This is a genomic window from Kutzneria sp. 744 (genome assembly GCF_000568255.1).
GTDB lineage: Bacteria > Actinomycetota > Actinomycetes > Mycobacteriales > Pseudonocardiaceae > Kutzneria.
This window is the reverse complement of the sequence record NZ_KK037166.1, coordinates 9,651,547-9,764,697: the sequence shown is the minus strand read 5'-3', so window position 1 is coordinate 9,764,697 and position 113,151 is coordinate 9,651,547. Positions and strand designations below refer to the sequence as shown.

Annotated in this window: 108 protein-coding genes, 4 pseudogenes and 1 riboswitch (1 of these 113 only partly in view); of the genes and pseudogenes, 54 read left to right on the top strand and 58 right to left on the bottom strand. The window is 69.7% G+C overall.

Features of this window, described 5'->3' with window-relative positions; translation table 11 throughout:
- The 3 genes in view from KUTG_RS44670 to KUTG_RS44660 are tightly spaced (each overlapping or abutting the next) and all read left to right on the top strand, a layout consistent with a single transcriptional unit that may run on beyond the window.
- A protein-coding gene (locus tag KUTG_RS44670; RefSeq protein ID WP_052396146.1) for a creatininase family protein crosses the window boundary here: on the top strand, positions 1-361 show its final stretch. The gene continues 467 nt to the left of window position 1, outside the view; 361 of the gene's 828 nt are visible here — the last part of the coding sequence; the start codon falls outside the window, past its left edge; the stop codon is at positions 359-361.
- Complete coding sequence (locus KUTG_RS44665) at positions 358-1,209, top strand: ABC transporter substrate-binding protein (RefSeq protein WP_043725866.1); 852 nt, start codon at positions 358-360, stop codon at positions 1,207-1,209. Before KUTG_RS44670 ends, KUTG_RS44665 begins: the two co-directional genes overlap by 4 nt.
- Entirely contained in the window at positions 1,209-1,949 is a 741-nt protein-coding gene (locus tag KUTG_RS44660) for an amino acid ABC transporter permease (RefSeq protein ID WP_043725864.1), read from the top strand. Before KUTG_RS44665 ends, KUTG_RS44660 begins: the two co-directional genes overlap by 1 nt.
- 29 nt (positions 1,950-1,978) lie before the next feature.
- Here KUTG_RS44660 and KUTG_RS44655 read toward each other — a convergent pair whose 3' ends face one another.
- Positions 1,979-3,214: an IS110 family RNA-guided transposase gene (locus KUTG_RS44655; protein WP_043714337.1), complete on the bottom strand. Its 1,236-nt coding sequence runs from the start codon at positions 3,212-3,214 to the stop codon at positions 1,979-1,981.
- A 257-nt stretch (positions 3,215-3,471) separates the two neighbouring features.
- Between KUTG_RS44655 and KUTG_RS44650 the strand changes: the two genes are divergently transcribed.
- The 5 genes from KUTG_RS44650 to KUTG_RS44630 all read left to right on the top strand — a co-directional run bounded on the left by KUTG_RS44650 (position 3,472) and on the right by KUTG_RS44630 (position 9,281).
- Positions 3,472-4,212: an amino acid ABC transporter ATP-binding protein gene (locus KUTG_RS44650; RefSeq protein ID WP_043725861.1), complete on the top strand. Its 741-nt coding sequence runs from the start codon at positions 3,472-3,474 to the stop codon at positions 4,210-4,212.
- Positions 4,212-5,165 carry a CE1 family esterase gene (locus KUTG_RS44645; RefSeq protein ID WP_043725860.1) on the top strand — a complete coding sequence of 318 codons (954 nt, stop codon included), beginning with the start codon at positions 4,212-4,214 and terminating at the stop codon, positions 5,163-5,165. The genes KUTG_RS44650 and KUTG_RS44645 overlap by 1 nt, the downstream gene beginning before the upstream one ends.
- Before the next feature lie 182 nt (positions 5,166-5,347).
- A complete protein-coding gene (locus tag KUTG_RS44640) occupies positions 5,348-7,006 on the top strand; it encodes an ArnT family glycosyltransferase (protein WP_198047531.1) in 1,659 nt (552 codons plus the stop codon).
- A gap of 44 nt (positions 7,007-7,050) precedes the next feature.
- On the top strand, positions 7,051-8,103 hold the full coding sequence (locus KUTG_RS44635) for a hypothetical protein (RefSeq protein WP_043725857.1): 1,053 nt from the start codon (positions 7,051-7,053) through the stop codon (positions 8,101-8,103).
- Between the two features lie 14 nt (positions 8,104-8,117).
- Entirely contained in the window at positions 8,118-9,281 is a 1,164-nt protein-coding gene (locus KUTG_RS44630) for an acyl-CoA dehydrogenase family protein (RefSeq protein WP_043725854.1), read from the top strand.
- Here the strand turns inward: KUTG_RS44630 and KUTG_RS44625 are convergent.
- Together KUTG_RS44625 and KUTG_RS65495 are read right to left on the bottom strand one after the other, a co-directional pair.
- A complete protein-coding gene (locus tag KUTG_RS44625; protein WP_255360982.1) occupies positions 9,278-9,850 on the bottom strand; it encodes an SDR family NAD(P)-dependent oxidoreductase in 573 nt (190 codons plus the stop codon). The genes KUTG_RS44630 and KUTG_RS44625 overlap by 4 nt on opposite strands.
- A gap of 31 nt (positions 9,851-9,881) precedes the next feature.
- Entirely contained in the window at positions 9,882-10,049 is a 168-nt protein-coding gene (locus KUTG_RS65495) for an SDR family NAD(P)-dependent oxidoreductase (protein ID WP_255360981.1), read from the bottom strand.
- A 292-nt stretch (positions 10,050-10,341) separates the two neighbouring features.
- Between KUTG_RS65495 and KUTG_RS44620 the strand changes: the two genes are divergently transcribed.
- The gene (locus KUTG_RS44620; protein WP_043725851.1) at positions 10,342-10,548 is read left to right on the top strand and encodes a hypothetical protein; all 207 of its coding nucleotides are present in this window, start codon (positions 10,342-10,344) and stop codon (positions 10,546-10,548) included.
- 15 nt (positions 10,549-10,563) lie between these two features.
- Here the strand turns inward: KUTG_RS44620 and KUTG_RS44615 are convergent, their stop codons facing one another.
- Both KUTG_RS44615 and KUTG_RS44610 read right to left on the bottom strand, forming a co-directional pair.
- On the bottom strand, positions 10,564-10,770 hold the full coding sequence (locus KUTG_RS44615) for a helix-turn-helix domain-containing protein (RefSeq protein WP_043725848.1): 207 nt from the start codon (positions 10,768-10,770) through the stop codon (positions 10,564-10,566).
- Complete coding sequence (locus tag KUTG_RS44610; protein WP_043725846.1) at positions 10,767-11,708, bottom strand: LysR family transcriptional regulator; 942 nt, start codon at positions 11,706-11,708, stop codon at positions 10,767-10,769. Before KUTG_RS44610 ends, KUTG_RS44615 begins: the two co-directional genes overlap by 4 nt.
- Positions 11,709-11,779: 71 nt before the next feature.
- Here KUTG_RS44610 and KUTG_RS44605 point away from each other — a divergent pair, with 71 nt between their 5' ends.
- Positions 11,780-12,685 (top strand): SDR family NAD(P)-dependent oxidoreductase, encoded by a 906-nt coding sequence (locus KUTG_RS44605; protein WP_043725844.1) that lies wholly within the window; start codon positions 11,780-11,782, stop codon positions 12,683-12,685.
- Here KUTG_RS44605 and KUTG_RS44600 read toward each other — a convergent pair.
- Both KUTG_RS44600 and KUTG_RS44595 read right to left on the bottom strand, forming a co-directional pair.
- On the bottom strand, positions 12,667-13,968 hold the full coding sequence (locus tag KUTG_RS44600; protein ID WP_063753643.1) for a bifunctional 3-(3-hydroxy-phenyl)propionate/3-hydroxycinnamic acid hydroxylase MhpA: 1,302 nt from the start codon (positions 13,966-13,968) through the stop codon (positions 12,667-12,669). The two genes, KUTG_RS44605 and KUTG_RS44600, sit on opposite strands and share 19 nt — an antisense overlap.
- 1 nt (position 13,969) lies before the next feature.
- Complete coding sequence (locus KUTG_RS44595; RefSeq protein WP_043725842.1) at positions 13,970-14,530, bottom strand: TetR/AcrR family transcriptional regulator; 561 nt, start codon at positions 14,528-14,530, stop codon at positions 13,970-13,972.
- A gap of 64 nt (positions 14,531-14,594) precedes the next feature.
- Here KUTG_RS44595 and KUTG_RS44590 point away from each other — a divergent pair, with 64 nt between their 5' ends.
- Positions 14,595-15,488 carry an SDR family NAD(P)-dependent oxidoreductase gene (locus KUTG_RS44590; protein ID WP_052396144.1) on the top strand — a complete coding sequence of 298 codons (894 nt, stop codon included), beginning with the start codon at positions 14,595-14,597 and terminating at the stop codon, positions 15,486-15,488.
- 32 nt (positions 15,489-15,520) lie between these two features.
- Positions 15,521-16,036 carry a protein-tyrosine phosphatase family protein gene (locus KUTG_RS44585; RefSeq protein ID WP_043725840.1) on the top strand — a complete coding sequence of 172 codons (516 nt, stop codon included), beginning with the start codon at positions 15,521-15,523 and terminating at the stop codon, positions 16,034-16,036.
- On the opposite strand, the gene KUTG_RS44580 is transcribed toward KUTG_RS44585, so the two are convergent.
- Both KUTG_RS44580 and KUTG_RS44575 read right to left on the bottom strand, forming a co-directional pair.
- Positions 16,033-17,760 carry a S9 family peptidase gene (locus KUTG_RS44580; RefSeq protein ID WP_232241277.1) on the bottom strand — a complete coding sequence of 576 codons (1,728 nt, stop codon included), beginning with the start codon at positions 17,758-17,760 and terminating at the stop codon, positions 16,033-16,035. The genes KUTG_RS44585 and KUTG_RS44580 overlap by 4 nt on opposite strands.
- 66 nt (positions 17,761-17,826) lie before the next feature.
- Positions 17,827-19,446 (bottom strand): IS1634 family transposase, encoded by a 1,620-nt coding sequence (locus tag KUTG_RS44575; protein ID WP_232240927.1) that lies wholly within the window; start codon positions 19,444-19,446, stop codon positions 17,827-17,829.
- Between the two features lie 161 nt (positions 19,447-19,607).
- Here KUTG_RS44575 and KUTG_RS44570 point away from each other — a divergent pair, with 161 nt between their 5' ends.
- Positions 19,608-21,773: a M64 family metallopeptidase gene (locus tag KUTG_RS44570; protein WP_232241276.1), complete on the top strand. Its 2,166-nt coding sequence runs from the start codon at positions 19,608-19,610 to the stop codon at positions 21,771-21,773.
- Positions 21,774-21,843: 70 nt separating this feature from the next.
- Here the strand turns inward: KUTG_RS44570 and KUTG_RS44565 are convergent, their stop codons facing one another.
- Positions 21,844-23,286, bottom strand: coding sequence for a M1 family metallopeptidase (locus tag KUTG_RS44565; RefSeq protein WP_043732835.1), 1,443 nt, complete (start codon positions 23,284-23,286; stop codon positions 21,844-21,846).
- Positions 23,287-23,373: 87 nt separating this feature from the next.
- Here KUTG_RS44565 and KUTG_RS44560 point away from each other — a divergent pair, with 87 nt between their 5' ends.
- Positions 23,374-23,667, top strand: coding sequence for an MGMT family protein (locus KUTG_RS44560; protein WP_043725837.1), 294 nt, complete (start codon positions 23,374-23,376; stop codon positions 23,665-23,667).
- Here the strand turns inward: KUTG_RS44560 and KUTG_RS44555 are convergent.
- Positions 23,630-24,013 (bottom strand): MerR family transcriptional regulator, encoded by a 384-nt coding sequence (locus KUTG_RS44555; protein WP_043725836.1) that lies wholly within the window; start codon positions 24,011-24,013, stop codon positions 23,630-23,632. The genes KUTG_RS44560 and KUTG_RS44555 overlap by 38 nt on opposite strands.
- A gap of 63 nt (positions 24,014-24,076) precedes the next feature.
- On the opposite strand from KUTG_RS44555, the gene KUTG_RS44550 reads away from it, so the two are divergent.
- A complete protein-coding gene (locus tag KUTG_RS44550) occupies positions 24,077-24,526 on the top strand; it encodes a hypothetical protein (RefSeq protein WP_063753641.1) in 450 nt (149 codons plus the stop codon).
- Here KUTG_RS44550 and KUTG_RS44545 read toward each other — a convergent pair.
- The 3 genes from KUTG_RS44545 to KUTG_RS44535 form a co-directional block, all read right to left on the bottom strand.
- Complete coding sequence (locus KUTG_RS44545; protein ID WP_043725834.1) at positions 24,457-24,987, bottom strand: universal stress protein; 531 nt, start codon at positions 24,985-24,987, stop codon at positions 24,457-24,459. The genes KUTG_RS44550 and KUTG_RS44545 overlap by 70 nt on opposite strands.
- Positions 24,988-25,302: 315 nt before the next feature.
- A complete protein-coding gene (locus KUTG_RS44540; protein WP_232241275.1) occupies positions 25,303-26,346 on the bottom strand; it encodes a ribonucleotide-diphosphate reductase subunit beta in 1,044 nt (347 codons plus the stop codon).
- Positions 26,343-28,703, bottom strand: coding sequence for a ribonucleoside-diphosphate reductase subunit alpha (locus KUTG_RS44535; RefSeq protein ID WP_232241274.1), 2,361 nt, complete (start codon positions 28,701-28,703; stop codon positions 26,343-26,345). Before KUTG_RS44535 ends, KUTG_RS44540 begins: the two co-directional genes overlap by 4 nt.
- A gap of 110 nt (positions 28,704-28,813) precedes the next feature.
- Positions 28,814-29,023, bottom strand: a riboswitch (cobalamin riboswitch).
- 166 nt (positions 29,024-29,189) lie between these two features.
- On the opposite strand from KUTG_RS44535, the gene KUTG_RS44530 reads away from it, so the two are divergent.
- The 4 genes from KUTG_RS44530 to KUTG_RS44515 all read left to right on the top strand — a co-directional run bounded on the left by KUTG_RS44530 (position 29,190) and on the right by KUTG_RS44515 (position 31,989).
- Positions 29,190-29,864 (top strand): SDR family oxidoreductase, encoded by a 675-nt coding sequence (locus KUTG_RS44530; RefSeq protein WP_043725827.1) that lies wholly within the window; start codon positions 29,190-29,192, stop codon positions 29,862-29,864.
- 22 nt (positions 29,865-29,886) lie between these two features.
- Positions 29,887-30,375, top strand: coding sequence for a TetR/AcrR family transcriptional regulator (locus KUTG_RS57310; RefSeq protein WP_084580527.1), 489 nt, complete (start codon positions 29,887-29,889; stop codon positions 30,373-30,375).
- A 70-nt stretch (positions 30,376-30,445) separates the two neighbouring features.
- Positions 30,446-30,979: a TetR/AcrR family transcriptional regulator gene (locus KUTG_RS44520; protein ID WP_232241273.1), complete on the top strand. Its 534-nt coding sequence runs from the start codon at positions 30,446-30,448 to the stop codon at positions 30,977-30,979.
- A 233-nt stretch (positions 30,980-31,212) separates the two neighbouring features.
- Complete coding sequence (locus KUTG_RS44515) at positions 31,213-31,989, top strand: polysaccharide lyase family 7 protein (RefSeq protein WP_232241272.1); 777 nt, start codon at positions 31,213-31,215, stop codon at positions 31,987-31,989.
- A 108-nt stretch (positions 31,990-32,097) separates the two neighbouring features.
- Here the strand turns inward: KUTG_RS44515 and KUTG_RS44510 are convergent, their stop codons facing one another.
- On the bottom strand, positions 32,098-32,985 hold the full coding sequence (locus KUTG_RS44510) for a VOC family protein (RefSeq protein WP_043725824.1): 888 nt from the start codon (positions 32,983-32,985) through the stop codon (positions 32,098-32,100).
- 110 nt (positions 32,986-33,095) lie between these two features.
- On the opposite strand from KUTG_RS44510, the gene KUTG_RS44505 reads away from it, so the two are divergent.
- From KUTG_RS44505 to KUTG_RS44485, 5 genes are all read left to right on the top strand, one after another.
- On the top strand, positions 33,096-33,755 hold the full coding sequence (locus KUTG_RS44505; protein WP_043725821.1) for a class II aldolase/adducin family protein: 660 nt from the start codon (positions 33,096-33,098) through the stop codon (positions 33,753-33,755).
- 13 nt (positions 33,756-33,768) lie between these two features.
- Entirely contained in the window at positions 33,769-35,061 is a 1,293-nt protein-coding gene (locus KUTG_RS44500) for an MFS transporter (protein WP_052396140.1), read from the top strand.
- Positions 35,058-36,482: an aldehyde dehydrogenase gene (locus KUTG_RS44495; protein WP_052396139.1), complete on the top strand. Its 1,425-nt coding sequence runs from the start codon at positions 35,058-35,060 to the stop codon at positions 36,480-36,482. The genes KUTG_RS44500 and KUTG_RS44495 overlap by 4 nt, the downstream gene beginning before the upstream one ends.
- Positions 36,483-36,498: 16 nt before the next feature.
- The gene (locus KUTG_RS44490) at positions 36,499-37,071 is read left to right on the top strand and encodes a PadR family transcriptional regulator (RefSeq protein ID WP_043725820.1); all 573 of its coding nucleotides are present in this window, start codon (positions 36,499-36,501) and stop codon (positions 37,069-37,071) included.
- Between the two features lie 337 nt (positions 37,072-37,408).
- Entirely contained in the window at positions 37,409-37,624 is a 216-nt protein-coding gene (locus tag KUTG_RS44485) for a hypothetical protein (RefSeq protein WP_043725816.1), read from the top strand.
- 40 nt (positions 37,625-37,664) lie between these two features.
- Here KUTG_RS44485 and KUTG_RS44480 read toward each other — a convergent pair whose 3' ends face one another.
- Complete coding sequence (locus tag KUTG_RS44480) at positions 37,665-37,988, bottom strand: hypothetical protein (protein ID WP_043728364.1); 324 nt, start codon at positions 37,986-37,988, stop codon at positions 37,665-37,667.
- Between the two features lie 66 nt (positions 37,989-38,054).
- On the opposite strand from KUTG_RS44480, the gene KUTG_RS62405 reads away from it, so the two are divergent.
- The gene (locus KUTG_RS62405; protein WP_198047528.1) at positions 38,055-38,237 is read left to right on the top strand and encodes a hypothetical protein; all 183 of its coding nucleotides are present in this window, start codon (positions 38,055-38,057) and stop codon (positions 38,235-38,237) included.
- Between the two features lie 53 nt (positions 38,238-38,290).
- Entirely contained in the window at positions 38,291-38,665 is a 375-nt protein-coding gene (locus KUTG_RS62400) for a helix-turn-helix domain-containing protein (protein WP_198047527.1), read from the top strand.
- Positions 38,666-38,759: 94 nt separating this feature from the next.
- On the opposite strand, the gene ltrA is transcribed toward KUTG_RS62400, so the two are convergent.
- Positions 38,760-40,193 carry a group II intron reverse transcriptase/maturase gene (gene ltrA / locus KUTG_RS44470; protein WP_043714528.1) on the bottom strand — a complete coding sequence of 478 codons (1,434 nt, stop codon included), beginning with the start codon at positions 40,191-40,193 and terminating at the stop codon, positions 38,760-38,762.
- A 675-nt stretch (positions 40,194-40,868) separates the two neighbouring features.
- On the opposite strand from ltrA, the gene KUTG_RS44460 reads away from it, so the two are divergent.
- Complete coding sequence (locus KUTG_RS44460) at positions 40,869-41,390, top strand: transposase (protein WP_232241271.1); 522 nt, start codon at positions 40,869-40,871, stop codon at positions 41,388-41,390.
- Between the two features lie 362 nt (positions 41,391-41,752).
- Here the strand turns inward: KUTG_RS44460 and KUTG_RS44455 are convergent, their stop codons facing one another.
- Entirely contained in the window at positions 41,753-42,508 is a 756-nt protein-coding gene (locus KUTG_RS44455) for an IclR family transcriptional regulator (protein ID WP_043725814.1), read from the bottom strand.
- Between the two features lie 40 nt (positions 42,509-42,548).
- Between KUTG_RS44455 and KUTG_RS44450 the strand changes: the two genes are divergently transcribed.
- The 5 genes and pseudogenes from KUTG_RS44450 (at position 42,549) to KUTG_RS44430 (ending at position 46,612) form a co-directional block, all read left to right on the top strand.
- Positions 42,549-43,346, top strand: coding sequence for a 2-keto-4-pentenoate hydratase (locus tag KUTG_RS44450; RefSeq protein ID WP_043732819.1), 798 nt, complete (start codon positions 42,549-42,551; stop codon positions 43,344-43,346).
- Positions 43,343-44,292: pseudogene (locus KUTG_RS44445) on the top strand (acetaldehyde dehydrogenase (acetylating)). Before KUTG_RS44450 ends, KUTG_RS44445 begins: the two are co-directional and overlap by 4 nt.
- Positions 44,289-45,299 (top strand): 4-hydroxy-2-oxovalerate aldolase, encoded by a 1,011-nt coding sequence (dmpG, locus tag KUTG_RS44440; RefSeq protein WP_043725810.1) that lies wholly within the window; start codon positions 44,289-44,291, stop codon positions 45,297-45,299. The pseudogene KUTG_RS44445 and the gene dmpG overlap by 4 nt, the downstream one beginning before the upstream one ends.
- Positions 45,296-46,054, top strand: coding sequence for a 2-keto-4-pentenoate hydratase (locus KUTG_RS44435; protein ID WP_043725808.1), 759 nt, complete (start codon positions 45,296-45,298; stop codon positions 46,052-46,054). Before dmpG ends, KUTG_RS44435 begins: the two co-directional genes overlap by 4 nt.
- Positions 46,055-46,096: 42 nt before the next feature.
- Positions 46,097-46,612: a serine hydrolase gene (locus tag KUTG_RS44430; RefSeq protein ID WP_052396136.1), complete on the top strand. Its 516-nt coding sequence runs from the start codon at positions 46,097-46,099 to the stop codon at positions 46,610-46,612.
- 422 nt (positions 46,613-47,034) lie between these two features.
- On the opposite strand, the gene KUTG_RS54740 is transcribed toward KUTG_RS44430, so the two are convergent.
- The 3 genes from KUTG_RS54740 to KUTG_RS44415 are packed head-to-tail and all read right to left on the bottom strand — an operon-like array spanning position 47,035 to position 50,742.
- Positions 47,035-48,447 carry a tachylectin-related carbohydrate-binding protein gene (locus KUTG_RS54740; RefSeq protein WP_052396135.1) on the bottom strand — a complete coding sequence of 471 codons (1,413 nt, stop codon included), beginning with the start codon at positions 48,445-48,447 and terminating at the stop codon, positions 47,035-47,037.
- 14 nt (positions 48,448-48,461) lie between these two features.
- On the bottom strand, positions 48,462-49,337 hold the full coding sequence (locus KUTG_RS44420; RefSeq protein ID WP_084580525.1) for a tachylectin-related carbohydrate-binding protein: 876 nt from the start codon (positions 49,335-49,337) through the stop codon (positions 48,462-48,464).
- Between the two features lie 13 nt (positions 49,338-49,350).
- Entirely contained in the window at positions 49,351-50,742 is a 1,392-nt protein-coding gene (locus tag KUTG_RS44415) for a tachylectin-related carbohydrate-binding protein (RefSeq protein ID WP_198047526.1), read from the bottom strand.
- A 263-nt stretch (positions 50,743-51,005) separates the two neighbouring features.
- On the opposite strand from KUTG_RS44415, the gene KUTG_RS44410 reads away from it, so the two are divergent.
- Positions 51,006-51,857: a hypothetical protein gene (locus KUTG_RS44410; protein WP_157495225.1), complete on the top strand. Its 852-nt coding sequence runs from the start codon at positions 51,006-51,008 to the stop codon at positions 51,855-51,857.
- A 293-nt stretch (positions 51,858-52,150) separates the two neighbouring features.
- Positions 52,151-53,377: a family 2 encapsulin nanocompartment cargo protein terpene cyclase gene (locus tag KUTG_RS44405; protein ID WP_052396825.1), complete on the top strand. Its 1,227-nt coding sequence runs from the start codon at positions 52,151-52,153 to the stop codon at positions 53,375-53,377.
- 80 nt (positions 53,378-53,457) lie between these two features.
- Here KUTG_RS44405 and KUTG_RS44400 read toward each other — a convergent pair whose 3' ends face one another.
- The 3 genes from KUTG_RS44400 to KUTG_RS44390 all read right to left on the bottom strand — a co-directional run bounded on the left by KUTG_RS44400 (position 53,458) and on the right by KUTG_RS44390 (position 57,090).
- A complete protein-coding gene (locus tag KUTG_RS44400) occupies positions 53,458-54,306 on the bottom strand; it encodes a geranyl diphosphate 2-C-methyltransferase (protein WP_043725797.1) in 849 nt (282 codons plus the stop codon).
- 397 nt (positions 54,307-54,703) lie between these two features.
- Positions 54,704-56,479, bottom strand: a complete 1,776-nt coding sequence (locus tag KUTG_RS44395; protein WP_198047525.1) for an HSP90 family protein — start codon at positions 56,477-56,479, stop codon at positions 54,704-54,706.
- A gap of 47 nt (positions 56,480-56,526) precedes the next feature.
- The gene (locus KUTG_RS44390) at positions 56,527-57,090 is read right to left on the bottom strand and encodes a TetR/AcrR family transcriptional regulator (RefSeq protein ID WP_198047524.1); all 564 of its coding nucleotides are present in this window, start codon (positions 57,088-57,090) and stop codon (positions 56,527-56,529) included.
- Between the two features lie 66 nt (positions 57,091-57,156).
- Between KUTG_RS44390 and KUTG_RS44385 the strand changes: the two genes are divergently transcribed.
- The 3 genes from KUTG_RS44385 to KUTG_RS44375 are packed head-to-tail and all read left to right on the top strand — an operon-like array spanning position 57,157 to position 60,121.
- Positions 57,157-58,284, top strand: a complete 1,128-nt coding sequence (locus KUTG_RS44385; protein ID WP_043725793.1) for an FAD-dependent oxidoreductase — start codon at positions 57,157-57,159, stop codon at positions 58,282-58,284.
- A 1-nt stretch (position 58,285) separates the two neighbouring features.
- Positions 58,286-58,981 (top strand): SDR family NAD(P)-dependent oxidoreductase, encoded by a 696-nt coding sequence (locus KUTG_RS44380; RefSeq protein WP_043725792.1) that lies wholly within the window; start codon positions 58,286-58,288, stop codon positions 58,979-58,981.
- Positions 58,982-59,002: 21 nt separating this feature from the next.
- A complete protein-coding gene (locus KUTG_RS44375) occupies positions 59,003-60,121 on the top strand; it encodes a glycosyltransferase family 2 protein (RefSeq protein WP_084580519.1) in 1,119 nt (372 codons plus the stop codon).
- On the opposite strand, the gene KUTG_RS44370 is transcribed toward KUTG_RS44375, so the two are convergent.
- Positions 60,118-61,014, bottom strand: coding sequence for a hypothetical protein (locus KUTG_RS44370; protein WP_043725789.1), 897 nt, complete (start codon positions 61,012-61,014; stop codon positions 60,118-60,120). The two genes, KUTG_RS44375 and KUTG_RS44370, sit on opposite strands and share 4 nt — an antisense overlap.
- Before the next feature lie 91 nt (positions 61,015-61,105).
- Between KUTG_RS44370 and KUTG_RS64665 the strand changes: the two are divergent.
- Both KUTG_RS64665 and KUTG_RS62390 read left to right on the top strand, forming a co-directional pair.
- Positions 61,106-61,408: pseudogene (locus KUTG_RS64665) on the top strand (thiamine pyrophosphate-binding protein); the annotation flags it as partial.
- Between the two features lie 235 nt (positions 61,409-61,643).
- Positions 61,644-62,768, top strand: a complete 1,125-nt coding sequence (locus tag KUTG_RS62390) for a thiamine pyrophosphate-dependent enzyme (RefSeq protein WP_232241270.1) — start codon at positions 61,644-61,646, stop codon at positions 62,766-62,768.
- Here the strand turns inward: KUTG_RS62390 and KUTG_RS62385 are convergent.
- The 3 genes from KUTG_RS62385 to KUTG_RS62375 all read right to left on the bottom strand — a co-directional run bounded on the left by KUTG_RS62385 (position 62,765) and on the right by KUTG_RS62375 (position 63,837).
- Complete coding sequence (locus KUTG_RS62385) at positions 62,765-63,091, bottom strand: 2-oxo acid dehydrogenase subunit E2 (protein ID WP_232241543.1); 327 nt, start codon at positions 63,089-63,091, stop codon at positions 62,765-62,767. The two genes, KUTG_RS62390 and KUTG_RS62385, sit on opposite strands and share 4 nt — an antisense overlap.
- 11 nt (positions 63,092-63,102) lie before the next feature.
- Positions 63,103-63,519 carry an E3 binding domain-containing protein gene (locus tag KUTG_RS62380; protein WP_043725781.1) on the bottom strand — a complete coding sequence of 139 codons (417 nt, stop codon included), beginning with the start codon at positions 63,517-63,519 and terminating at the stop codon, positions 63,103-63,105.
- A 108-nt stretch (positions 63,520-63,627) separates the two neighbouring features.
- Entirely contained in the window at positions 63,628-63,837 is a 210-nt protein-coding gene (locus KUTG_RS62375) for a hypothetical protein (protein WP_084580517.1), read from the bottom strand.
- Positions 63,838-64,285: 448 nt separating this feature from the next.
- Between KUTG_RS62375 and KUTG_RS44350 the strand changes: the two genes are divergently transcribed.
- From KUTG_RS44350 to KUTG_RS62365, 3 genes are all read left to right on the top strand, one after another.
- Entirely contained in the window at positions 64,286-64,744 is a 459-nt protein-coding gene (locus KUTG_RS44350) for a VOC family protein (RefSeq protein ID WP_232241269.1), read from the top strand.
- Between the two features lie 14 nt (positions 64,745-64,758).
- Positions 64,759-65,412, top strand: a complete 654-nt coding sequence (locus KUTG_RS62370; protein ID WP_043725778.1) for a GntR family transcriptional regulator — start codon at positions 64,759-64,761, stop codon at positions 65,410-65,412.
- A 76-nt stretch (positions 65,413-65,488) separates the two neighbouring features.
- Entirely contained in the window at positions 65,489-66,382 is an 894-nt protein-coding gene (locus KUTG_RS62365; RefSeq protein ID WP_043725775.1) for an ABC transporter substrate-binding protein, read from the top strand.
- Positions 66,383-66,424: 42 nt separating this feature from the next.
- Here the strand turns inward: KUTG_RS62365 and KUTG_RS44335 are convergent, their stop codons facing one another.
- From KUTG_RS44335 to KUTG_RS54735, 5 genes are all read right to left on the bottom strand, one after another.
- Positions 66,425-68,662, bottom strand: coding sequence for an exo-beta-d-1,3/1,6-glucosidase (locus KUTG_RS44335; RefSeq protein WP_043725773.1), 2,238 nt, complete (start codon positions 68,660-68,662; stop codon positions 66,425-66,427).
- Between the two features lie 17 nt (positions 68,663-68,679).
- Positions 68,680-69,915 (bottom strand): MFS transporter, encoded by a 1,236-nt coding sequence (locus KUTG_RS44330; RefSeq protein WP_043725770.1) that lies wholly within the window; start codon positions 69,913-69,915, stop codon positions 68,680-68,682.
- Between the two features lie 386 nt (positions 69,916-70,301).
- The gene (locus KUTG_RS44325) at positions 70,302-70,799 is read right to left on the bottom strand and encodes a DinB family protein (protein ID WP_084580515.1); all 498 of its coding nucleotides are present in this window, start codon (positions 70,797-70,799) and stop codon (positions 70,302-70,304) included.
- A 43-nt stretch (positions 70,800-70,842) separates the two neighbouring features.
- Positions 70,843-71,808, bottom strand: a complete 966-nt coding sequence (locus tag KUTG_RS44320; RefSeq protein WP_043725769.1) for an SDR family NAD(P)-dependent oxidoreductase — start codon at positions 71,806-71,808, stop codon at positions 70,843-70,845.
- Positions 71,809-71,849: 41 nt separating this feature from the next.
- On the bottom strand, positions 71,850-72,437 hold the full coding sequence (locus tag KUTG_RS54735; RefSeq protein ID WP_052396131.1) for a TetR/AcrR family transcriptional regulator: 588 nt from the start codon (positions 72,435-72,437) through the stop codon (positions 71,850-71,852).
- A gap of 56 nt (positions 72,438-72,493) precedes the next feature.
- Here KUTG_RS54735 and KUTG_RS44310 point away from each other — a divergent pair, with 56 nt between their 5' ends.
- Complete coding sequence (locus tag KUTG_RS44310) at positions 72,494-73,021, top strand: GNAT family N-acetyltransferase (protein ID WP_043725766.1); 528 nt, start codon at positions 72,494-72,496, stop codon at positions 73,019-73,021.
- On the opposite strand, the gene KUTG_RS44305 is transcribed toward KUTG_RS44310, so the two are convergent.
- The gene (locus KUTG_RS44305; protein ID WP_043725764.1) at positions 72,993-73,214 is read right to left on the bottom strand and encodes a hypothetical protein; all 222 of its coding nucleotides are present in this window, start codon (positions 73,212-73,214) and stop codon (positions 72,993-72,995) included. The two genes, KUTG_RS44310 and KUTG_RS44305, sit on opposite strands and share 29 nt — an antisense overlap.
- 254 nt (positions 73,215-73,468) lie before the next feature.
- Positions 73,469-73,831 (bottom strand): hypothetical protein, encoded by a 363-nt coding sequence (locus tag KUTG_RS44300; RefSeq protein ID WP_157495224.1) that lies wholly within the window; start codon positions 73,829-73,831, stop codon positions 73,469-73,471.
- 216 nt (positions 73,832-74,047) lie between these two features.
- Here KUTG_RS44300 and KUTG_RS44295 point away from each other — a divergent pair, with 216 nt between their 5' ends.
- Positions 74,048-76,807, top strand: a complete 2,760-nt coding sequence (locus KUTG_RS44295; protein WP_043725759.1) for a glycosyl hydrolase 2 galactose-binding domain-containing protein — start codon at positions 74,048-74,050, stop codon at positions 76,805-76,807.
- Positions 76,808-77,137: 330 nt separating this feature from the next.
- On the opposite strand, the gene KUTG_RS44290 is transcribed toward KUTG_RS44295, so the two are convergent.
- Together KUTG_RS44290 and KUTG_RS44285 are read right to left on the bottom strand one after the other, a co-directional pair.
- Positions 77,138-77,923 carry a class I SAM-dependent methyltransferase gene (locus KUTG_RS44290; RefSeq protein WP_052396130.1) on the bottom strand — a complete coding sequence of 262 codons (786 nt, stop codon included), beginning with the start codon at positions 77,921-77,923 and terminating at the stop codon, positions 77,138-77,140.
- 12 nt (positions 77,924-77,935) lie between these two features.
- A complete protein-coding gene (locus KUTG_RS44285; protein ID WP_043725757.1) occupies positions 77,936-78,589 on the bottom strand; it encodes an HAD family hydrolase in 654 nt (217 codons plus the stop codon).
- Between the two features lie 118 nt (positions 78,590-78,707).
- Here KUTG_RS44285 and KUTG_RS59740 point away from each other — a divergent pair, with 118 nt between their 5' ends.
- Together KUTG_RS59740 and KUTG_RS44280 are read left to right on the top strand one after the other, a co-directional pair.
- Positions 78,708-78,863, top strand: coding sequence for a hypothetical protein (locus tag KUTG_RS59740; RefSeq protein ID WP_157495223.1), 156 nt, complete (start codon positions 78,708-78,710; stop codon positions 78,861-78,863).
- 37 nt (positions 78,864-78,900) lie between these two features.
- Entirely contained in the window at positions 78,901-79,161 is a 261-nt protein-coding gene (locus KUTG_RS44280) for a DUF4235 domain-containing protein (RefSeq protein ID WP_043725754.1), read from the top strand.
- A gap of 10 nt (positions 79,162-79,171) precedes the next feature.
- Here KUTG_RS44280 and KUTG_RS44275 read toward each other — a convergent pair whose 3' ends face one another.
- Both KUTG_RS44275 and KUTG_RS44270 read right to left on the bottom strand, forming a co-directional pair.
- Positions 79,172-80,227, bottom strand: coding sequence for an alpha/beta hydrolase (locus tag KUTG_RS44275; RefSeq protein ID WP_043725751.1), 1,056 nt, complete (start codon positions 80,225-80,227; stop codon positions 79,172-79,174).
- Positions 80,224-81,582 (bottom strand): cytochrome P450, encoded by a 1,359-nt coding sequence (locus KUTG_RS44270; protein WP_043725749.1) that lies wholly within the window; start codon positions 81,580-81,582, stop codon positions 80,224-80,226. Before KUTG_RS44270 ends, KUTG_RS44275 begins: the two co-directional genes overlap by 4 nt.
- Positions 81,583-81,743: 161 nt before the next feature.
- Here KUTG_RS44270 and KUTG_RS44265 point away from each other — a divergent pair, with 161 nt between their 5' ends.
- Entirely contained in the window at positions 81,744-82,559 is an 816-nt protein-coding gene (locus tag KUTG_RS44265; protein ID WP_043725746.1) for an SAM-dependent methyltransferase, read from the top strand.
- 60 nt (positions 82,560-82,619) lie between these two features.
- On the opposite strand, the gene KUTG_RS44260 is transcribed toward KUTG_RS44265, so the two are convergent.
- Genes KUTG_RS44260 through KUTG_RS44245 form a run of 4 tightly spaced genes read right to left on the bottom strand, consistent with a single transcriptional unit; the run spans position 82,620 to position 87,262 of the window.
- On the bottom strand, positions 82,620-83,534 hold the full coding sequence (locus tag KUTG_RS44260; RefSeq protein ID WP_198047522.1) for an NlpC/P60 family protein: 915 nt from the start codon (positions 83,532-83,534) through the stop codon (positions 82,620-82,622).
- A gap of 10 nt (positions 83,535-83,544) precedes the next feature.
- A complete protein-coding gene (locus KUTG_RS44255; RefSeq protein WP_043725744.1) occupies positions 83,545-84,027 on the bottom strand; it encodes a poly-gamma-glutamate biosynthesis protein PgsC/CapC in 483 nt (160 codons plus the stop codon).
- The gene (gene pgsB / locus KUTG_RS44250; protein WP_043725741.1) at positions 84,024-85,199 is read right to left on the bottom strand and encodes a poly-gamma-glutamate synthase PgsB; all 1,176 of its coding nucleotides are present in this window, start codon (positions 85,197-85,199) and stop codon (positions 84,024-84,026) included. The genes KUTG_RS44255 and pgsB overlap by 4 nt, the downstream gene beginning before the upstream one ends.
- An 8-nt stretch (positions 85,200-85,207) precedes the next feature.
- Complete coding sequence (locus tag KUTG_RS44245; RefSeq protein WP_043725739.1) at positions 85,208-87,262, bottom strand: HAMP domain-containing protein; 2,055 nt, start codon at positions 87,260-87,262, stop codon at positions 85,208-85,210.
- 185 nt (positions 87,263-87,447) lie between these two features.
- Between KUTG_RS44245 and KUTG_RS44240 the strand changes: the two genes are divergently transcribed.
- The gene (locus KUTG_RS44240) at positions 87,448-88,341 is read left to right on the top strand and encodes a hypothetical protein (RefSeq protein ID WP_043725738.1); all 894 of its coding nucleotides are present in this window, start codon (positions 87,448-87,450) and stop codon (positions 88,339-88,341) included.
- On the opposite strand, the gene KUTG_RS44235 is transcribed toward KUTG_RS44240, so the two are convergent.
- Together KUTG_RS44235 and KUTG_RS44230 are read right to left on the bottom strand one after the other, a co-directional pair.
- Positions 88,325-89,413 carry a CU044_5270 family protein gene (locus tag KUTG_RS44235; RefSeq protein WP_043725737.1) on the bottom strand — a complete coding sequence of 363 codons (1,089 nt, stop codon included), beginning with the start codon at positions 89,411-89,413 and terminating at the stop codon, positions 88,325-88,327. The two genes, KUTG_RS44240 and KUTG_RS44235, sit on opposite strands and share 17 nt — an antisense overlap.
- Complete coding sequence (locus tag KUTG_RS44230) at positions 89,406-89,942, bottom strand: RNA polymerase sigma factor (protein ID WP_052396127.1); 537 nt, start codon at positions 89,940-89,942, stop codon at positions 89,406-89,408. The genes KUTG_RS44235 and KUTG_RS44230 overlap by 8 nt, the downstream gene beginning before the upstream one ends.
- Before the next feature lie 94 nt (positions 89,943-90,036).
- Between KUTG_RS44230 and KUTG_RS44225 the strand changes: the two genes are divergently transcribed.
- Positions 90,037-90,528: a pyridoxamine 5'-phosphate oxidase family protein gene (locus KUTG_RS44225; RefSeq protein ID WP_043725734.1), complete on the top strand. Its 492-nt coding sequence runs from the start codon at positions 90,037-90,039 to the stop codon at positions 90,526-90,528.
- Here KUTG_RS44225 and KUTG_RS44220 read toward each other — a convergent pair whose 3' ends face one another.
- The gene (locus KUTG_RS44220; RefSeq protein WP_043725731.1) at positions 90,529-90,981 is read right to left on the bottom strand and encodes a GNAT family N-acetyltransferase; all 453 of its coding nucleotides are present in this window, start codon (positions 90,979-90,981) and stop codon (positions 90,529-90,531) included.
- Positions 90,978-93,713, bottom strand: coding sequence for an AfsR/SARP family transcriptional regulator (locus KUTG_RS44215; protein WP_052396126.1), 2,736 nt, complete (start codon positions 93,711-93,713; stop codon positions 90,978-90,980). The genes KUTG_RS44220 and KUTG_RS44215 overlap by 4 nt, the downstream gene beginning before the upstream one ends.
- Before the next feature lie 132 nt (positions 93,714-93,845).
- On the opposite strand from KUTG_RS44215, the gene KUTG_RS44210 reads away from it, so the two are divergent.
- Entirely contained in the window at positions 93,846-94,502 is a 657-nt protein-coding gene (locus KUTG_RS44210; protein ID WP_043725725.1) for a hypothetical protein, read from the top strand.
- Between the two features lie 110 nt (positions 94,503-94,612).
- Complete coding sequence (locus tag KUTG_RS44205; RefSeq protein WP_043725723.1) at positions 94,613-94,876, top strand: DUF1905 domain-containing protein; 264 nt, start codon at positions 94,613-94,615, stop codon at positions 94,874-94,876.
- Here the strand turns inward: KUTG_RS44205 and KUTG_RS44200 are convergent.
- The 7 genes and pseudogenes from KUTG_RS44200 to KUTG_RS44180 form a co-directional block, all read right to left on the bottom strand.
- Complete coding sequence (locus tag KUTG_RS44200) at positions 94,873-96,177, bottom strand: hypothetical protein (RefSeq protein ID WP_232241573.1); 1,305 nt, start codon at positions 96,175-96,177, stop codon at positions 94,873-94,875. The genes KUTG_RS44205 and KUTG_RS44200 overlap by 4 nt on opposite strands.
- Positions 96,178-96,485: 308 nt before the next feature.
- Positions 96,486-96,695 (bottom strand): annotated as a pseudogene (locus KUTG_RS64660) (hypothetical protein); the annotation flags it as partial.
- The gene (locus KUTG_RS44195; RefSeq protein ID WP_043725720.1) at positions 96,692-97,834 is read right to left on the bottom strand and encodes a VWA domain-containing protein; all 1,143 of its coding nucleotides are present in this window, start codon (positions 97,832-97,834) and stop codon (positions 96,692-96,694) included. The gene KUTG_RS44195 and the pseudogene KUTG_RS64660, both read right to left, overlap by 4 nt.
- Before the next feature lie 150 nt (positions 97,835-97,984).
- Positions 97,985-99,922, bottom strand: a complete 1,938-nt coding sequence (locus tag KUTG_RS44190; RefSeq protein WP_255360980.1) for a DUF5682 family protein — start codon at positions 99,920-99,922, stop codon at positions 97,985-97,987.
- A 64-nt stretch (positions 99,923-99,986) separates the two neighbouring features.
- A pseudogene (locus KUTG_RS65490) lies at positions 99,987-100,109 on the bottom strand (hypothetical protein); the annotation flags it as partial.
- Positions 100,110-100,199: 90 nt separating this feature from the next.
- The gene (locus KUTG_RS44185) at positions 100,200-101,261 is read right to left on the bottom strand and encodes an ATP-binding protein (RefSeq protein ID WP_043725715.1); all 1,062 of its coding nucleotides are present in this window, start codon (positions 101,259-101,261) and stop codon (positions 100,200-100,202) included.
- A gap of 7 nt (positions 101,262-101,268) precedes the next feature.
- Positions 101,269-104,574 carry a DUF4132 domain-containing protein gene (locus tag KUTG_RS44180; protein ID WP_052396123.1) on the bottom strand — a complete coding sequence of 1,102 codons (3,306 nt, stop codon included), beginning with the start codon at positions 104,572-104,574 and terminating at the stop codon, positions 101,269-101,271.
- 124 nt (positions 104,575-104,698) lie between these two features.
- On the opposite strand from KUTG_RS44180, the gene KUTG_RS44175 reads away from it, so the two are divergent.
- Both KUTG_RS44175 and KUTG_RS44170 read left to right on the top strand, forming a co-directional pair.
- A complete protein-coding gene (locus KUTG_RS44175) occupies positions 104,699-107,719 on the top strand; it encodes an NACHT domain-containing protein (protein WP_052396122.1) in 3,021 nt (1,006 codons plus the stop codon).
- A 146-nt stretch (positions 107,720-107,865) separates the two neighbouring features.
- Positions 107,866-110,037: a discoidin domain-containing protein gene (locus tag KUTG_RS44170; protein ID WP_084580509.1), complete on the top strand. Its 2,172-nt coding sequence runs from the start codon at positions 107,866-107,868 to the stop codon at positions 110,035-110,037.
- Positions 110,038-110,079: 42 nt separating this feature from the next.
- Here the strand turns inward: KUTG_RS44170 and KUTG_RS44165 are convergent, their stop codons facing one another.
- The 4 genes from KUTG_RS44165 to KUTG_RS44150 form a co-directional block, all read right to left on the bottom strand.
- Positions 110,080-110,457 (bottom strand): VOC family protein, encoded by a 378-nt coding sequence (locus KUTG_RS44165; RefSeq protein ID WP_043725706.1) that lies wholly within the window; start codon positions 110,455-110,457, stop codon positions 110,080-110,082.
- Between the two features lie 13 nt (positions 110,458-110,470).
- Entirely contained in the window at positions 110,471-110,842 is a 372-nt protein-coding gene (locus tag KUTG_RS44160; protein WP_052396121.1) for an SgcJ/EcaC family oxidoreductase, read from the bottom strand.
- Complete coding sequence (locus KUTG_RS44155) at positions 110,839-111,423, bottom strand: MPN domain-containing protein (RefSeq protein WP_043725704.1); 585 nt, start codon at positions 111,421-111,423, stop codon at positions 110,839-110,841. The genes KUTG_RS44160 and KUTG_RS44155 overlap by 4 nt, the downstream gene beginning before the upstream one ends.
- A 240-nt stretch (positions 111,424-111,663) precedes the next feature.
- The gene (locus KUTG_RS44150) at positions 111,664-112,806 is read right to left on the bottom strand and encodes a PucR family transcriptional regulator (protein WP_043732792.1); all 1,143 of its coding nucleotides are present in this window, start codon (positions 112,804-112,806) and stop codon (positions 111,664-111,666) included.
- Between the two features lie 119 nt (positions 112,807-112,925).
- Between KUTG_RS44150 and KUTG_RS44145 the strand changes: the two genes are divergently transcribed.
- A partial coding sequence (locus KUTG_RS44145; protein WP_043725701.1) for an alpha-hydroxy-acid oxidizing protein occupies positions 112,926-113,151 on the top strand: 226 nt, incomplete at its 3' end.

Below are 113,151 nucleotides of genomic sequence, written 5' to 3'. Positions count from 1 at the left end.
GCAGAACTCCGACAGTCCCGTCCGCGGCCACGCCTGCGAGATCGAGACTTCGCAGGCGCTGTACGTGGATCCCGACCTGGTGCTGCCCGATCGGCTCGTGCGCGGCAGCGCAACCCTGGACGATCTGGACCCGGCCGGACGGCTGGCCCGATCGCACCCGGGCATCCAGTTCCCCCAGGGCTACGACGCCCTCAGCCGGACCGGCAACCTGGGCGACCCGCGCCTGGCCACCGCCGAGCTCGGCGCGTTACTGGTCGACGCCGTCGTCGACCGCGTCTGCGACTTCCTGACCGGCCTGATCGGCCTGCCGGACCGCAGCCCCGCCCCGCCACCCGCCCACATCGCACTGGAGACCTCATGACCGCCGCCCCGACCCGACGCCGTATCGGAGTGGCCGCCGTCGCGCTCGCCGCCGGGATGTCCCTGGCGGCCTGCGGAGGCGCCCCCGCCGGCTCCGGCAGCAACTCGCTCAACACCGTCGAAGCCGGCACGATCTCGTTCGCGTTCCGCTCCGACGACAAGCCCGTCTCGTTCGTGGACAACGGAAAGCCCACCGGCTTCCTGATCGAGCTGACCCAGGCCATGGCCGACAAGATGAAGGTGACACCGAAGTACACGGCCACCGACTTCGCGTCCATGCTGCCCAACATCCGCAACCACAAGTACGACTCGGCCGCCTTCGGCACGCTGGCCACCGACGCGCGCAAGCAGGTCACCGACTTCACCACCGCGGTGTCCTACGGCGAGGCGAAAATGGTCAGTCTCAAGGCCAAGGCCCTGTCCACTGTGGACGCCTCGGCCGGCAAGACGGTGGCGATCACCCGTGGCAGCGAGCTGATCCCGTTGCTGAAGCAGAAGGTTCCGACGGTCACTGTCAAGGAGTTCCCGAACATCGCGGCCAGCGCCAACGCGCTGACGGCCGGCCAGGTCGACGGGCTGTTCACCGGCGAGACCACGGCGCTGGACCTGGTGACCAAGCATCCGGACTACATGGCCTCGCCGTCCATCACCAGCGGTGAGACCGCGCTGCCCGTGGCCAAGGACCGACCCGAACTTCGCAAGGCCCTCGACGACGCGCTGAAGTCCGTGATCTCCGACGGCACCTACACGCGCCTGTTCGACAAGTGGAACCCCAAGGGCGTGGCCATTCCGGCCGACATGATCGCCGCCTATCCCGGCATGCAGCAGCGCCCGGGGGCAGGTTCCTGATGGACGGCCTCCAGCATGTCCTCGACACGTTCTTCGACCTGCCGCTGATCTTCGGCACGCTGCCGACGCTGCTGCGGGAGGGCCTGCTCAACACGCTGTTCCTGACCGTGTTGGCCAGCGCCATCGGCCTGGTCGTCGGCATCTTCCTGGCCGGTGGCCTGATGTCGCGGCGGGCCGTGCTGCGCTACCCCTGCCGCTGGTACGTGGACATCCTGCGCGGCCTGCCGCACATCCTGTCCATCTACCTCATCGGGCAGGGCCTGCCGCTGGCCGGCCTGAACGTGTTCGGCAGCTGGACGTACGGCTACGCCGCGCTGGCCATCGGGCTGATGGAGGGCGCGTACATGGCGGAGATCTTCCGGTCCGGCTTCCAGAGCGTGGAGCGGGGCATCGTGGAGGCCGCGCGCAGCCTGGGCCTGTCCCGGTCCAGGACCATGCGGCTGATCATCGTCCCGATCGGGTTCCGGCGCGTGCTGCCGGCGCTGACCGGGCAGCTCATCCTCGTCATCAAGAGCACGGCCCTGGTGTACCTGCTGGGGCTGGCCACCGGGCAGCGGGAGATGTTCGCCATCGCCCAGGACACCTCCAGCAACAACGCCTCGCTGTCCCCGCTGGTGGCGGCCGGCCTGTTCTACCTCGTGATCACCATTCCGCTGACCTACGCCGTGAACGCGTGGGACCGGCGGATGCGCGAGGGCCGCCCGGTCTCCGCCCTGCCGTCCGTGGAGGCCGCCGCATGACACCTCTTGTGTCAACCTCAAGATCAAAGTCAGGCCGCGATCTGGTGTTCGGCCTGGCGTCGGGCTGCGCCGTGCAGGATGGGGTCGTAGGGCGTGTTGTTTTGCCAGCAGCGCCACATGACGCGGATCCAGGCGCGGGCGAGGATGCGGGTGGCGTGGGGGTGGTCCTTTCCCTCGGCGCGGGCGCGGTTGTAGATGTCGGCGGCCCAGTCGCTGGAGAAGCGGCTGTTCGCCGCCCAGGTGGTGATCGCGGTGCGCAGCCGTTTGTTGCAGGCCCAGCGGAAGCTGACACCGCGTTGCTTGCCGGAGGCCTTGGTGACCGGGGTGATGCCGGCCAGCGCGGCGATGGCGTCGGGATGGCCGAACGCTTCGCGGGCGTCGCCCCACTCGGCGAGGATCTGTGCGGCGTTGATGGTGCCGGCGCGGGGGAAGGACCGGAAGATCTCCGCGTCGGGGTGGGTGTCCATCTGCTCGGCGATCGAGCGGTCCAGGTTCTTGATCGCGGTGTTGAGCGCGGTGAGTACGCCGACCTGAGCCAGGACCGCGTCACGGACGCCGTGGCAGGTAACGGGATCGGTCATGCCAGCCGGGGTGTCACGCAGACGGGCCAGCAGGACCGCGGCGGGTTTGCGGCCGGAGTAGCCCTGTTTGGCGCAGAACGCGGCCAGCTGTTTCTCGGTCAGGCGGGCGGCCGAGGCCGCGGTCGGGTAGCGGGTCAGGAAGGCCAGGGCGATCGCGGACTCGATGTCGGCGAAGATCGCTTTGGCGCCGGGCCAGTGCGCGTCGAGCAGCGCGCCGAGCTGGTTGATCGCGGCCACGCGCGCCTCGACGAGGTCAGTGCGGCTGCGCACGGTGGCCCGCAAGGCCTTGGTGTGGCTGGAGAACGGCGTCGCCGGCCGCAGCCGGTGGGCGCGGACTCGAAGGTAGTCGGCGATGACGTGGGCGTCGCCGGGGTCGGACTTGGCGCCGGAGAGCACCTCGGCTTCACGCCAGGTCTTGATCGCGTTCGGTTTGACCGGCACCACCGGATAGCCGGCTTCCAGCAGCGTGTCGACCAGGCGGCCGTCCGGGCGTTCGATCGCGACCGGCGCCCGCTCGCAGTCGGCGAGCTTGCCCAGCTTGCGGACCAGCTCGGCGAACCCGGCGGCGGTGTGGGCGATGGTGAACGCGGCGACTTTACGGCCGGTGGGATCGAGCACGCATACGGCGTGCTCGGCCGCCGCCCAGTCGATCCCGACGAAGAACAACGCGTCTGGCAGCGACAACCCCGTCGCCTTTCCGTTCGTGACTCGGGGCAGGCGCCAGGCGGAGGCGAGGGAACCGACAGCGGAGTGGTCACTAACCGGCGCTCTACGGCGCGTCCTCTTGTCATCGCTTCGCGGTTCCGGGGAAGCCGGGGGCGGCAGTGTCATGCAGGCCCTCGAAGGGCGACCACACTAGGCCGTCACCCCGGCTTCCGCCTGGTTCCTACCACACACGCCATGACGGCGTCTGCACGGAAGAGGGTGCACTAGTGACCACCATGACCCGCGCCGGCACCGCGGTCCGGTTCGAGCACATCGACAAGAGCTTCGGGCAGAACCAGGTGCTGCACGACATCGAGCTGGAGGCGCCCGGCGGCGCCACCACGTGCATCGTCGGCCCCTCGGGCTCCGGCAAGTCCACGCTACTGCGGTGCGCGAACCTGTTGGAGGTGCCCAGTTCCGGGCGGATCCTGATCGGCGACGAGGCGATCACCGATCCCGGCGCGGACGTCGACCGTATCCGCACCCGGGTGGGCATGGTGTTCCAGAACTTCCACCTGTTCCCCCACCACACCGTGCTGAACAACGTCACCCTGGCCCAGCAACGGGTTCTCGGTCGCACACGGGACGAAGCGGTGCAGGTGGCCCGCAGGCACCTGGAGTCCGTCGGTCTGTCCCGTTTGGAGGATCGACGGCCCGAGCAGCTGTCCGGCGGCCAGCAGCAGCGGGTGGCCATCGCCCGCGCGCTGGCGATGGACCCCGAGGTCATGCTGTTCGACGAGGCCACCTCGGCCCTGGACCCCGAACTGGTGAAGGGGGTCCTGGCGGTCATGCGCGACCTCGCCGACCGCGGTATGACGATGATCGTGGTCACGCACGAGATGCGGTTCGCGCGCGAGGTGGCGCAGCAGGTCGTGTTCCTCGACCAGGGGCGACTGCTGGAGGCCGCCCGTCCCGCCGAGTTCTTCGACTCCCCCAGATCCGACCGGCTCCGGTCCTTCCTGAAGCAGGTTCTGTGATGAGACTCGTCCCTCTCGCGGCCGCCGCCGCGGTCGCCGCCGCTTTCCTCGTGCCGGCAACGGCTTCGGCCGCGCCGGCCGTGCGCAACTACCCCATCCTGTCCCTCGGCTGCCTGTCCCGGCAGGCGCCGGCCACCGGCGTGACGACCCATGAGACCGTCACCTCCGGCGGCCTGGAACGGGAATACCTGCTGCACCTGCCGGCCGGCTACCAGCCCTTCCACCCGACCCCGGTGGTCATGGCCTTCCACGGCCGCAAGGGCGACGGCTCGGACATCGAGGCCTTCTCGGGCATCGACAACCTGGACGCCATCGCCGTGTATCCCGTGGGGGTCAAGGGCGAGGCCGACCAGCGGGCGTGGGAGAGCGCGCCGTACGCCGCCGAGGGCGTCGACGACGTCAAGTTCGTCAGCGACCTGCTGGACAAGCTCCAGGCCACGCTGTGCGTCGACCCCAACCGCATCTTCGCCACCGGCAAGTCCAACGGGGCCGGCTTCGTCTCCCTGCTGGCCTGCCAGCTTCCCTTCCGTATCGCCGCTTTCGGCACCATCGCCGGCGCCTTCTACCCCGGCACCACCACCGGCTGCTCGACCAGCGCCCCGGCACCGATCGTGGACTTCCACGGCACCGCCGACCCGACCATCGTGTACACCGGCGACGTCAGCCACGGCGTGCCCACCCCGGCGCTGATGGACTGGGCCCAGAACTGGGCCACCCACAACCACTGCACCACCGGTCCCGTGCAGACCGCCATCGGCACCGACGTCCTCCAGTTCTCCTGGTCGTCGTGCGACCAGCACGCCAACGTCACCCACTACCGGATCATCGGCGCCGGCCACACCTGGCCCGGCGAACTGGTCGACAGCGGCCCCGGCTCGGCGACCCAGACAGTCAAGGCGACCCAGGTGATCTGGGACTTCTTCAACGCCCACCCGCTCACCGCCCACCTCTGACCGGCATTCCGGGATGCTCGCCCTGTCGGGGGGCGAGTATCCCTTGCCTTTGCCGGTAGCATGAGCACGGCACCGACCTCACTCCGCCGACCGCCGGGCAGCCCGTCTTCCTTGGGGGCTTCACCATGTCGTTCGGACGGACGCTGACCGGATCCGCCCCGGGCCTGGCCGGAACAGAAACTGTGCCAAGTTCGTCCAGAGATCCCTCTTTCACCGAGACCACGCTGATCCGGTCGGCGCTGGCGGCGATCGGCGTGCTGGCCGCCGTCATCTACGCCTGGGGCATCACGGTCCGGCCGGTGCACAACTACTACGCCTCCGCGGTCCGGAGCATGGCCGGCAGCTGGCGGGCGTTCGTGTTCGGCGGGTTCGACCCGCAGGGCTCGATCAGCATCGACAAGATCCCCGGCGCGTTCTGGTTGCAGGCGTTGTCGGTCCGGGCATTCGGCTTCCACGACTGGTCGGTGGCGCTGCCGTCGGTGCTCGAAGCCGTGGCGACGGTCCTGGTGCTGTACAAGGTGGTGCGGCGTTGGGCCGGGCCGGCGGCGGGACTGCTGGCGGCGCTGGTGATGGCCTTGACGCCGATCGCGGCGGCGTTGGCCAAGGCGCAGATCGCGGACACGCTGCTGACCCTGCTGCTGGTGTGCGCGGCCGGCGCGTGGCAGCGCAGCGTGCTGGATGACAAACCGCTGTGGCCGTGCGCCGTGTGGATCGGCCTGGCGTTCCACGTGAAGATGGTGCAGGCCTGGCTGGTGTTGCCGGTGTTCGCCCTCTGCTACCTGGTGTTCGCGCGCCGGCGTCTCGGACGGCTGTTCGTGGCCGGCGGCGTGGTGCTGGCGGTGTCGTCGGTCTGGGTGGTGATCACCCTGCTGACCCCGGCGGCCGACCGACCGTACATCGACGCGACCAGCGACAACAATCCCCTGAGCATGGTCCTCGGCTACAACGCGGCGAGCCGGTTCCGCGGCGGCAACGGCTGGCGGGATCTGTTGTCGGAGCACACTTTCGTGCAGATCGGTTGGATGTATCCGATTTGTCTGCTGGCCGTCGTGCTCGGTCTGTTGTGGACACGTGAGCGCAGCGGGTACGCGATGTGGGGCATGTGGCTCGCCGTGCACCTCCTGGCCTTCGGGTTCGGGCAGTTCCGTCACGCCTACTACGTGGTAGTGCTGGCGCCCGCCGTGGCCGCGCTGACCGGGGCCGGGTTGGTGTTGTTCTGGCGGGAACGTGCCCGTCGCCCGTGGTTGTTGCCGATGGCCGTGCTCGTTTCCGCCGGTTGGGCGCTGGCGCTCCCCCACAGATCACTGACCGCGGCGGTTGCGGTGTTGGCGTTGTTCGCCGTGCTGGCCCTGCTGGCCGCCCGCTCGTCACGGCTGGTAGCGCTGGGCGCGGTCGTCGGGCTGGTCGCCGTGTTGATCACCCCCACCGCCTGGACCTTGTCGACGGATCAGGCCGTGGCGAAGGCCAATGCCGCCAACCCTTCGGTGGGAGCCAAGCCCCGCAAGCCCCATCTGCTGTCCAAAGAGGACCGTTCGCTGCTGGATTACGTGCAGCGGGGCAGCGGGAACGCCCGGTACGTGCTCGCCGTCGACGGCGCCGGTCCCGCCGCGACGCTGATCTCGCAGGCCGGGGCGAGCGTGCTGCCGATGGGCGGTTTCAGCGCGAAGACGCCGTTCCCGACAGCATCGGAGTTCCGGTCGCTGATTCACACCGGGCAGCTTCGGTACGTGCAGGGCGAGGTCAAGAAGCCGGCGAAGACCGTCGCGCAGAAGAACGTGGCCTGGGCCGCCGAGCATTGTCCGCAGGTCCGCCCGCACCTGTACGACTGTGCAGGAAAGTAGGCCGGAGAGCGCTCTCCTGCTGCTCGCGGGCGTACGGTCTGGTCGTGCCGCAGACCCTCACCGTGCACCGCGTGCTGGGTGATCAACCGTTCGCCGAGATCGGCGAGCCGCAGGCCGTCGCCGTCGACCCGGGCCGCGGATTGATCGCGATCGGCGGGCATCAGGGCTGGCTGTATCAGCGTGGCGCCGAGGGCTGGCGACCTCACGTGCTCGGCCTCTACGACCGGTCCGACCTGCGTTGCCGGTCCTTGCTCCGCCTGCGCTACCCCGTCCGCTCCGTCGACTTCCATCCTCGGCAACCGCTGCTGGCCGTCGGGACCGGCAGTTACGACGGCGGCTGGAGCTTCCACGGCGAGCTGCTGCTTCTACACCTCGACACCGGCACGGTCGTGTCGGCGCTGGCCGACAGCCGCGAGGTTCGGGCCGTGCGGTGGCGGACCTGGCGGCACGGCCGCGTACTCGACCTCGCTCTGGCCCCCTTCAGCGAGTCCGAGTTCGGCAACGCCGCCATGACCATCGGCTTCGACGCCATGGTCACGCGCGACGACTGGCTCGCCGTCGGCGACGGCGAGATTGGCTTCGACGAGCTGGACGGTCCGTTGCGGGACAGCGACGTCATCACCCCCGACCAGGCCCGTGCCGCCGTCGAGGCGCTGTCGCCCGACTGGTCGCATCGTGGTCCGATCCGGGCCGTCGCCCCGCTACCCGACGGCCGCGTTCTGGCCACTGTGGATGGTCCTCGGCTCGAATCCTGGCTTCCCGCCGAGGAGTTGGAGTGGTCAGTCGATCCGGTCGTCGAGGTCGAGAGCACCCTGGTGTGCAAGGGCCCCGAGATCACACGACACCGCCCCGACGGCGAGATCCTGTGGCATCTCACCGTCGACCACCCGGTGACCGCCTTCCACGTCGACGGTTCGCTCCTGTACGTCGCCTTGAACTCCGGCGCACTGCTCGGCGTCGACTTCGACGCCGGAGCCGTGTTGTGGCAACAAGAACTCAGCGTCCACGGCCAGCCGTCCGTAGGATCGTCACTGGCCAGCGCCGATTCCGGGCTGCTGATCGGCACCGTCGACGGCCGCATCCTGGACTGCCGCTAGGAGGAGACTGGGCGATGTTGGACAGCACCGAGCAGGCGATCGTCGACACCGTGCGCGACTTCGTGGACCGGGATGTGCGGCCCGTCGCGCGGCAGCTGGAGCATGACAACGCCTATCCCTCGGCCCTGATCGAGCAGATGAAGCAGCTCGGCATGTTCGGCTTGGCCATCCCCGAGGAGTTCGGCGGCGCTGAGGTGTCCACCCCGTGCTTCGCCCTCGTCACCGAGGAGTTGGCCCGCGGTTGGATGAGCCTCGCCGGCGCCATGGGCGGCCACACCGTCGTGGCCAAACTACTTCTCCAGCATGGAACCCCCGAGCAGCAGCGCCGTTACCTCCCCCTCATGGCCACCGGTGAGCTCCGTGCCGCCATGGCTCTCACCGAGCCCGACGGCGGCTCCGACCTCCAGGCCCTGCGCACCGTCGCCCGGCGCGACGGTGACGAATACGTCGTCAACGGCAGCAAGACGTGGATCACCAACGCCCGTCGGGCCGAGCTCGTCGCCCTGCTGTGTAAGACCGATCCTCAGGCCGACCCTCCACACCGGGGCATCAGCGTGCTGCTCATGGAGAAGGTCCCCGGCTTCACCGTCTCCCGTGACCTGCCCAAGCTGGGGTACAAGGGCGTCGAGAGCTGCGAACTGTCCTTTCAGGACTGTCGCGTGCCCACGACCGCCCTGCTCGGCTCCGTCGAGGGCGACGGCTTCGCCCAGATGATGCGTGGCCTGGAGATCGGCCGCATCCAGGTCGCCGCCCGGGCCACCGGCGTCGCCCGCGCCGCCTTCGACGACGCCTTTTCCTACGCCCAGCAACGCCATTCCTTCGGCAAGCCCATCTGGCAGCACCAGGCCGTCGGCCACCTCCTCGCCGACATGGCCACCCGCCTCACCGCCGCCCGCCAGCTCCTGCTCCACGCCGCCCGCCGCTACGACTCCGGCTCCCGCGCCGACCTCGAGGCCGGCATGGCCAAGCTCTTCTGCTCCGAGGCCGCCATGACCGTCGCCCTCGACGCCATCCGCGTGCACGGCGGCCACGGCTACTCCACCGAGTTCGACGTCGAGCGCTACTTCCGCGACGCCCCTCTCATGATCGTCGGCGAGGGCACCAACGAGATCCAGCGCGACGTCATCACCCGCCAGCTGATCCGACGCGGCGGCCTCACCCCCGACTCGGGGTATTAGATGGTCGGGGTCATGCCGCCGTCGAGGATGATGTCGGCGCCGGTGAGGTTGCCGACGAGCGGGCTCGCCAGGAACGCGATGAGGGCACCGACCTCCGCAGGCTGGGTAAAGCGGCCGGTAGCCGCACCGGCGGCCACGCTGTCGGCGACAGCGCCGGCGTCACCGCCGGCTCCGGCGACAGTCTCGGCGACGCCGCCGGTGCCGAGCCAGAGGTCGGTCGCGACAGGACCCGGGCTGACGGTGTTGACCCGAATGCCCTGCGGACCCAACTCCTTGGACAGTGACTTGAAGAAGCTCAGGCAGGCGGCCTTGGCGGCGCTGTAGTCGACCACCAGCGGGTCGGGGAGGGTGGCGTTGACCGAGCACACGGTGACGATCGAGCCGGCCCGTTCGAGCAAGGCGGGCAGGGCGGCCCGGGTTGTGCGTACAGCGGACATGAGGTCGAGGTTGAACGTCGCCAACCAGTCGTCATCGGTCACCGAGGCGAAGCCGGCCGGGCGCGGGTGTACGAACCCGACGTTGTTGACCAGAACGTCGATGCCGCCCACCCGCGACACCGCCTCGTCCACGACCTGAGCCGCGCCGTCGGCGGTCGACAGGTCAACCCGCCACCGCCTCCACCGGCAGGGACGCCAGCTCACCCTCAACGTGACGCGCCGCCGCCACAACCCGAACCCCCTCGTCAACGAGGGCGCGCACGGCCGCCAGCCCGATCCCCCGGCTCGCCCCGGTGACCAACGCGGTCTTCCCTCGCAACTGAAGGTCCATCGGTAGCGCTCCCATCGGGTCGAAGCTACGGCCCCGCAAGCTATCCACACCCGCCGGACCGGCGCAACAGCCCCACCGCGGCAGCCGCACATCAGCAATGAACAATCGTCGAACGCGCGACAGGCGATGGTTTCACCGCACCGACGGCAGCCGATGCCCTCATCGCGATGAGCATGTCTCGATTCGTGGGAGATTGATCGGGCATCGATCACTGCCGAATCCGAGGCAACCCATTGAACACAGTCGCTGATGCCCATACTTTCGAGGCATTCCAACAACGAAGGAGTGCGCGATGAAACGACTGCTCACGGCCGTCGCGGCGACCGGGATCTGCCTCGGCGCGGCCATCAGCATGATGCCGGCGGCGAACGCGGCCCCGCACAGCGTGACCGGTAGGCAGTGCGAGCAGGGCGGCGGCCGCATCATCTCCCTCAATATCGGCGACCACATTATTTCTCGATGCAACGGCGGTCAGTTCAGCGGGCAGCCGGTCCGCTGAGACCGGCGCCCGCCGCTACACCGATAGCATCTTCTGGATGGCCTGGCGGGTGACGCCGAGTTCGCGGGCGATGTCGGACTGGGTGACGCCCTGGGCGATGAGGGACTGCATGAGGTCGCGGCGTTCGGCGGCGAGCTGCTGGGCCAGGCGGGCGTGATGGATGGCCTGGGCGCGGACTTCCTTGATGCGGTCGAAGGTTTCGCGGTGCGGGTCGGTGGTCATGGCACGAGCATGACAACCAGGGGTTGTCGTGTCAACCCCCGGTTGTCACTGCGACGGCTGCGGAGGGCGTCGGCGACGCGGCCGGCGGGCTCGGACAGGGGGCGGGGCAGCTTGGCCAGGAGGATGCGGCGGTGCTCGTGGGAACCGCCGCGTACGGGCAGCACGCGAACGCCCGGGGGAACGGCGTCGGAGAGGGAGTCGCCGACGGTGGTGAGCCCGCAGCCGGCGGCGACCAGGTGCAGCTTGGCCAGCCAGTCGCGAACCGAGTGGGCGATGACGGGACGCTCGTCAAGGCCGGGCCAGACGCCCATGGCGGTGCCGGAACCGGCGATCCAGGGCTGGCCATGGAGGTCAGCCAGTTCGATGAAGTCCTTGCGGGCCAAGGGATGCGAGGCGGGGACGGCGACGCGGAGGCTGCGTTCGGTGAGCACCTGGACGTCCAGGGCGGGAGTCTCCTCGTCGGGCGCACGGTAAGGCGGCGCGGAGGCGAGCAGCGCGAGATCGACGGTGCCGGCGCGAAGGGCGCGGACGAGCGCGGGTGTGGTGCCCTCGCGAGTCATCACGGTGATGGACGGATGGTTGTCGCGCAACGCGGCGAGGGCCTGCGGTACAAGGCCGACGCCGGCGCTGGTGATCCACCCGAGGCGGACGGTGGCGTGCTCGTCGGGCAGGCCGGCGAGCTCACGGCTGACGGCGTCGACCTGCTCCAGCACGGTCACCACGCGCCGCAGCACGAGCTGCCCGGCGGCGGTCAGCCGCACGCCGTCGTGCCGGCGCTCCACCAACTCGGCGCCGCAGTGCCGTTCCAACGAAGCGATCTGGCGTGACACGGCGGACTGCGTGTAGCCCAGGGCGGTGGCGGCGGCGGTGAGGGTGCCACGCTCGGCGACCTCGCGGAACACGCGGAGCTCGGTCAGCGACGCATCGGCGACGGTCATGAGATATACGCATACCAGATCTGCTGATCCTGCGCTTTTCGCATGGCCGGTCGGGACCTAACGTCGAAGGCATGAGTTTGATCCACACGAAGTTCGGGTTCGACAGCACCGCCGCCGACGTCGCCGCCGGCATCGATCTGACCGGGCGCCGCGCGATCGTCACGGGGGCCTCGTCCGGTCTCGGCGTGGAGACCGCCCGCGTGCTGACCGCCGCCGGGGCCGAGGTCACGCTGGCGGTCCGGGACGTCGACGCGGGCGAGCGAGCGGCCAAGGAGATCGACGCGGCCGACGTCAAGCGGCTCGACCTGGCCGACCAGGCATCCGTCGCGGCGTTCGCCGACTCCTGGACGGGACCGCTGCACATCCTGGTCAACAACGCCGGCATCATGGCCTCGCCCGAGCAGTACACGGCGCAGGGCTGGGAAATGCAGCTGGCCACCAACCACCTCGGACACTTCGCCCTTGCCACAGCGCTGCACCCGGCGCTCAAGGCCGCCGGCAACGCGCGAATCGTCGTGGTCAGCTCGACCGCGCACATGTTGTCGCCGTTCATCTTCGACGATCCCAACTTCGACTTCCGCCGCTACGATCCGTGGCTGGCCTACGGTCAGTCCAAGACCGCGAACGTGCTGTTCGCGGTCGAGGCCTCGCGGCGCTGGGCCGCCGACGGCATCACCGCCAATGCCGCGATGCCCGGCGCGATCTTCACCAACCTCCAGCGGCACACCGGAGGCGCCGGCAGCGGGACGATCCCGCCGGAGCTGATGAAGACGGTCGAGCAGGGCGCGGCGACTTCCGTGCTGGTGGCCACTTCTCCCCTGTTGGAGGGTGTCGGCGGCCGGTACTTCGCCGACTGCAACGAGGCCGAGACGCTGGACCGTCGCGGTGCGCGGCTGCAAGGCGTTGCCCGTTACGCGGTGGATCCCGAGAATGCGCGCCGGTTGTGGGAGTTGTCGCGTCAGATGCTCGACGCCTGAAGCACAATGCCATCAGGACGGACGATCGCCGCGCTCGCTCGCCCCTGGCGCAGCCAGTCGGCGAGTTCCGGGTGTGTCTCGGGCGTCACGACGGTCATCCGGTCGGGCACCAGCCCGGGGCACAGGGTTCCGGCCAGGCCGCGACGGAATCGGGGCCGCTGCACGAGTTCCGACCGGTGCAGCGCGGGAGTTTCGCTGCTGAGAACCCGATTTCTCAACCCCGGCACCAGATGCAGGCGCGGCATGACGACGCGGCGGAGCAGGTTGCCGAGCTCACCGCCCTCGGTCATGGCCGCGCCGAGCAGCTTGGCCAGGCGGATCATCGTCAGCGCGTGGGGCATTCGCTCGACCTGGTACGTGTCGAGCACCGAAGCCGGCGACTCTCCCTTGTGGACGGCGGCCAGCTTCCAGGCGAGGTTCGCCGCGTCCCGCAGGCCGGCCCCGAGGCCCTGACCGATGAACGGCGGCGTCAGGTGAGCGGCGTCGCCGAGCAGGAAAACCCGTTCCTGACGCCATGTGTTGGCGATCTGGGCCCGGAAGGTGTACTCGGCGACCCGACGCAGCTTCAGGTCCTCGACCCGAGTCCACGGCGCGATGATCTTCCTGACGGCGCCGAGATCCTGATAGTCGGCGGCGGTCTCGCCGTCACGGAGCCGGAACTCCCAGCGATAGCGGGACTTTCCGACCCGCATGTACGTCGCCGCGCGCCGGGTGTCGCACACCTGGTGCACGCCTTCCCACTGCCCCAGCTCGGCCTCGGTCTCGATGTCGACCACCAGCCATCGTTGCGCGAAGCCGAGATCCCGCATCCGCGCGCCGATCGCGTTGCGCACGAAGCTGTTCGCGCCATCGCAACCCAGCACGTAGTCGGCCCGTTCGCCGTTCACCCGAACATGATCGCCGTGCTGGGTGATCTCCGTGGCCTCGACGCCGTCGAGAACGGTGACCTTCTTCCGCAGCAACCGTTCCAGGTCGGGCTGGTCGAACATGTTGGCCTCAGGGAAGCCGTGCCGGCCGGGCGTCGAGTCGCGGCGGAACTCCGCCAGGACGCCCAGGTCCGCGTCGAGCAGCCGCAGTCCCAGGGCCGGCCGGGAGATCGCGCCGAGGTCGACGTCGATGCTGGCCAGGATCGCGTGCACCTCGTCGTCGAGATGCACGGCCCGGGGCTGCGGGTGCGGCTCGGGTCGGCGGTCCAGCACCACGCAGTCGACGCCGTGCCGGGCCAGCAGCGCGGCGACGGTCAGGCCCGTCGGCCCCGCCCCGACCACGATGACCGGCGCCATGTCAGAGGCCCGGCCAGCCGCGCTTGAGGTGCTCGAAGGCGATGTCCAGCGCCGCCGGGGCGTCCGGCGCGGTGCCGGCCAGGTCCGGGATCTCCAGCACGTAGCGAGCGAGCAGCCGGAGCGACACATCGGCTTCGCGGCCGGTCTCCGCCGCGATCACCTCGGCCAGCGCCGCCTCGTTGTTCGTCCACATGAGACGGGCGTAGGCCCGCAGCGCCGGCGTGGTGGTGACGAGGTCCACGATGGGCTGGGTCTCCGGGTCGGCCTCGAAGGGGCCTCGGGTGGCGAGGAAGTCCCGCAGCGCGTCGAGGACGGACTTGTCGCCGCGCTCCCGCACCGCCTCGGTCAGCGACCGTTCGCGCTCCGCGCCGTCGCCGAGGATCAGCGCCTCCTTGCCCGCCGGGAAGTGCACGAACAGGGTCGAGACCGCCGTGTCGGCCGCCTCCGCGATCTCCGCCACGGTGACCTTGTCGAAGCCGCGCTCCAGGAACAGCCGCCTGGCCGCGTCGGCCAGCGCCCGCCGCGTGGCCTCCTTCTTGCGTTCGCGCCGCCCCTGCGTCATGGGGCCACCGTACCCGTGACCGAAGCCATTGCAAACTCGGAGCGGTTCCGATTACGGTGTCGATATGACTTCTTGGGACGTGCACCACCCGCCACGGGCCGACGGCCTTACCGTGCTGGTCACCGGCGGCAACGCCGGCATCGGCTACTTCGTCGCCGAGCAGCTGGCCGGCGCCGGCGCGACCGTCCTGCTCGGCTGCCGCGACGCCGCCCGCGCCGAGGCCGCCATGACCGCCATCCGCGCCGTCCATCCCTCGGCGTCGCTGCGCTTTCTGCCCCTGGACCTGGCCGATCGCCTTTCGCTGCCGAGCTCCGTCGATCGACTGACGGCTCCCCTCGACGCTGTCGTTCTCAACGCCGGCGTGATGATCGAGGGCCCCGATCCCGACGAGCGCACGTTCGCGATCAACCACCTCGGCCACTTCGCCCTGACCGCCCTGCTCGCCCCGTACCTCTCCCAGAGGTCCCGGGTCGTCACCACCGGCAGCTTCGTCGCCAAGTCCGCGTCGTTCCCCGCCCACGAGCACGACGGCAAGCGCGCCTACGCCCGTTCCAAGCTCGCCCAGATGCTCTTCGGCTTCGAGCTGGCCCGGCGAGGCGGTGTGGTCAGCGTCGTCAACCATCCCGGCGGCGCCCTCGACGCCCTCACGCCTTCCCGCCCACCCGTGCACACTCGCCCCAGCGGGCCGCACCCTCAGCGACTTCTCTTGCAGGGCAAGGACGCCGGGGCTTGGCCGGCCGTGCGGTGCGTGCTGGATCCTGAAGTTCACAGCGGTCAGCTCTGGGGTCCGCGGATGTTCGGGCTAAGGGGCGTTCCTCGGCTTGAGTCCGTTCGCGGCATCCTGGCCGATGAGGAGCTGGCCAAGTCGGTGTGGGAGCGCAGCGTCGAGCTCACCGGCCTTGATCCGTCGGCGGCGATGCGAAGCGCAAGGCGTCCAAGCCCCCACGGACTGAAGTAGCGTCAGGGGCGTCGCTGGAAGGGGAGGGCCAGGTGCGCAGGACGCGAGAAGGAGATCGGGACACACCGCCGCCGCGGGCGCCGTGGAACGAGGTTGCGGAGCGGCTGTGGATGGGCGGCCACGAGTGGATCGACGACCACGGGGAACTGCAGGCGGCGGTGGTGACCGACGAGTTCGACGTGGTGTTCAGCCTGTTCACCCGGCCGGGCCACGGGCCAGGGCCGGGGCAAAGGCATGTGGTGCACGAGATTCCGGACGCGCCGCTGCTGCCGGCGCAGATCGACCGCGTGGCGGAGCTGGCCGTGATGGCGGCCGAGGAGCTGACGGCGGGGCGGAAGGTGCTGGTCCGCTGCCGAGTGGGCCACAACCGGTCGGGGCTGCTGACGGCGCAGACGCTGATCGAGCTGGGCCACGACGCGCGCACGGCGATCGGGATGGTGCGCCGGGCCCGCTCCGACCAGGCGCTGAACAACGCGACCTTCGTCGACTACCTGACCACCGGCCTGAGCGTCGCCTCGCTGCTCAGCGGGCTGGAGGCGCCGATCTAGAGCCAGCGGTCGAACCACGCCCGCATCCGGTCGAGCAGATCGAGCCGGTGGGCGCGTTCCCGCAGCGAGTGGCCCTCACGGGGATAGACGACGAACTCGTGCGTGGCCCCGTAGTGCCGCAGGGCCCGGTGGAAGTACTCGGACTGGGCCAGCGGCACGTTGGTGTCGGCGGCGCCGTGTACGATGAGCACGGGAGTCCGCACGGCCGAGGCGTACGAGATGGGGCTGAGCTCGTCGTGCCGGTGGGGACCGACGCCCTCCCACCCGGTGCTGCCGCCCAACGCCGCCTCGATGCGGCCGTACTCGCCGCTGCCGACGAGCATGCCCCAGTCGGTGACGCCGGCGCCCATGACGGCGGCGGCGAAGCGGTCGGTGTGCCCGATGGCCCACGCGGCCATGAAGCCGCCGTGGCTCCACCCGGCGATGCCGAGCCGCTGAGGATCGGCGACGCCGTCGGCGATGAGCAGGTCGATGCCGGTCAGGATGTCGGTCCACTCCTCCTGCCCCACGGCACCGGCCACCGCCGCGGCGAACTCGTGCCCACGGCCCTGGCCGCCGCGAGGATTGGGCAGGAACACGGCGTACCCGGCCAGGGCGAACCACTGCGCCGACGGCGCCCAGTGCAGCGAGAACTTGTCGCTGTGCCGATCGTACGGACCGCCTTGCACGATCGTGACCAGCGGAAACGGCCCGGTCCCGGTCGGCGGCACGACCACCAGACCCTCCAGCGCCAGACCGTCCGAAGCCCGATACGACAGCCGCGACTGGACGCCCCAGGCGATGTCACGGGCCCACGGGCGGGTGTCGGTGATCCGCACGCCGTTGAAGTGCACGTTCGGCGGCTCGTACGTGGTGCTGACGATCGCCGCGAGGGAATCGCCGCCGACGCTGACCTGCTTGACCAGTCCGGTATGCCGGGACACCGGCCCGACCGAGAGCCGGTGCACCGCGGTGTCCAGCCCCTCGGCGACGACCATCAACGGGTCGCCGTCCTCGGTCTGCACCAGCTCGAACGGGCAAGCCGGCAGCCCGAAAGTGACGTTGCCGTCCACCACATCGTGCACGGCGGTCCCGGACTGGAGACCGGGCGGTGTCGAGGCCAGATAGGCGATCCGCCATGCCCCCTTGAGGCGCCACACCGGTGAGTGCGCGCCGGCCACGGCCGGCCCGAGGTCCCGCACCGAGCCGTCCAGCGACACGACGTGCAGCTCCGGCTCCAGCAAGCCCGGATCGAACTCGTGGCTGGACCAGGTGAGCACGGCCAATGGGCCGCCGCCGGGCTGCCGGGTGACCTCGGCCACGTGCCGATCCCCGTACAGCACACGGATTCCGTCGGAGTCGACGACACGCAGCCGTGACGGCCGGGGAACGCCCCGAACCTCGATGCCGTCGGGAACCGAGTCGGGGGCGATGAACAGCACGCCCTCGGCCAACGGCAGGTGGTCGTCGATGCCAGCCGCCCAGGTGACCACCACCGTGGCGGATCCGGTCAGCTCCACCCGGTGCAGCGACGTGCCGTCGACGACCACGTAGACCGAATCCCCGGCCCAGCGCGGGTTCGCGCCCATGGTCAGGAACCGGGGCGGGCTGTCCACGCCGCCCAGCCACACCTCGCCGGCCGGCCGCAGCTCGTAGGCCACCCACCGCCCGTCCGGCGACACCCGGGGAACGGCCGCGTCCGGCGCGTCGACGATCATCTCGGCGGTCAGCACGATCGCTGACACTAGCCGGGTATTCCGCACGTGAGGATTGATCAACTCGGGATGATCGTCGAGTGGGATGTTATTTGATCATCTCGGCTGGGTGGGGTCGACACCGAGTAGGTCCAGGAGCCTGGCTTGTAGCGGGGGTGGTTGCGGAATCCCTGGTGGTTGCCCGTTGACAGCGGGAATCAGGCGAAGCCGGGCGAGCGCTTCGAAAATCAGCCGCCCGGTGGGCTTGGCGGGTCTGCCCGCGTAGAGGCCGTCGAGCGTGATGTGCGGGGCGATCGCCTGCCGGACTTGACGTTCGATCAGACAGAAGATCAGCAGTGCCAGGCAGATCACGGTGATCAGGGCAGCGATGCGCCGGTTGTTCTTCACGAACAGCGGTGCCACTGCCAGGGGGCCTTTGACGGCGCCGTAGCGGCGTTCCACAACCTCCTGGCCTTTGTAGCGGATCAGGATCTCGGCCGGGTCGACGTCGGCGGGCAGGTTGGTCAGCAGCGCGTACCAGCCGTCGGTGGCGGTCTCGGCATCCAGCGCCGCGTGGTCGAACCACCAGCGCAGGATGGGTTTGCCGGTGGCAGGATCGGTGCCGGTCTCGGTGCGCAGGTAGGCAGTGACCCGGCGGGCGGCCGCGATCGCGGCGATCCGGGCGGTCACCGCCTTCTCGTCGGGGTAATGCCGGGAGCCCAGGCCCCGGACCAGCCGGTCCAGATCGTCGCGAGCACGGTCGAGTTTGCGGGCCCGCGCGGTGGCCGCGGCGCGGGCTCGGGCGGTGGAGTGCACGAACACCCGCCGCAGCGTGAGCACCGGGTCACGCTTGCGTTTGCCCGCCAGCGTCATCGTGTCCTCGGTGACTCGCCAGCGGCCACGGTCGGCGGCTGGTTTGCCCGCGTCCCGTTCGGCGACGTAGTCCACCTCGGCGGCCGAGTCGAGGTCCAGCGCGGCCAGCGTCGCGGCCGGCGTGTAGGCCTTCGACGCGGGCGCGACGAACCCGACACCGGAGGCGATCATCGCCGAGACATTGGCGTAGGACACCAGCTTGGAGTCCCCGACCAGCAGGAACTCTCGGGGTCTGGCCATAGTCTGCAGCGCGCTCATCGCGCCCACCACCTGGGCGACTTCGCCCGCGCCACCGTCGTAGGCCCGGTGGAACACCGGCACACCACCATCGCCGGTGACCGCCAGCCCGGCCTGGATCTGCTTCAGGTCGGGGCGGCGGTCTTTGGGGTGCCCGAACTTCGGCGCCGGGTGGTCGGTGTCGGCCTGGTCGTAGGCGCCGTACAGCGAGATCGAGGTCATGTCCCAATGAAGCCGGGATGTGTCCAGCCCGAACATCGAGATCGCTTGTGCGCCAACGGACCCGACGATGTGATCGAGTTCGGGGGCGATCGCGTCCAACGCCCGGCCGATCCGGTCGTCGTTGAGCAGCGTGGGCTCGATGCCGAAGACCTCCTCGACCGCGTGCTCGCGGGCCCAGTCGGTCACCCGGACCAGTGGTGCTGGTGAGGTCAGTCGGTTCGCGACCAGCGCTTCGATCACCTGTCCGTGGGTCAGGAGTGCGAGATCACGCACCGGGCAGGCGCGGTCGATGATCCCGGCCAGGTCCAGACGGCGACAGTAATCGGCGATCACCGGCAGCGCGCCCAGTGTTTTCTCCACACTCGCCGCGACATAGCGAGCCCGTCGTCGTGCACGTTGATCCACGACTGAACACCCTGGCAGAGCCCTTGACCGAGCGGACACCGGCCCGCGTGATCAACTCACCTGTGTCCATGTGCGGAAGACGGGACTAGCGGGAAATCCGTTGAAACAAGCCGACTTTCGGCCCCTTGCGGGCGGAATGGCCGGTTCCTAGCGTCAGGCCGGTGTTGAGACGAATCCTCATTGCCGGCATGGTGTCGGCGTTGGCCCTCCTGCCGCTGCCGATCACGGCACAGGCGGACACGGCCGCTGCGACGGTGGTGCCGATCCGGGTGACGGGCGACCCGGCGAAGCGCTTCAACCTGGTGATCCTCGGCGACGGCTACACAGCGGCGGACATGCCGAAGTTCCGCGCGGACGTGGACAAGCACATGAACGTGCTGTTCACGATCGAGCCGTACAAGTCGTACCGCAACTACATGAACGTGTACTCGGTGGAGATCCCGTCGCCGGAGTCGGGCGTGAGCTGCGACCCGGACCTGACCTCGCCCAAGCGGAACACGCCGCTGCACATGGCGTTCTGGGAAGGCTGCGACCCGCAGGGCGTGCAGCGCGCGCTGGTGCTGGACGACAGCGCCGCCACCACCTACGCCAACCTGGTGCCGGGCACGACCGCGTCCAACCGGCAGATCCTGGCCATCGCCAACAGCACGACGTACGGCGGCGTCGGCGGCACGTACGCGACGGCCTCGGGCGGCAACGCGATGTCGTCGCTGATCACGCCGCACGAGCTGGGCCATTCGCTGGGCGGACTCCAGGACGAGTACGACTACTACGCCCGGGGCGTGCGCGGCGACGCGTACACCGACGGCGAGCCGGACTCGGTGCACCACACGCTGCTGACCGAGCAGCAGATGACCCAGCAGCAGAAGAAGTGGTGGCGCTGGCTGGGCGAGCCGAGCGAGTCCGGCGGCACGATCGGCCGCTACGAGTCCGGCATGTACAGCGGCACGGGCGTGTGGCGCCCGAGCGCGCACTCGATCATGAAGACGCTGGGCTACTACTACGACCAGGTCGGCCGCGAGGACATGGTCAAGTCGATCTCGGCCAAGACCAGCATCGTCCAGGACTCGACGCCGACCACGAAGACGATCGGCGCGGACCGGGTGGTGTGGGTGGTGCCCATGCACCCGAACAGCCACCAGCTGACGATCACCTGGACCGTGGACGGCAAGGCGCTCGCCACGAACGGACAGCAGCTGGACCTGCGCCAGCTGAACCTCAAGGCGGGCAAGCACAAGGTGACGGCGACCGTCGCCGACCCGACCGATTTCGTGCGGGACCCGGCGATCCGCCAGGCGTTGACCGCCACCCGCAGCTGGAACGTCCACACCGCGGTGAAAACGCCGCCGACGACCACGGCGCTGGACTTCGCGGACACCACCGAGACGGACCGCCCGCTCGGCGGGGACGAGGTCATCTTCGCCGACACCACCCACCCGACCAACCAGGTCGTGCCAGTGCAGTGGGCGCTGGACGGCAAGGCGCTGCCGACCACGGCCAACGACGTGGATCTCAAGGGCCTCAAGCTGACCGGCTCGCACACGGTCACCGCGAAGGTCGGCGGCAAGACCCGCAGCTGGACCGTCGACGCGACCGACCCGTCCACCGACTACAAGCTGTCGGACTCGCTGGTCACCGTGCACAGGGCCGACGGCACCAATGAGTACGTCTACAATGGACCGTTCACCATGAAGCTGACCGCGGCCGACGACCGCACCGGCTCCCTGGTCAGCGAGTTCCGCACCGACGGGGACGGCTGGTTCAACTACTTCGGTTGGCCGACCGACTCCAGCCAGCCGTGGCACTTCACGCCGAGCGGCACCGAGATCGACCATCTCGTCTACGGGAAGCTGGGCAAGCCACGACTGTCCCCTTGGGACGATGCCACGCCGAGCTACGGCCAGCACACCATCGAGTACCGGACCACGGACGCGGCCGGCAACACCGCGGCGGCCAAGAGCTTCCAGGTGAACCTGTTGCCGGCGCCGCCGGCCTGCACGACGACGATCACCGGCCGCCACGACGGTGCACTGGTGGTCCGAGACGGCGTCACGTGCCTCGACCACGCCCAGCTGAACGGCGCGATCGTGGTGCAGCCGGGTGCTTCGCTCGTAGCCACGAGTTCGACGATCACCGGTGGCGTCACCGCGACCGCAGCCAACGCGGTCGAACTGCTGGACACCACCGTGCGCGGGGCGGCGAGCATCGTCGGCACCGCGCAGGACCTGACGATCGTCGGCGGCAGCGTCACCGGCGCGCTCAGCGTCTCGACTGAGTTTCATACCCTCGGCGTGCTCGGACGCAAGGACCCCAGGGTCTCTCTTTAGATCAATCCATTAACCCCTTTTATAAAATTACTTGTAGACGAAGACTGTTCGGGCGGCGCATGTCCTCTCATCACGCCTGGCCGGGCGCCCAGTCCGGGTGGCCGGGCATCGGCGGCGTGTGATCGCCGTACAGCCAGTCCTTGAAGTACGCGGTGTAGTCCTTGCCGGAGAGCCGGTTCGCCACGTCGATGTAGTCCTGTGTGGACGCCGCGCGGTTGCGGAACTGCCGGAAGAAGGTCTGCTCGATGCGCTGGAACGTGTCGGGGCCGACCATGGTGCGCAGGCCGTACAGCATCAGCGCGGCGCTGTTGGTGGTGCCCAGCACGCTGATCGTGTCCTTCGGCCGCCCGGGCGGGCCGTCCGAGGCGCGGAAGCTGTTGTCCTGCTCGTACCACTGCTTGAGGCCGGTCTCCGTGGGCCGGAAACCCTTGTCGCCCTGGTAGAGGAAGCTGTAGAGGCTGGCGTGGCCCTCGCTGAGCCACATGTCGTCGCTCCACCGGTTCACCGACACGGCGTCGCCGAACCACTGGTGCACCAGCTCGTGCACCATCGTCGCGGTGTGCGCGATGTCCCCCTGCAGGCCGGACTTGGCGTCGAACGTGGACAGCGTGGCGTTCTCCATGGCCGCGAAGTAGCCGCCGTCGACACCGAGCACGCCGTAGGTCTCGAAGGGGTACGGCCCGAGCTGCTTCTCCACCCACGCGACCTGGCTCGGGATGTCGTCCACGAAGGCCTTGCTGGCGTCGGCCTGGGCCGTGGCCACGGAGCTGCGCAGCGGCAGGCCGTTCGGCCCCTTGGCGTCGAGCTCGGTGAAGTGGCCGACCGCGAACACCGCCGTGTCGGTGGGAATCGGGTCCCTGGTGCCGAACGTGTAGGTGGTGCGGCCGCCCTCGGTCTTCTTGTCCCTCAGGGTGCCGTTGGACACGGCCTGCACGTCGCTGGGAACCGTGATGTGCGAGGTGATCGTGGCCTTGTCGCTGGGATGGTCGTTGCCGGGGAAGAACTCGTGCGCCCGGTCCGGCTGGGCGAAGGTGACGAACCCGTCCGGCTTCTCGAACCAGTGCACGTTCCGCGGATCGGCCGGGGCCGGCGACACCGGGTCGTAGGTGCGGTCGGAGACGTAGGAGATCTCCACCGCGAACCGCTTTCCCTTGGCCAGCGGACGATCCGGCGTGACATACAGCTTCTCGGTGCTGTCCTGTGTCCGGAACTGGGCGGGCCGGCCGTCCACCCGGACCGAATTGAGCTTGCGGACGGTGGAGTCCAGGCTGAAGGACGACAGGTCCTGCGTCGCCGTCGCGTCGATCCGCACCGCCGAGTCCATCAGCGGCGTGCCCGGCCGGTAGTCGAAGGCGACGTCGTAGTGCCCGACGTCGTAACCGCCGTTGCCCAGGTTCGTGAACACCCGGTCGCCCAGGTGGTCGGCCCCCGGCGTGGGATTGGCGAACGCCGGGGCGGCGACCCCGATGCTGAGTGCCGCGGACATCGCCGCGGCCGTGATGCTTCGTCGCATGCCCGCGACGTTAGCCACGCCGACGCGCCCAGGACGTCGCCGTGGGGAACGGTCAAGAAGCTGTCACCGGGCGGGCATAATCGGCACATGGACGAGGCATTGCACGAGCGGATGCGGGAAGCGATCAGGGATGTGCCGCCGGGAAAGGTGTCGACCTACGGCGACATCGCGGCCATGGTCGGCGCGCCCAGCCCGCGCATGGTGGGGGCGCTGCTGTCCGAGGACGGCCACGACCTGCCCTGGCACCGGATCCTGCGGGCCAACGGCACGCCCTCGCCGCACATCGCGCACGAGCAGCTGGCGCGGCTGCGGGCCGAGGGTGTGTTGGCTGACGGCCAGCGGGTCAATCTCCGGCAGTACCGGTGGCAGCCGGAGGAGTAGGCCGCAGCGGGCAGCCGGTGTCCACGCGCGCCGCGAGATCGGCGCGCACGGCGGCGAGTTCGGCCATCCGCGCGTCGATGACCTGGATCTTGTCGGCGAACAGCGCCGACAGCGCCGCGGCCGAGTCGGGGACGTCCCTCAGCTCCGCGAGATTGTCGGCGATCTCGCCGAGTGAGAAGCCGAGCCGCTGTGCGGTGCGCACGTAGTGCAGCCACGGCACCGTCTCGGGCGGAAAGTCGCGGTAACCGTTGCCGAGCCGCCGCCCGGCGACCAGGCCGATCTTCTCGTAGAACCGGATCGCGTCCCGGCTCATGCCGGTCCGCACGGCCAGTTCCCCGATGCGCATGGTGACTCCGTCGGTCCGTGGACTTGACCTTGAAGCGTACTCCACGGTTTAGCGTCGCCAACCGTGAACTACCGACGACTCGTCCGCGTCAGCGCGGGCTACGACCTTGTTGTCACGGCGGCGTTCGTCACGCCGTGGACCTACGAACTGCTGCGACAGGCGCTGTCCGCCGTCGGCCTCGCGCTCGGTCTCGGCGCGATGCCCGCCACCGACCCCACGGCGACCATGTACGCCGACCTGATGGGGTCGATCGTGGTGGTGTGGGCCGTCTTGCGCCTGATCGACCCGCACCCGGTCCTCGGCCTGTACGACGGCGTGGCGCGGATGTTGTTCGCGATCTGGGAGGCGTACGCCGCCGTGCACGGCGCCACGGGGCTGCTGTGGGGATTCTTCGCCGTCGAGGTGCTCTTCGGCGTCCTACAGCTGGCCCCGTGGCTGTCGGCTCATCCGCCGTGGCCGACGAGATCGTTCACGGCGCGCTTGCGGCGCAGCAGCCGCGGCAGCACGCCGTGATACATCTGCTGGGCCAGCGGAGACGGCGGAACGAGCAGCACCGTGCACTTCGCGTGGGCGGCGCAGTACCTCGGCACCGACGGAATCAGGGCGCGGCGCAACAGGTTCCGCCGTCCCGCCCCGACCACCAGCAGGTCGTTCTCGTCGTCCGCGATGCACACCAACGCCTTGCCGGCGTCGGCCCGCACCGCCATCTGCTGCACTTCAACGTCGTCGGGGACACCGCCCAGTGCCTCGTCCCACGCCGCGGCCAGCCGCTCCCAGGCGCCCTGCTCCCACAACCGTTTGAGCTGCACGTCGAGCGTGCGCCGGTAGGTGGCCTCGCCGCCGGGCGCACTCCACGCGATCACGACGACGAGCGGGACCGCGCGCATCCGCGCCTCGGTCACCGCCCGTCGCAGCGCCTGCAAGCTGCCGACCGAGCCGTCGACACCGACGACGACCCGCCGAACACCATCCATCACCGACCCATGGTATTCACCCCGCGCAAGTCGACAGCGTCACCTGAACGAGTTCTTGACGCTACGTGCCCGAAACCACAGGTCAGTAGACAGTGCCAATGGTGCCGCCTTCGGCGTCGCGGCTCGGCCCCTCGTGACCCCTGCCGTGTTCGATGCCGCGCGTCCCGCGCGGGGCTCGGCCCCTCGTGACCCCTGCCTCGCCCTTGCCGGATTTTCACCCGCCGCATCCGGCTTGCGTGGGTGGGCGTGTCGGGTGGCGGCGGGCGAAAATCCGCCAACCGGGCGAAGCAGGGGCGGGGCCGAGCACTCTCTTGTCTAGAAGTCCTCGTCGAAGCTCACGGTGCCGGTCACGGCCACCTGGTAGGCGGACACGCGGCGTTCGAAGAAGTTGGACAGCTCCTGCACGTCCTGCAACTCCATGAACGCGAACGGGTTCTTGGCGTTGAACTCCGGCGCCATGCCCAGCACGGCCAGCCGCCGGTCGGCGACGTGCTCCAGGTAGGAACGCATGTCCGCCAACGACATGCCGGCCACACCCTGCCCCAGCATGTCCTCGGCGAAGCGCGTCTCGGCGTCGACGGCCTCACGCAGCATCTGCCTGACCTCGGCCTCCAGCTTGTCGTCGAACAGGTCCGGCTCCTCGCGGCGCACGGTGTCGACCACGTCGAAGGCGAACGCCATGTGCATGGACTCGTCGCGGAACACCCAGTTGGTGCCGGACGCCAGGCCGTTGAGCAGGCCCCGCGAGCGCAGGAAGTACACGTAGGCGAAGGCGCCGTAGAAGAACAGACCCTCGATGCACGCGGCGAAGCAGATCAGGTTGAGCAGGAAGCTGCGGCGATCCTCCTTGCTGCGCAACTGGTCCAGGTGCTGGACGGAGTCGATCCACTTGAAGCAGAACTCGGCCTTGTCCCGGATCGACGGGATGTTCTCCACCGCCGCGAACGCCTCGGCCCGCTCGTTCTCGTCGGGAATGTAGGTGTCCAGCAGCGTCAGGTAGAACTGGACGTGCACGGCCTCCTCGAACAGCTGGCGCGACAGGTAGAGCCGGGCCTCGGGGGCGTTGACGTGCTCGTACAGGTTGAGCACCAGGTTGTTGGCGACGATGGTGTCGCCGGTGGCGAAGAACGCGACCAGGCGGTTGATCAGGTGCTGCTCGGCCGGCGTGAGCTTCTTGAGGTCGGCGAGGTCGGAGTGCAGGTCGACCTCCTCGACCGTCCACGTGTTCTTGATGGCGTCACGAAAACGCTCGTAGAACAAGGGATAACGCATGGGCCGCAACGTGAGGTCCATGCCCGGGTCCAGCAAGGACTGCTGGCGGGCGGTGTTCTCGAGCCCGGTGGAAGTTGTCGTGGTCACTGGCAGGCCTCACAGGACTCGGGGTTCTCAAGGGAGCAGGCGATGACGTCCGCCTCGACGACGGAAGCGGCAGCGGTCGGCACGGTGGCCTGCTGGATGCGCGTCGCCGGGCGGGACCGCAGGTAGTACGTGGTCTTCAGCCCGGTCTGCCAGGCGTAGCGGTACATCGAGGACAGCTTGCCGATCGTCGGCGAGGCGACGAACAGGTTCAGCGACTGGCTCTGGTCGATGTACGGGCCGCGCGCGGCGGCCAGGTCGATCAGGGACCGCTGCGGCAGCTCCCAGGCGGTGCGGAACAACGAGCGGCTGGCCTCGGGCAGGCCGGCCAGGCCCTGCGCGGAGCCGTCGTCCCGCTTGAGCTGGTCGCGGGTGGTGGCGGTCCACAGGCCGTGCCGCTTGAGCTCGGCGACGAGATAGGTGTTGACCTGCAAGAACTCCCCGGACAGGGTCTCCCGCTTGCACACGTTGGACACCTGCGGCTCGATACACTCGTAACAGCCGGCGATGGAGGCGATCGTGGCCGTCGGGGCGATCGCGATCAGCAGCGAGTTGCGCAGGCCGCTCTCGGCCACGCGCTCACGCAACGCGGTCCAGCGCTCGGTCTGCGTCGGCGTGACGCCCCACAGATCCGGCTGGAGATCGCCCTGCGCCGCACGGGTCTGGTTGTACGCCGGGTGCGCGCCGGCGGAGGCGGCCAGATCGGCCGAGGTCTCCAGGGCCGTGAGGTAGATCTCCTCGGCGACGCGGGTCGACAGCTCGCGAGCCTCGGGCGAGTCGAAGTCCAGGCGCAGCTTGAAGAACACGTCCTGCAGGCCCATCACGCCCAGGCCGACCGGCCGCCAGCGCGGGTTGGACCGGCCCGCCGGCTCGGTCGGGTAGTAGTTGATGTCGATCACGCGGTCCAGGAACGTGACCCCGGTGCGGACGGTCTCCCGCAGCTTGGTCCAGTCCATGGCGTCGCCGGCCACGTGCGCGCCCAGGTTGACCGAGCCGAGGTTGCACACGGCGGTCTCGGCGTCGCTGGTGACCTCCAGGATCTCCGTGCAGAGATTGGAAAGATGCACCACGTTGCCGGCTTCGGCGGTCTGGTTGCAGGTGCGGTTGGTGGTGTCCTTGAAGGTCATCCAGCCGTTGCCGGTCTGGGCCAGCGTGCGCATCATCTTCGCGTACAGGTCGCGGGCCTTGACCTTGCGCACGGCCCGGCCGGCCTCCTCGGCCGCCCGGTAGGCGCGGTCGAAGTCCTCACCCCACAGGTCCGGCAGCTCCGGCGTCTCGTCCGGGTCGAACAGCGACCACTCGGCGTCGGCCTCGACCCGGCGCATGAACTCGTCCGGGATCCAGTTGGCGATGTTCAGGTTGTGCGTGCGGCGCGCGTCCTCACCCGTGTTGTCGCGCAGCTCAAGGAACTCCTCGATGTCCGGGTGCCACGTCTCCAGGTAGACGCAGGCCGCGCCCTTGCGCCGGCCGCCCTGGTTGACCGCCGCCACCGAGGCGTCCAGCGTGCGCAGCCACGGCACGATCCCGTTGGAGTGGCCGTTGGTGCCGCGGATCAGGGCGCCGCGAGAGCGGACCCGGGACCACTGCACGCCGATGCCGCCGGCGAACTTGGACAGCTGCGCCACCTGTGCGTACCGCTCGTAGATCGACTCGAGCTCGTCGCGGGGCGAGTCCAGCAGGTAGCACGAGGACATCTGGGTGTGCCGGGTGCCCGAGTTGAACAGCGTCGGCGAGCTCGGCAGGTACGCCAGCGAGGACATCAGGCGGTAGAAGCGGATCGCCTCGGCCGCGGTGTGCGACAGGCCGCAGGCCACGCGCAGCAGCCAGTACTGCGGGCGCTCCAGCACCGCCCGGGAATTGGGGTGGCGCAACAGGTAGCGGTCGTACACCGTGCGCAGGCCGAAGTACTCGAAGCGGCGGTCGTTGTCGGCGTCGATCGCGTCGTCCAGCTTGCGAGCGTGCGTGGCCACGAACTTGGCCGTCTCGTCGCCGATCAGGCCCTCGCGGTGGCCCAGCGCGATGCTCTGGCTGAACGAGTGGATGCCCTGGCCGCGGACCTCCTTGTCGATGTACGCGGCGAGCAGCTGCGCGGCCAGCCGGGAGTACTCCGGCTCCTCCGAGACCAGCTCCGCGGCGGTCTGGATGGACAGCCGGTCCAGCTCCTCGGTGGTCGCGCCGTCGTACAGGCCGTTGATCGTCTTGGTGGCGACCCGCAGCGGATCAACCTCGGACAGGCCGACCGCGTTGCGGCCCACCGCTTTCACGATCTTGTTCACGTCGACGGTCTCGAACGCGCCGCTGCGTTTGCGCACCCGCATCGTCGGGTGGGGGTCGGCGTCGACCCGCACGACTGTCTTCACGGCCTTGACTCCTCGCACGCTGTGGGCCCTGGGCGCGAGGACACAGGCGGCACGCGGCCGCGAGGAGTCCCCACGCCCTCCCTCGGGGCCTGGACACGAGCCCGTCCACGGTGCGGAACGGGCGAGCGGGCAGGTCTTCGGACTCACGGGCATGCCTGGTCGGCACCTACTGGCCGTCGCTTCCCGGACCTCTGCGTCCAGTGCTTCGTGACGGCGGTCGTTCCCGTTCACCGCTGCGGGGCAGTCCCGGATTCACACCGGGTTCCCTCTTACGACGACCGCCCTGGCGGGACGGCCGAACCAGCTCGGTGAGCACAATACATGGACGACGATCAGTCGCAAGAACCCACATGTTGTGTCGGCGTGTCAGACGGGCCGAACGCGGTCCACATCTCAGCTCGGCCGCAGCGACCCCGAAGGTCATGTGGCCGCGGTCACCGAGGTTCTTATTGCACCGTTCGTTCTCAACAGACTATCGTCGTCGACATGGACTTCACCAAGACTGTTGCCGTAGTGACCGGTGCGAACCGCGGCCTGGGCCGCAAGTTCGCCGAAGAGCTCGTCGCCCGTGGCGCGAAGGTGTACGCCACCGCACGACGCCCCGAGACCATGGACATCGAGGGCGTCACCCCGCTGCGCCTCGACGTCACCGACCACAGCAGCATCGAGGCCGCCGCCAAGGTCGCCACCGACGCCACCCTCCTGATCAACAACGCCGGCAAGGACGGCGGCGGCGACCTGCTGACCACCACCCTCGACGAGATCCGCGAGCAGCTCGAGGTGCACTACATCGGTTCACTGGCCGCCATCCGCGCCTTCGCGCCGGTGATCGAGGCCAACGGCGGCGGCGCCGTGCTGAACGTGGCCTCGGTCCTGTCCTGGGCCCACTTCCCCGGCGTCGGCTCGTACTCGGTGGCCAAGGCGGCCGAGTGGGCGATGACCAACGCGGTGCGCCAGACGCTGGCGCCCAAGGGCATCACCGTGACCGGCCTGCACGTCGGCTACATGGACACCGACATGGCGGCGCACGTCGACGGCAGCAAGTCCGACCCGGCCGAGGTCGCCAAGGTGACCCTCGACGCCGTCGCCAACGGGGACGCGGAGGTGCTCTTCGACGAGCTCACCCGGAACGTGAAGGCCGGCCTGAGCGCCGCACTGTAGTTCGTGTGAGAGGTTTGTCCCCATGGTTCGGCACAAGGAATTCGATCCGGACACGGCCGTCGCCGACGCGATGGACCTGTTCTGGCGGCGCGGCTACGAGGCGACCTCGGTGCAGGATCTGGTCGAGCACACCGGGGTCGGCCGGCGCAGCATGTACGACACCTTCGGGGACAAGCATTCGCTCTACCTTCGCGCGCTCGACCGCTACCTCACGCTGGCAGAGGACGGGTTCCGCGAGAAGGCCGCGGCGGACGGCCTCTCGGCGATCCGCTCCCTGTTCTCGCTCCTGCTCGAATCGCCGGCCGACGACTTCCGCGGCTGCCTGTTCGTGAACAGCTCGACCGGAATGCGGTTTCTATTCGCACTTTTGGCGGCGCACGTCGACGGCAGCAAGTCCGACCCGGCCGAGGTCGCCAAGGTGACCCTCGACGCCGTCGCCAACGGGGACGCGGAGGTGCTCTTCGACGAGCTCACCCGGAACGTGAAGGCCGGCCTGAGCGCCGCACTGTAGTTCGTGTGAGAGGTTTGTCCCCATGGTTCGGCACAAGGAATTCGATCCGGACACGGCCGTCGCCGACGCGATGGACCTGTTCTGGCGGCGCGGCTACGAGGCGACCTCGGTGCAGGATCTGGTCGAGCACACCGGGGTCGGCCGGCGCAGCATGTACGACACCTTCGGGGACAAGCATTCGCTCTACCTTCGCGCGCTCGACCGCTACCTCACGCTGGCAGAGGACGGGTTCCGCGAGAAGGCCGCGGCGGACGGCCTCTCGGCGATCCGCTCCCTGTTCTCGCTCCTGCTCGAATCGCCGGCCGACGACTTCCGCGGCTGCCTGTTCGTGAACAGCTCGACCGAATTGGGGCCTTCGGACGACGCCGTCGCCGAGCGACTCGCGCAGCACTCGGCGGTGGCGCGCGAGACGCTGGCGGGGATGATCCGCCAGGGTCAGCGGGACGGTTCCGTCACCGACCGGATCGATGCCGAAACCGCCACCGCCGTCGCCTTCAACGCCTGGGTCGGAGTCCGGGTGCAGGTCCGGGCACGCACCCCCCGCGACCAGATCATCCACGATGTGGAAAAACTGTTGGCCCTGCTCAACGGTTCACGGACCTGAACAATTCACCTGCCCGAAAGGTATTGACGGGGCAAGCGTGGGTATCCCAAACTGATGGCCCCTGCTCTTCTCGAAGTCGGTATGGCACCGCCGCCAAACCGGAGGAGATTAAAACCCATGCACACAATCCCTGCCAGCGTTTCTCGCTGTGACGGGGCGGCTCGACAACCCCGGGATCCTGCCTGATCCCTCGGTTCCCTGACGCCGCCACACGTCCCTGCGAGGAGTAAAAATTGAACAAGAAGCTCACGGCGAGCGCCCTGACCCTCGCCGCGGCCGGCACGCTGTTCGCCGGCCAATCCGCCATGGCCGCCCCCGCCCTGAACACCGGGGTCGCGCCGGGTGGAAACTTCAATTTGTCGGTGTGGTCCCTCCAGGAGCCGGTCGGCTCCCCCGGTTCGCCGACGACGATCAGCCCCAGCCGGCTGAAAGGCGCGAGCGGCTACACCGACAAGTACTTCTACACGGACAAGACCGACGGTTCCATGACGTTCTGGGACCCGGAGAACGGCGTGCACACGCCCAACTCCAACTTCTCCCGTTCTGAGCTGCGTGAAATGAATTCGAGCGGGTCCGCGGCCAGCTGGGGCCTGCCCGGCACGCACAAGCTCAGCGCCACGGTCAAGGTGACCAAGGTGCCGTCCAGTGTCTGCGTCGGGCAGATTCACGCCAGCGAGGGCAGCGGCACCACCAAACCGCTGATCGAACTCTACTACCACAGCAACGGCGACATCATCGCCGGCATCGAGAACGGCCCCGGCGGCGGCCAGACCGCGCACACCGTCGGCCACGTCTCGCTGAACACGCAGTTCAGCTACGTCATCAGCGTCACCGGCGGCAACACCATCAACGTCGCGATCAACGGCAGCAACCATTCCTTCGGCATTCCGTCGGGCTGGAAGGGCTATCCGCAGTACTTCAAGGCCGGCGACTACAACCAGAGCGCCAGCAGCAGCTCCACCAACGGCGCGACCGTGCATTTCTACGCTCTGACGGTCTCGCACAGCTGAGTTGTCCCTGTTCGGCCCGGCGGATTCGTCCGCCGGGCCGTTCGGCATGCCGTCACCGGCCTCGCTCGGCCGGCGTCCGGCCGGCGGCGGTGATGCGCACGACAGGCATCAGCGGGTGGTCAGGCCGGGCAGCTGCGGCTGGGAGGCGCAGCGGTTGGTCGGCCCGCGCCACATGTCGATGGCGTCGGGCTCGGACGGGTCGAAGTACCGAACCCGCCAGGCGTCGTCGTCCTCGATCCGCCGAACGCCGTAGGAGTACTCGTACGTCAGGCCCTCGGGCCCCTTGAAGTACAGGAAGACGGCGCCGGACTGGGGGTGCCGGCCGGGGCCCTGCTCGATCTCGATCCCGTTGTCCTGCAGGAAGTGCCAGCTGCGCATGACGTCGTCGATGGACTCGACCTGGAAGTTCATGTGGCACAGGCCCGGCCCGGCGCCCTGGAACACGGCCATCTTGTGGTGCACGGGATCGAAGCGCATCAGGCACGCGGCGTCACCGATCCAGTCGGACACCTTCAGGGTGAAGTGCTTGGTCCAGAACTTGTGCGCGGCCCGGACGTCGGGGGCGTCGAGGCAGAGGTGGCCGAACTCGGTGATGCCGGCGGCGCGGGCGAAGTTGACCGGCGTGGGCACCTCCTTCTGGTCCACCACGAGGTCGACGACGTTGCCGAACGGGTCCTCGAAGGCGATGAACTCCCGCACGTGCCGGTCGGCGGCGGCCGCCTTGTCGCCACGGCTGACGGTGAGCCCGGCCGCCTCGAGCTCGGACTCGGCGTCGGCGAGCCGGTCCTCGTCGGCGAGTGTGAAGGCCGAGGAGATGACACCGGCCTCACCGGCCACAAAGGACAGACAGTGATGCCGGTTGTCGGCCCGCAGATAGGCCCGCTCCGCGGTCCGCTCGACCAGTTCGAGGCCCACCACGTCGACGGCGAAGCCGATGGCGGTCTCCAGGTCCGCGGTGCCGGAGCGGACGTAGGCGATGTCCTGGATGGCGATCACTGCCCCACCTCGCTGTCAGACGGCAACCCAACGCTCACAACGGTACAGGTATCGATATACATGTCAATCCTACCGTTGACAGATATACAGATACCGGTAACCATTGCCCCATGTCGCCAGCCAGCATCGCCGAGGACCTGACCCGGGCCGGCCACGCGCTCGACGCGGCCGGGCTGGTCACCGCGTTCGGGCACGTCAGCGCCCGGATCTCCGACGAGGAGCTGCTCATCACGCCGCCGTGGCCGCTGGGCGCGCTGGCCGGTGGTGAATTCCCCCAGCTGTCCATTTGTGCGGGGGAACTTCCCGATGACGCGCCCCGCGAGGCGTGGATGCACACCGCCATTGCCGCCGTTCGACCGGACGTCGGCGCCATCTGCCGGGCCCAGCCGCCGACCGTCGCCGCCACCGCGACGCTGGGCATCCCACTCGTGCCGCTGCACGGCCAGGGCTCGCTGCTCGGCCCGATCGTCCCGATCTTCCACAACTCGCGCCTGATCCGTGAACCCGGGATCGCCCGCGAACTGGCCGCCGCGCTGGGCAGCGCGACGGCCCTCGTGCTGCGCGGCAACGGCGCCATCACCGTCGGCGCCACCCTGCCCGAGGCCGTGGCCCGCATGTGGATCCTCGAGGAGACCGCGAAGCTCACGCTCGCCGTCGCCGCCCACGGCCCGGTCCGCCCGCTGCCCGCCGAGGAGCAGGCGGCCTGGGCGGCAACGGGTTCCGAACTGCTCAACCGCATCTGGCACCACCTGACCGCAGCGTCGCGGTGAAAGGACCCCCGCCATGCCGAACAGAGTCTCCCGCGGCGCCTTATGGAGCGTCGTCATCCTGTGCGCCTTCGCCGTCACCTTCGACGGCTACGACCTGGTCGTCTACGGCACGACCGTGCCGTCCCTGCTGGCGGCCTGGCACATCGGCCCCGCGCAGGCCGGCACGATCGGCAGCTACGCGCTGATCGGCATGCTCATCGGCGCGCTGCTGGTGGGCACGGTGACCGACCTGATCGGCCGCCGCCGGATCCTCGTGCTCTGCATGGTGTGGTTCTCCGTCTGCACGGCGCTGTGCGCGCTGGCCCCGAACCCGGAAGTGCTCGGGTTGTTGAGGTTCGTGGCCGGCATCGGCCTCGGCGGCCTGATGCCGACCGCCGCCGCGCTGGTTGTCGAGTACGCGCCCGCCGGCAAGCACAACATCACGTACGTGCTGATGCAGTCGGGTTACGCGGTCGGCGGCATCCTGGCCTCCGCGCTGGCGATCTCGGTGATCCCGTCACTGGGCTGGCAGACCATGTACCTGATCGGCGCCGCCCCGGTGCTGGCGGTGCCGTTCGCGCTGCGCTGGCTGCCGGAGTCGTTGGAGTACCTGGTGTTGCGTGGCCGTACCGACGAGGCCGTCACGCTGGCCGTTCGGCTCGGCGTCGAGGTGCCGGTGATCTCCTTGTCGGAGAAGCGGAACTGGCTCAGCTCGCTGCGCGAGTTGGCCGCGCCCGGATACCGGCTCGGCACGATCCTGTTGTGGCTGGCCAGCTTCAGCTCGCTGCTGATGGTGTACGGCATGAACACCTGGCTGCCGCAGATCATGCGCCAGGCCGACTTCCCGCTCGGCTCGGCCCTGAGCTTCCTGCTGGTGTTCAACCTGGGCTCGATCATCGGCTCGGCGATCGGCGGCCGGGCGGCCGACATCCTCGGCTCCAAGCCGGTCGTCGCCGTGTCCTTCCTGCTGGCCGTGGTGAGCATCGCGCTGCTGGCCACGCGACCGTCCACAGTGGTCATCTACGTCCTGTCGGGCGTGGCCGGCTACGGCACCATCGGCACCACCAACCTGATCAACGTCTTCGTCACCCGCTACTACCCGTCCACGTCGCGGGCCACCGGCATCGGCTGGTCGCTCGGCGTCGGCCGGCTCGGCGCCATCCTCGGCCCCGTGCTCGGCGGCCTCGTGCTCGCCTCCGGCGCGAGCTACGTGTGGAACTTCTACCTCTTCGCCGCCGTGGCGGTCATCGGTCTCGTCGCGACGGGCCTGGTGCCGGTCACCCGCCGGCAGCCGGTCGCCATCCAACTGAGGGAGCAGACATCGTGAAGATTCAGCACGTCATCGGCGGGGTGGAGACCGACTCCGCCGACGGCGCCACCTATGACGACATCGACCCGTACACGCGGCAGAGCTACGCCACTGTCGCCCGCGCGTCGGCGGCGGACGTGGACCTGGCGGTGGCCGCCGCGCGCCGGGCGTTCGACGAAGGTCCTTGGCCCCGCATGGGTTTCGCCGAGCGCGGCCGCCTGCTGCACAAGTTCGCCGACCTGATGGAGGAGCACGCGGCGGAGCTTGGCGAGGCCGAGGGCCACGACATGGGCAAGCCCATCGCGGCCGCCTCCTCGCATGACGTGCCGCGCTCGGCGCAGAACTTCCGGTTCTTCGCCGATCATGCTCGACTGGCCGTCGCTGAGGCTTTACCGTCGGACATCGGCATGCACACCTACACGCGGTACGAGTCGGCCGGTGTGGTGGCGGCGATCGCCCCGTGGAACTTCCCGCTGATGCTGGCCACGTGGAAGATCGCGCCGGCCCTGGCGTGGGGCAACACCGTGGTGTTGAAGCCGTCCGAGGACACCCCGCGCTCGGCGGCAATCATCGGCCGGCTGGCGTTGGAGGCCGGCATCCCCGAGGGCGTGTTGAACGTGGTGCTGGGCTTCGGCGACGCCGGCGCGGTATTGACGCGTGACCCGCGCGTGGACCGGATCACCTTCACGGGATCGTCCTTGACGGGTCGTGCGATCGCGGGGGCGGGGGCGGCGAATTTGACGCCGGTGAGCCTGGAACTGGGCGGCAAGGGGTCGAACCTGGTGTTCGACGACGCGAACCTCGATGTGGCCGTGGACTGGTCGATCCGGGCGGCGTTCAGCAACACGGGCCAGGTGTGCCTGGCCGGCTCGCGGCTGTACGTGCAGCAGGGCGTGTACGACGAGTTCCTGTCGCGGTTCGTCAGCGCGGCCGAGGCGATGACGCTGGGCGATCCATCCGATCCGTCGACCTCGATCGGGCCGTTGGCGTCCGAGAGGCACTACACCAAGGTCATCGGGTATTTGGAGCCGGAGAAGACCGGTGGGGCGAAGGTTCTGACCGGCGGGCTCGGCGAGGACTGGTTCGTGCGGCCGACCGTGTTGACGGACGTGCCGCAGGATGCGCCGGTGCAGCGGGAAGAGGTGTTCGGGCCGGTCGTGACAGTCACTCCGTTCGCGTCCGAGGAGGACGGCGTTCGGCTGGCCAACGACACGCCGTACGGGCTGTCCGCCATGGTGTTCAGCGACGGGCTGCACCGAGCGCACCGGGTGGCCGGCGCCCTGCGCAGCGGCAACGTCTGGGTCAACTGCTTCTTCGTGCGTGACCTGCGCGCGCCGTTCGGCGGCGTCGGCGACTCCGGGTGGGGGCGTGAGGGCGGCACCTTCAGCCGGGAGTTCTTCACCGAGCCGAAGACCGTGAGCATGCGGATCGACGGCTGACGGTTAGTATCGGATCATGTCGCTGCAGCATGCCTTGTTGGGGGTGCTGGAGGCACGCCCGATGTCCGGCTACGACCTCGTTCGGTTCTTCGACGGCTCCACCGGCTGGATCTGGGCCGCGCCGCAGAGCCAGATCTATCCCATGCTCCGCCGCATGGAACAGTCCGGCTTGATCGCCGGTGACGAGGAGGCCCGTGGGCCCCGGTTGACCCGGACGGTGTATTCGGTGACGGAGAAGGGGCATCAGGAGCTCGCGTCGTGGCTGGGGACGGCGCACGATGCTGCCCCGCCCCGGGATCCGTTCATGGTGCAGGCGTTGAACTTCGACACCATTCCGACGGAGGAGGCGATGAAGGTTTTGGACGCCTTCATCGCCGAGCAGTCGAAGGCGGCGGAGGAGGCCGAGGCGCACCGGGATCGGTTGCTGCGTAAGGACACTGCGCTGTTGAAGGAGCGTCTCACGCGCCGGGATCCTGAGGAGCACGATCGGATCGCGCGGTTGAAGGCGCACGTGTTCGAGGGGATCGCGGCGGTGGCTCGGGTGCGGGTGGAATGGGCAAAGGAAGGGCAGCGGTTGTTGGGGGAATAAGGGGGCGGCTGTCAGCAGAGTGGGGCGGGGTTTGTGGATGTTGAGCCGGGATGCTTTGTTGGGTCGCGTGGATTTGGCGCGGAGCCACTGATCGATGTCGCGAAGGGCAAATACCGGGCAGGCAGGCAAGCCAGCCCTTCGCATGGTCAATTGTACGACATCGATCCCCTCCACGCAAAATCCACGCTTCTCCAGATAGAGGAGGGGTTGGCGTTGAAAGGCCTCTCGACGCCGCCACTTGTCGGTGATGCGGCCGTTGCTGGTTGGCGCGATTATGCATGAGAACATCACCCGTTAGTGATTCGATTTCGATCACACGTGCGAGTATCCTGAAGACATGAGGGAAATCACCCGAGAAATGGAAAACATGGAACCCGACGGAGCCATGTTCGACCTCCTCACCGGGATAGACCTCGACAGCCTCTGCACTGACCAGTTAGTCACCCTCGCCATCCTCGCCCGGAAGATGAAATCAGCCTGCGAATGGGCCGAGCTCGCCGTCCTGAAACGTGTCGACGACACCACCGAACTCGCCATGGCCCAATACCGCTAAGTGGTTGGTTTCGGAAGTCCTTCGGGGGTCGGTTGGGAAGTCAGACGGGATCGCCGAGGTAGAGACCACAGGCACAGTCCAGGGCCTCTTCCGGGCTGCCAAAGGGAAGCCCGCTGGGCAGGACCTGGTCCTCATACTTCCCGGAGCTGGCCAGGTACAGCCCGAAGCCCCAGTGCCGGGCCGAACCGCCGTAGCGCAACCGGATCAGTGGCTGGATCGTCCCGTCGGCCAGATGCGCGTCGGCGTAGGCGAACTGGCCGCGGTACCGCACGTCCAGGCTGGCCACCCGCGGCCACCGTGTCCGGGCATGCACGGCCAGCCGATAGGACAGGGAGTTCTTCGTGGACTCGGGCGGGGTGGCCATGGCCATCATCGTGCCCCACCACCACGATGATCACCGTCCTGATCCTCGATCACGAGAGTGAGTGTGGTGGCGGTGCCCGCGATGGCGGCCTGTCCGGTGCGGGTGACCGGCGCCCTGCGGCGGATCCTGATCCGGCGGGCGCGGGGACACACCACGCCGTATCGCGACAAGATCCGCGTGTGGATCGTGCTGCGGGCCGCCGATCGGCAGACCAACACCCAGATCGCCGCGGAAGCGCCCGTCTCATGACACGGTGCGCACCTGGCGGGGCCGGTTCGCCGAGCACGGCCTGGCCCGGATTGATGGATCGGCCCCGCTCGGGGCGGCCGTCCCGGTTCAGCCCGGTGCAGATCGCGCAGGTCACCGCGCTGGCCTGCCAGCTTCCCGCCCGTGTCGGGGTGCCGCTGGCGCGGTGGTCGTGTCCGGAACTGGCCCGCGAGGTGGTGGCCCAGGGGGTCGCCGAGCGGGTCTCGGCGGCCACGGTGCGCCGCTGGCTGGCCCGGAACGCGATCAAGCCCTGGCAGTACCGGTCGTGGGTCTTTCCCCGTGATCCTGACTTCGCCGTGACGGCCGAGCGGGTGCTGGATCTGTATCACCGCCGCTTCAACGGCCGGGAACTCGGGGCGGGCGAGTTCGTGATCTCCAGTGATGAGTTGGGTCGGACCGGGGCGCGTTGACGTCCTTACGAACGTTACGTTTCCCCGGCCCGCCCGCCGAACCGGACGTGCCCATTCCTGAGCATCCGGCTCTCCACGAGCCCGTGTCAGCGGATCACTTTGCTGGTTCTGGCGTTATGACTGCCCAGGGTGTAGGGATGTTGGCCGCCCGGTATCGGTAACGGCTGACCGTCACCGTCTGGGGCTGGAACAACGTCACCTCGTCCTCCGTCGGTCGCCACCCCGGAAGGTAACGGCGCATGAGGACGGCCCACTTCGTTTTGTTGTGCCGCTTACGAATCCACCGCACTACCCGATGCCAGGCGTAATCATCGAGGTAGTGGAAGGTCGCCTTCGACACACCATGACGGAAGTAGACGCACCAACCCCGCAGCACCAAGTTGAGTTGGCGCAGCAGGGCGGCAAGTGTTGGATGCGACGACCTGCGGGTCAGCGCGCGGACCCGCCCGACGATCGAGGCCAGCGCCTTCTTCGACGGGTAGGTGTAGACCACGCGCTTGTCCGTGCCCCGCTTCCGTTTCCGCTGGATGCGGAACCCGAGGAAGTCGAAGCCCTCATCGATGTGACAGACCCTCGTCTTGGCTGCCGACAACCGCAGGCCCATCGGGGCCAACAGTCCGGCCACCACCTCCCGGAGGTCTTCGGCATGCCGCTTCGACCCGGACACCAGAACCACGAAATCGTCCGCGTAGCGAACGATCCGATAGGTGGCCGACCCCTTGCGGCGCGCCACGAACCGCCGATACGAGGTGCCGCTGGCCGCCCATGCCCGGGCGAAATGCTCGTCCAGGACTGACAGGGCGATGTTGGCCAGCAACGGAGACAGGATCCCGCCTTGGGGTGTGCCGGTACTGGTGTTCCTGACCACGCCGTCCTCGCTGAGGACGCCCGCATGCAGGAACGCCTTCACCAGAGCCAGAACACGTTTGTCCCCGACCCGACCACGCACCCGGTCCATCAGGGCCGGGTGGTCGATCATGTCGAAGCACGCCTCGATGTCCCCTTCCAGGACCCACTCATACGAGCGGGACGTGAACTGGTGGATCTCCGCGATCGCATCCTGGGCCCGGCGCCGAGGACGGAAACCGTAGGAACACGGTTGGAAGTCCGCCTCGAAGATCGGCTCCAGTACCAGCTTCAGAGCCGCCTGCACGGTGCGGTCCCGCGCGGTCGGGATACCCAAGCGACGCAGATTCGCGCTGCCCGGCTTGGGGATCATCCGCTCCCGCACGGGCATCGGGTCGAACCGCCGCTCCCTGAGATCTCGCCTCAAGGTGGGCAGGAACCACTCCTCGGCGGCGAACACGGCGTCCGGACGGACACCATCCACCCCCGCCGACCGCTTACCCTTGTTGCCCCTGACCCGCGTCCACGCCACAACGAGAACAGCCGGGTCACACACCAAATTGAACACGTCGTCGAACCGGCGACCAGGACCATCGATCGCCCACTGATGCAGCTTGGTCTGGATCCGCAGTACCCGCGCCTCGGCCTCCTCGACCGTCGGCCACAGCACACCCGTATTCACCGGTGATCTCCTGCCCTTCCGTTCCCATCGCCGCGGACTCGCTGCCGCCCTTCGCCATGTGGCCGGCTTTCCCGACCTCGGACTACTACGACGGCTCCGCCACGCCCCGGCCCGCTCAGCCGACGACGAGCCTGCCCGCACCCGACCTGGACGGCCAGCACGCGGGACCAGCCCGGGACGCTTCCCACGTTCACCACACACCGGTCGACGGGGTCGGTGCCCAGCTTTGCCCCTGCGACATCGCCACGAGTACGCCGCAGCCTTTCCTCGCGGCCTCCCTGCCGGCGTCTTCACCCGGCCCGAAAGTCACCCGCCCTGTCCCGGACATCCGGTCAAGACAGGTGTGCGTCGCGCTCCGGCCCGCATCCGCCAGGTTGGAGCCGGTGTATCTCTTGAGAGGCTTTAACCGCTGGTTCCTCACGTACACCTTTCCGTCTCGCTAGGTGAGCCCGAGCCGTCTGGCAGTGCCGGCCCGTCTCCTCGTTGTCAGGGCTGCTCCCACCCTCCCCGGCGCCTCCCGGATCAGGCTGCCCTCAGCTTCATCGACCTGCTGCGACAGGACGACGGCGGAGGTCTCTCACCTCCACCCGATAGTGCAGCGCCTCGTGGCGCACGAAGACCTCGATCCAGGCCCGCTGCCGCTGCCATCCCAGCCTGCCGCCGGGCAGGGCCCGGATGACGCGGGTCAACCACGAGTACACCCGGGGTGGGGCGGTGGCGTATCTGGCCGCCTACGACGTGCACCGGGCCTGGGTGTTCGGCTCGTGCGCGCCGTCCACGGGGATCGTGCCGTTCATGGCGCTGGTCGAGCAGGTCATGACCCAGGAGCCCTACGCGTCGGCGAAGCGGGTGTTCTGGGTGGTGGACAACGGGTCGTCGCATCGGGGGCAGGCGGCCATCGACCGGTTGGCCCGCCGATTCCCCAACGCGGTCATGGTGCACACCCCGGTGCACGCCTCGTGGTTGAACCAAGTGGAGGTCCACTTCTCGGTGGTGCAGCGCAAGGTGGTGTCTCCCAACGACTTCACCGACCTGGCCGAGGTCGAATACCGCCTGGCCGACTTCGAGGAACGGTACAACGCCACCGCGAGGCCGTTCCGGTGGACGTTCACCCGCGACGACCTGCACGACCTGCTCGCTCGCATCAGCTATCACGAACCACAACAGGCCGCTGCCGGACTCGCGACCGCAGCATGATCACCTACGAGGAACTTCCGAAACCAACCACTAAGCTCTCCGCGCGAGGGGCAGGCGAAGCCTGCCCCCTGAAATGCACCTCGCGGCCATCGTCCAGAGGCTCCACACCAAATCGACCCACCCACCCCGGAAAACCCTCACACCCCGCACTGCATAAAATAGCCCAAGCACCCACGCCGATCCGCCCACCCCAGAAACACCCACAACCACCACAAGCCAAACACCCACCCCCACCACTGCACAGCACATCCCAAACACGCACGCCCAGCACCGCGCCGCGCCGCTCCGCAAAACCCAAACACCCACACGCACACCCACACCCACACCCACCATGGCTTAACACAGCACAACCCCCAAACCCATCACCCCCACTGCCGCGACAGCATCAACGCCGTAGTCCGCAATGCCGGCACCACCCGCTCCAACTGCATCCGCCCCACCCACCCCGACACCGACACCGCCGCAATAGCCTTCCCTTCCGAGTCGATCACCGGGCAGGCAGCACACACCACCCCGTTGGCCGATTCCTCGTATTCGTGCGCCACACCATCGGTCCGCACCCGCCGCAACTCCCGCATCAACACTCCCCGCATCACCACGGTCCGCGCCGTCACCCGCTCCAACGGTCGCGTCAGCACGGCCTCCCGCACGTCCTCCGAAGCGTGCGCCAGCAAGGCCTTCCCCACCGCCGTCGCATGGGCCGGCATCCGCCCCCCGATCCGTGACGGCACGGCCGGCGCAGCCCGACTGGTCAGCTTGTCCAGGTACACGACATCAGGCGCCTCCAGCACGGCCAGGTGCACGGTCTCTCCCGACGCCCGGTGCAGGTCCTCCAGGAACGGCCGCGCGGCGTCCCGCAGCCCCCGCTGCCGAGGCACCAACTGCCCGAGCTCGAACACCCGCAGCCCCAGCCGCAGCCCGCCCTCCCCCGGCTCCAACATGCCCAGCTCTACCAGCTGTCCGGCCAAGCGGTGCGCGGTCGGCTTGGCAACCCCGGCACGACGGGCCAGTTCGGACAGTGTCACGCAGCGGTCGTCGTCCTGACGGAAGGCCGACAGCAGGGAAACCGCCCGGCCCAGCACCGAATTCTGACCGTCGTCTCGCTGAGTGGAACGCATAGCTGGCATCGTGCCACGGCGAACCGCCATGGTCGACCTCGTGACCCCCCAGATCCAGTCCGCCGCCGACCGGCTCCAGGACGCCATCGACACCGGCCGGCCCTGCGCCCCGGTGCGAGACCTGATCGGCGAGCACGACATCGACGCGGCCTACGCGGTGCAGGAGATCCTCGCCGCGACCAGGCTCGACGCCGGCAACAAGATCGTCGGCCGCAAGATCGGCCTCACCTCGGACTCGGTGCGCAGCCAGCTCGGAGTGTCCCGACCGGACTTCGGCTCGCTGTTCTCGGACATGAGCTACGCCACCGGCGAACCGGTCCCGCTGGAACGGCTGCTGCAGCCCCGGGTCGAGGCGGAAATCGCCTTCGTGCTCAAGCAGGACATCGACAACCCGCACGCCTCCGTCACGGATGTCCTGCGCGCCACCGACTTCGTCGTCGCCGCGATCGAGATCGTGGACTCCCGAGTGGACAACTGGGACATCCGCATCGCCGACACGGTGGCGGACAACGCATCCAGCGGCCTCTACACGCTGGGCTGCGCGCCGTTCTCGCTGAACGGCCTGGATCTGGCGCAGGTGGGCATGGTGCTGGAGCACGAGGGCGAGCCCGTGTCGGTGGGCTCCGGCGCGGCCTGCATGGCCAACCCGGTGGTCGCGGTGGCCTGGCTGGCCCGGGAAGTGGCCCGCCGCGGCACGCCGCTCAAGGCGGGCGAGGTGGTGCTGTCGGGCGCCCTCGGACCGATGGTCCCGGTCAAGGCGGCCGGGGTGTACACCGCGCGGCTCGACGGCCTGGGTGAGGTTCAAACCGTGTTCACTGACGACGGAGGTGCGCGATGACCGTGGGTGCGGTCGTGATCGGTTCCGGCAACATCGGCACCGACATGATGTTCAAGATCAAGCGGCTGTCGACCGGACTGCACGTCGCCGCGATGGCCGGCATCGACCCGGATTCCGACGGCTTGGCCCGGGCCAAGCGGCTCGGTGTGGCGACGACGGCGTCCGGTGTGGACGGTCTGCTCGACATGCCGGAGTTCGCCGAGGCACGCATCGTCTTCGACGCCACTTCGGCCGGCGCGCATCGGCACAACGCGGCGGTCGCCGCCGCGCACGGCAAGCTCATGGTGGACCTGACGCCCGCGGCGATCGGCCCGTACGTGGTGCCGCCGGTCAACCTGGACGAGCACCTGGGCCACCGACAACGTCAACATGGTCACCTGCGGGCGGCCAGGCCACGATCCCCATGGTGGCAGCGGTTTCCCGCGTGACGCCGGTGGCGTATGCCGAGATCGTCGCCTCCATCTCCTCCAAGTCGGCCGGTCCCGGCACGCGGGCCAACATCGACGAGTTCACCGAGACGACGTCGGCCGCCATCCAGACGGTCGGCGGCGCGACCAAGGGCAAGGCGGTGATCGTGCTCAACCCGGCCGAGCCGCCGCTGGTCATGCGGGACACGGTGTACTGCCTGATCGAGGGCGGCGATCGGGGCGCGATCGCCGAGTCGGTCGACCGCATGGTCGCCGAGGTGCAGACGTACGTGCCGGGCTACCGCCTCAAGCAGGACGTGCAGTTCGACCCGATCACCGTGCCGCACCTGCCGGCGCTGGGCCGCGGGTTCGACGGCGTGAAGGTGACGGTGTTCCTGGAGGTCACCGGCGCCGGCCACTACCTGCCCGCCTACGCCGGCAACCTCGACATCATGACCTCGGCCGCCCTGCGGACCGGCGAGCGCATCGCCGAACTGCGCGGCTGGCTGACCGAGTCCGCGGTGGGGAGCATCGCATGACCGACATCTATGTCCAGGACGTGACCCTGCGCGACGGTATGCATGCCATGGCGCACAACTACTCCGTCCAGCAGGTGCGGGACATCGTCACCGCGCTGGACGCCGCCGGCGTGGCGGCGATCGAGGTGGCGCACGGCGACGGGCTCGGCGGTTCGAGCGCCAACTACGGGTTCGGCGCGCACACCGACACCGAGTGGATCACCGCAGCGGCGGAGTCGGTGACCGACGCCAAGCTGACCACGCTACTGCTGCCGGGCATCGGCACGATCGAGGATCTCAAGCACGCCAAGGATCTCGGCGTCACCAGCGTCCGCATCGCCACGCACTGCACCGAGGCCGACATCTCCGCGCAGCACATCAGCTGGGCCCGCGAGAACGGCATGGACGTCGCCGGCTTCCTGATGATGAGCCACCTCAACGAGCCGGCGAAGCTGGCCGAGCAGGCCAGACTGATGGAGTCCTACGGCGCGCACTGCGTCTACGTCACGGATTCCGGCGGCCGGCTGACCATGAAGGACGTCGCCGAGCGGGTCGAGGCCTACAACCAGGTGCTCAACCCCGGCACGCAGATCGGCATCCACGCGCACGAGAACCTGTCGCTGTCGGTGGCCAACAGCGTGACCGCCGTCGAGCACGGTGTGTACCGAGTGGACGTTGCCCTGGCCGGCCAGGGCGCCGGGGCCGGCAACTGCCCCGCTGAGGCTTTTGTTGCCGTGGCCGACATTCTGGGCTGGAATCACGGCTGCGACCTGTTCGCGTTGCAGGACGCGGCCGAGGACCTGGTGCGGCCGTTGCAGAACCGGCCGGTCCGGGTCGACCGCGAGACCCTGACCCTGGGCTACGCCGGCGTGTACTCCAGCTTCCTGCTGCACGCCGAGCGGGCCGCGAAGCGGTACGGGATGGACACCCGGGACATCCTGGTGGAGTTGGGCAAGCGCCGCATGGTCGGCGGGCAGGAGGACATGATCGTGGACGTGGCGCTCGACCTGGTCGGGAAGGCGTCGTGACGACGTCGACGGTCCCGCTCGCGGTCCGGCTGCACGACGCCCAGCGCAACGCCGAGGCGACGCCCCAGCTGCCCGAGGGAATCTCCATCGACGAGGCGTACGCCATCCAGCATGCCTTGCTGGACCAGCGTTTCGCGGCCGGGGAACGGCTCGTGGGCACCAAGCTGGGCTTCACCAGCCGGGCCAAGATGGTGCAGATGGGCGTCTCCGACATCATCGTCGGCCAGCTCACCGACGCCATGCGGGTCAACGACGGCGGCGAGGTGCGACTGTCCACTTTGGTGCACCCGCGGGTGGAACCCGAGATCGTGTTCCGCCTCGGGCGGGACGTCGACCCGACGGATCCGTTGGCGGACATCGTGTCTGCGGTGGATGCCGTGGCGCCGGCCGTCGAGGTCATCGACTCGCGGTACCGGGACTTCAAGTTCAACCTGGCCGACGTGATCGCCGACAACACCTCAGGCGGCCTGTTCGCGATCGGCGGCTGGCTGCCGGTCGGGGACGTCGCCAACCGGGCCGTGCGGCTCAGCGTCAACGGCAAGGACGTGCAGTTCGGGTCGACGGCCGCCATCCTCGGGCACCCCCTCCGGGCGTTGCGGCAGCTCGTCGGCATCGCAGCCAAGCAGGGATTCCCGCTGCGGGCCGGGCACGTCATCCTGGCCGGGGCGGCCACCGCCGCCGTGCCGTTCGGGCCGTCGGTCGTCCGGGTCGAGGTGGCCGGGCTGGGCAGCGTCACCGTGCGCGGGGTCGCCTGATCATCACGGTAGGGTGATCCCCTCGACGTCTGGGGGGATCACATGCCGTTGCCTCGTCGCACGCTGCTGCTCGGCGGCCTAGCCGCCACGCTCGCCGGGTGCAGCACCGCCCCGACGACCACGCCGCCGCCGTCGACGACAACCTCGTCGGCGGCACAGGACCCGGATCTGGCTGCGCTGGAACAGAAGTTCGGCGGCCGGCTCGGGTTCTACGCGCTCGACACGGGCAGCGGCCGCAGCGTCGCCCACCGCGCCGACGAGCGGTTCCTGATGTGCTCCACGCACAAGGTGCTGGTCGTCGGCGCGATCCTTCAGTTGCGGCAGCAACAACCCGGGCTGCTGGACCGGGTCATCGCGTACGACAAGTCCAAGGTGCTCTCGTACGCCCCGGTCACCTCGTTGCACACCAGCATGACGGAGCATACTCGTGTCACTTCTATAAAATGGCAGTCGTCTGGGCCCGCTGAACCTCCTCACTGGCCTAACTGTCAATGCGAGGCTGGACACTTTCCAACCCATCGTCCGTTGCCAATGACGCAGACTCCAGTACAGCCTTAGCCACCTAGAGTAAACTCTTTGAAGGCTGAAAGCATTATCAGACGAGGCCCATCCCAGCGTCGCGTACTAGTGTAATTGCAACACGCCCGTATGCGCCTACGTTCAAATGCTGTTACCCGTCGTTTCACAAGGTGTTGAGACGTACTGGAAGCTCAGGATGAGCAAATGAGGGACGCAAACCGGATTGCTGTAAAAACTGCCATCGGTGGTTTCGTACGCAAAAACAAGAGTCGTTACGTTCGTGAGGCATGATGAATAGTGGACCTCGCACGTAATTGCTACACCGCGCCGAAGGACCCCAAATCCACCGCCGGTCGCAAGCTCATCGCCGACGCGACCGGGATCGCGGTGAAGAAGCTGGCGCAGTAGTAGGCGTGCAGGGCCGCGTGAGGGGAACGGGGACGCGGCCCTGCACTGGTCTTTCAGTTGTTCCAGCCGTGGCTCACCAGGGCACTGGAATTGCCCGACCAGGCAGCGCTGCCGGTGTGGTAGCCGAGGTGGTCGTACCAGTGCAGATCACCGTTCGGGCTGACGCCGTACAGGATGCCGTTGCCGCCCGAGAACACGTGGGTGAACTCGGTCCAGCCCTGGCTGACCTGCGCGCCGGAGTTGCCGGTCCAGTCGGACGTGCCTGACTTGTAGCCGGTGTGGTCGTACCACAGCAGCCGGCCGTCGCTCGTGACCGCGTAGATCACACCGTCCGCGCCGCCGACCACCAGGGAGAACTGGTCCCAGCCCTGGCTGACCTGGACGCCGGAGTTGCTTGTCCAGTCGGCGGTCCCGGTCAGGTAGCCGGTGTGGTGGTACCAGTGCAACGTGCCGTCCGACGCGACACCGTAGATGATGCCGTCGCCGAGCGAGAACACCCGGCTGTACTCGTTCCAGCCGTGGCTGACGACGGCGCCGGAGTTGGCGGTCCAGTCTGCGGTCCCGGACAGGTAGCCGGTGTTCTTGTACCAGTGGAGATCACCGTTCGGGCTGATGCCGTACACGATGCCGTTGCCGCCGGAGAAGACCTTGCCGTACTCGTTCCAGCCCTGGCTCACCTGAGCACCGGAGTTGCCGGTCCAATCCTGAGTTCCACTCAGATAACCGGTGTGGTCGTACCACAGCATGCGGCCGTCGGCCTGCGGGTAGTACAGGATGCCTCGCCCCTCGGAGAACGGTGAGCGAGTGGTGCCGCCGCCGGCCGAGATGTCGATGTTGCTGTAGTACGTCCGCAGGATGCGCTGGTAGTCATAGCCGGCCACGGCGCAGGCCTGGGACCCGTTCTGGCTCAGCTTGATGCCGTCGGCGCCCTGGCCGCAACCGGTGCCGCCGGCGGTGGCCCGGTACTGGGCCTCGAAGATCGCGCCGTCGCGGCGCATCGACACACCCCAGGTGGCGTCCACCGCCGCGTCGGTGCTCGGCTTGTGGCTGCCCGCCTTGTACACCTGCGACTGCGTGGTGTCGTAGACGTCGAAGCACTGCCCGCCGGAGCTGCGCGCCCCGGAGTGGTTGGTCCAGTACCAGGCGTACGTCTTGACCGCCATCGCGCCGGCCTGCAACGCCGCCGGCTGCCATCTGGAGATCCACTCGTTGGGCAGCACGTCCTTCACGTACTGCTCGAACGGCACCGTGGAGATGCCACCGCTGCTGAGCAGCACGCGGATCGTGGCCGGCGGGTTCTGGTCGTCGTAGTGCCCGCCGCAGCCGGTCGAGGCCAGCGCGGTGGCCGCGGTGTTCATCGTCAGCGGGATCCCGACAACATTTGTTGTCGACGCGGCGGCGGCCGTGGCCGGGGCGGCCAGCGCGAGAAGGGCCGTGCCCAGAGCGAGGATCCTGCTGCCGGACAAGGCTTTCCTCCCGTTCACGCGAGCCAGCCGTGGCTGACGACGGCGCTGGAGTTCGACGCCCAGGTGACGGCGCCGTTCGCGTAGCCGGTGTGGCTGTACCAGTGCAGATCACCGTTGGGGCTCACCGCGTACAGCACACCGCTGCCGCCGTCGACAACCTGGACGAACTGGTCCCAGCCGTGGCTGACCACCGCGCTGGAGTTGGCCGTCCAGGTCACGGCGCCGTTGGCGAAGCCGGTGTGGTCGTACCACTGAAGGTCGCCGTTCGGGTTGACACCGTAGAGGATGCCGTCGCCGCCGGCGATCACCGACATGAAGTTGTCCCAACCGTGGCTGACCACGACGCCGGAGTTGGACGTCCAGGTCACAGCACCGTTGGCGAAGCCGGTGTGGCTGTACCAGTGCAGATCACCGTTGGGGCTCACCGCGTAGAGCACACCGCTGCCACCGGAGACGACCTGCGTGAATACGTTCCAGCCGTGGCCGACCACCACGCCGGAGTTGGCCGCCCACGTGACGGCGCCGTTGGCGAAGCCCGTGTGGTCGTACCAGTGCAGATCACCGTTGGGGCTGATGGCGTACAGCACACCGTTGCCGCCGGAGACGATCTGGCTGAACTGGTCCCAGCCGTGGCTGACCACGGCGCCGGAGCCCGCGGCCCAGGTCACCGCGCCGTTGGCCGCGCCGGAGTGCTTGTACCACGCCAGATCCCCGTCGGACTGCACGCTGTAGAGCACGCCATCGCCGGCCGCGATCACATTGGTTCGGTCCGCGCCGCCGGCCGCGAAGGCCCGTCCACTGGCGACGATCGGCAGCACGGCGATGAGGGCGGCCAGCAGGAAAGCGCCGGCCGTGGTGAGGCCACGTCTGGCCAAGGCTTTGATAGTCATGATCGTTTCCTCGTCAGTTGTTCCAGCCGTGGCTGACCAAGGCGCTGGAGTTGCCGGTCCAGGCGGGGGTGCCGGCGTGGTAGCCGGTGTGGTCGTACCAGTGCAGGTCGCCGTTCTGGCTGACCGCGTAGAGAATTCCGTTGCCGCCGGAGAAGATGTGCGCGAACGCGTCCCAGCCCTGGCTGACCTGCGCCGCCGAGTTCGCGGTCCAGTCGGGCGTGCCGGACTTGTAGCCGGTATGGTCGTACCAGAGCAGGTGGCCGTCGGCGTCGACGCCGTAGATGATGCCGTCGCTGCCGCCGACGACGTGGCTGAACTCGTCCCAGCCCTGGCTCACCTGGGCGCCGGAATTGCTTGTCCAGTCGGCGGTTCCGGTCAGGTAGCCGGTGTGGTGGTACCAGATCATCCGGCCGTCCTGGGTGATGCCGTACAGGATGCCGTCGCCCTCGGCGAACACCTCGCGGAACTCGTTCCAGCCGTGGCTGACCACCACGCCGGAGTTGGCCGCCCAGTCGGTCGTGCCGGACAGGTAGCCGGTGTTCTTGTACCAGTGGAGATCACCGTTCGGGCTGATCCCGTAGACGACCCCGTTGCCACCCGAGAAGACCGTGCTGTACTCGTTCCAGCCCTGGCTCACCTGAGTCCCGGAGTTGCCGGTCCAATCCTGAGTACCACTCAGATAACCGGTGTGGTCGTACCACAGCAGACGACCGTCGCCCTGCGGGTAGTACAGGATCCCGCGCCCCTCGGAGAAGGCGGAGCGGGTGGAGCCGGTGCCGACGCCGGGCGGCGGGATGTAGCCCTCCACGTACATCTTCATCGTCGACGAGTACGAGCCGACGCCGCCGGCGAAGGCCGGCGTGTTGTGGATGACGTGCGAGGTGCTGGCGAAGTGCGCCTCGGTGCCGGACTGGCCGCCCCAGTCGCCGCTGATCGTCTCGATGGTGCCGTCGCCGTTGACCTTGCTGACCACGGCGACGTGGTGGATGCCGCCACCACCGGCGCTGGTGTCCCCGCGGTTGTTGGAGAACACCACCGCCGCGCCGACCGTCGGCGTGCCGGACAGGATGCCGCGGTTCGCGCCGTACACGTAGAAGCTGCGGGCGGCGGCGGTCAGGCCGTTGAGGTCGGCGACGCCGCTGTTGGCCCACAACCACTTCACGAAGTCGGCGCACCAGTACTCGGGCTGGCCGCCGTTGCCGGGTGCAGCTGCCGTAGAAGCCGTGGCCGCCGCGCTGTTGGTGCCACAGGCCATGCCGCCCACGTTGGCCAGCGCCAGGTTGACCACGTCGGTGGTGGTCGCCGCCTGGGCCGGCAGCGCGGCGATACCGGTCGCGCCGAGGACGACGGCCACCGCCATCCCGGCCGCCCGCACCCATCTCGACAGTCGTCTGGATCCGCTCATACTCCCTCTCCCACGCCGCCCTCGTCGTACTGCGGTGGCCATAGCCTCGGTAGTGACCGGCCCGCGACGCACGCGATTTCGGCCGGTGCCGAAAACGGCAGGTGGCGGTGGCCCGGAACCGCCGTGAGAGCAGTCACGAGGCAGCGCTTCCCCCTCCGAGCGGTGTTGTTCTATCCTTTTCGGGGTTTTGGGGAGCTGAACCGCGGCCCGATGCTGGGGAGCGATCGCCGTGGCCGTCATAGGGGGCTGAATTGACGCTGCGTGTGTTCTTCACCGGCGCGGACCTGGCGCGGACCAGAGTGGCGGCAGGGCCGCTGGCGATGTGGGAACTGGTGCTCAGCCTGCATCAACTGCGCAGCCGGCACGTGGACAGCGACCTGGCCGACTGGCAGGCGGCGACCAGACAGGCGCTGCGGGCGGCCGGGCGACTGCCCCGGCCATTGGCTCGACTGGTGCCACCGCTCGGTTATTTCCCCGATTTCATGACGCCCGATTCGACCGATGTCGACGACGGCATCGAAACGGTGCTCGGCACGCCACGCAAACGACGTCGCGCCGATCTGGAAGCGCTCACGAAATTGGCCACCCTGCCGCCGTGGGCAATCGACATCGCCGATGGCCGTGACGGCGAACTGGATATGCTCGGCGACACCCTGCGCCAGTATCACCGCATGGCCATCGCACCCCGGTGGACCGAGGTCGGCCGGCAGGTGGAGGCCGACCGCGGACTACGGGCCCGCACCGTGCTGGACGGCGGCACCGAGGCGATGCTGGCCGGCTTCCAACCGTTCATGCGCTGGGACGGCGACGCGCTCGTCGCGCCCTACCCGGTGGACCGGGACCTGCACCTGGACGGCCGCGGTGTGCTGCTGGTGCCGTCCTACTTCTGCCGGCGCACGCCGCTGGCGCTGGTCGATCCGAGCCTGCCGCCGGTGCTGGTCTACCCGGCACGGCAGCCGGAGGTGAGCCGGCCGGCCGCGCCCGGGCGGGTGGTCGCGCTGCTGCTACCACACATTGAATTGCCGGTCTACGGGCACCCGGGTTGGGAGTTGCATTTGCGGGACACCCTGTCAGATCGTTCTCGTAGGTTACCAGCGTGCCCGGAGCCAAAGTGATGGCCCGTGGCTACCCGTTATCCAGGAACGAACTGGAACTGTGTAAAGTATGCAGTGGTACAAGTGATGGGCCCACCATAAGGGTACCGCCTCGCAAGTTAGACTAGAACACAGTTGAAACGAGCTGCACGCCCTGACGCCGCTCGGCGCCGCGCTCCTTGACGCGCGTGGTGACAGGAATTTCCTTGGAGCACCGCACTTCTGGCGGTATCCACGCCTCGCACCCGTAGCACGTCCGAGTGGACTTCCCCGTGCGCGGGCACGGGTTGTGGCTTACTGGCAGCATGTCCCTGATGTCTCGGCTTCTTGCCCCGAGTGTGTCCGGAGACCCGGCCGAGCTGGCTGCGGCGGTGTTGGCCGACATGCGATCCGCGCCGTCCGGGGAGCTGGCGGCGCTGCTCGCCGCCGACCGGACGGAAGCGCCGCCGCTGAGCCTGGTTTTCCCCACCGAGCAACCGTCCACGCTGGGCATGTCGGCGGCGCGGCTGCCGCTGCTGCTGGCCGACCGGCCGCGTGAGCCGGCGCCGCTGCCGCCCGAGCCGGCCGTGGACGACGACTCCGACGAGGTGCCGGAGCTGTTCTGCCCCGGACCGGTGCGCGACAACCCGGCGCTCGGCGAGGAGGTCAACGAGCGCATGGTGGAGTGGGCCGGCGAGGTCGGCATCTACGAGGGCCGCCTGGACCACTTGCGCTCCTGCGGCTTCGGCCGGCTGATCATGCTCACCCATCCCGGCACCGACGACGCGGATCGGTTGCTGGCGGCGGCCAAGGTGGTGGTCGCGGAGTGGGCCTCGGACGACTACTACCTGGACGAGGAGGAGATGGGAGCGGATCCGGCCATGGCCGCAGCCCGTTTCGGCGTCCTGTACGGCGTGGTCGATCCGGTGTCGATGCCGCGGCGCTACCGGCACGAGCTGGAGCGCTTCATCAAGGAGGAGCCGATCGCGCTGGCCTTCCGCACCGGCATGGAGCACCTGTCCCAGTACACCTCGGTCGCGCAGATGGCCCGTTTCCAGCACCAGATGGCCATCCTGTTCCAGGCGCTGGACCAGAACGCCAGCTGGCGGCACACCGGGCGGCGGCCCGCGGTGTGGGAGTACTACATGCACCGCTACCACAACAGCTATCTGCCGCCGATGATCCTGGTCGACGCGGTCGCCGGCTACGAGCTGCCCGCGCAGGAGTTCTACCACCCGCGCCTGCGCCGCGCGTTCTGCATGGCCGGCATGGCCTCGGTGCTGCTCAACGACCTGCACTCGATGGACAAGGAAGCCGACGACGACATCAGCCTGCCGATCGCGCTGATGGAGGAGGAAGGCCTGTCCCGGCAGCAGGCGGTCAAGCGCACGGTCGAGATCCACAACGAGCTGATGCACGGCTTCGTGACCGAGTCGGCGGCCATGTACCTGGAGGGAACCCCGATGCTGCAACGGTTCCTGGCCGACACGTGGGCCTGGTGCGGAGGCAGCCGTGAGTGGCACGCCACCAGCCGGCGCTACCACAGCGAAGAGTCCCAGTAGGAAGAGTCCCAGTAGGAATGTCTCATTAGGACGGACGAGGCCCATGCCCCCAGGGGCACGGGCCTCGATTGCCTTTCGGGTCAGGCGATGCGGTCCGCGGCGATCAGCAGGTAGTGGAAGCTGCCCTCCCGGTACGCCTTCAGGAACGGGGCCTCGACGCCGGTGGCCACCGAGGACCGCTCGCGCAGCTCCCAGTACGGAATGGTGTCCGCGGTCAGGTCGATGACGGAGATGGGCACGAGCTTGTTGGCCGCCATGGCCTTGAAGTACTCGCTGCGCGGGTGGATGTTGCACGTGTAGTGCTGGTCGATCTGGCTGACGGCCTTGGAGCGCCCGCCGGTCACGTCGTTGTAGCACCCGGTGATCGTCACGTAGCGGCCGCCGATCTCCAGCTGCCGCGAGTGTTCCGCGAACAGCTGGTGCAGGTCGACGTACATGGTGCTCTCGTTGTTCCAGATGGCCTTGCGGCTGGCGTCGGGGAAGCCGGTGTCGAGCATGTTGCGGAAGTGGTAGCGCACCTTGTCCGAGACACCGCGGCGGCGGGCCTGCTCGTTGGCGAACTCCATCTGGGTCTCGGAGATCGTCACCCCGTCGGCGTAGCAGCCGAAGCGCTGGTTGGCCATGATGCTGCTGCCGCCGCGCCCGCAGCCGGCGTCCAGCACCGCGTCGTCCGGGCCGACGTCCCCGAGGTGGTCGAGCAGCACGTTGGCCTGCGCGGTCTCTAGTCGGTGCATCTCCGCGATCACGGCCTCGTCGGGCCCGTCGAGCACGGCCGGGTCGTAGGCCCCGAGCCCGTAGTGGTGGTGGTAGAGGCCGTCGACGTCACCGAGCCGCAGGTTGACCGGGTCCTTCTCGTTGTTCCAGTAGTCAGCGACGGAACGCTGGTAGTCGCTGCGGAGAACCGGGCGTGCGCGGTGGATTGTCGTCATGCGAGCTCCTTCAACCGTGCGGACGTGCGCCATCGATGAATCGGTGGCAGGAGAGGACATCCCGGCGTCGGGTCTGTGGTCGACGTCTGCGGGGCAGTGCGGTGGCCGGCCGGCCCAGCCGAGGCTAGCACCGGGTTTCCGGGCCTCCACAGTCCCTCAACAGGGTGGTGTGCCGCCGCTCCGGAGTGGGCGCGCGCTGCGTAGAACCCGTTGCTCCGTGCGGGTGATGGCGCGTAACCCGGACGTGCTGGCTTCCATGACCGTTGCCCCGAAAGGGAAAGCCCATGTCCATCGAGGACTGGTCCGATCAGTGTGTTGCCGGGCAAGGGAAATCGCTCTGTCGCACCAATGGAGCAAGGGACGCGACGGAGATGCTCCCATCATCCGACTAACGGCGTCAGTCCCGATCCTCGACGAAGCCGAGCACGACGTCGTCGAGCAGGGTGAGCTCCCGGTCGCGCAGCGGGTGATGGCCCAGCAGCAACGCTTGCACGTACAACAACTCCACCGCACGCCGGACCCGCATGATCAGACCCTGCCGCGCCTGCCGGGCGAGCTCCCGCACGGCCGCGTTGGCGAAGTTCAGGCACAGCTGGGAGGGCGGGCCGGCGGCCACCGGACCGTCCACGGTGGAAGGAGAGCCCAGGAACTGGCGGCGAACCCGGCAGTCCTCGCCGGCGATGAAGGTGGCGTGCATCTGGGTCGGCGCGAACGCCCGCACCTGCACGCCGACGTCGTGCTGCCGGAGAACACTCTCCGCCAGCCGGACCAGGTCGGCCACCTCGGCCCGCTCTCCGTCGGTCAGGTCGGCGAACGAGTCGACGACCTCGGTCGGGTCCAGCTCGGCGATCTTCCGCTCCGGCCGCAGCGCGGCCAGGCGGTCCAGCAGGGCCGAGACGTTGGCCGGGCCGCCGTTGACCACGCAGCGGCCCTGGGCGGCGGCGATCGGCGCCACCTGGCGGAAATCGTCGCAGCGGCGCACGAAACGCAGCTCCCCGAACCGACGGGCGTGCTCCCCCAGCGTCATCCGCCCCAGCGAGGTGTCGACCGGCAGCCAGTCCGCGAACAGCAGCAGGCACTGCTCGTCGTGCACGGCCAGCGCCGAGATGCCGGCGTGGTGCATGGCGACAATGCCGGCCAGCCGCGACGGCCACATCCGGGCCAGGTCGGTGAGGTGGTCCCGAATGCACCGGCCCAGCTGCTCGCGAATCTCGTCCAGGCGGGCGTCCTCGGCGAACCCGTCCCGCGCGGCGTTGGGGCGCAGGTTGTCGGCGTCGATCACACAGCGGACGAAGAACGCCCAGTCCGGCAGCAGGCGGTCGGCCGAGTCGGACAGGAGCATGCGTCGCAGGTAGACGCGGTGGTCCTGGCGCGCGGCGGGGCTCGGCTCGTAGGGCAGCACGAAGGCGAGGCCGCGGACGCCGTCGGCGTGCAGCGGGATCGCGTCCAGGGGATCGAGATCCAGCACTCGACGGGCGTACGAGAGAGCGTTCTCCCGCTGCTGGTCCATGGTCAGCGCCGGCAGTTCCCACGGCGGCGGGTCGTCGTTGACGACGGTCGAGCCGAGCCGGATCGGCAGCGGCAGCAGGCCTCCGTAGCGATGAGTCAGTCGCAGCACGTGGCCGCGGGTGAGGCGGTGTTCGGAGCCCGGCCGGGCGCGGATATGGACCCGCGTCCCTACCGTTGGGAGAGCGCTCTCCACGGGCGTGATGTCGTACGAGCCGTCGGCCCGCCCCTGCCAGCGCAGCGCCCGGGCGTCGGGGTCCTTGGCCGACCGCGTCACCACGGTGATCTCGTCGGCGACCAGGAAGCAGGCCAGCAGGCCGATGCCGAACTGGCCGATGTAGTCCCGGTGGGACGACAGGTCGCCCCGCTTGGAGCTGCGGCCGATGGTGGCCAGCAGCTCCACCAGCTCGGTGCCGGTCAGGCCGATGCCGTTGTCGGTGACGATCACCTCCGGCGGCCCGTCGGCCGGCTCCACCACCTCGATCTCGACGGCGCCGGTGACTCCCGGCTCGAACCGCCGCCGGGCGGCGACCGCGTCCGTCGCGTTCTGGAGCAGCTCGCGGACGTAGACGTCCGGGCTGCGGTAGAGGTGCCGGGACAGCAGGTCGACCAGGCCGCGCAGGTCGACCTGGAAGGTTCCGGGCATGGTGGGGTACGGGGAACGCACGCGGCGATTCTGGGGTGGCGGGCCACCCCCTAACATCGGTGAAACCCCTAACCTTCGACGAGACCTGGCGCCTGTTCCAGCCAGTCGGCGAGCCCGCCCGGGTTGTCGCGCAGTTCCGGCGACGTCGTCGTGCGGACGATGCCGACGAGCTGGATCGCCCGCAGCCGCATGGCCGGGGTCGCCGGGCCGCCGCCCTCGGCCGCGAGCTGTTCGACGATCCGGTCCTCGAACTCCGCCCACATCCGCAGCAGGCCGGAACGCAGCGCCGGCGACTCGCCGTAGGCGCGGTGATAGCTCTCCAGGCCTCCCCCGGTCTCGGCCGCGGCCTCGGCCAGCACATCGGCGACGGCCCGGGCGGGCGAGACGCCGTCGGCCCGGGCGGCGAGGCCGGCGACCAGGCGGTCCAGCAGCTCGGTGTCCGCGAAGACCAGGTCCTCCTTGGACCGGTAGTAGACGAACAGCGTCTTGACCGAGACGTTCGCCGCGTCGGCGATCTCGGCGACGGTGACCTCGTCGTAGCCGCGCTCGGCGAACAGCCGCTCGGCGGCCTCCCGGATGGCGCGCCGGGTGATCGCCTTCTTGCGTTCGCGCAGCGACTCCATGACCGACATCATACCTCCTTGACTCACTAAGGTAAGTCACTTACGTTTTATAGCGAGTCACCTAAGGAGGACGCTATGAGCGACATCGCCATCCTCGGCGCCGGCCCGGCCGGCCTGGCCGCCGCGCGGCTGCTGCACCTGCGGGGTATCGACTGCGCCGTCTACGAGCGAGACGCCGACCGGCACGCCCGCACCCAGGGCGGATCGCTGGATCTGGGCACGGAGAGCGGTCTCCGAGCGATCACCGCGTGCGGGCTGGCCGAGCAGTTCGAGCGCTATGCGCGGCCGCAGGGCCAGCACACCAACTACTTCGACCGGCACGGCACGCTGCTGCTGGCGACCGACGCCGAGGACGACGACGAGGCGCGGCCGGAGATCGACCGGCTCGAACTGCGATCCATGCTGCTGGACTCGTTGCCCGCCGGCACCGTGCGGTGGGGTTGCGAGGCCGCTGACGTGTCACGGATCGGGGATCGCTGGCGGATAGCGCTCTCCGACGGCGGTCACGTCGACGCCGACCTGGTGATCGGCGCGGACGGCATCAACTCGCGGACCCGCCGGCTGGTCACCGACGTGGTCCCGGCCTACACCGGCGTCACGTTGATCGCCGGCGTGATCGCCGAGCCGAGGCCCGACTCGTACGCCGCTTCGCTGGTCGGCGAGGGCGCCGGCCTGGCCTTCGCCGCCGATCAGGCGTTTCTGTTGCAGCGCAACGGGGACGGCTCGATCCAGGTGTACTACACCCAGCGCCGGGCCGAGGACCCGCGCCGGGCGGTCGGCACCGTGCTGCACGATCCCGCGTTCATCCGGGCCGAGCTGGACCGGGAACTGGCCGACTGGTCGCCGCGGATGCGAGGAGTCCTCGACGAGGTCGAGGCGCCGTTCGTCTGGTGGCCGCTCTATGTCATGCCGGCCCGGCAGAGCTGGCGTGAGCACTCCGGCGTCACGTTGATCGGCGACGCCGCCCACGTGATGCCGCCGTACTCCGGACAGGGCGTCAACATGGGGCTGCTGGACGCGTTGGAGCTCGATGGAGCGCTCTCCGAGCACCCCGATGTGGACGCCGCCGTTGCCGCGTACGAGAAGTCCATGCTGGCCCGGATGGAACCGATCATCGGCGCCACGACGGCGTACGAGAACCTCGTGCTGAACCCCGACGGCCCGCAGGCCCTGCTGGACCTCGCTCGGACGGGAGGTCGCTGACATGCTCGCCGGGAAGACAGCGGTGATCACCGGCGGCTCCAGCGGCATCGGGCTGGCCACAGCGCGGCTGTTCGCCGAGGAGGGCGCCACGGTCGTGGTCGTCGGCCGCGACGAGGACCGCTTGCGCCGCACCGGTTTCGACTACGTCGTCGCCGACCTCTCCCATGGCGCGGCCGGGCTGGCCGCCGGGCTGAGCGGCCGCACGATCGATGTGCTGTTCTGCAACGCGGGTGCGTCGAACGCGCCAGAAGTGTTCGACACCAACGAGAAGTCCTTCGACGCCGTCATCGACGTGAACCTGAAGAGCGTGTTCTTCACGGTCACCGAATGCTTCGACCTGCTGGCCGACGGCGCGTCGGTGATCCTCACGTCGTCGGTCGGCTTCCACCGCGGCTTCAACAGCGATCCCCTCTACAGCGCGGCCAAGGCCGGGGTCCGGACGCTCGGCCGGGGTTTCGCCGCGCAGCCGGAGTTCCTGCGCCGCCGCATCCGCGTCAACACCATCAGCTACGGGGCGGTCGCCACGCCCATGACCGACCATCCCCTGCTGCATGAATGGGCAGCGTCGACCGTGCCGATGGGGCGGGTGGCCGATCCCGCCGAGGCCGCCGCGCCGGCGCTGTTCCTGGCCGGCGCCGGATCGACGTACATGACGGGCTCGGAGATCGCGGTGGACGGCGGCCTCACCCAACTCTGAGGGCTGTGGCAGCCTGGGAGCATGAGCAAGGGGGCGATTCTCGGTTCGGCGGCCTTGGCCGCAGTGTCCGCGGTCCGTGCCACGCGCACGATCGCGACCTGGCGGACGGTCGAGCCGCTGCCGGACACGGCAGTCGACGGCGGCAAGGTCAGCGTGGTCATCCCGGTGCGGGACGAGGAAAAGACCATCGACGGCTGTCTCGCGTCGCTGCGCACGCAGCGGCACGCCGACCTGGAGATCGTGGTGGTCGACGACGCGTCGACCGATCGGACCGTGGAGATCGTCCAGGAGCACGTGGACGCCGATCCTCGGGTGCGCCTGATCCGCACCGACGGGCCTCCGACCGGCTGGGCCGGCAAGGTGCACGCGATGTTCCAGGGCGTGGCCGAGACCAGCGGCGACTGGCTGCTCTTCGTCGACTCCGACACGGAATCCGCCCCCGACCTCGTCGGCAAGCTGCTGGCCGCCGCCGCCCGCGACGACGCCGACCTGATCACCACCCCTGGCCGGCCCACCCTCGCCAACAGCGGCTGGTGGCTGCTGCTGGCTCCGACCAACGTGCTGCTGTTCGAAAGCGCCAGCCCCAACGGCAGCCGGGGCAAGGCCGTCGGCATCGGGCACTGCATCCTGGTGCGACGGACCGCGTACGACAAGGCCGGGGGCTGGAGAGCGCTCTCCGGTGAGCGGGCCGATGACGTCGCCTTCGCCACCGCCGTGCGCGACGCCGGCGGCCGCACCCGGCTCGTCGACGGCATGGACTCCCTCACCTCGTCCGGCCTCGACTCCTTCGCCGACGTCTGGCGCTCCCAGCGCAAGAGCGCCGTCGCCGGTGGCGCCATGGTCGGCGGCCCCGCCGTCGGCGCCGCTGTCCTGGGCCTCGCCGGCCTCGCGCACGTCGGCTACGGTCTCGCCCCCGTGCTCATGTCCTTGCGTGGCCGCGGTTTCCCCCGCCTCGCCGGCCTCGCCGCCTGGGCTGCCCAGTCCGCCGCGCACCGCTCGTACATGCGGGCCTGCCACATGTCCACCGCCACATCGGTGTTCGCCCCCGCCGCCAACGCCACCTTCGGCGTCCTACTGCTCGACGCCGCCTGGCGCTCGCTGCGCGGCGGCGACCTGTGGAAGGGCCGCGACATCCGCTAACGCCAAGTGACCCGGCCGTTCACCTCGCGCAGCACTTCGGCGACGGTGTCGACGGCCCTGCGCATCCGGCGTTCGTTGGTCAGCTTGCTCATCTTGTGGACGCTCAGGTCGCCCTCCCGCTTGGTGAGCACCGTGGCGAGGGCGCGGAGGAAGACGTAGGCGTCCGAACGCAGGTCGCCCGGGTCGGCCTGCCGCACGTCCACAGTCATCCGCGGCTCGCACTCCGGCGGGTTCCGAGGCCAGTACCGCTCCGCGCGCATCGCGTCCGTGCCCTCCGCGTGGATGTAGGTCACCAGGTCGGCCGGATCGTGGAACAACGCCACCTCGCCCTGATCCCCCAGGAACGCCGGAGAGCGCTCTCCGAACTGGTCCAGCGCGACGATGGTGACCCCGGTGCCACCCGGAAGCGTGATCTGGACCGGCAGGGTGTCCCGGTCCTGCCAGTAGTCGCGATCCTGGTAGCCGGGCTCGAAGTCCTCGCGCAGCGTCGTCACCGCCTCGACCTGCTTCATGGCGTCCTCTACCGACGACGGGTCGACAACACCGCAACCGTCCACCACGAGCAGGCATTCCATCCACAGCATCGCCGCCGCGTCGTCGTCCGCGTCGGACTCCAGCATGCGGGCGAAGTCCGCCTCGTAGGCCGGCTCCTCGGTCGCCGCGTCGAACTCGTCCAGCCGCCCGGCCAGGCTGTGCGGCTCCCCCGAGGCCAGGAAGTTGGCGATGCCCTCGCGGCTCGGGAAGACGTACAACCCGCCGTCGACCGGGCCGAGAACCCGCGCCACGGCGTCCTCGTCGATCTCCACCACGGTGACGCCGATCAGTTCGTCCAGCACCACGTTGACCAGCGCCAACCCCGGCGGCAGCAGCCCCGGGTCCCCCTCGTCGTCCATCCGCCCATGGTAGGCGCGGGACAGGCTTACCGAAGTGTGAAAGGAGGCTCACCGGTGGGTTCTCGGCCGGGCGTGGTGGTAAGCCTGGGGTATGTCCGAAGAGCGTGACGGCCGGACGGCCGCCGATCTGATCGTGGAGTGCCTGCTGGCCGAGGGTGTCGAGGTGGTGTTCGGCATACCGGGCGAGGAGAACATCCGGCTGACCAACGCGCTGGACGCCTCGCCGATCCGGTACGTGCTGACCCGGCACGAGCAGGCGGCGTCGTTCATGGCGGAGATGTACGGCCGCGTGACGGGCAAGGCCGGGGTGGTGTCGGCGACGCTGGGCCCGGGGGCGATCAACCTGCAACTGGGCGTGGCCGACGCGACGACGAACTCGACGCCGCTGGTGGCGCTGTCGGCGCAGGTGGGGCAGTACCGCGAGTACAAGGAGTCGCACCAGTTCGTGGATCTGGTGAGCCTGTTCGCGCCGATCACGCAGTTCTCGGGCAGCGTGCCGTCGGCGGGTGCGGTGCCGGAGATGCTGCGGCGGGCGTTCAAGACGGCGCAGAGCGAGCGGCCGGGGGCGGTGTACCTGGCGGTGCCGGAGGACGTGGAGATCGAGGCTGCGCCGGCCGGGGCTGAAGCCGTTGCCGCGCAACGTGGTGTACCCGGAGGCTCCGTCGGCGAGCCAGGTGGAGCGGGCGGCGGCGATCCTGCGCGAAGCGCGGAATCCGGTGCTGCTCGCCGGGCACGGCGCGGCGCGCAACCACGCCGGCGCGGCGCTGGCCCGGTTCGCGGAGCACACGGGCGTGGCCGTCGCGACGACGTTCCACGGCAAGGGGGTGCTGGCCGACGATCACCCGAACTCCATGGGCGCCATCGGTTTCATGCGCCGCGACTACGCCAACTTCGGCTTCGACCAGGCCGATGTGATCGTGGCCGTCGGCTACGAGCTCCAGGAGTTCGACCCGGTCAAGATCAACCCGGACGGCGACAAGCAGATCATCCACATCCACCGGTTCCCGGCCGAGGTGGACGCCCACTACTCGGTGGCGGTGGGCATCGAGGGCGACATCAGCGGCTCCCTCGACGCTCTGCGCGAGGCCGTGCCGGCCCGTCCGCCGCACACGGGGGCGGCCAAGATCCGTGAGCTGGTGGCGGACGAGCTGTTCCGCGGCCAGCAGGACGACCGGTTTCCCCTGTCGCCGCAACGGATCGTGGCCGACACCCGGGCAGCGCTCGGCCGTGACGACATCGTGCTGGTCGACACCGGCGCGGTGAAGATGTGGATGGCCCGGCTGTACCCGACCTACGCCGCCAACACCTGCCTGGTCTCCAACGGCCTGTCCACCATGGGTTTCTCGCTGCCGGGCGCGCTGGGCGTGAGCCTGGCCCGGCCCGACCGACGGGTGCTGGCGGTGACCGGCGACGGCTCGTTCCTCATGCACTCGCAGGAGATCGAGACCGCCGTGCGGGAGCGCATCCCGCTGACCGTGCTGGTGTGGGAGGACAGCGGGTACGGCCTGATCGAGTGGAAGATGCGGCTGGAGACCGGCACGGTGTCCAACGTGCGGTTCACCAACCCGGAGATCACCCAGTACGCGGCCAGCTTCGGCGCCACCGGCTACCACATCACCCAGGCCGACGACCTGCTGCCCACGCTGCGCAAGGCCCTCGACGACGACGGCGTGTCCATCATCGTCGCGCCCGTCGACTACGCGGAGAACATCAACCTCACCGACCACCTGGGCGCGCTCACCGACCCGCTCTAGGCCACCAGCCGCAACGGCTCCTCCAGGGCCGTGACCAGCGCCGCCATCCATTGGGCCGCAAGGGCTCCTTCGGTGGCGCGGTGGTCGACGGACAGCACCAGCGTCAGCTGCGTGGCGACCCGGAGCTCGCCGTCGACGACGGCGGGCCCGGGTTTGCCCGCGCCGACGGCGATGGCCGACTGCGGCGGGTTGATGATCGCCGCGAACTCGTCCACGCCGTACAGGCCGGGATTGCTCACGACGATCGTGCCGCCTTCGAGATCCCGTTGCGTCAGGCGGCCTTCGCCGGCCTGCCGGGCGAAGGCCTTGACCTGGTCGGCGATCGCGCTCAGTGTCAGGCCGGAGACGTTGCAACGCGAGGCGGAGCCACGGCAGCGGCTGGCTGGGCAGCGATCTTGCCCTGGGCGACGGCGGCTGCCACGTCCTTGCGCACGATTCGGCCGTTGGGGCCGGTGCCGCCCACCTGGTCCCGCGGGATTCCGGCTTTCTTCAACAGCTTCCGGGCCAGCGGACCGGCGAAGATCCGCTCGGCGCGTGGCTGATCCGCGGCCTGCGGCGGCTCCTTGGGCTGAGGCTGCTCCGCGACAGCATCGCCGCCGAGCTCGGCCAACACCGAGGAAACGTCCTCCCCCACCGCCCCCAGCACGGCGATGGGCGCGCCGGCCTCCACAGTGGACCCGCCGTCGACCAGACGCCGCAACAGCACCGCAGACGCCTCGGCCTCCACTGCGGCCTTGTCGGTCTCCAGCACGGCCAGGGCCGCGCCGGCCTCGAAGGCGGTGTTCCGGCACCAGCCACTCGGTCAGCACGGCCTCGGGGGAACCGGCGGCGATCTCGGGCACCCGCAACAAGCTGGCCATCAGCCCCTCCTGATGCGGTGCAGGGCGGCAACGACCTCTTCGGTGCGGGCGACGGCAGCCCGCTCCAACACCTTGCTGATGCTGGGCGACGCCTCGCCGCCGGTGACCCGGTCGACGGGGGCGTCGAGCCGCCCCGGCCGCTGCTGTAGCCCTCGGCCAGGCCGCAGATCTCGGCCAGGGTGCGCCGCAGCACCGTGCGCAGTCGTCATCCAACGCCGGCAGCTGCCCCGGCTTGGGCGTGCTGACGTGCGCGAACGCCTTGGCCAGGAGGTGGTGGTGGCCGCGGTGCGAGCCGTTGACGTAGTCGTCGCTGCGCAGCGGCGCCCCCGAGCCGACCGCGCCGCCCTCCTGCCCGATGCTGGAGGGCCGGCCCGTGCACGAGCCCCTGGCCGGCCAGCTCCAGCACGTGTTCCTCGAAGGATCGGATCCACTGCGCGTGCCCGAGCATCGGAGCAGCAGGTCGCCGTCGGCCTCGTCCCAGTCCTGCCCGGTGGCGCGCAGCTCCACCCAGGGCCCGCCGGCGGCCAGGTCCTCATGGACGGGCATTCTCGCCTCTATTGGATCCAATCGGCCTCACTTGCCGTACACTGTGCGAGGTCCACACGAGCATTGTCAGCCCGATTGGATCCAATAGAGGTCGGAGCGCCCATCCCGGGAGTGACCGGCGTCGATTACATCGGCGTCACCGTGCCGGACCTCGACCAGGCCCACGAGTTCTTCGTCGACGTGCTGGGCTGCGAGTACATGTACCGGCTCGGCCCGTATCGCGACGACGGCAGCTGGATGAGCGAGCACATGGCCGTCGACGACCGGACCGTGATGCGCCAGCTGCGCTTCTACCGGCTCGGCGGGCGATCTTCGAGGTCTTCCAGTACGAGGCGCCCGAGCAGGCGACCCGCCCGCCGCGCAACGCCGACGTCGGCGGCCACCACATCGCCCGCTACGTCGAGGACATGGACGCCGTCGCCGACCGTGCTCGGCGACCCGACCGCCAGCCGGGGGCCGAGCGGGAGCCGGCGGTGGGTGTGCTTCCTGTCGCCGTGGGGGATGCAGTGTGAGCTAGTGTCCTATCCCAACGGAAAGGCCTTCGAGCACCACCCGGAGGCCTTCGACTGAAGGGATCCCCAGCCGTGGCCGTACCCGCCGGCGTGGCCAGCCAGCGCGTCGCCGACGAGCTGCGCGAGCGGATCCTGGCCGGGCGGCTGGCCCCCGGCACCCGGATCATCCAGGACGAGCTGGCCGACGAGCTCAACACCAGCCGGCTGCCGGTCCGGGAGGCGCTGCGCATCCTGGAGTCGCGCGGCCTGGTCACGCTGCGGGCCAACCAGGGCGCCCGGGTGACGTCGATGGACGTGCGCGAGTGCGAGCTCAGCTACAAGATCCGCGAACGGCTGGAGCCGTTGCTGCTGGCCGAGTCCGCGCCGCGACTGTCCGATGAGGACATCGACGCGATGACGGCCGTGCAGGAGCGGATCGAGGCGACCGAGGACGTCGAGGAGTTCCTGGTGCTGGACCGCCGGCTGCACTGGGCGGTGTACCAGCACGACGACGCCGGAGACCTGGCGGCCACCGTGAACCGGCTGTGGGACACCACCCAGCACTACCGGCGGGCGTTCACCCGGCTGGCCGGGGAGCGCAGGCGCTGGATCATCAACGGCGAGCACCGGCTGCTCATCCAGGCGCTGCGGGACCGCGACCACACCTCGGCCGAGCACATTCTGGAGCTGCACATTCGCCGGACGCGCGTGGAGCTGGTCAAACACCCAGAACTGTTCGTGCCCTGATGCGGGCGATTGCTCCAGCGACCAGGGCGGCAATAGGCTGTCATCGAGCCAGATCGATTGTTATGAGGTGCGATCGGTGCGGGAGCTCAGGCTGGGCACGTTCAGTCCGTCGGTGCTGGTCGAGGTCGCGGCCAGGACCGGCGCGCTGGCCAACGCCGGTCTGCGGGTGGTGGAGGTCCCGGCCAGCTCGTCGCGGGAGCAGTTCGCCGCGCTGATCGACGGCGAGCTTGACGCCGTCATGACAAATCCGGACAACGTCGTCGCCTATCGGTGCGTGCCCGACAATCCGCTCGGGCGGCAGGTGGACGTGCGCATTCTCGCCGCGCTCGATCGCGGCCTCGGCCTGTCGCTGTTCGCCGCGCCCGGCATCACCGAGCTCCAGGGCGGCACGCTCGGCGTCGACGTGCCCGGCTCGGGCTTCGCCTTCGTGGGCTACGAGCTGTTGCAGCGCCTCGGCATCAGCTACGGCATCACCGCGCTGGGCTCCACGCCGCGCCGGGCCACCGCTCTCCTGACCGGCGCCTGCACCATGACCGTGCTCAACGCCGGCAACGAGCTGCGGGCCGAGCACCGCGGCGCCCGCCGGCTGGCCACCGTGACCGACATCGGGCCCTACGTCGGCGCCGTGCTGGCGTCCACCGGAGATTCCCTGCAACGCAACGGTTTCGACCTGCGCAGCCTGGTCGGTGTGCTGCTGCGGACGGCCCGGGACATCGTCACCGGCCGCCGCCGGCCCGAGCTGCTGATGGCGGCCGTGCAGGACCGCCTGGAGTTCGACGAGTACCTGGCCCGGCGGCACATCGCCGTGCTCACCAGCCCTGCCACCGGTCTGACGCCGACCGGCCGGTTCCGCGACGCCGAGCTGAAGACCGTGCTCGAACTGCGGAACCGGCACACCAAGGCCGATCTCGACGGGCGAGCGGTGTTGGCCCACGGCCTGATCGACACCTCGCTGCTGCCCGGACAGTAGAAAGGGGGCCCGGCAGCGCCGGGCCCCCTTTCAACTGGGAGATCAGGAGATCGTGAACTTGGCGGCCAGCAGGTCACGCGGCCGCGAGGAGTGACCGACCAGCAGCTCGAAGTCGCCGGGCTCGACGATGCGGCGGCCGTCGGCGGTCACGAGCGTGCAGTCGGCCGCCGGCAGCTCGACGGTCACCCGCACGGACTCTCCGGCCGGCACGTCAACCTGCGTGTACGCCTTGAGTTCCCGGTCGGCCCAGGTCACCGAGGTGATCAGGTCGCGCAGGTACACCTGCACGGTCTCCCGCGCCGGCCGCGAGCCGGTGTTGGTGATGGTGACCTCGGCCCGCACGACATCGGCGGGGCCGACGGTCGGCGTGGCGATCGCCAGGTCCGAGTACTCCAGCGTGGTGTAGCTCAGGCCCTCGCCGAAGGCGAACAGCGGGTCCTGGGTCAGGTCGGCGTAGCGGTGACCGTGCTGGCCGCGGATCTGGTTGTAGAACACGGGCTGCTGGCCGACGTGCCGCGGCACGGTGATCGGCAGCCGACCGCTGGGCTCGACCAGACCGAGCAGCAGCTCGGCGATGGCCCGGCCGCCCTTCATGCCGGGGTTGAACGCCTGCACGACGGCGGCGGCGTTCTCGGCCGACGGCGGCAGCACAAGCGGCTTCGAGCTGATGACCACCACGACGACCGGCTTTCCGGTCTGCGCCAACGCGTCCAGCAGCGCGATCTGACCGCCGACCAGATCCAGCGTGGCCGTGGAGCGGGCCTCGCCGACCAGGCCGATCGTGTCACCGACGACCGCGACGACCACATCGGAGGCCTCGGCGGCGGCGACCGCCTCGGCGATCAACGCCGGATCGGCCGGCTCGGGGCGCACGACCTCGGGCGCGGGCTGGCCGTCCGGCAGCACCGGACCGTCCGGGTCCGGGCCGAAGGAGGCGATCCGAGCGCCGAGGGCGTAGTCGACCGTCCACTCGGGAGGGACGACCGCCCGCAGACCGTCCACGACGGTCTCGGTCAGGTGCCGGGGGTGGCCGTCCGGCAGCCAGTCGACCTGGCCGGAGGCGCCGGCCCAGTCGCCCAGCTGCGCGTCGACGTCGTCCGCGTTCGGGCCGACCACGGCGACCCGGACCTTGGCGCCGGCCAACGGAAGCGTGCCGTCGTTGGTCAGCAGCACCAGGCTGCGCCGCGCCATCTCCAGGTTTACGGCCGTGTGCTCGGCGCTGCCCACGAACAGCTTCTGCCGCTCCTGGTCGGGCACCCGCGGGTTCTCGAACAGGCCCAGCTCGAACTTCAGCGTCAGGATCCGGCGCACCGCCGCGTCGATGTCCTCTTCGGACAGAATGCCGCGCTCGACGGCTTCCCGCGCGCCCTCGAAGAACTGCGGCGTGGTCAGCACCAGGTCGTTGCCGGAGCGCACCGCCAGCGCGGCCGCCTCGGCGTGGTCGGCGCAGATCTGCTGCTCCCACACCATGCGGCCGACGTTGTCCCAGTCGGTCACCAGCGTGCCGGAGTACTTCCACTCGTCGCGCAGGACTTCCTTGAGCAGCCACTGGTTCGCGGTGATCGGCACACCGTCGATGGACTGGTAGCCGATCATGAACGTGCGGCAGCCCTCGCGGGCCACCCGCTCGAACGGCGGCAGGAACCACGAGCGCAGCTTGCGCCGCGAGATGTCGGCCTCGGTGGCGTCCCGGCCGCCCTGCGTCTCCGAGTAGCCGGCGAAGTGCTTGGCGCAGGCCAGGATCGCGGTCGGGTCGGAAAGCCCGTCGCCCTGGTAGCCCTTGACCATCGCCGACGCGTACTCGCCGATCAGGAACGGGTCCTCGCCGAAGGTCTCGTCGACCCGGCCCCACCGCAGGTCCCGCGCGATGCACAGCACCGGGGAGAAGGTCCAGTGCACGCCGGTGGTCGACACCTCGACCGCCGTCACCCGCGCGACCCGCTCCACCAGCTCCGGGTCCCAGGAGCAGGCCATGCCCAGCTGCGTCGGGAAGATCGTGGCGCCGGGCCAGAACGAATGGCCGTGGATGCAGTCCTCGCCGGTCAGCAGCGGGATGCCCAGCCGGGTTTTGCCGGCCAGGTCCATCGCCAGCACCAGGTTCTCCGGCGAGGTGTGCAGGATCGCGCCGACATGGAAGTCGTCGATCAGCTCGCGGACGCCGCCCCGGGCGTCGAGGTGGAGCATCTGACCGATCTTCTCGGGCAGCGTCATCCGGGCCAGCAGGTCGTCGATGCGCTCGGCGACGGGGAGGGCCGGATCACGGTAAGGCTGGTCGACCACCTGCGTTGCTCCTGTCTTCACTGGTTGTCGAGTGCCCGGTGGCGGCCCGGGGCTACGGACGTGAGCGGACGGGTGGCCTGCGCCAGGCACAGCGCGACCACCTGTAGTGCGGCCACCGCGAGCAGGGCCCGCAGGATCGACACGTGATCACCCAGCAGGCCCAGGAGCGGCGGCCCGGCGAAGCTGGCGATCTTCGCGACGGAGGACGCCACGGTGACCCGGCCGGCGGCGTGCGCCGGATCGTCCGCGGCCGCGCTCATGCCCACCGGATAGCCGAACGCCACGCCGACGCCCCACAAGGCGGCTCCGACGAAGGCTAGCGGAACGGCCGGGGCGAATATGAAGAACAGGAGGCCGAGCACGGCGACCGCGCCCTGGATTCTCAGCACGTTCACGCGGCCGAAGGCGTCCAGCAGCCGCGACCCGAACCACCGGGTGGCGGTCATCGCGGTCAGGAAGGTCGCGTAGGCCAGCGTGCCGAGCGCGGGCGAGACGTGGTAGCCGTCGATGAGGCTGACGCCGGTCCAGTCGTTGCCGGCGCCCTCGCTGAAGCCGGCGGCCAGCACGAACACGCCGATCATCAGCGTGCGGGGCTCGCGCCAGTAGCGCAGGGTGCTGTGCGGCCTGCGCGCGACGCCGGCACTGTCCGTTGTGGACGGACGCTCGTCGGGCAGGAATCCGCGCACCCCATAGGGCAGCGCCGCCGCCACCGCGACGGCGATGATGATCAGGTGCAGGGCCACCGGCACGGCCAGCAGGATCATCGCGGCGCCGAGCAGGGCGCCGAACACGGTGCCGATGCTGTAGCCGGCGTGGAACCGGGGCATGATCGACCGGCCGAGGCGGCGCTCCACCACCGTGCCCTGGATGTTCATCGCGACGTCCCAGGACGAGCTGAAGAAGCCGAACAGCAGCATGCCGGTGATCAGGAACGCGACGCCGCCCACGTCGGACAGGCCGACCAGGGCCAGCGCGACGCTGGAGCCGATTGACATCCAGGCGACGGTGCGGCGCTGTCCGAGCCGGGTCACGACCCGTCCGGAGAACGGGCGGGAGACCAGGGCGCCGGCCGCGCCGGCCAGCAGGATCGCACCCAGTTGACCGGTGTCCAGGTGCAGGTCGTCGCGGATCTGCGGGATGCGGGCCAGCCCGCTCGACAGCAGCGCTCCGCAGCCGGCGAAGGCGAGGTAGGTGGCCGTGGTGGCGGCGCGCACATCCACCGGCCGCCGCGCGGCCGGTTCCGCTTCGGTCATGGCGGCGCGTCGCCCGGGCACGGAGCAATTTCTACCATATGGTCAAGATTCGTGGAAGCGCTCTCAAACGATGGTCGCGGCGGCGGTCCGCACAGTGTCCGGCACGCGGGCGGGTTTTGTGGCGAACAGTGGCCGGAAGTCACTCCTTCCGCCCAGTGATCGTCCAGGAGACGGGAAGCTCCCCCGCGCGGCAGACTGGGGTACCGGCCGCGTGAGGGAGCAGGTCTCGTGATCGCGCTCAGCGAATTCACCACGACCGTAGAACGGCGCGGCCAAATCGGACAACACGCGCGGGCGAATCGAGCAATGACGCTGCCCGAACACGCGCACGTGTGCCCGACCGGCTCCGAATCACCCGGTTTTCCGGTCAACCGGGCCGGTTTCGGTCAGGCCAGTTGTCCGCGAATGTCCCGCAAATGGTGCCGCACCTCGTGCACGGTGTGCACGGCCACCCATCGCAGCGACGCCCGATGCGGCTCCGGCCAGGAATAGACCATCTCGTTGTCCCAGTCCTCGCCCAACCGGTCGAGCGCATTGGTGAACAGCATCGCGGCATCGACCAGTTGGCGGGCCACATCGGCCGGTTTCTGATCGGCATAGCCCTCGTGCTCGACCCGAATGTCGCGGCCCATGCTCACGCAGGTGAAGCCGTTGTCCCGGCGGGACTGCAACACCCGCTCACGCTGCACCAGCAACATGTCCCTGAGATGGCTGCCGTACTCCAGCGGCGACCAGAGCGCCGGCTCGCGCCGCTGGGCCAGCTCGAAGGCCGGCGTCCTGAGCACCGCCGCGACCTCGCCGGCCAACCGCCGGATGTCGGTCGCGGCGGTCGGCGCGTCGGCGAGGTCGTAGCGGAAGCCGCACTCGGCGCAGAGATCGTCCACGCCGAGATCATCTCACCGCGGGGTCATCGCGGCTCCGGCGTTTTCAGGCGAAGGCGTTGACGCCGGTCATCTCCGCCGACAGCGTCCACAGGCGATCGGCCTGCTCCGGGTCGAGCGCGTACGCCTTGACGCCGGCCCAGGTCGTCGCCGGATCGGCGTCGGCCGGGACCGAGTCGGCGAGGTCGCAGTCCTCCAGGTAGACGCCGCCCATGCCGTCCAGCTGCGGCGAGGTGGCGGCGAACAGGGAGGTCGCCGCACCCTGCTCCGGCGTCTTGAACCCCACCAGCTGGTTGCCGGCCTCGTCGATCCAGCCGCGCTGGACCATCTCCTCCTTGGACAGGTGGCGCTGCAACGGCGTCCAGATGCCGCCCGGGTGCACCGCGAACGCGTGCACGTTCTTGGCCGCCCCCAACTCGTCGAGCTTCACGGCGAACAACACATTGGCCGTTTTGGCCTGGCCGTAGGCCTGCCACTTGTCGTAGCCGCGCTCGAACTGGAGGTCGTCCCAGCGGATCGGCGAGAAGAAGTGCCCGCGGGAGGACAGGGCGACCACCCGCGCGCCCTCGGCGATCGCCGGCCAGAGCCGGTTGACCAGCGCGAAGTGGCCCAGGTGGTTGGTGGCGAACTGCGCCTCCCAGCCGTCGCCGACGCGGGTCTCCGGGCAGGCCATGACGCCGGCGTTGTTGACCACCAGGTCGAGCCGGCGGCCACCGGCCACGAAGCGCTCGGCGAAGGCCCGCACGCTGTCCAGGTCGCCCAGGTCCAGCTCGTCGATCTCCACGTTGTCGATGCCGGCGAGGGCCTGCTCGGCGGTGGCGGGCCGGCGGGCCGGCACGATCACCCGCGCGCCGGCGTCGACCAGCGCCCGCGTGGTCTCGAGGCCGATGCCGGAGTAGCCGCCGGTGACCAGCGCCAGCTTGCCGGTCAGATCGATGCCGGCCAGGACCTCGGCCGCGGTGCTGGTGGCCCCGAAGCCCGTGCCGATCTTGTGCTGTGCGGTCGTCGTCATGCCTACGACGCTAAAAGGTGGAGCGCGCTCCAGCGCAAACGCTAGGCGTAGTCAATCAGGTCGAAGCCGTGGTCGACGACGCGGTCGAAGTCCTGCCCCGGGTGCACACTGACCAGCCGCATGGCCGTCTCCAGCACGCTCACGGCCAGGTCGGCCAGCAGCGGCACGGTCAGGTCCGTCTCGGCCCGGTCGGCCAGGCGGGTCCGCAGGTGGGTCTCCACCAGCCGGAGCCACTCGATCCGGATCTCGTAGGCCTGCCCGAGCAGGGTCCGCGACCCCATCATCACCAGCTTCGCGTACTCGACAGTCCTGGCCTTCGTCGCCTCGTCCATGCCGTTGACGTGCGCCTTCACCGCCGCCCGCAACGCCGCCAGCACCGGCTCTCCCCCGCGACGGCTCAGCTCCGCCGCGAAGGCCTCGCGCCGCTGCGCGTCGTCGAAGGTGAGCACGTCCTCCTTGGCGTTGAAGTACCGGAAGAAGCTGGCCCTGGAGACCTCGGCCCGGGCGGCGATGTCGTCCACCGAGGTCTGCTCGAAGCCCTGGCGGGCGAACAGCTCGAACGCCGCCTCCCGCAGCACGGCCATCGCCGCCCGCTTCTTGCGCTCGCGCAGGCCCATCGCGTCCGTCATGCCGGCAGCCTAACTGAGCCTCCAGTCTCCGTTTAGGCCTGGCTATAGTCGGCGCCATGCTGGCTGGTGATCTTGTCACCCTCAGGCCGATCGAACCCGACGACATCGCGACGCTGGCGAGTTTCCTCAACGATCTGGAGGTTTCCCTCCTGGTCGGCGGGTCCGCCCCGGTCCCCATGCCGGTGGCCTCGGTGACCGCGCTGCACGAGCGCCGCCGCGAGAGCTCCGACGAGATCAACTTCGCCATCACCGCCACCGATGCCGGCGCACGGCTCATCGGCCAGTGCGGCCTGTTCCGTCACGACGTGGTCAGCCGGACGGCGGAGCTGGGCATCTCGATCGGCCACCGCGAGTACTGGGGCCGCCATTACGGCCGTGAGGCGGTGTCGCTGCTGGTCGACTACGCATTCCGCATTCGCAACCTCCGCAAGGTCTGTCTCACCGTCAACGCCTCCAATCAGCGCGCCATCCGCGCCTATGCCGCCGCCGGCTTCGTCGAGGAGGGCCGCCGAGCCCGGCACGTGTGGAACAACGGCCGGTACATCGACATCGTCCTCATGGCCCGCTTCGCCGAGCCCGCCTGATTGTCCCGAGACAGCGCCGGGCGATCTCCACGACGCCGAGCAGCGCCTCCCGCATGCTCGCGAAGACGTACACGGCCTGGCCGTCGGGATCGCCGGGCGCGTGAATGCCGGCGTCGGGATTGCACGCCACCTGGCCGGCCACGGTGACCAGGCGGCCACGACGCCTGCGGGCGGCGCCGGCGACGGGAAGCACGCCTTTCCACCAGATGCTGTCCGGCGTGCAGCCGACCCGGCCGCCGTCGGACAGGTCGGCCAGGGCGTGGATGAGCCGAGCACCCCGGCCCGGAACAGCCCGGTGGAGCCGAGGTGGCTGGTGGTGGCCGACAGTTCGGTGTCCACGCCGGCCATGATCTCCGGGATGTAGACCTCGTCCATGGTCGGCAGGGCGCCGCGGATGTCCTCGTGGAAGGACGTGAAGTCGAGGACGTCGGCAAAGCCGGCCCCGACCTACTTCAGGCAGTCGAGCATGCCGGCGTAGCACTCGCGGGACTGGGCGACGTGGTCGTACGGGGGCTCGACCGTGCCGTCGGGCCCGGTGGCGACGTGGCCGCTGACGAACAGCAGCGACCCCTTGGCCACGGCGGCCGACATCGGATACGACGACCGCCAGGCCTGCGCCGCCGGCGTGAGACAGCGCTTGGCCTCCGATCCGACGTGGGCCACCACGCGGATCATCACCAGCGCGTCGGGCGACGTCGGCGCCCCGGTGAAGCCGGCCAACGTCCAGGCCGGCGGGTCGGCCGGGAAGAACGGCCTCGCCGAGTCGAGAACGTCCAGACCCCAGCGCGGATCCTTGACGAAGGCGACCACGTCCACAATGGAGTGACGGCGTGATCCGGTCGGGGAACCGGAAAAACATCGCGCAAAACGGGCGAAATGGGCGAACGCGGCGGGGCTATTGACAGCCGTCGACGATTGCCGGGAGGCTGTGCGGCTATAGGAAGGAAACTTTCCTAATACTGGTCCAAGCAGCGGAACGCCGCCACCGCCGCTCGCCCGTGTCACGTCGTCCGCAAGGAGCTGACCATGAAGCGAGTCATCGGCGCGGTGCTCGGCGCCGCGCTAGTGCTCGTGGGTCCCGTACCCACGAGCGCGGCCGCCGCACCGCCCGGCCTGACCACACTGGGAACCGCGGGCTGGACGGTGCTCAGCAGCGCGACCGCGACGCAAGGCGGCGCCAAGATCTCGACGCCGGGCTTCGACACCTCCAGCTGGCTGAAGGTGCAGCCGGACGACGGGGGCGCGCCGGGCACGGAGATCACGGCGCTGCTGCAGAACAACAAGTGCCCGGACGTGTTCGTCGCGGACAACATGAAGAAGTGCTTCGGCACGCAGAAGAAGAACTCGGGCCCGGTGACGACGGCCCAGTTCGCCACGCCCTGGTGGTTCCGCACCGACTTCTCCGCCGCGCTGACCTCGGGCCAGTCGGCCTCGCTGATCGTCAACGGCGTGGTGGGCAAGGCGGACGTCTGGGTGAACGGCAAGGAGGTCGCCACCTCCACCACGGTCACCGGCGCGTACACCAAGTTCACGTTCGACGTGACGGGCACGCTCAAGTCCGGCAACAACTCGCTGGCCGTCGAGATGTATCCGAACGACCCGTCCAAGATGCTGACGATGGACGACGTCGACTGGAGCCAGCTGCCGCCCGACAACAACACCGGCATCCAGTTCCCGATCCAGCTGCTGGTGCAGAACGCCCTGTCGGTCGGCAACGCGCACGTGGTGCAGAACAACAACGCCGACCTGAGCAGTTCCAAGCTGACGGTCAAGGCGGATGTCACCAACGGCGGATCCTCCAGCCAGACCGGCACCGCGACGGCGACGATCACTCCCCCGTCCGGCGGAACGCCGATCACGGTGACCCAGAACGTGACCGTGGCCGCGCATTCCAAGGCCACGGTGACGTTCCCGGTGCAGACGATCTCGCACCCGCAGGTCTGGTGGCCGTACCAGATGGGCGCGCAGCCCATGTACACATTGGACACCACGGTCACCGGCGGCAACACCACGCACGAGCAGTTCGGCATCCGCACCATCACCACGGCGCTGATCGGCAAGGCGCCGGCGGCGCCGGACGGTGTGCGGCAGTACTCGGTCAACGGTGTGCCGTTCGTGGTGCGCGGCGGCGGTTTCGCGCCGGACCTGTTCCTGCGCTACGACTCGTCCGACGTGTCGAGGCAGGTCGCGCTGCTGAAGAACATGGGGCTCAACGTGATCCGGCTGGAGGGCCACCTTCCGCCGGACGACTTCTTCCAGCAGATGGACCGGGCCGGCATGCTGATCGACTCCGGCCAGCAGTGCTGTGACTTCTGGGAGACTCCGGGCACGGCCGCGGCGACGCTGAGCCTGCTCACGCTGTCGGCCCAGACGATCGGCGAGAACGAGCGCGACCACCCCAGCGTGTTCACCTACAGCTGGAGCGACAACGAGCCCAGCGCCAAGGTGGAGACGGCCGAGCTGAACGGCTTCAAGGCCGCCGACTTCAGCCAGCCGGTCATCTCCTCGGCCGAGTACAAGAGCAGCCCGCAGCTGGGCGCGTCCGGTGAGAAGGAAGGCCCGTACGACTACGTGCCGCCGAACTACTGGTACGACACCAGCCACTACGACAGCGGCTCCGACCGCACCAACGCGGGCGGCTCGTGGGGCTTCGACAGCGAGGAGAGCGCCGGCGACACGGTGCCGACGCTGGACTCGATCAACCGCTTCCTGTCGGCGTCCGACCAGTCCAACCTGTGGCAGAACCCGAGCTTCAACCAGTACCACGCCAACTACGAGACCGGGCACGGCGGTTACAAGTTCGGCACGCTGTTCACCTTCGACACGGCGCTGACCAACCGCTACGGCCAGTGGAGCGACCTCGCCTCGTACGTGCAGGAGGCGCAGGTGCAGAACTACGAGAACACCCGCGCCCAGTTCGAGGCGTTCCTGGACCACTCGACCAACGCGGCGGCGCCGTCGACCGGCACGATCTACTGGCAGGCCAACAAGGGCTGGCCGACGCTGCTGTGGGACCTGTACAACTACGACGGCGACCAGGCCGGCAGCTTCTTCGGCGCGAAGAAGGCCAACCGGTCGCTGCACGCGCTGTTCGCGATCGACAACAACACGGTGACGCTGGACAACCTGTCCGGCGGCACGCAGTCGAACGTGTCGGTGGAGGCGAAGGTCTACGACACCAACGGAAAGGTGCTCGACGACCAGGGCGTCAACGGTCTTTCGCTGACGCCGCAGCAGGTTCGCAACGCGGTGATCAAGCCCAAGGTGCCGACCAGCACCCCGGGCAACGTGTACTTCGTCGAGCTGCTGGTCAAGCAGAACAACACCGTCGTGGACCGCAACGTGTACTGGCAGCCCACCAAGCAGGACGCGGTGAACTGGTCGTCCACGCTGGGCAACCCGCAGGCCACGATGACCACCTACGGCGACCTGACCGGCCTGAAGTCGTTGAAGGCGGCCACCGTCTCGGCCACCGCCGACACGACCACGGCGGCCGGGCCGGACGGGGCGGACCGCGAGACCAAGGTGACGATCACCAACACCTCAACCACGCCGACGGTCGGCTTCTTTCTGCGGGCCGACGTGCGGCGCGGCACGGCGGCCGGCGGCGAGCAGCCGGGTGACAACCAGGTGACCTCGACCCTGTGGGACGACAACGACATCACGTTGTGGCCCGGCGAGTCGCAGACCCTGACCGTCAGCTGGAAGTCGGCCGACCTCAAGGGCGCGAGCCCCGTGGTCAGCCTGAGCGGCTGGAACGTCGGCAAGATCGACGTGAAGGGCTGAGTTTTCGGGGCCCGGCGGCTGCTAGCAGCCGCCGCGCGATGTAAGGGTGTTCTGATAACCACGCTAAAGAACTACCGTAAGTGCCGACGGGTTCAGCATTCTAATCGGAGGTGAATTCCCTTAGACACCTCGGCTGTCATTGGCTTCGAGTTCACGCCTGCACTGACCCCAAATGTGTCGCACGAGACTAAAACAGCCTGTAGTTAGCTTTATATAGTCCTCGAGGGTTGCGGACCATGAGCAGCTGTTTAGCGGTACTATAGCAAGCTACGCCAGCGCACCGGACGAGCACCTGGTATGAAACCATGGAGACCGCGAGACGCTCTCATATTATACATAGTGGATCGCCACTGGGACTAATTTTTTATGACGTGCCCGCCAGGCGGCGGCCGGCTGCTCCCAGGTGACCCGGCTCGCGCCCGGGGCCAGCTGGCCGACCAGCACCGGCATCAGGAACCCGCCGGCGACGAGGTCGCGATCCTCGGTGTACTCGGACAATCCGCGCTCGTAGGTCTCGGCCAGGAACCTCAGGTGCGCGGGGCTGCCGTGCTCGACGTCCGGCACGTCGAAGTCGACGATCACCAGCCTGTCGGTGCGATCACGCAGTCGCGTCAGGACTTCCGTGCGCTCGTCGTGCGGGATGGTGTGCATGGCGAAGGTGGACTCGACCAGGTCGAAGCCGGAGTCCACTTCGGACAGGAAGGACTGCACCGTGCCGGCGTAGGCCCGCGTCGGCGTCAGATCCCGGACGGCCTGCGCGAGCAGCGCCGCCGACGGCTCGATCAACGTCAGCGAATCGGGCAGATGTCCGCTGGCGGCAAGGGCATTGCGTATAACGCGCCCGTCGCCGCAGCCGATGTCGGCCAGCCGCAACGGGTTCAGCGACCGGTACTGGTCAGCCAGGGCGCGCTCGACCGCCGCGTACAGGCCGACGTTGCCGCCGCCGCTGATGAACGCCGCGAATGCCGCCGGCTGGTCGTACACCGAACCGGCGTCCTCGTGGTCCAGGTACGTCGTCAGGGCTCGGGCCAGCAGCGATGTGCCGGCGGCGGCCACATCCCGGGCCCGTCGGCGGTCGCCCTCGGCGAGCGCGGTCAACACGTCGACATCCGTCATGCGGCGATGATGTCAGACCAGCTCCAGCACGTCCCGGAGCTCGGCCCGCAGCGATGAGGGGTCGTCGTACACCCGCACCGCGCCGGCCTCCCGCAGCTCGGCCTCGCCGAAGCCGCCGGTGCGCAGCGCCACGGTGGGAATGCCCAGCTTGCCGGCGGCCTGGCAGTCCCAGACGGAGTCGCCAAGGGCGAGCGCGCGCTCGGCCGGGACCTTGTTCAGCGCGACGCCCAACAGGTCCGGGGCCGGCTTGGTGGCCTCCACGTCCTCCGAGCTCGTCCAGCCGTCGGCGATGTTCCGCGCGCCGAGCAGGTCCAGGTAGTGCTCGACGTGCTCCGGCTTGCCGGAACTGGCCAGCACCAGCCCGCAGCCCAGGCGCTTCACCTCGACCAGCAGGTCCCGCGCGCCGGACAGCGGCGTGATCTCGGCCAGGAACGGCTTGACCTGTTCCGCCCACGCCGCTCGCACGTCGTCACCGTGCAGCAACTCGACGCGTTCGCCGGCAACGGCTTCGACGAGTTGGTCGCCGCCCATGCCGATCGCGCGGTGGATCCGCCAGATCGGGACTGTGACGTCACAATCGCGGAACGCGCGGAACCACGCCACCGCGTGGTGATAGTTGCTGTCGACGAGCGTGCCGTCGACGTCAGCCAGCACAACCGTGTCCACACCAAGGGATTACCACGTGCGGCGGCGGCCGAAACTCCTGATGTTGGTCCGAATGGCCGGTTTTCGCCCCCGCTCGCCGGGCATCCGGTGGTCGACATCGAACTAAGGAGGTCGAGCCGTGATCACCCTCGGGGTCATCCTGTTGATCGTCGGCTTCATTTTCGGCATTCCCACGCTGTGGACCATCGGCATCATCCTGGCCGTGGTCGGAGCGATCCTGGCCATCGTGGGCGGCACCGGCCGTCGCATCGGCGGCCGCGCCCACTGGTACTGACGGTTTCGAATGACACCCAGGGTGGCACCCGGCCACCATGGGCAAACTCGGTTACAAGGCAATAGGAATGCTGCTGAGCGTGCTCGCCGGGGCCGCCGCCGGGGCCGTGTCGAAACGGCTCTGGCGGGTGGCCACCGGCGAGCACGAAACTCCGACGGCAACGGACCGTCACCAGGCCTGGGCCCGCGTCCTCACGGCCGCGGCCATCGAAGGCGCGGTGTTCGGCCTGGTCAAGGCGGCCACCGACCGCGCGGGCGCCAAGGCGTACGAGCGGGTCACCGGCGAGTGGCCGGACTAGAAACCGCCCCTCAGATGCCCAGCGTGGAGCCGAGCCAAGCGCGGGTCGCGTCCCGGTAGCCGCCGGCATTGCGATGCAGCGCAAGGGAATGGCCCGCGCTGGGCAGCACGTACACCGACAACTTCGCGGCCGACGAGTAGAACGGGGCCTCCTGGGCCCGTAGCGACGAGGCCGACGAGCAGTCGCGCAGCGCGAGCAGGCCGCAGAACAACACGTCCTGCGAGCCGACAGCTTGGAAAACCGGCACGTTGATGCCCAAAGTCACCGGCACGACGATGCCGAACACCGCCACGGTTCCCATGCCCGGCACCGAAACCTGGTCCTTCGTCGCCTCGTCGGCGGCGATCACCTGCGGGTCGGCGTCGGCCGTGTTGTAGAACAACGGGGCGCGAGCGCCGGGCTTTGTGGTGAAGTACAAGGGATCGCCGGGGTTCTGCACCGACGACAGGAATGCCGGGATCAGCCCGAGCGCCGCACCCAGCCCCAGCGCGGGAATGGACGGGATGTGCGTGACGCCGGTGAGGATCACGCCGTCGACGTCCTTGTAGGTGGAGGCTTCCGAGGCGACGATGCCGGAGCCGACCGAGTGCCCGACGATCACCACCTTGCCGAAGCGAATCCCGCCCACCGCACCGTTTCGCAGCTGCCCGATGACCTCGTGCAGCGCCTCGGCCTCGGCCCACACCGTCAGCGGCAGGCTCAGCGGATGGCTGCTCTGCCCGGCCCCTAACACGTCCACCGCGAAGGTGGCGTAGCCGTGCTTGGCCATGTCCCGTTGGTACGAGTACTGATCCGGCTGATAGGGCAGGTCCCAGTAGGCGCTGTTGTAGGTGCCGCCGTGCACCAACAGCTGCACCGCCGACGGCGACGCGCCGTCCGGCACGCACAACTGGCCGTGCACCTTGGCCGGGGAGGTCAACAGCGGCAGCAGGGCCGGCGCGCTCACCGGGAGCTCGGCCTGCGAGCAGTTCGCCGCCGAGGCGACGGCCGTCGGCGGCGCCACCGCCCCGCTCAGTCCCGCGACACAGGCAAGCACCAGCACGGCGAGCTTGCGGACAAGCTTCACAACATCTCCCTGGAGTGACGTGGCAGAACTGTCATCGGCAGCCGGTTGGGCTGCATGGTGGCGGCCAGCCGGGGCTTCACCTTCGTGCCGGGCACGGGCACGAGCCGCCAGCGGGCGGCGATGGTGGCGGCGACGGCCGCGATCTCGGTCTGGGCGAACAGGTGGCCCGGGCACAGCCGCATGCCCGCGCCGAACGGGATGAAGGCGCCGCGCGGCAGCTTCTCCGCCCGTGCCGGCAGCCAGCGGTCCGGGTCGAAACGGTCGGGATCGGGGAACCAGCGGGGATCCCGGTGCAGCGTGTGCTGGCTGACCGCGACCTCCGTGCCGGCGGGGATCTCGACGCCGCCGAGCGTGACGTCGGCCCGGGCCCGGCGCATGAGGATCAGCGGCGGGTTGCGGCGCAGGATCTCGTTGACCAGACGCTGCGTGTACTCCAGGCGGGGCAGGTCGGCGAAGGTGACCGTGCGGCCGGCGAGGACCTGGTCGATCTCGGTGTGGAACCGGTGCTCGATGTCCGGATCCTGCGCGATCTCGTGGAAGAACCAGGCCAGCGCGACGGACGTGGTCTCCGCGCCGGTGGTGAGGATGGTGACGACCTCGTCGTGCACCTGCTCGTCGGTCATGCCTTCGCCGGTGTCCTCGTCACGGGCCATGAGCAGCATCGACACCAGGTCGCCGTGATCGGTCCCGCCCTCGCGCGCGGCCAGCACCACCCGTGGGATCACCTCACGCAGCCGGGCCGCCGCCGCGTCGAACCGGCGGTTGCCGGGGATGGGCAGGCGTTCGACCAACCGCGGCGAAAACGCCCGTACCAGCACGTTGTCCAGGAGATCGGGGACGCTGCGCTGGATCTCGTCGAGCACGTCCTGGCCGAGTTCGGTGGCGAACAGCGTGCGGCCGGCGATGCTCATCACCAGGTTCTGCAGGTGCTCGTCGAGGGCCACGACCTGGCCGGCCTTCCAGTCGGCGATCGACTCCTGGGCCAGCCGGGTCATGGTCGTCTCGGCGTACGAGGCGATGCGCGTGCGGTGGAAGGCCGGCAGCACCAGGCGGCGCTGCCGTTTGTTGAAGTCGCCGTTGGAGGTGGCCAGGCCGTTGCCGAACAGCGGCCGCATCTTGTCGAAGACGATGCCCTTGTCGTAGCTGTCGGCCGTCAGCAGCTTCATGGCCAGCTCGGGGCCGGTCACCATGTAGACGGGCAGCGGGCCCAGGTAGATCTTGACGACCTCGCCGTAGGCCGGCAGCGAGGACAGGAAACGCAGCGGTCGTCGCAGCATGGCGGCGGTGTGACCGATCACGGGCCACCGCCCGGGGACGACCGGCGCGTCTTCGGTGACGTTCTGCTTGGCGGACAAGCCTTCCCACCCCACGATCGGTTCGCGGCCGGTTCACGATAGGGGTGCATGACCGCTACGGCGAGTGGCCGCGCCCAGGACCACCCGATCGGGTTGCCGGTAGCTGCGCCGCGGGCCGTGCGTCTAGGCTCCCTCTTTCGGGCTCGGACGTGAGGTGGGTTATGAACGGGGACCTGAGCTGGGTGCCGCCGGAGATCGATCCCACCATTCCGCACCCGGCGCGGGTGTACGACTACTGGCTGGACGGGGCCTCCAACTTCGCCGCCGACCGGGAGCTGGCCGAGAAGATCAACAAGATCATGCCCGGGGTGCGCGAGGCCGCCCGCTTCAACCGGGCCTTCCTGCGCCGGGCCGCCATCTTCATGGTCCGGTCCGGGGTGCGGCAGTTCCTGGACATCGGCTCCGGCCTGCCCACCGCCGGCAACCTGCACGAGATCGTCCAGCAGCTCGATCCGTCCTGTCGTGTCGTGTACGTCGATCGGGACCCCATCGCCGTCGCACACAGTGAGCTCCTGCTCAGCAAGAACGACCGCGCCGCGGTGGTCCATGCCGACGCCCGCGACCGGTCGACCATCCTGGAGTCCGACGAGGTCAAGCGCCTGCTCGACTTCTCCGAGCCCGTCGGCCTGTTCATGTTGCTGCTGCTGCACTTCATGCCCGATGCCTGGGATCCCGCCGCCGTCGTCGCCGGCTACCGCGACGTGTTGCCCTCCGGCAGCTACATCGCCGTCTCCCACGTCGCCGCCGACGGCGACGCCCGCAACCTCGGCGACGCCGTCAAGGTGTACGACCAGAACACCCACAACCAGCCTTTCCCCCGCACCCACGCCGAGGTCCTGCGCTTCTTCGACGGTTTCGACCTGGTCGAGCCGGGCCTGGTCGGCTGCCCCATGTGGCGGCCCGACGGCATGGGCGGCATCTCCGACGACCCGGCCATCAACTCCCTGCCGTACGCCGGGGTCGGGCACAAGGCCTAGCGGTCTGCTCGAAACCGTATTTCGGTGTGCCGGAGAGCGTGACTCGCCGGGGTTCGGTTGTCAGAGGCGGCGGATGCCCCAGAGGCCGGCGGCGTAGGGGCCGTCGTCGTCCAGCACTGAGCGGCCGCTGGAGTCGCCGAAGCTGGGGCCGTCGGGGGTGCCGCGGGAGGCGATGAAGCGCTGCTGACCGGCGTCGTCCACCCCGAGGTAGATCCCCACGTGGTCGACGGCGCCCTTGGAGCCGTCGGTGCTGAACAGGAGCAGGTCCCCCGGCTGGGCCAGGAAGCGGGTCTGGGGGGAGCCGACGGCGTTGTCGGCGATGGCGGCGCCGAGGGGAGCCTTGGGCATCTCCTGGGGTGTGCGGGGCAGCCCACCGTCGCCGACGGGAAAGCCGAGGCGGTAGCCGTACACCAGCCGCACATAGCCGGCCGAGTCGACGTCGCCGAAGTGGTCCTTGCGGGGTTTGACGCCGCGCACGGTGATGCCGAGGAAGTCGCTGTAGTCGGCGCCGTCGGCGAAGTGGGCGAAGGTGACGTACTGCGTGGCGACGGCGAGGACGTCGGGGCTGCGGTCGGTGAGCTCCTGGTCGAGCCAGGGCCGGAACCAGGCCTCCTTCTCCGCCCCGGCCTTCCACGGCTGGGGAGCCAGCCGGACCCAGCTGGACGTCGTGACCACGGCGCTGGTGCGCTGTGGATCGGAGAAGGTCCGGCTCTGTCCACCGAGGACGGCGGTGCGGGCGCCGTCGGTGAACATGGCCACCAGCCGGGCGTGCTCGTCCAACACCGCGGTCCGGGCGGGACCGTCCAGCCGGACGAAGCTGTACTTGGTGCTGGTGGGATGGGCCTGCGCGAAGGCGACGACCGCACCGTTGTCCCGGGCCCTCGTCGGCACGTCCTGGGCCTGCGCCAGATGCACCACCGCGGCGCCGGAGGTGACCAGCGTGGTCAGCAACACTGCTGCCCTGATGTGTTTCACGGCAAGGCTCCTACGAGGTGGGGATGAGGCCGACCAGCACACCGCTGGCCAGAACTCCGTACGAGGCAAGGGCAACGGACCCCGTGGCGAGCACGGTCACCGCGGGCGGCTGGCGAACGAGCTGGTACGCGATCAGGCCCGGCACCACGAAGCCCAGGGTCTCGTGCACGTACAGCAGCGGATAATGGTCCTGTATCAGCACGAAGACCGTGGTCTGCAACAGAACGCCGAGCAGCACCACCGCCGCGAACTGGCGTTTGCCGTACAGGATCACGATTTTGCTCAGGCCCAGGGTCGCCAGGTAGGTCAGCACGGTGGTGAGCACCACCAGCGCGGCTCGGCGGTAGTCCTCGACCAGGGTCAGCGCCAGCCAGCCGGGAGTGATCATGCCGCCCGGGGACAGGTTCGTCGTCAGATAACACAGCAGGGAGAACAACAAACCGATGGCCAGCCCGAGGGTGGCCACCTCCGGCGACAGCTCCTGGCTGATCATAACCGCTCCAGTGTTTCCAGTTGGGCGAGCAGCACTTCGCCCTGGCCGTGGATGTTGCCGATGGCCGCGAGCGAGGCCTGCCCGTCGATGCCGGCGACGAGCGCGTCCAGCAGTTCGGGCGCGCTGCGCCGGCCGCCGAGGTCGACGACGCGGGGCCGCCACGAGGACGGGATGGCGGTGAGGGCGCTGCGGGTGGGCTCGCCGATCAGCAGCACACGATCGGGTTGCAGGCGGGGGATCAACGCCCCCATCTGGCCGTTGCGCTCGATGCGGTCCGGCCGGCAGTTGATCACGATGTGCAGGGGGCGGCCGATGGCGCCGTGGTCGAGCAGGTGCTCGATGTTCATCACCGTCGACTCGGGATCGTTGGCCGCGAAGACGTTCGCGAAGTGCAGGCGCTTGCCGTCGGCGGTGTAGCGGTCCACGCGCAGCACGCCGGGATCGGGCGGCGCGGCCCACATGCCCGCCATGGCGTCGGCGCGGCCGATGTCCAACAGCTCGGCCACCTTCAGCGCGATGGCCACGTTCTCCTTGAACGTGATCCAGTCGAACGCGGCCAGCTCCTGGTCGGTGATCTCCTCGGGATCCACCGCGATCAGCCGGCACTGACGCTTGTCGGCCTCCTCCTGCAGGATGTGCAGCCGGTCGCGCTCGGCCGTCACGCACACGCCGCCGACCGGCATCGACCGGCACAGCGAGCGGGCCACGTCGTCCAGCGTCGGCCCCATCTCCGCGAGGTGGTCCTCCCGGACGTTGCACAGCACGCCGATGTCCGAGCGGATCAGCTTGGTCTGGTTGATCTCCTGCAACGCCGGCGCCACCGCCATGCACTCCATCACCAGTGCGTCCGGGTCGTAGCCGGCGGCCCGGCGCACGATGGCGATCTGCTCCACCACGTTGGCGATGTTGAACTTCCGGTGCACCGGCTCCTCTCGCGCGTCGGGGTGGATGAAGCGCGCGGCGGTGCCGGTGGTCTTGGCCACGGTGACCATTCCCCCACCCCGCAACGCGCCCGCGCACAGCCGTGTGATCGACGACTTGCCCCGGATCCCGTTGACCAGCACCCGATGCCTGATGCGGCCCAGGTTCTTGTTGTGTCTTCGCTGTTCCACGATCCCGCACACCAGCAACACCAGGCAGGACAGGGCATAGACGGTGAAGAGGAAACGCATCCGTGCTCCTAGACCAGCAGGGGGACTGGGGCGGTCGTGGCGGTCCGCTGTCTGCGCGCGTCGTCGAGACACTGGCTTAGCGTCCCGATCTCGTTGAGCCGCTCCGGGTAGATCACGGTTTTCAGGTCGCCCTGCTCCAGGTTGACCGCGGCGGCGGCAAGCCGGCGCAGCGGCCGCACGAAGCACAGGTGGTACCAGCCGAGCAGCAACAGCCCGGCCGCACCGACGGCCAGCGCGGCGAACAGCGCGTAGCGGCGAACCACGTTGTCCGGCAAGGGAAGCGTGGTCAACGGCTGTTCCAGCACCACGGTCCAGCGCAGCGGATCGGTGCTGGGCGAACCGGTGACCGTGGCCGCCGCGACGACGTACCACTGGCCGTCGATCTGGTCGGTGCCCGGCCGGCCGACGCCGCCGAGCGCGTCGGTGACGCTCTGCCGCAAGGCCTGGTCGGACAACACATCGAAGGCACGGTAGCCGTCGGCCGAGGCCAGCGTGCGCAGTCCGGAGTCGACGAGTTTGCCGTTGCCGGCGCTGCGCCGCAGGATCGACGACAGCCTCGTCACATCCAGTTCGCCGATCAGCACGTGCGAGCGGTCCGGCAGCGGGGTGCTGGCATAGAGCACGGGAATCCGGCCGGCGGTGTTCTGTTGATGCAGCCCGGATCCGCCCGGCGGGCGTTCGATGGTGCGCAGCGGCGCGCGGCCGGCGTCGACCTGGACCGCGCCGTTGGCGTCGGTGACGTAGACGCTGCGGTAACGCTTGTTCTGCGCCATCAGGTTGGCCAGCGCCGGTTTCAGCGAGGCGACGTCGCCGGTCGCGCGGGTGGCGAAGGTGCGAAGATCGCTCAGGCTCGCCGACATCTGGTCACGCAGCGCGCCGGCGGTCACCTCGGCCAGCCCGCGCTCGCCCTGGACGACCAGGTCCGGCACGTTCGGCACCGCTTCCCCGGCGATGACCCCGACTGCCGCCGAACAGAGCAACAGCGGGGCCACCGCCAGGACAACGAACAGCCGGGCGGAAATCCAGCCACGCTTGACCGGAAGGATCTCGTCGCGCAGCGCCGCCGACACCACCGCGGCCTCACGCAGGCGGTACTTGCGACGACGGTGACCGCCGAGCGCCTCGGCCCGCAGTCGTCGCAGCGGCACCACGAAGCCGAAGCCCAGCAGCGCCAGTGAGGCCAGCACCGCCGCGGCCAGCACCGCCGTCACCCAGGCCGTTTCCACCGGCGTCTGCGCCGTGCCCTGCGACGGGGCGGAGCCGACGAGCACCAGGTTGAGCCCAAGTGGCCGAGCGGGATCACCCGTCAGAATCGGGGCATAGACGGCAATGGGCGTGGTTCGGGCACCATCCACCACCGGCCCCTTGCCGGCGTCGCCGACAATGCTGCCGACGGCCGTCGAATTCGCACTGGCCGCGGTCACCATCGGTTGGTATTTCGGATCGAACGCGCCGCGGGATTTCACCACCTGTCCGTCGACCGTGGTCAGCAGCAATGCCTCGGCCGGTTGACCGGACAGGGTGTGAGCCGGGATTTTCAGGCCCGTGGTGACCAGAATCAGCCAATCGGTGCCGGTCAGCGGGGCCGCGGTCAGCACGACCGTCGCCCCCGACTGGTCACGCACCAGCGCGACGGTGATGCGGTCGATGTCCTTGTTCGGCAACGACTCCACCGGCACCGGCTCGCCCGTGCCGGCCAGCAGGGTGCCCACGCCCCGTTGGACCAGGGCCAGGCCCAGGGCCTGCGGGGTGCCCCGGGTGATCGCCGCCAGGGTGCCGGCCGGCGTCGGGTCGGGGTGCACGGTGTACAGGGCGCTGGCCGTGCTGAGGTCGCCCGCGACGTCGCCGATCGAGTCGGCGGTGGCGCGGGCGAGGTCGTTCACGAGCAGTTCTTGGGATTGGGCGACGGCCAATGCCCCGCCGCTGCGGGCGGCCGCCGGTAACTGGATCACACACCAGGCCACGAGCAGGCACAATGCGGCTCCGACAACCGCGAGCGGTGCTCGCAGTCCGCCCGGAAATCCACTCTCCACCGGCTCGATGCCGGCCTTGTTCGCCACCACGCGCGCTCTCCATGTTCAGGGTCCACAGAGGACGGTCAAACGCGGCGGCGGGGTGCAGCGTTCCACTCGTACTGTCTACTTCATTGCCTATTAGAGTATGATTCGAGTCACAAGGCAAGCACTATTCGCCACCGAACGACCGCGAGCGCCACCGCCGGGCAGCCCGAAACCTCGGAGAATTTTTTGTGTCTGCACGGAACTTGCTGGTCACCGCGCTCGGGCTGGTCTGCGTCGCGGTGCTGGCTGTGATCAACATCCCGGACCGGATCCCCAAGATTGATCTTGTCGAGCGCGCCTCACAGTTCGCGGCCGCGCTCCGTTCGGACGCGTCCTATCGGCCGCCCACCGTCCGTGAGGGAGAAACCGCCCTGGCCGGCCTGATTCCCCTGCTCACGGGTGGAAAGGACACTCAGAGTGAGGTGAAAACGCTTACACCATTGGGATTTGCGTTGACCACGGGGAAGGATTCCGCCACCGGCCGGCAGTTCGTGATGGCGGCCACCGAACCCGGCGACGAGCGGGGCTGGGGCATGTACATCGCCGACTACGGTGCGCAAGCGCGGCAGGTCATCGAGGTGCCACACCCCAATTTCGATCTGGACACCGAACAGGTCGGTGTCCAGTTGTACCGGGCGCTGCCCGGATCGGCGGTGCTGATCGCCGGCGCGCACCGCAGGGCGGCCAACGGCCTGGCGGACGTGGCCCACAACGCGAACTCGCTGTTCAACCTGGTCGCCACCGCGCTGGCCCGCAAGGGCCTGCCCCAGATTCAGCTGCACGGCTTCGACAGCAGCAGCCTGCCCGGCACCGGCGTGGTCGTCTCCGGCGGCTCCACCCCGCACACGCGTCTGCACGAGCGGATCGCCGACCGCGTCGAGGCCGACGGCACCGTGGTCTGCCGGGCCTGGCAGGCCAGCTGCGGCCACCTCGAAGGCACCACCAATGTGCAGGGACAGGCCGCCGACTCGATGGGCACGGTGTTCGCGCACATCGAGTCGGACGGCTCCATCCGCGAGGACCCCCAGCAGCGGGACCAGCTGGTCAAGGCACTGGCCGAGGCGATCAGCGCTGGCCCATAGCGCCGACAACCTTTGTTGTCAGCGAGGAGCTGCCCAGCACCGTGCCGGCCTTGATCCCCTGCCAGTCGTTCACCAGCACCGCGCGCGAACCCAGGTACTGGCCGGTGGCGGTGTCGATGACCAGCTCGTGCAGCTGCGAGTCGGTCACGATGCCGAACCCCTCGCCCCGTCGACCATCGAAGTCCGCGACTTTGTCCGCCACCTTCAGGTTCGGCAGGTAGGCCAGCGCCTGGAACACCGCCTTGCGCAGGTCGGCCGGGATCAGGCCGGTGTCGAGGCCGAAGGCGATCCGGTTCAGCAGGTTGACACCCTCGTCGCCGGCCGTCTCCGTGCGCAGTCTCACGTACAGCTGCTGCGGGTCGCGGGGCAGCGCCGCCAGGTAGGCCGGCGTCGGGTAGAGGAAGCTCGCCGGCGGGATGTCGTTGCCCCACGGCACGCCGCCCTTGGCCTTCCAGTCGCCCAGCACCATCGGGTCCGGGATGTTCGGCAGATCGCTGGGCGAGCCCTTCAGGAAGGTCTTGCGGCCCGAGCTCGTCCGTCGGTGCTCCCAGGTCTGGGCCTGGTCCGCCGGCACCCACGTCTCGTACGTCTCGTCCTGCAGGTAGAGGTACTTGAGGTCGTCGTAGTTGCCCGAGCCGTAACCTCCCGACATGGTGCGGTCGCGCACGTACAGGAACTGCCCCGGGCGCAGCACCACGTCGCCGGTCTTGCTCGCGGCCATGCTCAGGGCCTGCGCCGCCACAGCGCTGCCGATGCGCGGTGCCGAGCCTTCGCCGCTCGGCACGACGGATGGGCCGACCAGGGCGACCACCATCACGCCGACCACGACCGCGGCCGCCGCCAGCCAGGCGATGTGGCGCCCCCGACGACGCCGCATCGGCACGACGACGGCCGCGGCCGGCTCCGCCGGCTCACCAGCGGCCGGCACACCACCAGGCTCAGCGGCCGTTCGGCCCATTCGGGCCAGCAGCTTCGCCCGCCCGGCACGGAACGCCTCATCGGACATCTCGGGCAGTTCCGACATCGCCCGCTTGACCACGCCGTCCTCCGCGGGCCGCAGTCCGTCACGCATCGTCCTCACCCTCCTGTCCCTTGATCCGCGCACGAAGTTTGGTCCGGGCCCGGAACAGCCGGGTCCGCACGGTGGCCACCGGGGTGTCGGTCACCTCGGCCACCTCGGCCGGCGCCAGGTCGGCCCAGGCCACCAGGAGCAGCACGTCCCGCTCCTCGGGCCGCAGCCCGGCCAGCGTGTCGGCCAGGTCCCCGACGAGGCTCTCGGCGTCGAGGACGGCGGCGGTCCGCTCGTCCAGACGATCGCCGACGACACGACGCCCGTGGTCGCGGGCCAGGGCCCGGAGTCGGCGGCCCTCGGCGCGCACGTGCTGGCGCAGCATGTTCGTCGCGATGCCGTACAGCCATGCCCGCAGGCTGGCCCGGCTCGGGTCGAAGTCGGCCCGCCGCTCCCACACGGTCAGGAACGCCTCCGACACCAGGTCGTCGGCGACCTGCGGATCCACCCTCATGGCCAGGTACCGGTGCAACGTGCGGGCATGGTTGTCGTACAGCTCGACCAGCTCGTCGGCGTCGCGCAGCCCCGTCACCCCCGGCCCTCCTGTTCGCGCCAGCGGCGCCGTCTCACTGCTCACCGAACATATTGGTCAGTGGACCGCCGCGCGTTCCCGTACCTTCGGACGGGTGACAACCTGGCAGGAGTTCACCGAGGTCGCGCCGAAGATCGCCGCGATCTTCACGCGGCGGCACACCGCCACCGGCAACCTGTGTTTCCTGGCCACACTGCGGGCCGACGGCTCGCCGCGGATCAGTCCGATGGAGCCTCGGATGTTCGAGGGCCAGCTGTGGATCGGCGGCATGCCGGGCACCACCAAGTTCCGGGACCTGGCCCGGGATCCCCGGTTCTGCCTGCACACGGCCACAGTGGACACTCACGTGGCGGACGGCGACGCCAAGCTCTGGGGCACCGTGCACGACGTGCAGGACCTGGAGCTGCACGCCCGCTACGCCGAGAACCTGTACCGGCAGACCGGCTTCGACCTGCGCGGGCGGCGGTTCAGCCCGTTCTACGCGGCCGACATCACCAGCGCCTCGGCGGTGGAGGTCGGCGACGACCACATGGACGTGACGATCTGGCAGCCGAGCCAGCCGGAACGGGTCGTGCGCAAGCACTGATCAGAGCGTGAGCTTGAACCCGAGGTGGCTGGCGGTGAAGCCGAGCTGCTCGTAGAACCGGTGCGCGTCGGCGCGGGCGGTGTCGGACGTCAGCTGCACGAGGCTGCATCCCCGCTGCCGCGCCTGGTCGATGGCCCACGCCATCAGCTTCGATCCGAGACCGGTGCCGCGTTCGGTGCCGCGCACCCGGACGGCCTCGATCTGGGACCGGGTGCTGCCCTTGCGGGACAGGCCGGGCAGGTAGGTCAGCTGCATGGTGCCGACCACCTCGCCGTCCCGCTCGGCCACCGCGAGGAACTGGTTCGGGTCGGCGTCGATGGCCTTGAACGCCGGCCAGTACGGGGTCATGTCGTCCGGGGACTCCCTGGTGGCGCCCAGCATGTCGTCGGCCAGCAGGGCCACGATCGCCGGCACGTCGGCCTCGGTTGCCCGCCTGATCTGAACCTCGCTCACGACTTCAAGGCTAGCCGCACGCGGGTGACGTCAGCGTCGCGGCCCTGGGCGCGGTAGAGGTCCAGGGCCTCGGCCCAGGCCTCGCGGGCCTGCGTCGACTCGCCGAGGGCGGCGTAGGCGTGGCCGATGTGGTCGAGGGTGTCGGCGACCTGGTAGGCGTGCCCGAGCTTCCGCCGGATCTCCAACGCCTCGCGGTAGTGGCCGACGGCCTCGGCGTGACGGTCGCTGTGGTCGGCGACGTAGCCAAGACTGTCCAAAGTGGCCGCTTCGCCCAAGTCGTTGTGGTGACGGCGGAACAGTGCCAGCGCGGCTTCGCAGTGCTCGCGGGCGCCGTCGTGGTCGCCGACCTGGGCGGCGCACCAGCCAACGGCGTTGAGGGCCATGGCTTCCCGGCCGGGATTGGCCATTTCCCGATACACGACAAGGGATTTCTTGGCGTACCCCAGCGCGAGTTCGTGCTGGCCGAGGGCGGCGTGACCGGACGTGAGCGAGCTGAGGGTGACCGCCTCCTGGTGGCGGTCCCCGCTGCTGCGGGCGAGGTCCAGCGCGGCCTTCAGGTGGCCGATGGCTTCTTCCGCGCGGTGCAGGCGAATCAGGGCGTTGGCGATGTTGCGGCGGGCCACGACCGTCGCGTTCGGATCGTCGAGGTGCTCGGTGGCGGCCAGCGCGGTCTGCCAGAGCGACCGCGTGTCCTCCAGATGCCCCTGAACGTATTGGTACGTCGACAAAGCGGCGGCCAGCTGCCAGGCCGTCCGGTACCAGCCCCGGTCGAACGCCTCCTGCTGGGCGGCGAGCAGGCACGGGTCCTCGGCCTCGAACCACGCCAGCGTCGTTCGGTTCTCCGTCAGCTCCAACGGCTGCGCGCCCGGCACGGGCTCGTCCATCGCGATCGGCGTCGCATGCGGGTCGAGCACGGCGTGGCCGCTGTGCGCGGTGTGCAGGTAGAAGTCGATCACCCGGCGCAGGGCCGGCCCAGCGTCCTCGACGTGGTCACGGGCGTGCAGGCGGACCAGGTCGTGCATGCGGTAGCGGCCGGCGGCGTCCCGTTCGACCAGGGACACCTGCTCCAGCGTGTGCAGGACGGCGCTGGTTTCGGCGCCGGACAGGCCGGCCAGGCTGGCTGCGGCGGCGTGGCTGATGTCCGGGCCGGGGGCGACGCCGAGCAGCCCGAACATGGCGGTCTCCGTCGCGCTGAGGCCTCGCAGCGACCAGGACAGCACCGCCGGCAGGCTGGTCGCCGGGTCCTCGTCGTCCAGCGCACCGATGCCGGCCCGGAGGTCGGTCGCCAGCTCGGCCAGCGTCACCTCCGGGTCGCTGTGGGCGCGGCCGGCGACGATGCCCAGCGCCAACGGGAAGCCGCCGCAGCAGGCCAGGAGCTCGCCCACGGCCGCCGGCTCGGCCGCGACGCGTTCCTCGCCCAGCCAGCTGACCAGCAGGCGGCGGGCCTCGTCGTCGGTGAGCACACCCAGCCGCAGGTGGCCGGCGCCGTGGCGGGTGGTCAGGCGGGTCAGGTGCCGACGGCTCGTGACGACGACAACGCTGGAGGAGGTGCCGGGCAGCAGCGGCACGACCTGGTCGGGGTCGGCGGCGTTGTCCAGCACGAGCAGCAGCCGCTTGGCGGCGATGGTGCTGCGGAACAGGGCCGACTGCGCGGCCAGGTCGGCCGGGATCTTGCTCGCCTCCACGCCCAGCGCGCCGAGGAAGCCCCGGATCGCCACCGTCGGCGGCACGGGCTCCTCCGTCGGCGAGAAGCCCTGGAGGTCGACGAACAGCTGGCCGTCGGGGAACTCATCGAGGTGCCGGTGGGCCCATTCCAGCGCCAGCCACGTCTTGCCGATGCCGCCCGCGCCGGCGATCGCCGAGATCACCACGGTGTTGTTGGCGCCGGCCGTGGTCGTGATCCGATCCAGCTCGGGGCTGCGGCCGGTGAACCACACCGGGGCCGCCGGCAGCTGCCTCGGCACGAGGTTCGGCCCGGGCCTGTCCAGTTCCGGGTCGCCGCTGAGGATGCGCTGGTGCAGGCCGCGCAGCGCCGGACCGGGGTCGGCGCCGAGGCGTTCCGCCAGCTGTTCGCGGAGGTTTTCGTAGCGCTGCAACGCCTCCGCCTGCCGGCCCGCCCGGTAGAGGGCGGTCAGCAGCTGGGCGGCGACGCGCTCGTCCAGCGGCTCGGCGTCGGCCAGGGCCGTGAGCTCGTCGAGGACGTCCGTGCCGGCATTGAGGGCGGCGTCGATCCGATCCAGCTGGACGGCTCTTCGCTCGGCGTCCAGCGCGGTTCGGACGTCGGCCAGCCACTCGCTGTCGGTGCCGGTGAAGGCGTCGCCCCGCCACAGGGCCAGGGCTTCGTCGAACAGCGCGAGGGCGTTCTGCCGGGCCGCCCGCGCCTGCGCGGCGAGACGTCGGAAGCGGTGCAGGTCGATGCGGTTCTCGTCGACCGTGAGCACGTAGCCGGCCGGGCGCTTCACGATGGCGACGTCGTCCGGGAGCAGCCCGCGCAGCCTCGACAGGTAGCCGTACAGCGCGTCACGGCCGCGTTGGGGCTGTTGCTCGCCCCAGACCCGGTGCAGCAACTGGTCGGCCGTGACCGGCTGATTGGCTGCTACCAGTAACACCGCAAGCACGCTACGTTGTCTCGCGTGGCCTAGGTCGAGCGTCGTGCCCTCGCTGACCGCCTCGACCGCGCCGAGCACCCGGAACTCCACGTGCACGGGAGTATCAGAGGTCGGCCCACGCATTCAAGGTTTCCCGAAGGTCCGTGTGACACGGTGGTCTCGGTGCCGTTCCCGAGCTTCCTCGGGGGAGGTGGCGTTCGGGAACGGCACCAGCCTCGGTGCGGGGCCGCCCGGAGCGGCCGTTACCGTGGGCGGATGCCCAACGAGGACACCGCGCCCATTCCCGTTCACTCCCTCGCGGCGCGGCCCGGCACCCGTGCCGTCGCGTTCCTGGCCGTCTCCGGGGTGCTGCTGATCGTCAGCACCTTCGTGAACCTGGTCTCGCTGCCCGGGGTCGGCGGCGAGTCGCTGGCGTCCATCACCGGCTGGGGCCTCGACCTCGGCATCGGGCACACCATCCAGCAGTACGTCGGCGTGATCACCCTGGTCTGCGGGGCGGCGCTCATCGTGATCGCCGCCGCCAGCCTCCGGGCCGAGTTCCGGTGGACCCGCAACGCCTCCCTGGTCGCCGGCGGTCTCGGCGTCGCCGCCGGCCTTTTCCTGTCCGCCTCCGGCTACAGCACCGGCGTCTTCCTGGCCGAGATCGCCGGCGTGTCCGGTCAGGACGTCGCCCCGCGCCTGGGCATCGGCATCTGGCTCGCCCTGCTCGGCTCCGCGTGCGCCCTGGTCGCCATCGCCTCCCCCGTGCGCCGCGACCCCATCGTCGTCGAGCTGCCGCCCATGCCGGACGAGGACGTGGACGCGCCCGTCGTGTACCGGCTGGACGAGCCGGAGGAGTCGGAGGAGCCGGCGGCGGAGACGTCGGAGGAGCCGGCGGCGGAGACGTCGGAGGGTGAGACTCCCCAGCGCTGAGTTCCCAGCGTCAGCTCACCGACGATGTGCCGGAAACCGTATTTCGGTGTGCCGGAGAGCGGGACTCGCGGGGGGTGTCGAAAAGCGGCTCGCGGCTTCGATACTGGGGCATGCTGACTGAATTCACCGCAACGCTGGTCAAGAGCCCGGCCAAGGGCGGTTGGACCTATGTCGTGTGGCCGCGGTCCGCCGAGTTCTTCGGCACCCACGGCCTGGTCAAGGTGCGCGGCACCGTTGACGGCGTGCCGTTCGAGAGCTCCTTCATGGCGCTGGGCGACGGCACGCACAAGCTCCCCGTGAAGTCCGCGGTCCGCAAGGCCATCGGCAAGGACGTCGGCGACGAGGTCCGGATCCGCCTCGACGAGCGCCTCTAGCCGCTCCGCTCGGCCAGCACGAGCAGGCGAATGTGCGCAGCGTGCCAGGAAGCCGGGGTGTGGGCCTCGGACAGCAGGTCACCGGTCCGGGTCAAGCCGACCCTGCGCAGGGTGGCGGCGGCGTGGTCGAGCCGGCGGCGGACGCCGTCGGTGAGGTGGCCGAGGCCCCGGTGCGCGGCCTCGGCGGCGACCTCCAGCGCGGTGGCGACGGCATGGGACACGGGGTCCGGCTCCGCCCACGCCATGGCGGCGAGCGCGGCGGGCTCCCCGTCGGCGAGGTCCGGCACGACGACGCCGTCGGGCGTCAGCACGGCGTAGGGGTCCAGCACCACGGCGCCGTTGACGCGTCGGACCGCGCCGCTGATCATCCGGGGGTCGGCGGCCAAGGCCTGGGCCAGGGCGTCGAGGGCGGCCGGGCGGAAGCGGCTGTACCGGGCGGAGACGGTGGCGGTGGTGCCGTTGGCGTCGGCGATCACGGCGTCGAGGCGTTGCGAGCCGGGGTCGTAGCCGACGCCCAGGACCTCGGCGATCGGGAGGACCCGGACCAGCTCGGCCTCGACCCGGGCCCGCACGAAGGCCGGCGGCAGCGCGGCCAATTCCCTTTCCAGCGCGGCGAAATCCCCGGCAAGGACGGTGTCCGGCAGCTCCGTCCAGGCCTCCCCCACCGCCGTGACCGAGGTCTTGGACACCCGGCTCGTCGTCAGCCGCACGACCCGGCTCGCACTGCGCACGGCCGACTCCGACACCACGTTGCCCACGGCCAGCCGCCCCAGGGTGCTGCCGGCGACGCGGCGGGCGGCGTCGATCTTCTCCGAACGGTGCCGGAGTACAAAAACCGTGGTCTGGCCGGCGAAGTAGACCTCTGCGGTGTGCTCGTCCACCACTCGGCAGCCCAGCGCCGTCAGCCGCACCCGCTTCAGCTGCGTCTCGGCCTTCTCGTCGCTGCCCAGGACCTGCGACTTCGGGCCGGTCGACCGGTGCCGGGCGTGCAGCTCGCTGATCAACGCCGCGAACCGCCGCGTCTCGTACTCCGCGTTTCGGCCGCGGTACGCCCCGAGCTGATCCACCAGCTCCGCCATCGCGGCCGCCGGCCAGTGCAGATTCCGGTCCGCCAGCTCCCTTTGCGCACGCCGTAGGCCCGCCTCTTGTACTGGGCTGGCGTTGACCGCCCCGTCCAGGAGCAGCTGATCCACGAGCGCCACCGCCTCAGCGAAGCCCTCGCGGTCTCCCCCACCCCCAGCCTCGAAGGCCAGCTCCCCGCGTTCGTCGGCCTCGCGGAACGCCCACACCGCCAACACCACGAACTCGTCCCGCTTGGGCCGCCGTGACGTCGGGTGACATAGCCGAGCTTCCCAGCATCAGGAAACCGGACCGTGCACAGCGGCAGTTCCGCGCTGGCCACCGGATCCCCGGCGGTCGGCCGCCGCAGCCGCACCGGATACCCCGACCGATGGGTCTTCCTGGCCGCCGCCATCGTCCGTTCGTCGAACTCGGCGGTCAGCAGCTCGTCGCTCAGCTCCCCCGGCGACCACGGTTCGAAAGCCGCAGCCGTTGCGCCGTGATCCCTTTGGTACGCCAGCACAACCGCGATCCGGTGCCGGCAAACACCGGGCGCGCCACAGGAACAGGTGGCCGCCTCCAACCCGACGCCGGGCGGCAGCACGGCCGAGACGCCATCGGCGAACTGCGCCCGCACAGTGCCGTCGGCATCGGTCTCGATGACCACGCCGGTTTCCTTGGCCGCCCGTTTGACCAGGCCGCGGTTGGCCAGGGCGATGAGGGATTCCTCAGTGAGGGCAAGGAGATCCGCGCGGCTCATCCGACCTTCTCCGCCACGAACTCGGCCAGCTCCCCCGGCGTCATCGCGCCGACATGGGCGCCGACGTCGGCGAGGCGCTGGGCCAGATCGCGGTCATAGCTGGGATTGGCGTCCTCGTCCAGCGCCGCCAGGCCGAGGACGTGGGTGCCCTGCTCGACCAGGCCGCGCACGGTCTGGATCAGGTGGTACGGGCTGCCGCCCTCGTAGAAGTCGGTGATGACGGCGAGGATGGCGCGGCGGGGGTTGTCGATGAGGCCGGCCCCGTACGCGACGGCGCGGGCGATGTCGGTGCCGCCGCCGAGCTGAACCTTCATCAGCAGCTCGACCGGGTCGACGACGTCCGAGGTGAGGTCGACGACGTTGGTGTCGAAGGCGATGAGGTGCGTGCGCAGGCCAGGCAGGCCCCAGAGGCAGGCGGCGGTGACCGCGGAGTGGATCACCGAGTCGACCATCGAGCCGGACTGGTCGACGATGAGCACGAGCTGCCACTGGTCGACGTGCCGGCGGGTGCGGCTGACGAACCGGGGCCGCTCGATCAGCACGCGCCGGTGCTCGGGCTGGTAGTGCGCGAGATTGGCCCGGATGGTGGCGCGGAAGTCGAAGTTGCGGGAGTTCTTGACGTTGCTGGGCCGCCGGTTGCGGGTGCCGGTGAAGGGCTGCTGGACCTCACGGGCCAGCCGGCGCATGAGCTCCTCGACCACGGCCGCGACGATCCGCCGGGCCATCAGCAGCACCTCGGGGTTCATCAGGTGCTTGGTCCGCAGCACCGCCCGCAGCAGGGCGGCGTTGGGCTCGATCCGTGACAGCACAGCGGGATCGGTGACCACGTCGGTGATCCCGTACCGCTCGACCGCGTCCCGTTCCAGCCGCTCGATGGTGTCCTTGGGGAACAGCCGGTGGATGTCGTCGAGCCAGTCCACGGTCCGCAGCACCGATTCGCCCTGGCCCCCGGTCCGCACGCCTTGGCGCCGGAGCTCGGGATCCCTGCCGTAGAGCCATTCCAGCGCCGCGTCACGGCCGGCGTTGCCGCCGCGACCACCGGCGCCGCCGGCGCCGTCGCCGGAGTTGCCGGACAGGCCGCCGCAGTGCCGCTCGGCCGGCTCGCCGAGGATGAGCCGCCATCGCTCCAGATCGGTCACAGTCCCGCCTCGCCAGCGCTCGGCGGGTCTGCGACCCGGGTCTCTGCATAGAATGGTGCCCTCGCAAGCTCGGTCACAGTCCCGCCTCGCCAGCGCTCGGCGGGTCTGCGACCCGGGTCTCTGTAGAGAATGGTGCCCTCGCAAGCTCGGTCACAGCAACCCCAGTTCGGCCAGGACACTGTCCACGGTGGTCTCCAGGGCCATCGCCCTGGCCACGATCAGCGGATCGACGTCGGCCCGCAGCAACGCGCGCGACCCGCCGAGCATGCGGGCGATGGTCTCGCGTTCGGACGGCGGGAAGAAGGAGAAACCCTGACGCAGGGCGGGAAGCGCGATCAGGAAGTCCTCCTCGGTCATGGTGCTGACGATGTCGTCGAGCACGGTGACGATCCGCTCCTCGGACAGCACGCGGTCGCGGGCGACGGCAAAGAGCCCGGCCAGCCAGTCGCCGAGGGTGCGAGGGGTGGAGACGCCGGCAACGGCCCGGGCGGCGTCGACGTCGTCGCCGAGGGACCAGCCGAAGCCGCAGGCGGCGCCGCGAAGATCGGGCGGCGCATCGGCGTTGGCGGCCACGCGGGCGGCGACGGCCAAGGCGGACGGGCGGTCGAGGCCGAGGGCGGGACCGGCGTGCAGGACGGCATCCCGGCACGCGGCGACGGCGCGGAGCCGCCGTGGCTCGGCCGGGGCGGGGCCGCCGCGAATGCCCTCCATGATCCACAGTGACCGCTGGACGGCGGTGACGATCATCGGGGCGAAGACGGGGCTGCCGGCGGTGCCGAAAAGGCGGTCGTGCCGCCACAAACCCAGCACGGTGGCCAACACCTGCCCGAGGGCGTCCAGCTCACCGGCCCGGGCGATGCCGGCGGCCAGCGAGGACGCGATCTCCGGCGTCCACGAGTCGATCCCGCACAGGGCCCCGTCGAACAGCAGCGAGGCCAGGTCCGCGATACCGGCACCGGGTATCCGCTCCCGCATGGCCGCGGCGGCGCTGTCCGGCAGCGTCGCGCCGTAGGCGCCGGCCTCGATCAACGCCGGCAGCCGGTGGTCGGACGGCGTGAGCTGCCACCGCTCGTCCAGCACCGGATCGGCCCCGCCCGACGGCCCGGACAGCCGCTCGAACCCGGGCACGCCGAGCACCCGCAGCCGGTGCAGGGTCCGGCTCCGCTCCAGATCCAGCGGCACCGTCAGGTCCAGGCCGACGCCGCCCTCGTGATCCAGCTTCAGCCGCTCCAGATCGCCGGCCACGGCCACGACCAGCGGCGGCAGCGGCGTCGCCTCGTGCAGCCGGCCGACGCGGTCGCCGCTGAACGCCGCCACCATCTCCACGACGGCGGGATGCGTGCCGACGGCGATCGGCCCGCGCCGGCTCCACGGCGGCGGCTGTGGCAGGTCGTCGTGCACCAACGCGCTGACCAGGCCGTCCAGAACGTCGGTGCGCGAAGGGAATTCGTGCCCACGGAGCCGGGCGAGGCCGGTCGTCAACGTGCGCGCGGCGATCAGGTCGGCGGTCGACACCGGCTGTTTGCGCCCCCGCAGCCGGGCCACCACTGCCTCCACCATGGCATCCGCCGCGCCGGCAACGCCGTCGGTCCACAGCCGCTGGTAGTACTCCGGCGACGGCATTCCCGACTGGTAGCCGGTGAACGAATCCAGCCGTTTGTGCGAGTACGGCACGAGATAGCTGTCGCCGACCGCATCCGGCGGCGGCTCCGGCACCTCGGGCCACTCCCCCACGCCGACGGCCAGCGCGCGGATCGCCGGCGTGTGAAATCCGCCCGTGACAACAACAACGTCACCCTCGGCGGCCGCCGCCCGCACCCACGAGGCCATGTACTCCTCGCGCGCCTGATCGTCCTCACCGGCCGGCGATTCCCCTCGCACCACATCGAAGTACGTGGTCAGCCGCTCGGCCAGGCCGTCGTCCGGCACCGCCTCGACCAGGTGATCCCACAGCGTGTCGGCGTTGTCGACGGCGAAGTCCCGGCACAGCCGCTCGGTCACGGCCTCGTACCGGTGATCGGCGTCGGCGTACCGGTTGCTGCGCGAGGCGAAGGCCGGATGCCACGCCGGCAGGTCGATGAACCGCACCTGGGGCGCCGTGGTCCCGGCCGACCGTCAACGCCACCCACTCCGGCGAGTAGTCGCAGAACGGCGTCCACGAGCCGTGCACGCGCTGGTCGTCCCGGTAGTAGGTGTAGACGGCGATCGGCAGCTCGTGGCCGAGCAGCAGCTCGTCGAGGCGCGGATTCAGGTCGGACGGCCCCTCGATCAGCACGTGCGCCGGCCGGACCGCCTCGATGGTTGGCGGCGACCAGCCGGCTGCACGCCGGACTGTGGTGACGGACCCCGATGTACGTGACGGCCATCAGCCGGGCAGCAGGTGTCGGGCCGCGTGCAGGGCCTGCCACTGCTGACCGTGCCGGCGCGGGGCCTGCTGCTCCAGGTAGCGCCGCAGCCGGGCCAGGTCGTCGGCGTTGTCCTTGGCCGCCGTGCCGGCCAGGCACTCCACGATGTCCGCCGCCGTCCCAGCCTCCCCGCGCAGGTACCAGCCACGCAGCCCGACCGCGTGCGCCACCGACACCGCCTCGGCCGTGCTCATCACCGTGGACAGGCGGTCGACCTGGCCGCCGTCGCCGCGCAGCTCCCGGAACGCGGTGACCAGCACCTCCAGCACGTCCCGCCGCGGCGCGATCTCGACCCCGGACTGCTCCAGCAGCCGGGCCGCCTCCTGCTCCACCAGGCCCAGCTCGGTGTCGAAGTCGGGGATGGGGAACACCGTCTCGAAGTTGAAGCGGCGTTTCAGGGCCGCGCTCATCTCGTTCACGCCGCGGTCTCGCGTGTTGGCGGTGGCGATCACGTTGAAACCAGCCTGCGCGAACACCATGCCGTCGGCGCCGGTCAGCTCGGGAATGGCCAGCACCCGCTCGGACAGCAGCGACAGCATGCAGTCCTGGACCTCCAGCGGGCAGCGGGTGATCTCCTCGAACCGCACCAGCTTGCCCTCGGCCATGCCCCGCAGCATCGGCGCCGGCACCAGCGACCGCGGTGTCGGCCCCTCGGCCACCAGCAGGGCGTAGTTCCAGGAGTACTTGATCTGGTCCTCGGTGGTCGCCGCCCCGCCCTGCACGGTCAGCGTGGACTCGCCGGACACCGCCGCCGCGATCAGCTCGGACAGCAGGGACTTGGCCGTGCCGGGCTCGCCGACCAGCATCAGGCCGCGGCTGGTGGCCAGCGTGACCAGCGCCCGGTCGACCAGGGACGGATCGCCGACGAACTTCCGGCTGATCCCGTTGTCCCCCACGATGAAGCGCCGGGCCGCGGCCAGGCTCAGCGCCCAGCCCGGTGGACGGGGATCGGTGTCCGTGGCCCGGAGCGTGGCCAGCTCGTCGGCGTAGCGGATCTCGGTGGGAGGCCGTTGCAGGTTCATCGTCGCCTCAGCTCGTCAGCGCGGTCAGCTCGGCCAGCAGCTCGGAGGCCGTGATCGGGTCCAGCTCGCCGAACGGGCGCAGCGGCGCCTGGTGGTTCCACCAGCCGTCGCCGCCCTCGACGTCCAACTTGATCGCGCCCAGGACCTGCTCCGGGTCCATGTCGATCATGCCTACGGTGATGCCGGGATCGAGGGGCAGCACCGCCGTGACCCCGGGCGAGGGTCGCACGATGGTCCACTCGCAGCCGTTGTCCTGCGGCGGCGTCCGCTGCCAGGACCGCTTGGTCAGCCCCAGCAGCTTGCCGACCGGCACCTTGACGCCCTCGAACCGGTGCAGCCAGGTCGCCGCCCGCTCCTCGTCGGTCAGCGTGAACGTGGGCCGCCCGAGCTGCGGGAACGGCTGGAGGATCTCGTAGTCGGCCAGCACCTCGGACCAGGCGGTCACGGCGTCGCCGAGGGTCAGCGGGTGGGCGAGCCGGACCCGGGCGTCCGGGCGCAGCTCGAAGGTGTTGTCGTCGACGTCGGCCAGCGTGCGGTCCTCGGCCAGCCGGAACCCCGTGCCGGCGTCGTCGATCCACACCAGCCGCCGCACGATGTGCCACAGCAGCGGATGCCCGGCCAGCAGGGTGGTGAACTCCTCGGCCGACCAGTCGCGCTGGTGGACCATGGCGTTCTCCAGCCGCAGGATCTGGTCGGCCGCCACCGTGCGGACGTCCTTGCGCAGCGCGGCGAACCTCGCGTGCTCGGCCGGCGCCAGCTCGGCGTCGTCCTTGCCCGCGGGCTTGGGCAGGTCCTTGCGGCGCTTGCCGTCCCCGTCGATCACGTACGGCTTGAGCTGCTCGTCGAAGCCCACGGTGAAGGACCGCGAGCCGTAGTCGACGCGCAGCGTGGCCGCGTCGTCCAGGCCGAAGGTGGGCACGAGCCGGTCGGCCAACTGGTCGGCGGTCAGCCCGATCCCCTCGGCGACGGCGGCGATCTTCTCCTGGGCCCGCTGCTTGAGCGCCTTGAACTTCACCTTCTGCGCGATGGAGCTGAGGTGCATCAACGCCACGTCGGTGCCGATCGCGGCCAGCACGTCCAGCCCGGACACGGCCTTGGCATGGCCGCCTTCGCCCGGCCAGGCCCGGATGATCGGGGCCAGCCGCCGCACGCAGTCGTCGTCACCGAGCAGGCCGACCGCGGTCAGCGCCCAGTTGTCCTTGGTGACCTCGCCGCCCGCACGCCACTCCTCGAACAGCGCCCAGGCGAATTCGGCCAGCGACTTCGGGTCGCAGAGCTCCCGCACCACGGCCACGCCCGCGTACGGCTCGTCGACACGGGAGATGGCCAGCATGGTCAGCAGGTGCCGGGTGGCCTCGCGCGGCAGGCCGTCGCCGCCGCGCAGTCGGATCTGCGGCAGCAGGTCGACGTCGGCCCAGTCGCCGATCGCCGGCATCTTGGCCGGCAGCTGCTGGAACGGGTCGGTGCCGACCAACGCTTCCACCGCCGCGCGCGCCTCCGGCCCGAACCGCTCGACCTCGGCCAGCACAGCGTCGGGGGAGGTCTGCGTGGCCATCAGCCGCAGCGCCGCCTCCGCGATCTTGCGCTCCGCGGCGGTCCCGTAGAACACCGCCGGCAGCAGGTACGGGACGACAACCGTGCCGTGGCGGGCGAACCAGCCGGCGGCCAGGTCCCGCATGCTCTTCAGCTTCGAGTAGGCGTTGGCCATGACCCGCGTGATGTCCGCGTTGACGACCGGCAGCAGCAGATGGCCGTAGGCGGGCATGGACTGCTGCACCCAGGTCAGCGTCATCGGCACCGCGTCGGCCTCGAACCGGGCCAGGATGTGCTCCAGGTACAGGGCTTCCTGCCGCGGCAGCTTGCACCGGCCGTCGAGCAACGGACGGGCGAGGTCCTCCGGCCCGAGCAGGAGCAGGCCCGCGGAGACGTCGGGCTTGGCCCGGTGGTCCCGCATCAGGTCGGCGGCGTGCTGCCAGTCCGGCTCCTTGCCCGGCAGGACCGGCATCTGCTTGAGCAGGTAGCCGCGCCGCTCCTCCGGCGTGGAGCCGTAGCCGGCGCGGATCTCCGCCCACTGCTCGCGTTCACCCGGCAGCCAGCTGACGACGGTCCCCGTCGGCGCTTCGATCCCGGCCGGCGGGGTCGACCTGCCCTTGGCCCGCTTCACCGTCCACGGTGGACTGACCAGCAGCGGCGGCAGCTTGTCGGCTTCCGCCTCCGGCACACGTTCCATGGCGGCGAGCACTCCGTCCAGCCCGGCTCGCACGCTCTCCGACCACGACTCGTTCACGAGGTCCGGATCCGCTTGCAGTAGGCCGAAAAGCAGCCGCTGCGCCGTCTTGTCCCGGCCGGCCGCGACGGCCAGCATGCGCACGGCGCGGTGCGGGAACCGCCGCATCGCGGCGATCAGGCCGCCCTGGACGTGCTTCTGCCCGGCCCGGGACAGCAGCATTCCGAACGCCTCATCGGTCGGCAGCAACGCCAGCGCCGCGACCAGCTGCTTTCGGGTGTCGCCACCGGCCGCGTCACCGTCCAGTGTGGACGCGAGCAGCGGGGCGGCGTCGGGGCCGAGGGTGTGCACCAGCGTGTAGACGTGGGTATCCAGGGCCCACAGCGACACGCCAAGGGCCCGCCACTGCTGAGGAGTGCCGGGCACGCCGATGGTCAGTTCGGACAGGGCACGCGCCGGCCCGTGCTGGTCCCGATGGGCGATCAGGTCGTCCACCCAGGCCGTCTCGTTCGGCACGAGGAACGCCGCGAGCAGCCGGCCGAGCTCGTCGTGCCGGTGCTGGGCCAGCAGCGCGATCGCCGCCGCGTACTCGGCGTCGTCGGCGCAGGCCAACGCGTCCCGCACGGCCTCGGCGGCCCCGCCGGCCCGCCAGGTCCACTCCAGGTTGTCGTCCGGGAGCACCCGTTCCCGCAGATGGTGCCGGGACTCGTACTGGCCCGCGGCTATGTTGGACGCCACCAGGCGGCTGTAGGCCAGCAGCGCCTCGGCGGCGAACACCGGCCCGTGCTGCTCGATCCAGTCGTGCCCGTCGGCCCGCCACACGTTGCGGGCGGCCATCACGGCCCCCGCCCCCTGGGGATTCCGCTCGCCGGCCAGATAGGCGTGGCCGGCCTCGGCCAACGCCGGCGCGGTGAGCTCGTGGTCCAGCGTTGCGACGATCTCGGCCCGGTACGTGGCCAGGTCCGCCCGACCCCGCTCGACCTTCCCGTGGTCCACTTCGAACGTCCGCAGCAGCTCCCGGTCCCGCCGCAGCCGGACATACCGCCGCGCGTGGTCCGGGATGACCAGCGTGTTTTCCAGCTCCACCCTTGTTTTCCCCTCCTGAGCCCGCACTGGGACGAACCCTACGGGAGAGGTCTGACAATCTCCGGTTTGCGCCGAACGGGCGAGTTGACGTCACGTCCTGGCGGCAGCCGCGATAAGCCAGCCCGTGGGACGAACCTCGAACCGGGCGCGGTTGGCGGCGGCGCTCGCCGGTGGCGTGCCCGCGGCGGTCGGGCTGGCGGAGGGCCGACCGGCGCTCGCGTTCTTGCTGCTCGTGCTGTGCGAGGGCGCCGTCGCGGTGCTGGTGTACATCGGGGACATCCTCGGCGACGTGGCCACGAAGTGGCGTGAGCGGGCGGTCAAGGGTCTGGACCAGGCGGTGGTGCGGTGGCTGAGCGGCTTCGGCCGCAAGTACCGGGACTTCATGCTGCCGCTGCTGCGGGCCTCGGAGGCGCAGGGACCGGCCAACACCGGCTTCTACCAGCCGGATCTGGAGGAGATCTTCGTCGACGTCAGCCTGGAGCCGCGGTCGCCGGACAAGGCGCAGGTGGGGCTGATCGGCGACGAGAACGTCGGTGGGGAGGAGCGGCGGCGGCTGTGGGAGTTCCTCGACCGGCCGCAGCCGCAGGTGCTGGCGGTGCTCGGTGCGCCGGGCAGCGGCAAGACGACCCTGTTGCGGCAGACCGGCCGTGAGATCCTCAAGCAGCCCCGTGGCCGTCGCCGCAAGGTGCCGATGCTGCTCTACCTCCGTGACCACGTGGCGTCCATTGTGGCCAGTCCGCGGATCAGCGTCGCCGCGCTGCTGCGCCGCGAACTGGAGCGGTACAACATCGAGGACCCCGGCAACTGGTTCGAGCGGCGACTGATGGCCGGCAGTTGCGTGGTGCTGTTGGACGGCCTGGACGAGGTGGCGCGGCAGCAGGACCGGGAGACGGTCGCGGCGTGGGTGGAGCACCAGGTTCGACAGTATCCACGCAACGATTTTGTTGTCACGTCGAGGCCCCACGGCTACCGCACCGCCCGCGTCACCGGCACGATCGTGTTGCAGGTGTGCAACTTCAACGACGGTCAGGTCACGGAGTTCGTGCACCGCTGGTATTCCGCCCTGGAACGAAAGATCACCGGCGGGGCCGACACCGCGCGGCAGCGGGCCGACAAGGCCGCCCACGACCTGCTGGACCGCCTGGCCCAGGCGCCCTCTCTGCATCAGCTGACCGTGAATCCCTTGCTGCTCACCATGATGGCCAACGTGCACCGGTATCGGGGCGTGCTGCCGGGCAGTCGAGCCGATCTGTACGGTGAGATCTGCGAGGTCATGCTGTGGCGACGGCAGGAGACCAAGAAGCTGCCGGTGGAGCTGCGGGGCGACCGCAAAGAGGCGCTGCTGCGCGGGTTGGCGTACCGGATGATGGAGCGGCAGACCCGCGACGTGCCGAAAGATGTTGTCACGACGGCGATCCGTGCCGGGCTGCGACGGATGTCCCGTGAGGTCAGTGTCGAGGACTTCCTGAGCGACGTCAGCTCCAACGGACTGCTGATCGAGCGGGAGAGCGGCATCTTCTCCTTCGCCCACCACACTTTCCAGGAGTATCTGGCCGCCTGTCACGTGAGGGACAAGCGATTGGCGCACGTGCTGGCCGAGAGGGTGGACGACGTGTGGTGGCGGGAGACGACGCTGCTCTACGTCGCCGGCGCCGACGCGGACCAGATCGTCGCCGCCTGCCTTGAGTCGGCCAGCATGACGGCGCTGCTGCTGGCTTTCGACTGCGCCGAGGAGGCCAGCGAGCTGGCCCCCGAGCTGCGGGATCGGATCGACGGGCTGCTGGATTCCGCCTACGCCCCAGGGGCTCCGGCCGATCGTCGGCGGCTGATGGCCGGCGTGCTGGTCACCCGGCAGCTGCGGCATGTCGCGCGGACCGCCAGCGGCGGCCGGATCTGCGCGCGGCCGGTGACCAACGGCCTGTATTGGCTGTACCGACAGGAAACCGGGTGGCCCGGACCGGATCGGAAGGACGTCCGATACAGCCGCGACAAGCCGGTGCTGGGCGTTCGCGGCACCGACGCGGTGGCGTTCACCAACTGGGTCAACAAGATCTCCGCCAGCCAGGCCTATCGGCTGCCGGACGCCGAGCAGCTGGCGGAGCTGTCGCTGCCGCCGTGCGCGGTGTGGATCGGGTCCGGTCAGGAGCTGTGGAGTCGGCAGCGCAATCCCCACCTGGTCAGCGATTCCGCGCTGACCAGGGCCGTCGCCGACGACGTCGGACGCTGGAACATCACGCTGGCCCGGCTGCTGCTGGTGCAGGCGTTGGTCGAAGCCCGGCTGCTGACGCTGCGGCTGGAGTGGGCGCTGGAGAACGTGCGCACCAAGGCACAGCGCCGTCACGTGCGGGGCATGGACCTTGACGTGGCGCTGGCCCGGGTTCGCCAGCGCAGCAAAGATCGGCCGCTGGCCATCGCGGCGGCGTTGGAGCGGGCCAAGGGTGTGTTCGGGGACGGCCGGCTGGACGAGGCGATCGACCAGACCCGCGAGGTGGTGCGGGCGGTCGCCCTGGCCCCGAAGGCCGAGCGTCGGCGGGTGCTGGAGCGGGGCGCGGCGCTGGCCCGTGAGCTGGTCGCCGAGCTCCCGCCGGTGCTGGCCGCGGTGTTCGCGTTGCCCAAGGCCCTGGACAACACCGCGACCCCGGATCGTCCGATGGGGCGGATGTTGTCGAACCTCTTCGACTGGCTGTTCTCCGATGCCACGCCCCACAACTGGTCGGCGCGGTTCGCCGAATGGCTGTGCGCGGCCAGCCGGCTGCCGGAGCCGATCATCCCGTCGCCGGACCTGCTCATTCCGATGGCGACGGCCGCACGCAAGGACATGATCGCGCTGTATCACGCCACAGACGGGGACGACGAGGACGAGGAGCAGGACTCGGACTCGGGGCCGTCGGCCTGGTCGTGCCTGGCCGCGGTGGCGTTTGAGCGGGTGGCCGGGCCGGTGTTCGAGCGCCGCGAGCCGCTGGCCGACGACACCGTCTCCGCGATCCGGCTGGCCGCGCTGTGCCTGGCCGGCGAGGTGACCGATCCGCGGGAGGTGGAGCTGGGCCGGCGTTTCCGGGCCCTCGCGGCCGGCGCCACCCTGCTGCAGAACCGGTCGACCGGGCACTGGAAACCGACGGAAATGATCATCCTGGCCACCGCGTGACCGTGTTGTCGCCTTCTTTCACTTCTCAGTACAACTCTTGCGGCCAAGTGTCGTAATTCGTATAGTCCGCTGCACGTGGTCTCGCACCCTGCCTCGCGGGACCAGGAAGCGAGCAGTCGATGAAGCCTGCCAACCCTGCCTTTGGCATGCCCGTATTGCTGGCCGCGACGCTGATCGCCTCGGGCGCCGCCCTGCTCACCGGGGCCGTGCCGGCCGCCGCGGCCACCTGTCCGACCACCGCCTCCGGCGGCGCGTCCGTGCCGTTCCGCACGGTGGAGGCCGAGTGCTCGGCCACCAACGGCGCCGCCGTCGGTCCCGACTACACCCAGGCCAGCCTGGCCTCCGAGGCCTCCGGCCGGCAGGCCGTGCGCATCGGCCAGGGCCAGTACGTCGAGTTCACGCTGCCCACCGCGGCCAACTCGATCAACGTCCACTACAACCTGCCCGACGGCAGCTCCGGCCGGCTTTCCGTGTACGTCAACGGATCCAAGCTGGCCAGCGGCCTGTCCGTGACCTCCCGGTACATGTACATCGACACCGGCTGGATCCCGGGCGCCAAGAATCACCATTTCTACGACGACTCCCGGCTGCTGCTGGGCCAGAACCTGAGCGCCGGGGCCAAGGTCCGGGTGCAGGCCGACGGCGGCGACGTCGGCCAGGCCACCATCGACCTCGCCGACTTCGAGCAGGTCGGCGGCGCGGCGGCGCAGCCCGGCGGCTCCTTGTCGGTGACCGACTACGGGGCCACGGCCGACGACTCGTCCGACGACTCGCAGGCCTTCCGCAACGCCATCTCGGCCGCGAAGTCGCAGGGCAAGACGGTGTGGATCCCCTCCGGCCGGTTCGAGATCTCGTCGGCCCTCCAGGTCGACCAGGTGACCATCCGCGGCGCCGGACCGTGGTACACCACCTTGCACGGCAACAACATCTTCAACAACGGCGGCGCGTCCGGCAACATCAAGCTCTCCGACTTCGCGATCTTCGGCGACGTCACCGAGCGCAACGACGGCAGCCCCGACAACGGCTTCCACGGCGTGCTGGGCAACGGATCCGTGGTGCAGAACCTGTGGATCCAGGACACCAAGTGCGGCCTGTGGCTGATGAACGGGGCGTCCAGCAACCTGACCATCAGCAACAACCGGATCATCGACACCATGGCCGACGGCGTCAACTTCGACGGCGCGGTCACCAATTCCACACTCAGCAACAACTATCTGCGCAACAACGGCGACGACGGCCTGGCACTGTGGTCCAACGGGCAGGCCGACTCCGGCAACTCGCTGACCAACAACACCGTCGTGCAGCCGAACCTGGCCAACGGGATCGCGCTGTACGGCGGTTCCGACAACACCGTCAGCGGCAACCTGGTCCAGGACACCAACGCGCTGGGCGGCGGCATCCTCGTCGCCAACCGGTTCAGCAGCGTTCCCCTCGGCGGCACGATCACGTTGTCCAACAACACGACCCTGCGGGCCGGAGCGCTGGATCCCAACTGGCAGTTCGGGGTCGGGGCGCTGTGGTTCGACGCCCGTGACCAGGCGATCACCGGCGTGGCCATCAACGTCACCGGGTTCAAGGCGATCGACAGCCCGTACGAGGCGATCCAGTTCATCGACGGCAACGGCGCCGGCAAGACCATCCAGGGCATCACCGTCAACGGCGCGACCGTGCAGGGCGTCGGCACCTTCGTCGTCCAGTCGCAGACCCAGGGCTCGGTGTCCATCAGCAATGTCAGTGCCAGCGGGGTCGGCGTGGTCGGCACGTACAACTGCCCGTATCCGACCTCGGCGCCGAAGATGACCTTCAACGGCTCCGGCAACAACGGCTACAGCGGCACGTGGGGCGAGTGCGCCTCCTGGCCGCCGCCCAACTCGGGTCCGCCCGCGCCGCCGTCGTCCGGCACGAACCTGGCGCGTGGCAAGGCAATCTCGGCCAGCGGCTCGCAGGGCGGCTTCCCGCCAGGCAACGCCAACGACGGCAACGCCAGCACCTACTGGGAGAGCACCAACAACGCCTTCCCGCAGACGTTGACCGTCGACCTCGGCCAGGGGTACTCGATCAACAAGGTCGTGCTGAAGCTGCCGCCGTCCTCCGCGTGGGGCGCCCGCACGCAGACAATTGCCGTGCAGGGCAGCAATGACGGCAACACGTGGTCCACGCTCGTGGCGTCACGGGGTTATGTGTTCGATCCGGCGTCCGGCAACACCGCTTCGGCGTCGTTCGGCGCATCGAGCCAGCGGTACGTGCGGCTGACCATCACCGGCAACACCGGCTGGCCGGCCGGGCAGATATCCGAGTTCGAGGTCGACATGGCGTGATGTCGTTGACGGGGGCCGCTTTCGGGCGGCCCCCGTTCGCGTTCAGCGCTCTTCGGTCGGCGGCAGGAAGCCGTGGCCCGACAGGTCGAACCAGTTGCCCTCGGGGTCGATGGCCCGGTACTCGGCGAACGGCCGGGTGGTGTGCCGCGACGCCGGCTTGGGCAGGCCGGCCTCGACGAGGCCGGTCATCGCGCCTTCGACGTCGTCGACGTGGAAGCCGAAGTGGTTGAAGCCGGTCGGCACGTCGCCGTCGAGGGCCTGCTGGATGATCGCCAGGTTGATGTAGCCGTCGGTGAGGAACTGGCTGCCGTCCGGGTCGGTGTGGAAAATCCGCATGCCGAACTGGTCCCGGTAGAAGTGGGCCAGCTTGACCGCGTCGCGGGCGGTGAAGGCGAGGTGGCGCAGCTTGGCGGTGGGCATCTTCTGTCTGCTCCTAGCGTGCTGGGATCATGTTGTGGAAGGCCGTGATCAGCCATTCGCCGTCGCGGCGCTCGACCACCGCCTGGGCATGTGTGTCGGTGGTGTCGCCGTTCGGCGTGTGCACTGTGGACGCCACGTGCACCACGGCCGCGTCGTCGGTGATGAACCGGATGTTGTGCACCTCGGCCGTGAGCTTCGTGTCGCGGTACCGGGTCTGGAACAGGGCCCCGTGGTTGGCCGCCACCGTCTCCCGGCCGTGCTGCTGTTCGCCCCGCACGTTCACGAACTCCGCGTCCGGCGCGAAGACGTCGGCGAACCGCTCGCCGTCGCCCGCCGCCCAGCCTTCGGCCATTCGTTGCCACAGCGCCTTGATCTCGTCGCTCATGCCGCCTCCGCCTTCACACTCATGCGTATCGGCAGCAGTTCGCCGCTCGGGTTCCACGCCTCGACGTTGTAGCTGGTCAGGCCGTTGACCTGTTCCAGGTAGCAGATGATGTTGACCGGCCAGCCCGCCTCCGCGAACACGTGCTCGTCCATCGCCGTCGGCCGCGAGGACAGTGCGCAGGCCTGTTCCTCTTCCTTGCGCGTGATGCGGTGCCAGTCCGGGTGCATGTGGATCGAGCCGAGGATGTCCATCCCCGTCCGCTCCGCCTCGCGGTTGATGCGCAGCAGATCGGCCGGATCCAGCCAGTAGCCGCGATCGGTGTTCTCGTACGCGCTGCCGAACCTCGGCACGATGGTCGTCGCGAACTCCTCGATCGCCGCTCCGGCCGTCGTCCTCGCGTTCGCGCCGAAGGCCAGTCGGCGGACGTGCATCGCCGCGGGCGTGGACTTCCCCAGCAGCACGGCAAAACACGGCAGTGGATGTTCGGGCGTGAGCCTCTCGTACACCGGCAGGGCGGTGTCCAGGAACTGCTCGACGACCCGCGGGCAGACCACCACGGCAGGGGTGTGATGACTGGGCATGCGGATGTTTCTCTTCCTCCGGACTCCTGGGTGCACCGAGGATGCCGCATGTTCCGGCCGTATTACTTCAGAGTTCGGTCAGAATCGTTTGTAATCAAACGACTGGGCTCAAACGGTTGACATTTAAACAAGCTGCGCGCGGCCTTGCTACCCCGATCGGCCCAGTCGATGCCGTCGATCCGAGCAGTCGTTCGGCAAGCGCCCACCGGGCCCTCGCGCTCTTTCCCTCCCGCCGGCCGCTCAAGCCATCCTCCGCACCGCCACCGCCGCCCTCAGCATCGGCAGATCCGTCGGCCGCGTCGGGTCCAGTCCCGTGAGCCGGCCGATCCTGCGCAACCGGTTGTCCACGGTGTTCGCGTGCACCCCCAACGCCTTCGCCGTCGCATTACGCCGCAGTCCGGCATCCAGGTAGGCGTCGAGGGTGTGCAGGAGGTCCTCGTCCACCGGGTCGAGGGTCGCCCCGAGCCGCGGGGTCGCCTCCGTCGGCCTGGTCAGCTGGTACTCCAGCAGCACATCGGCGAGCCGGTAGATGCCCGGCTCCTGTCGGGTTTTCGTCGCCACCTCAAGCACTTCCCGCGCCAGCCGCACCGCCCTCGGCACCTCCGCCGGCGTTGCCTCCTCCATCGCCACGGTGACCTTCGCGCCGGCCGCCTTGGTGATCCGCGCGTGCAGCCGCTCGTCCCCGGCCATTGCCAGGAGGGCTATGCCTCCGGTCGGGCTCAATGCCGTCAGCACGTCGTGTCCCTGCCGCTCCAGCTCCTTCCTGACCCGGAGGACCTTCCGGCGGCCGGCCATCACGTGGTCGACGCCTTCGTGCAGCTCATCCGGGTGCGGATCGATGGCCAGCGCCGCCACCACGTACCGCTCCGGCAGCCTGATCCCCGCCCTCAGGGCCGCGTCCGTCGCGTCGCCTCCGTCGGTCAGCGCCGCCAGCAGGGCGCCCCTCGCCGCCTGCGTCTCCCCCACCGTGCTCGCCCGGTGCTCCAGGAAGCCGGCCGCGATCGCCTGGTGCACCACGTGTTGGAAGGTCAGCGCCGCCCCGAAGAAGTCGATCACCTCCGACATGGCGCCCTTCTCCAGCTCTGGCCGCAGGTGGGTGACGCACTCCTGCAGGCCGAGCAGATACGCGTCGAGGATCGCCTCCATCGGGATGCCCTCCTCCCCACGGGCGATCGCCGACTCCCTCGCCTGCGCCACCAGCTCGGCCGCCGGCATTCCCCCTTCGGGCAGCGCCTCGACAAAGCCTCGCAGCACGCGCTCGGTCATCGGCCGGACGTCGCTCGTCAGCGCCTCCACCGGCATCGACCCGTACGTCGGCAGCCGCTCCACCAGCCGCGCCAGCACCCGATCCACCAGCGCCGGCACGTGCACACCGTCGAGCATCGCGCCTCCACAGTTGTGACCCGTCACAAGCATCATGCCGGCGAACTGGGTGAATTCGCAGTACGCTGCCGCCCTGACCTGGCGGAGGATTGTGACAGCTGCCAACCGGGAGGGACATCGTGGCCTTCGGCGACTTCCAGTACGAGATCTACTTCGGCGGGCTGCGCGGGGTGCAGCCGTCGCTGCCGATGGTCTTCGAAGAGCTGGAGGCACGGGCCGCGAAGGCCCTGTCGCCGTCGCTGCTGTCGTACGTCGCCGGCGGGGCGGGGGACGAGCACACGCAGCGTTCGAACGTGTCGGCCTTCGCCAAGTGGGGGCTGATGCCCCGGATGTTCGCGGCGCCAA

What these genes read in the sequence shown, in the direction of transcription:
- KUTG_RS44665 (WP_043725866.1), top strand. Translation starts at nt 358, where the DNA reads ATGACCGCCGCCCCGACCCGACGCCGTATCGGAGTGGCCGCCGTCGCG.
- KUTG_RS44610 (WP_043725846.1), bottom strand. Translation starts at nt 11,708, where the DNA reads ATGACCGTCGCCGATGCGTCGCTGACCGAGCTCCGCGTGTTCCGCGAG.
- KUTG_RS44370 (WP_043725789.1), bottom strand. Translation starts at nt 61,014, where the DNA reads ATGGACGACGAGGGGGACCCGGGGCTGCTGCCGCCGGGGTTGGCGCTG.
- KUTG_RS44485 (WP_043725816.1), top strand. Translation starts at nt 37,409, where the DNA reads ATGAGGGAAATCACCCGAGAAATGGAAAACATGGAACCCGACGGAGCC.
- KUTG_RS44420 (WP_084580525.1), bottom strand. Translation starts at nt 49,337, where the DNA reads ATGACTATCAAAGCCTTGGCCAGACGTGGCCTCACCACGGCCGGCGCT.
- KUTG_RS54735 (WP_052396131.1), bottom strand. Translation starts at nt 72,437, where the DNA reads ATGACGGACGCGATGGGCCTGCGCGAGCGCAAGAAGCGGGCGGCGATG.
- KUTG_RS44560 (WP_043725837.1), top strand. Translation starts at nt 23,374, where the DNA reads ATGGACGAGGCATTGCACGAGCGGATGCGGGAAGCGATCAGGGATGTG.
- dmpG (WP_043725810.1), top strand. Translation starts at nt 44,289, where the DNA reads ATGACCGACATCTATGTCCAGGACGTGACCCTGCGCGACGGTATGCAT.
- KUTG_RS44650 (WP_043725861.1), top strand. Translation starts at nt 3,472, where the DNA reads ATGACCCGCGCCGGCACCGCGGTCCGGTTCGAGCACATCGACAAGAGC.
- KUTG_RS44235 (WP_043725737.1), bottom strand. Translation starts at nt 89,413, where the DNA reads ATGCGTGACGGACTGCGGCCCGCGGAGGACGGCGTGGTCAAGCGGGCG.
- KUTG_RS44390 (WP_198047524.1), bottom strand. Translation starts at nt 57,090, where the DNA reads ATGTCGGTCATGGAGTCGCTGCGCGAACGCAAGAAGGCGATCACCCGG.
- KUTG_RS44480 (WP_043728364.1), bottom strand. Translation starts at nt 37,988, where the DNA reads ATGGCCACCCCGCCCGAGTCCACGAAGAACTCCCTGTCCTATCGGCTG.
- KUTG_RS44295 (WP_043725759.1), top strand. Translation starts at nt 74,048, where the DNA reads ATGAAGCGAGTCATCGGCGCGGTGCTCGGCGCCGCGCTAGTGCTCGTG.
- KUTG_RS44265 (WP_043725746.1), top strand. Translation starts at nt 81,744, where the DNA reads ATGAACGGGGACCTGAGCTGGGTGCCGCCGGAGATCGATCCCACCATT.
- KUTG_RS44590 (WP_052396144.1), top strand. Translation starts at nt 14,595, where the DNA reads ATGACTTCTTGGGACGTGCACCACCCGCCACGGGCCGACGGCCTTACC.
- KUTG_RS44255 (WP_043725744.1), bottom strand. Translation starts at nt 84,027, where the DNA reads ATGATCAGCCAGGAGCTGTCGCCGGAGGTGGCCACCCTCGGGCTGGCC.
- KUTG_RS44565 (WP_043732835.1), bottom strand. Translation starts at nt 23,286, where the DNA reads ATGCGACGAAGCATCACGGCCGCGGCGATGTCCGCGGCACTCAGCATC.
- KUTG_RS57310 (WP_084580527.1), top strand. Translation starts at nt 29,887, where the DNA reads ATGGTTCGGCACAAGGAATTCGATCCGGACACGGCCGTCGCCGACGCG.
- KUTG_RS44150 (WP_043732792.1), bottom strand. Translation starts at nt 112,806, where the DNA reads ATGCTCGACGGTGTGCACGTGCCGGCGCTGGTGGATCGGGTGCTGGCG.
- KUTG_RS44170 (WP_084580509.1), top strand. Translation starts at nt 107,866, where the DNA reads ATGCCCGTATTGCTGGCCGCGACGCTGATCGCCTCGGGCGCCGCCCTG.
- KUTG_RS44500 (WP_052396140.1), top strand. Translation starts at nt 33,769, where the DNA reads ATGCCGAACAGAGTCTCCCGCGGCGCCTTATGGAGCGTCGTCATCCTG.
- KUTG_RS44160 (WP_052396121.1), bottom strand. Translation starts at nt 110,842, where the DNA reads ATGAGCGACGAGATCAAGGCGCTGTGGCAACGAATGGCCGAAGGCTGG.
- KUTG_RS44205 (WP_043725723.1), top strand. Translation starts at nt 94,613, where the DNA reads ATGCTGACTGAATTCACCGCAACGCTGGTCAAGAGCCCGGCCAAGGGC.
- KUTG_RS44645 (WP_043725860.1), top strand. Translation starts at nt 4,212, where the DNA reads ATGAGACTCGTCCCTCTCGCGGCCGCCGCCGCGGTCGCCGCCGCTTTC.
- KUTG_RS44415 (WP_198047526.1), bottom strand. Translation starts at nt 50,742, where the DNA reads ATGAGCGGATCCAGACGACTGTCGAGATGGGTGCGGGCGGCCGGGATG.
- KUTG_RS44630 (WP_043725854.1), top strand. Translation starts at nt 8,118, where the DNA reads ATGTTGGACAGCACCGAGCAGGCGATCGTCGACACCGTGCGCGACTTC.
- KUTG_RS62400 (WP_198047527.1), top strand. Translation starts at nt 38,291, where the DNA reads ATGGATCGGCCCCGCTCGGGGCGGCCGTCCCGGTTCAGCCCGGTGCAG.
- KUTG_RS44595 (WP_043725842.1), bottom strand. Translation starts at nt 14,530, where the DNA reads ATGACGCAGGGGCGGCGCGAACGCAAGAAGGAGGCCACGCGGCGGGCG.
- KUTG_RS44430 (WP_052396136.1), top strand. Translation starts at nt 46,097, where the DNA reads ATGCCGTTGCCTCGTCGCACGCTGCTGCTCGGCGGCCTAGCCGCCACG.
- KUTG_RS44555 (WP_043725836.1), bottom strand. Translation starts at nt 24,013, where the DNA reads ATGCGCATCGGGGAACTGGCCGTGCGGACCGGCATGAGCCGGGACGCG.
- KUTG_RS65495 (WP_255360981.1), bottom strand. Translation starts at nt 10,049, where the DNA reads ATGGACCTTCAGTTGCGAGGGAAGACCGCGTTGGTCACCGGGGCGAGC.
- KUTG_RS44490 (WP_043725820.1), top strand. Translation starts at nt 36,499, where the DNA reads ATGTCGCTGCAGCATGCCTTGTTGGGGGTGCTGGAGGCACGCCCGATG.
- KUTG_RS44210 (WP_043725725.1), top strand. Translation starts at nt 93,846, where the DNA reads ATGCCCAACGAGGACACCGCGCCCATTCCCGTTCACTCCCTCGCGGCG.
- KUTG_RS44600 (WP_063753643.1), bottom strand. Translation starts at nt 13,968, where the DNA reads ATGGCGCCGGTCATCGTGGTCGGGGCGGGGCCGACGGGCCTGACCGTC.
- KUTG_RS44455 (WP_043725814.1), bottom strand. Translation starts at nt 42,508, where the DNA reads ATGCGTTCCACTCAGCGAGACGACGGTCAGAATTCGGTGCTGGGCCGG.
- KUTG_RS44505 (WP_043725821.1), top strand. Translation starts at nt 33,096, where the DNA reads ATGTCGCCAGCCAGCATCGCCGAGGACCTGACCCGGGCCGGCCACGCG.
- KUTG_RS44660 (WP_043725864.1), top strand. Translation starts at nt 1,209, where the DNA reads ATGGACGGCCTCCAGCATGTCCTCGACACGTTCTTCGACCTGCCGCTG.
- KUTG_RS44330 (WP_043725770.1), bottom strand. Translation starts at nt 69,915, where the DNA reads ATGACCGAAGCGGAACCGGCCGCGCGGCGGCCGGTGGATGTGCGCGCC.
- KUTG_RS44320 (WP_043725769.1), bottom strand. Translation starts at nt 71,808, where the DNA reads ATGACGACGACCGCACAGCACAAGATCGGCACGGGCTTCGGGGCCACC.
- KUTG_RS44405 (WP_052396825.1), top strand. Translation starts at nt 52,151, where the DNA reads ATGTCTCGGCTTCTTGCCCCGAGTGTGTCCGGAGACCCGGCCGAGCTG.
- KUTG_RS44185 (WP_043725715.1), bottom strand. Translation starts at nt 101,261, where the DNA reads ATGAACCTGCAACGGCCTCCCACCGAGATCCGCTACGCCGACGAGCTG.
- KUTG_RS44165 (WP_043725706.1), bottom strand. Translation starts at nt 110,457, where the DNA reads ATGCCCACCGCCAAGCTGCGCCACCTCGCCTTCACCGCCCGCGACGCG.
- KUTG_RS44280 (WP_043725754.1), top strand. Translation starts at nt 78,901, where the DNA reads ATGGGCAAACTCGGTTACAAGGCAATAGGAATGCTGCTGAGCGTGCTC.
- KUTG_RS44310 (WP_043725766.1), top strand. Translation starts at nt 72,494, where the DNA reads ATGCTGGCTGGTGATCTTGTCACCCTCAGGCCGATCGAACCCGACGAC.
- KUTG_RS44400 (WP_043725797.1), bottom strand. Translation starts at nt 54,306, where the DNA reads ATGACGACAATCCACCGCGCACGCCCGGTTCTCCGCAGCGACTACCAG.
- KUTG_RS44615 (WP_043725848.1), bottom strand. Translation starts at nt 10,770, where the DNA reads ATGACCACCGACCCGCACCGCGAAACCTTCGACCGCATCAAGGAAGTC.
- KUTG_RS44620 (WP_043725851.1), top strand. Translation starts at nt 10,342, where the DNA reads ATGAAACGACTGCTCACGGCCGTCGCGGCGACCGGGATCTGCCTCGGC.
- KUTG_RS62375 (WP_084580517.1), bottom strand. Translation starts at nt 63,837, where the DNA reads ATGACGACTGCGCACGGTGCTGCGGCGCACCCTGGCCGAGATCTGCGG.
- KUTG_RS44375 (WP_084580519.1), top strand. Translation starts at nt 59,003, where the DNA reads ATGAGCAAGGGGGCGATTCTCGGTTCGGCGGCCTTGGCCGCAGTGTCC.
- KUTG_RS44155 (WP_043725704.1), bottom strand. Translation starts at nt 111,423, where the DNA reads ATGCCCAGTCATCACACCCCTGCCGTGGTGGTCTGCCCGCGGGTCGTC.
- KUTG_RS44530 (WP_043725827.1), top strand. Translation starts at nt 29,190, where the DNA reads ATGGACTTCACCAAGACTGTTGCCGTAGTGACCGGTGCGAACCGCGGC.
- KUTG_RS44605 (WP_043725844.1), top strand. Translation starts at nt 11,780, where the DNA reads ATGAGTTTGATCCACACGAAGTTCGGGTTCGACAGCACCGCCGCCGAC.
- KUTG_RS44215 (WP_052396126.1), bottom strand. Translation starts at nt 93,713, where the DNA reads ATGCGTGGGCCGACCTCTGATACTCCCGTGCACGTGGAGTTCCGGGTG.
- KUTG_RS44380 (WP_043725792.1), top strand. Translation starts at nt 58,286, where the DNA reads ATGCTCGCCGGGAAGACAGCGGTGATCACCGGCGGCTCCAGCGGCATC.
- KUTG_RS44520 (WP_232241273.1), top strand. Translation starts at nt 30,446, where the DNA reads ATGGACCTGTTCTGGCGGCGCGGCTACGAGGCGACCTCGGTGCAGGAT.
- pgsB (WP_043725741.1), bottom strand. Translation starts at nt 85,199, where the DNA reads ATGCGTTTCCTCTTCACCGTCTATGCCCTGTCCTGCCTGGTGTTGCTG.
- KUTG_RS44545 (WP_043725834.1), bottom strand. Translation starts at nt 24,987, where the DNA reads ATGGATGGTGTTCGGCGGGTCGTCGTCGGTGTCGACGGCTCGGTCGGC.
- KUTG_RS44460 (WP_232241271.1), top strand. Translation starts at nt 40,869, where the DNA reads ATGACGCGGGTCAACCACGAGTACACCCGGGGTGGGGCGGTGGCGTAT.
- KUTG_RS44385 (WP_043725793.1), top strand. Translation starts at nt 57,157, where the DNA reads ATGAGCGACATCGCCATCCTCGGCGCCGGCCCGGCCGGCCTGGCCGCC.
- KUTG_RS44290 (WP_052396130.1), bottom strand. Translation starts at nt 77,923, where the DNA reads ATGACGGATGTCGACGTGTTGACCGCGCTCGCCGAGGGCGACCGCCGA.